The sequence below is a fragment of the Vibrio japonicus genome, from assembly GCF_024582835.1.
GTDB lineage: Bacteria > Pseudomonadota > Gammaproteobacteria > Enterobacterales > Vibrionaceae > Vibrio > Vibrio japonicus.
Map to the genome: position 1 here is coordinate 749728 of NZ_CP102097.1, position 115343 is coordinate 865070.

General features: G+C 45.5%; 108 protein-coding genes and 2 riboswitches (2 of these 110 only partly in view). Of the genes, 60 read left to right on the plus strand and 48 right to left on the minus strand.

The genetic code is table 11. The features are described from left to right. Positions 1 to 268, plus strand: the 3' end of a protein-coding gene (locus NP165_RS16525) for an alkaline phosphatase family protein (RefSeq protein ID WP_257085626.1). 2612 nt of this gene lie to the left of the window's left edge; the window shows 268 of its 2880 coding nt (coding positions 2613-2880); its start codon lies beyond the left edge, outside the window; its stop codon occupies positions 266 to 268. 77 nt (positions 269 to 345) lie between these two features. On the opposite strand, the gene NP165_RS16530 is transcribed toward NP165_RS16525, so the two are convergent. Then, a complete protein-coding gene (locus NP165_RS16530; protein WP_257085627.1) occupies positions 346 to 702 on the minus strand; it encodes a YibL family ribosome-associated protein in 357 nt (118 codons plus the stop codon). Between the two features lie 177 nt (positions 703 to 879). On the opposite strand from NP165_RS16530, the gene NP165_RS16535 reads away from it, so the two are divergent. Beyond that, the gene (locus NP165_RS16535) at positions 880 to 1266 is read left to right on the plus strand and encodes a thiol-disulfide oxidoreductase DCC family protein (RefSeq protein WP_257085628.1); all 387 of its coding nucleotides are present in this window, start codon (positions 880 to 882) and stop codon (positions 1264 to 1266) included. Positions 1267 to 1451: 185 nt separating this feature from the next. Beyond that, positions 1452 to 3113 (plus strand): methyl-accepting chemotaxis protein, encoded by a 1662-nt coding sequence (locus tag NP165_RS16540; RefSeq protein ID WP_257085629.1) that lies wholly within the window; start codon positions 1452 to 1454, stop codon positions 3111 to 3113. 66 nt (positions 3114 to 3179) lie between these two features. On the opposite strand, the gene NP165_RS16545 is transcribed toward NP165_RS16540, so the two are convergent. Both NP165_RS16545 and NP165_RS16550 read right to left on the minus strand, forming a co-directional pair. After that, positions 3180 to 3800 carry a LysE family translocator gene (locus NP165_RS16545; protein WP_257085630.1) on the minus strand — a complete coding sequence of 207 codons (621 nt, stop codon included), beginning with the start codon at positions 3798 to 3800 and terminating at the stop codon, positions 3180 to 3182. Positions 3801 to 3991: 191 nt separating this feature from the next. Continuing rightward, a complete protein-coding gene (locus NP165_RS16550) occupies positions 3992 to 4237 on the minus strand; it encodes an HP1242/YdcH family protein (protein ID WP_257085632.1) in 246 nt (81 codons plus the stop codon). Positions 4238 to 4510: 273 nt separating this feature from the next. On the opposite strand from NP165_RS16550, the gene yegD reads away from it, so the two are divergent. After that, positions 4511 to 5863, plus strand: a complete 1353-nt coding sequence (gene yegD, locus NP165_RS16555; protein WP_257085633.1) for a molecular chaperone — start codon at positions 4511 to 4513, stop codon at positions 5861 to 5863. A gap of 156 nt (positions 5864 to 6019) precedes the next feature. On the opposite strand, the gene NP165_RS16560 is transcribed toward yegD, so the two are convergent. The 8 genes from NP165_RS16560 to NP165_RS16595 all read right to left on the minus strand — a co-directional run bounded on the left by NP165_RS16560 (position 6020) and on the right by NP165_RS16595 (position 17128). Continuing rightward, complete coding sequence (locus NP165_RS16560) at positions 6020 to 6856, minus strand: hypothetical protein (protein WP_257085634.1); 837 nt, start codon at positions 6854 to 6856, stop codon at positions 6020 to 6022. 11 nt (positions 6857 to 6867) lie between these two features. After that, positions 6868 to 8424, minus strand: a complete 1557-nt coding sequence (locus NP165_RS16565; RefSeq protein WP_257085635.1) for a hypothetical protein — start codon at positions 8422 to 8424, stop codon at positions 6868 to 6870. A gap of 2 nt (positions 8425 to 8426) precedes the next feature. Then, positions 8427 to 9968, minus strand: a complete 1542-nt coding sequence (locus NP165_RS16570; RefSeq protein WP_257085636.1) for an OmpA family protein — start codon at positions 9966 to 9968, stop codon at positions 8427 to 8429. Further along, the gene (locus NP165_RS16575; RefSeq protein WP_257085637.1) at positions 9955 to 10374 is read right to left on the minus strand and encodes a hypothetical protein; all 420 of its coding nucleotides are present in this window, start codon (positions 10372 to 10374) and stop codon (positions 9955 to 9957) included. The genes NP165_RS16570 and NP165_RS16575 overlap by 14 nt, the downstream gene beginning before the upstream one ends. Before the next feature lie 522 nt (positions 10375 to 10896). Further along, positions 10897 to 12579 carry a flagellar assembly protein A gene (locus NP165_RS16580; RefSeq protein WP_257085638.1) on the minus strand — a complete coding sequence of 561 codons (1683 nt, stop codon included), beginning with the start codon at positions 12577 to 12579 and terminating at the stop codon, positions 10897 to 10899. Between the two features lie 211 nt (positions 12580 to 12790). Beyond that, positions 12791 to 14836, minus strand: a complete 2046-nt coding sequence (locus tag NP165_RS16585) for a GNAT family N-acetyltransferase (RefSeq protein ID WP_257085639.1) — start codon at positions 14834 to 14836, stop codon at positions 12791 to 12793. Positions 14837 to 14931: 95 nt separating this feature from the next. Beyond that, positions 14932 to 15903 (minus strand): ParB/RepB/Spo0J family partition protein, encoded by a 972-nt coding sequence (locus NP165_RS16590; RefSeq protein ID WP_257085640.1) that lies wholly within the window; start codon positions 15901 to 15903, stop codon positions 14932 to 14934. 7 nt (positions 15904 to 15910) lie between these two features. Further along, positions 15911 to 17128 carry a ParA family protein gene (locus NP165_RS16595; protein WP_257085641.1) on the minus strand — a complete coding sequence of 406 codons (1218 nt, stop codon included), beginning with the start codon at positions 17126 to 17128 and terminating at the stop codon, positions 15911 to 15913. 1236 nt (positions 17129 to 18364) lie between these two features. On the opposite strand from NP165_RS16595, the gene NP165_RS16600 reads away from it, so the two are divergent. Beyond that, positions 18365 to 20335, plus strand: a complete 1971-nt coding sequence (locus tag NP165_RS16600) for a replication initiator protein RctB domain-containing protein (RefSeq protein ID WP_257085642.1) — start codon at positions 18365 to 18367, stop codon at positions 20333 to 20335. Positions 20336 to 20733: 398 nt separating this feature from the next. Here NP165_RS16600 and NP165_RS16605 read toward each other — a convergent pair whose 3' ends face one another. The 3 genes from NP165_RS16605 to NP165_RS16615 are packed head-to-tail and all read right to left on the minus strand — an operon-like array spanning position 20734 to position 22981. Further along, complete coding sequence (locus NP165_RS16605) at positions 20734 to 21207, minus strand: transcriptional regulator (RefSeq protein WP_257085643.1); 474 nt, start codon at positions 21205 to 21207, stop codon at positions 20734 to 20736. After that, on the minus strand, positions 21204 to 22136 hold the full coding sequence (locus NP165_RS16610) for an ATP-binding cassette domain-containing protein (RefSeq protein ID WP_257085644.1): 933 nt from the start codon (positions 22134 to 22136) through the stop codon (positions 21204 to 21206). Before NP165_RS16610 ends, NP165_RS16605 begins: the two co-directional genes overlap by 4 nt. Then, entirely contained in the window at positions 22133 to 22981 is an 849-nt protein-coding gene (locus tag NP165_RS16615) for an ABC transporter ATP-binding protein (protein WP_257085645.1), read from the minus strand. The genes NP165_RS16610 and NP165_RS16615 overlap by 4 nt, the downstream gene beginning before the upstream one ends. 371 nt (positions 22982 to 23352) lie before the next feature. Between NP165_RS16615 and NP165_RS16620 the strand changes: the two genes are divergently transcribed. The 4 genes from NP165_RS16620 to NP165_RS16635 all read left to right on the plus strand — a co-directional run bounded on the left by NP165_RS16620 (position 23353) and on the right by NP165_RS16635 (position 25748). Beyond that, the gene (locus NP165_RS16620) at positions 23353 to 23550 is read left to right on the plus strand and encodes a PA3496 family putative envelope integrity protein (protein ID WP_257085646.1); all 198 of its coding nucleotides are present in this window, start codon (positions 23353 to 23355) and stop codon (positions 23548 to 23550) included. 165 nt (positions 23551 to 23715) lie between these two features. Beyond that, a complete protein-coding gene (locus tag NP165_RS16625) occupies positions 23716 to 23925 on the plus strand; it encodes a DUF3283 family protein (RefSeq protein ID WP_257085647.1) in 210 nt (69 codons plus the stop codon). 91 nt (positions 23926 to 24016) lie between these two features. After that, positions 24017 to 24733 carry a YebC/PmpR family DNA-binding transcriptional regulator gene (locus NP165_RS16630; protein ID WP_257085648.1) on the plus strand — a complete coding sequence of 239 codons (717 nt, stop codon included), beginning with the start codon at positions 24017 to 24019 and terminating at the stop codon, positions 24731 to 24733. Positions 24734 to 25154: 421 nt separating this feature from the next. Continuing rightward, a complete protein-coding gene (locus tag NP165_RS16635) occupies positions 25155 to 25748 on the plus strand; it encodes a Fic/DOC family protein (RefSeq protein WP_257085649.1) in 594 nt (197 codons plus the stop codon). A 115-nt stretch (positions 25749 to 25863) separates the two neighbouring features. Here NP165_RS16635 and NP165_RS16640 read toward each other — a convergent pair whose 3' ends face one another. After that, positions 25864 to 26763 (minus strand): DMT family transporter, encoded by a 900-nt coding sequence (locus tag NP165_RS16640; protein ID WP_257085650.1) that lies wholly within the window; start codon positions 26761 to 26763, stop codon positions 25864 to 25866. 116 nt (positions 26764 to 26879) lie between these two features. On the opposite strand from NP165_RS16640, the gene NP165_RS16645 reads away from it, so the two are divergent. Next, positions 26880 to 27362 (plus strand): MarR family winged helix-turn-helix transcriptional regulator, encoded by a 483-nt coding sequence (locus tag NP165_RS16645; RefSeq protein ID WP_257085651.1) that lies wholly within the window; start codon positions 26880 to 26882, stop codon positions 27360 to 27362. 177 nt (positions 27363 to 27539) lie between these two features. On the opposite strand, the gene NP165_RS16650 is transcribed toward NP165_RS16645, so the two are convergent. After that, positions 27540 to 27965, minus strand: a complete 426-nt coding sequence (locus NP165_RS16650) for a universal stress protein (protein WP_257085652.1) — start codon at positions 27963 to 27965, stop codon at positions 27540 to 27542. Positions 27966 to 28311: 346 nt separating this feature from the next. Here NP165_RS16650 and NP165_RS16655 point away from each other — a divergent pair, with 346 nt between their 5' ends. The 5 genes from NP165_RS16655 to thiD all read left to right on the plus strand — a co-directional run bounded on the left by NP165_RS16655 (position 28312) and on the right by thiD (position 33894). Further along, positions 28312 to 29037, plus strand: coding sequence for an IclR family transcriptional regulator (locus tag NP165_RS16655; RefSeq protein ID WP_257085653.1), 726 nt, complete (start codon positions 28312 to 28314; stop codon positions 29035 to 29037). Positions 29038 to 29042: 5 nt separating this feature from the next. After that, on the plus strand, positions 29043 to 29876 hold the full coding sequence (locus NP165_RS16660; RefSeq protein ID WP_257085654.1) for an arginase family protein: 834 nt from the start codon (positions 29043 to 29045) through the stop codon (positions 29874 to 29876). 459 nt (positions 29877 to 30335) lie between these two features. Continuing rightward, the gene (locus NP165_RS16665; protein ID WP_257085655.1) at positions 30336 to 32216 is read left to right on the plus strand and encodes a PhoX family protein; all 1881 of its coding nucleotides are present in this window, start codon (positions 30336 to 30338) and stop codon (positions 32214 to 32216) included. Positions 32217 to 32587: 371 nt separating this feature from the next. Next, a complete protein-coding gene (locus NP165_RS16670) occupies positions 32588 to 32740 on the plus strand; it encodes a hypothetical protein (RefSeq protein ID WP_257085656.1) in 153 nt (50 codons plus the stop codon). A gap of 130 nt (positions 32741 to 32870) precedes the next feature. Next, a riboswitch (TPP riboswitch) is annotated at positions 32871 to 32968 on the plus strand. A gap of 95 nt (positions 32969 to 33063) precedes the next feature. Beyond that, positions 33064 to 33894, plus strand: coding sequence for a bifunctional hydroxymethylpyrimidine kinase/phosphomethylpyrimidine kinase (thiD, locus tag NP165_RS16675; protein ID WP_257085657.1), 831 nt, complete (start codon positions 33064 to 33066; stop codon positions 33892 to 33894). Between the two features lie 114 nt (positions 33895 to 34008). On the opposite strand, the gene NP165_RS16680 is transcribed toward thiD, so the two are convergent. Next, entirely contained in the window at positions 34009 to 34299 is a 291-nt protein-coding gene (locus tag NP165_RS16680) for a hypothetical protein (RefSeq protein ID WP_257085658.1), read from the minus strand. A gap of 284 nt (positions 34300 to 34583) precedes the next feature. On the opposite strand from NP165_RS16680, the gene NP165_RS16685 reads away from it, so the two are divergent. The 4 genes from NP165_RS16685 (at position 34584) to NP165_RS16700 (ending at position 38136) form a co-directional block, all read left to right on the plus strand. After that, positions 34584 to 34922 carry an ArsR/SmtB family transcription factor gene (locus NP165_RS16685; protein ID WP_257085659.1) on the plus strand — a complete coding sequence of 113 codons (339 nt, stop codon included), beginning with the start codon at positions 34584 to 34586 and terminating at the stop codon, positions 34920 to 34922. Positions 34923 to 35054: 132 nt separating this feature from the next. Next, a complete protein-coding gene (locus tag NP165_RS16690) occupies positions 35055 to 35642 on the plus strand; it encodes a TetR/AcrR family transcriptional regulator (protein WP_257085660.1) in 588 nt (195 codons plus the stop codon). Between the two features lie 94 nt (positions 35643 to 35736). After that, positions 35737 to 36588 carry an alpha/beta fold hydrolase gene (locus NP165_RS16695; protein ID WP_257086846.1) on the plus strand — a complete coding sequence of 284 codons (852 nt, stop codon included), beginning with the start codon at positions 35737 to 35739 and terminating at the stop codon, positions 36586 to 36588. A gap of 159 nt (positions 36589 to 36747) precedes the next feature. Then, positions 36748 to 38136: an SLC13 family permease gene (locus NP165_RS16700; protein ID WP_257085661.1), complete on the plus strand. Its 1389-nt coding sequence runs from the start codon at positions 36748 to 36750 to the stop codon at positions 38134 to 38136. A gap of 111 nt (positions 38137 to 38247) precedes the next feature. On the opposite strand, the gene speB is transcribed toward NP165_RS16700, so the two are convergent. Both speB and speA read right to left on the minus strand, forming a co-directional pair. Beyond that, the gene (speB, locus tag NP165_RS16705) at positions 38248 to 39174 is read right to left on the minus strand and encodes an agmatinase (protein ID WP_257085662.1); all 927 of its coding nucleotides are present in this window, start codon (positions 39172 to 39174) and stop codon (positions 38248 to 38250) included. Continuing rightward, positions 39175 to 41085: an arginine decarboxylase gene (gene speA, locus NP165_RS16710; protein WP_257085663.1), complete on the minus strand. Its 1911-nt coding sequence runs from the start codon at positions 41083 to 41085 to the stop codon at positions 39175 to 39177. Positions 41086 to 41365: 280 nt separating this feature from the next. On the opposite strand from speA, the gene NP165_RS16715 reads away from it, so the two are divergent. Beyond that, positions 41366 to 41617, plus strand: coding sequence for a DUF3081 domain-containing protein (locus NP165_RS16715; protein ID WP_257085664.1), 252 nt, complete (start codon positions 41366 to 41368; stop codon positions 41615 to 41617). A gap of 94 nt (positions 41618 to 41711) precedes the next feature. Here the strand turns inward: NP165_RS16715 and NP165_RS16720 are convergent, their stop codons facing one another. Beyond that, positions 41712 to 42068 (minus strand): MaoP family protein, encoded by a 357-nt coding sequence (locus NP165_RS16720; protein WP_257085665.1) that lies wholly within the window; start codon positions 42066 to 42068, stop codon positions 41712 to 41714. Positions 42069 to 42276: 208 nt separating this feature from the next. Here NP165_RS16720 and NP165_RS16725 point away from each other — a divergent pair, with 208 nt between their 5' ends. Further along, positions 42277 to 43170, plus strand: coding sequence for a LysR family transcriptional regulator (locus NP165_RS16725; RefSeq protein WP_257085666.1), 894 nt, complete (start codon positions 42277 to 42279; stop codon positions 43168 to 43170). A gap of 63 nt (positions 43171 to 43233) precedes the next feature. Here the strand turns inward: NP165_RS16725 and NP165_RS16730 are convergent, their stop codons facing one another. Beyond that, positions 43234 to 43815, minus strand: coding sequence for an FMN-dependent NADH-azoreductase (locus tag NP165_RS16730; protein ID WP_257085667.1), 582 nt, complete (start codon positions 43813 to 43815; stop codon positions 43234 to 43236). A 536-nt stretch (positions 43816 to 44351) separates the two neighbouring features. On the opposite strand from NP165_RS16730, the gene NP165_RS16740 reads away from it, so the two are divergent. Together NP165_RS16740 and NP165_RS16745 are read left to right on the plus strand one after the other, a co-directional pair. After that, positions 44352 to 45719, plus strand: a complete 1368-nt coding sequence (locus NP165_RS16740; protein WP_371133723.1) for a DNA-3-methyladenine glycosylase 2 family protein — start codon at positions 44352 to 44354, stop codon at positions 45717 to 45719. After that, positions 45716 to 46198 (plus strand): methylated-DNA--[protein]-cysteine S-methyltransferase, encoded by a 483-nt coding sequence (locus NP165_RS16745; RefSeq protein WP_257085669.1) that lies wholly within the window; start codon positions 45716 to 45718, stop codon positions 46196 to 46198. Before NP165_RS16740 ends, NP165_RS16745 begins: the two co-directional genes overlap by 4 nt. A 46-nt stretch (positions 46199 to 46244) precedes the next feature. On the opposite strand, the gene nhaD is transcribed toward NP165_RS16745, so the two are convergent. Next, entirely contained in the window at positions 46245 to 47681 is a 1437-nt protein-coding gene (nhaD, locus tag NP165_RS16750; RefSeq protein ID WP_257085670.1) for a sodium:proton antiporter NhaD, read from the minus strand. A gap of 225 nt (positions 47682 to 47906) precedes the next feature. Here nhaD and NP165_RS16755 point away from each other — a divergent pair, with 225 nt between their 5' ends. Then, on the plus strand, positions 47907 to 48362 hold the full coding sequence (locus NP165_RS16755) for a YaiI/YqxD family protein (protein ID WP_257085671.1): 456 nt from the start codon (positions 47907 to 47909) through the stop codon (positions 48360 to 48362). A 136-nt stretch (positions 48363 to 48498) separates the two neighbouring features. Here the strand turns inward: NP165_RS16755 and NP165_RS16760 are convergent, their stop codons facing one another. Both NP165_RS16760 and NP165_RS16765 read right to left on the minus strand, forming a co-directional pair. Next, positions 48499 to 48951, minus strand: a complete 453-nt coding sequence (locus NP165_RS16760; protein WP_257085672.1) for a DUF302 domain-containing protein — start codon at positions 48949 to 48951, stop codon at positions 48499 to 48501. Positions 48952 to 49073: 122 nt separating this feature from the next. Continuing rightward, complete coding sequence (locus NP165_RS16765) at positions 49074 to 51572, minus strand: molybdopterin oxidoreductase family protein (RefSeq protein WP_257085673.1); 2499 nt, start codon at positions 51570 to 51572, stop codon at positions 49074 to 49076. A 408-nt stretch (positions 51573 to 51980) separates the two neighbouring features. Between NP165_RS16765 and cobA the strand changes: the two genes are divergently transcribed. The 10 genes from cobA (at position 51981) to NP165_RS16815 (ending at position 63972) form a co-directional block, all read left to right on the plus strand. After that, positions 51981 to 52808, plus strand: a complete 828-nt coding sequence (cobA, locus tag NP165_RS16770) for a uroporphyrinogen-III C-methyltransferase (RefSeq protein ID WP_257085674.1) — start codon at positions 51981 to 51983, stop codon at positions 52806 to 52808. 89 nt (positions 52809 to 52897) lie between these two features. Next, positions 52898 to 55459 (plus strand): nitrite reductase large subunit NirB, encoded by a 2562-nt coding sequence (nirB, locus tag NP165_RS16775; RefSeq protein WP_257085676.1) that lies wholly within the window; start codon positions 52898 to 52900, stop codon positions 55457 to 55459. Between the two features lie 60 nt (positions 55460 to 55519). Further along, a complete protein-coding gene (gene nirD, locus NP165_RS16780; RefSeq protein ID WP_257085677.1) occupies positions 55520 to 55864 on the plus strand; it encodes a nitrite reductase small subunit NirD in 345 nt (114 codons plus the stop codon). Between the two features lie 72 nt (positions 55865 to 55936). Next, positions 55937 to 57406 (plus strand): NarK family nitrate/nitrite MFS transporter, encoded by a 1470-nt coding sequence (locus NP165_RS16785; RefSeq protein ID WP_257085678.1) that lies wholly within the window; start codon positions 55937 to 55939, stop codon positions 57404 to 57406. Positions 57407 to 57528: 122 nt separating this feature from the next. Continuing rightward, entirely contained in the window at positions 57529 to 59277 is a 1749-nt protein-coding gene (locus tag NP165_RS16790; protein WP_257085679.1) for a bifunctional protein-serine/threonine kinase/phosphatase, read from the plus strand. Positions 59278 to 59343: 66 nt separating this feature from the next. Then, positions 59344 to 60306: an ABC transporter substrate-binding protein gene (locus NP165_RS16795; protein WP_257085680.1), complete on the plus strand. Its 963-nt coding sequence runs from the start codon at positions 59344 to 59346 to the stop codon at positions 60304 to 60306. A 3-nt stretch (positions 60307 to 60309) separates the two neighbouring features. Then, complete coding sequence (locus tag NP165_RS16800; RefSeq protein ID WP_257085681.1) at positions 60310 to 61323, plus strand: FecCD family ABC transporter permease; 1014 nt, start codon at positions 60310 to 60312, stop codon at positions 61321 to 61323. Further along, positions 61316 to 62347: a FecCD family ABC transporter permease gene (locus tag NP165_RS16805; RefSeq protein WP_257085682.1), complete on the plus strand. Its 1032-nt coding sequence runs from the start codon at positions 61316 to 61318 to the stop codon at positions 62345 to 62347. The genes NP165_RS16800 and NP165_RS16805 overlap by 8 nt, the downstream gene beginning before the upstream one ends. A gap of 28 nt (positions 62348 to 62375) precedes the next feature. Continuing rightward, positions 62376 to 63200, plus strand: a complete 825-nt coding sequence (locus tag NP165_RS16810) for an ABC transporter ATP-binding protein (RefSeq protein ID WP_257085683.1) — start codon at positions 62376 to 62378, stop codon at positions 63198 to 63200. Further along, the gene (locus NP165_RS16815) at positions 63193 to 63972 is read left to right on the plus strand and encodes an IucA/IucC family C-terminal-domain containing protein (protein ID WP_257085684.1); all 780 of its coding nucleotides are present in this window, start codon (positions 63193 to 63195) and stop codon (positions 63970 to 63972) included. Before NP165_RS16810 ends, NP165_RS16815 begins: the two co-directional genes overlap by 8 nt. Positions 63973 to 64014: 42 nt before the next feature. On the opposite strand, the gene NP165_RS16820 is transcribed toward NP165_RS16815, so the two are convergent. Both NP165_RS16820 and NP165_RS16825 read right to left on the minus strand, forming a co-directional pair. Next, positions 64015 to 66123: a TonB-dependent receptor gene (locus NP165_RS16820; protein WP_257085685.1), complete on the minus strand. Its 2109-nt coding sequence runs from the start codon at positions 66121 to 66123 to the stop codon at positions 64015 to 64017. Positions 66124 to 66287: 164 nt separating this feature from the next. Continuing rightward, a complete protein-coding gene (locus NP165_RS16825; RefSeq protein WP_257085686.1) occupies positions 66288 to 67172 on the minus strand; it encodes an AraC family transcriptional regulator in 885 nt (294 codons plus the stop codon). Between the two features lie 175 nt (positions 67173 to 67347). On the opposite strand from NP165_RS16825, the gene NP165_RS16830 reads away from it, so the two are divergent. Further along, entirely contained in the window at positions 67348 to 68568 is a 1221-nt protein-coding gene (locus tag NP165_RS16830) for a sugar efflux transporter (RefSeq protein ID WP_257085687.1), read from the plus strand. 131 nt (positions 68569 to 68699) lie between these two features. On the opposite strand, the gene ribB is transcribed toward NP165_RS16830, so the two are convergent. Next, positions 68700 to 69356 (minus strand): 3,4-dihydroxy-2-butanone-4-phosphate synthase, encoded by a 657-nt coding sequence (ribB, locus tag NP165_RS16835; RefSeq protein WP_257085688.1) that lies wholly within the window; start codon positions 69354 to 69356, stop codon positions 68700 to 68702. A 205-nt stretch (positions 69357 to 69561) separates the two neighbouring features. Beyond that, positions 69562 to 69702, minus strand: a riboswitch (FMN riboswitch). A 191-nt stretch (positions 69703 to 69893) separates the two neighbouring features. Further along, positions 69894 to 70253, minus strand: coding sequence for a DUF4870 family protein (locus NP165_RS16840; protein ID WP_257085689.1), 360 nt, complete (start codon positions 70251 to 70253; stop codon positions 69894 to 69896). A gap of 547 nt (positions 70254 to 70800) precedes the next feature. Here NP165_RS16840 and NP165_RS16845 point away from each other — a divergent pair. From NP165_RS16845 to NP165_RS16855, 3 genes are all read left to right on the plus strand, one after another. After that, positions 70801 to 71148, plus strand: a complete 348-nt coding sequence (locus tag NP165_RS16845) for a hypothetical protein (RefSeq protein WP_257085690.1) — start codon at positions 70801 to 70803, stop codon at positions 71146 to 71148. A gap of 238 nt (positions 71149 to 71386) precedes the next feature. Continuing rightward, positions 71387 to 71836, plus strand: a complete 450-nt coding sequence (locus tag NP165_RS16850) for a GNAT family N-acetyltransferase (protein WP_257085691.1) — start codon at positions 71387 to 71389, stop codon at positions 71834 to 71836. Positions 71837 to 71987: 151 nt separating this feature from the next. Beyond that, positions 71988 to 72362, plus strand: coding sequence for a GFA family protein (locus NP165_RS16855; RefSeq protein WP_257085692.1), 375 nt, complete (start codon positions 71988 to 71990; stop codon positions 72360 to 72362). A gap of 69 nt (positions 72363 to 72431) precedes the next feature. Here the strand turns inward: NP165_RS16855 and NP165_RS16860 are convergent, their stop codons facing one another. Continuing rightward, positions 72432 to 72998: a TetR/AcrR family transcriptional regulator gene (locus tag NP165_RS16860; RefSeq protein WP_257085693.1), complete on the minus strand. Its 567-nt coding sequence runs from the start codon at positions 72996 to 72998 to the stop codon at positions 72432 to 72434. Positions 72999 to 73093: 95 nt separating this feature from the next. On the opposite strand from NP165_RS16860, the gene NP165_RS16865 reads away from it, so the two are divergent. The 3 genes from NP165_RS16865 to NP165_RS16875 all read left to right on the plus strand — a co-directional run bounded on the left by NP165_RS16865 (position 73094) and on the right by NP165_RS16875 (position 74794). Continuing rightward, positions 73094 to 73540, plus strand: a complete 447-nt coding sequence (locus NP165_RS16865) for an HPP family protein (protein WP_257085694.1) — start codon at positions 73094 to 73096, stop codon at positions 73538 to 73540. A gap of 234 nt (positions 73541 to 73774) precedes the next feature. Beyond that, positions 73775 to 74209, plus strand: coding sequence for a GFA family protein (locus NP165_RS16870; RefSeq protein ID WP_257085695.1), 435 nt, complete (start codon positions 73775 to 73777; stop codon positions 74207 to 74209). Positions 74210 to 74254: 45 nt separating this feature from the next. After that, positions 74255 to 74794, plus strand: a complete 540-nt coding sequence (locus NP165_RS16875; protein WP_257085696.1) for a hydrolase — start codon at positions 74255 to 74257, stop codon at positions 74792 to 74794. Between the two features lie 60 nt (positions 74795 to 74854). Here the strand turns inward: NP165_RS16875 and fdhF are convergent, their stop codons facing one another. Next, a complete protein-coding gene (fdhF, locus tag NP165_RS16880) occupies positions 74855 to 79078 on the minus strand; it encodes a formate dehydrogenase subunit alpha (protein WP_257085697.1) in 4224 nt (1407 codons plus the stop codon). A gap of 384 nt (positions 79079 to 79462) precedes the next feature. Between fdhF and NP165_RS16885 the strand changes: the two genes are divergently transcribed. From NP165_RS16885 to fecE, 4 genes are read left to right on the plus strand one after another with little or no spacing between them, the layout of a single operon-like run. After that, on the plus strand, positions 79463 to 80359 hold the full coding sequence (locus NP165_RS16885) for a Fe(3+) dicitrate ABC transporter substrate-binding protein (protein ID WP_257085698.1): 897 nt from the start codon (positions 79463 to 79465) through the stop codon (positions 80357 to 80359). Positions 80360 to 80408: 49 nt separating this feature from the next. Further along, entirely contained in the window at positions 80409 to 81407 is a 999-nt protein-coding gene (locus NP165_RS16890) for a FecCD family ABC transporter permease (RefSeq protein ID WP_257085699.1), read from the plus strand. Continuing rightward, a complete protein-coding gene (locus tag NP165_RS16895) occupies positions 81404 to 82378 on the plus strand; it encodes an iron chelate uptake ABC transporter family permease subunit (RefSeq protein ID WP_257085700.1) in 975 nt (324 codons plus the stop codon). The genes NP165_RS16890 and NP165_RS16895 overlap by 4 nt, the downstream gene beginning before the upstream one ends. Beyond that, a complete protein-coding gene (gene fecE, locus NP165_RS16900) occupies positions 82375 to 83139 on the plus strand; it encodes a Fe(3+) dicitrate ABC transporter ATP-binding protein FecE (protein ID WP_257085701.1) in 765 nt (254 codons plus the stop codon). The genes NP165_RS16895 and fecE overlap by 4 nt, the downstream gene beginning before the upstream one ends. Before the next feature lie 133 nt (positions 83140 to 83272). On the opposite strand, the gene NP165_RS16905 is transcribed toward fecE, so the two are convergent. Next, positions 83273 to 83707, minus strand: coding sequence for an acyl-CoA thioesterase (locus NP165_RS16905; protein WP_257085702.1), 435 nt, complete (start codon positions 83705 to 83707; stop codon positions 83273 to 83275). Between the two features lie 204 nt (positions 83708 to 83911). Further along, a complete protein-coding gene (locus NP165_RS16910) occupies positions 83912 to 84238 on the minus strand; it encodes a hypothetical protein (RefSeq protein WP_257085703.1) in 327 nt (108 codons plus the stop codon). A 193-nt stretch (positions 84239 to 84431) separates the two neighbouring features. Here NP165_RS16910 and NP165_RS16915 point away from each other — a divergent pair, with 193 nt between their 5' ends. Then, positions 84432 to 84779: a DUF6404 family protein gene (locus tag NP165_RS16915; protein WP_257085704.1), complete on the plus strand. Its 348-nt coding sequence runs from the start codon at positions 84432 to 84434 to the stop codon at positions 84777 to 84779. A gap of 77 nt (positions 84780 to 84856) precedes the next feature. Here the strand turns inward: NP165_RS16915 and NP165_RS16920 are convergent, their stop codons facing one another. The 6 genes from NP165_RS16920 to NP165_RS16945 form a co-directional block, all read right to left on the minus strand. Next, entirely contained in the window at positions 84857 to 85624 is a 768-nt protein-coding gene (locus NP165_RS16920; RefSeq protein ID WP_257085705.1) for an IclR family transcriptional regulator domain-containing protein, read from the minus strand. A 144-nt stretch (positions 85625 to 85768) separates the two neighbouring features. Next, the gene (locus NP165_RS16925; protein ID WP_257085706.1) at positions 85769 to 86557 is read right to left on the minus strand and encodes an alpha/beta fold hydrolase; all 789 of its coding nucleotides are present in this window, start codon (positions 86555 to 86557) and stop codon (positions 85769 to 85771) included. A gap of 13 nt (positions 86558 to 86570) precedes the next feature. Continuing rightward, positions 86571 to 87773: a 3-oxoadipyl-CoA thiolase gene (gene pcaF / locus NP165_RS16930; RefSeq protein WP_257085707.1), complete on the minus strand. Its 1203-nt coding sequence runs from the start codon at positions 87771 to 87773 to the stop codon at positions 86571 to 86573. 8 nt (positions 87774 to 87781) lie between these two features. Further along, positions 87782 to 88558, minus strand: a complete 777-nt coding sequence (locus NP165_RS16935; RefSeq protein WP_257085708.1) for a CoA-transferase subunit beta — start codon at positions 88556 to 88558, stop codon at positions 87782 to 87784. Next, complete coding sequence (locus tag NP165_RS16940; RefSeq protein WP_257085709.1) at positions 88558 to 89373, minus strand: CoA transferase subunit A; 816 nt, start codon at positions 89371 to 89373, stop codon at positions 88558 to 88560. The genes NP165_RS16935 and NP165_RS16940 overlap by 1 nt, the downstream gene beginning before the upstream one ends. Positions 89374 to 89681: 308 nt before the next feature. Next, positions 89682 to 90587, minus strand: a complete 906-nt coding sequence (locus tag NP165_RS16945) for a LysR family transcriptional regulator (RefSeq protein ID WP_257085710.1) — start codon at positions 90585 to 90587, stop codon at positions 89682 to 89684. Between the two features lie 126 nt (positions 90588 to 90713). On the opposite strand from NP165_RS16945, the gene NP165_RS16950 reads away from it, so the two are divergent. The 8 genes from NP165_RS16950 (at position 90714) to NP165_RS16985 (ending at position 98374) form a co-directional block, all read left to right on the plus strand. Next, positions 90714 to 91832 (plus strand): muconate/chloromuconate family cycloisomerase, encoded by a 1119-nt coding sequence (locus NP165_RS16950; protein ID WP_257085711.1) that lies wholly within the window; start codon positions 90714 to 90716, stop codon positions 91830 to 91832. A gap of 19 nt (positions 91833 to 91851) precedes the next feature. Beyond that, a complete protein-coding gene (catC, locus tag NP165_RS16955; protein ID WP_257085712.1) occupies positions 91852 to 92142 on the plus strand; it encodes a muconolactone Delta-isomerase in 291 nt (96 codons plus the stop codon). Between the two features lie 57 nt (positions 92143 to 92199). After that, positions 92200 to 93144, plus strand: coding sequence for a catechol 1,2-dioxygenase (catA, locus tag NP165_RS16960; protein WP_257085713.1), 945 nt, complete (start codon positions 92200 to 92202; stop codon positions 93142 to 93144). Positions 93145 to 93244: 100 nt separating this feature from the next. Further along, entirely contained in the window at positions 93245 to 94621 is a 1377-nt protein-coding gene (locus NP165_RS16965) for a Rieske 2Fe-2S domain-containing protein (protein WP_257085714.1), read from the plus strand. Next, complete coding sequence (benB, locus tag NP165_RS16970) at positions 94618 to 95109, plus strand: benzoate 1,2-dioxygenase small subunit (protein ID WP_257085715.1); 492 nt, start codon at positions 94618 to 94620, stop codon at positions 95107 to 95109. The genes NP165_RS16965 and benB overlap by 4 nt, the downstream gene beginning before the upstream one ends. A gap of 20 nt (positions 95110 to 95129) precedes the next feature. Beyond that, positions 95130 to 96161, plus strand: a complete 1032-nt coding sequence (gene benC / locus NP165_RS16975) for a benzoate 1,2-dioxygenase electron transfer component BenC (RefSeq protein WP_257085716.1) — start codon at positions 95130 to 95132, stop codon at positions 96159 to 96161. Further along, entirely contained in the window at positions 96158 to 96937 is a 780-nt protein-coding gene (gene benD / locus NP165_RS16980) for a benzoate diol dehydrogenase BenD (protein ID WP_257085717.1), read from the plus strand. The genes benC and benD overlap by 4 nt, the downstream gene beginning before the upstream one ends. A 114-nt stretch (positions 96938 to 97051) precedes the next feature. Beyond that, entirely contained in the window at positions 97052 to 98374 is a 1323-nt protein-coding gene (locus tag NP165_RS16985; RefSeq protein WP_257085718.1) for an MFS transporter, read from the plus strand. A 136-nt stretch (positions 98375 to 98510) separates the two neighbouring features. Here NP165_RS16985 and arfB read toward each other — a convergent pair whose 3' ends face one another. Beyond that, entirely contained in the window at positions 98511 to 98924 is a 414-nt protein-coding gene (arfB, locus tag NP165_RS16990; RefSeq protein WP_257085719.1) for an alternative ribosome rescue aminoacyl-tRNA hydrolase ArfB, read from the minus strand. A gap of 178 nt (positions 98925 to 99102) precedes the next feature. On the opposite strand from arfB, the gene NP165_RS16995 reads away from it, so the two are divergent. Further along, positions 99103 to 99477 carry a VOC family protein gene (locus tag NP165_RS16995; protein ID WP_257085720.1) on the plus strand — a complete coding sequence of 125 codons (375 nt, stop codon included), beginning with the start codon at positions 99103 to 99105 and terminating at the stop codon, positions 99475 to 99477. A gap of 239 nt (positions 99478 to 99716) precedes the next feature. Here the strand turns inward: NP165_RS16995 and NP165_RS17000 are convergent, their stop codons facing one another. From NP165_RS17000 to NP165_RS17010, 3 genes are all read right to left on the minus strand, one after another. After that, positions 99717 to 100067, minus strand: a complete 351-nt coding sequence (locus NP165_RS17000) for an SPOR domain-containing protein (protein WP_257085721.1) — start codon at positions 100065 to 100067, stop codon at positions 99717 to 99719. 269 nt (positions 100068 to 100336) lie between these two features. Then, positions 100337 to 100465, minus strand: coding sequence for a hypothetical protein (locus tag NP165_RS17005; RefSeq protein ID WP_257085722.1), 129 nt, complete (start codon positions 100463 to 100465; stop codon positions 100337 to 100339). After that, positions 100465 to 101916 carry a RimK family ATP-grasp domain-containing protein gene (locus tag NP165_RS17010; protein WP_257085723.1) on the minus strand — a complete coding sequence of 484 codons (1452 nt, stop codon included), beginning with the start codon at positions 101914 to 101916 and terminating at the stop codon, positions 100465 to 100467. The genes NP165_RS17005 and NP165_RS17010 overlap by 1 nt, the downstream gene beginning before the upstream one ends. A gap of 74 nt (positions 101917 to 101990) precedes the next feature. Between NP165_RS17010 and rimI the strand changes: the two genes are divergently transcribed. Continuing rightward, complete coding sequence (gene rimI, locus NP165_RS17015) at positions 101991 to 103106, plus strand: ribosomal protein S18-alanine N-acetyltransferase (RefSeq protein WP_257085724.1); 1116 nt, start codon at positions 101991 to 101993, stop codon at positions 103104 to 103106. A 99-nt stretch (positions 103107 to 103205) separates the two neighbouring features. On the opposite strand, the gene NP165_RS17020 is transcribed toward rimI, so the two are convergent. Further along, positions 103206 to 104501, minus strand: coding sequence for an alpha/beta fold hydrolase (locus NP165_RS17020; RefSeq protein WP_257086848.1), 1296 nt, complete (start codon positions 104499 to 104501; stop codon positions 103206 to 103208). Between the two features lie 181 nt (positions 104502 to 104682). Here NP165_RS17020 and NP165_RS17025 point away from each other — a divergent pair, with 181 nt between their 5' ends. Next, complete coding sequence (locus NP165_RS17025) at positions 104683 to 105531, plus strand: pirin family protein (protein ID WP_257085725.1); 849 nt, start codon at positions 104683 to 104685, stop codon at positions 105529 to 105531. A 212-nt stretch (positions 105532 to 105743) separates the two neighbouring features. Here the strand turns inward: NP165_RS17025 and NP165_RS17030 are convergent, their stop codons facing one another. Then, positions 105744 to 107597 (minus strand): ABC transporter ATP-binding protein, encoded by a 1854-nt coding sequence (locus NP165_RS17030; protein WP_257085726.1) that lies wholly within the window; start codon positions 107595 to 107597, stop codon positions 105744 to 105746. Between the two features lie 313 nt (positions 107598 to 107910). On the opposite strand from NP165_RS17030, the gene NP165_RS17035 reads away from it, so the two are divergent. Together NP165_RS17035 and NP165_RS17040 are read left to right on the plus strand one after the other, a co-directional pair. Beyond that, positions 107911 to 108888 (plus strand): arginine deiminase-related protein, encoded by a 978-nt coding sequence (locus NP165_RS17035; protein WP_257085727.1) that lies wholly within the window; start codon positions 107911 to 107913, stop codon positions 108886 to 108888. A 592-nt stretch (positions 108889 to 109480) separates the two neighbouring features. Beyond that, the gene (locus tag NP165_RS17040) at positions 109481 to 110749 is read left to right on the plus strand and encodes a RidA family protein (RefSeq protein ID WP_257085728.1); all 1269 of its coding nucleotides are present in this window, start codon (positions 109481 to 109483) and stop codon (positions 110747 to 110749) included. Positions 110750 to 110807: 58 nt separating this feature from the next. On the opposite strand, the gene NP165_RS17045 is transcribed toward NP165_RS17040, so the two are convergent. Beyond that, entirely contained in the window at positions 110808 to 111293 is a 486-nt protein-coding gene (locus NP165_RS17045; protein ID WP_257085729.1) for a peptide-methionine (S)-S-oxide reductase, read from the minus strand. A 264-nt stretch (positions 111294 to 111557) separates the two neighbouring features. On the opposite strand from NP165_RS17045, the gene NP165_RS17050 reads away from it, so the two are divergent. Further along, the gene (locus NP165_RS17050; RefSeq protein WP_257085730.1) at positions 111558 to 113162 is read left to right on the plus strand and encodes a methyl-accepting chemotaxis protein; all 1605 of its coding nucleotides are present in this window, start codon (positions 111558 to 111560) and stop codon (positions 113160 to 113162) included. Positions 113163 to 113327: 165 nt separating this feature from the next. Here the strand turns inward: NP165_RS17050 and NP165_RS17055 are convergent, their stop codons facing one another. From NP165_RS17055 to NP165_RS17065, 3 genes are all read right to left on the minus strand, one after another. Beyond that, on the minus strand, positions 113328 to 113717 hold the full coding sequence (locus NP165_RS17055; RefSeq protein ID WP_257085731.1) for a universal stress protein: 390 nt from the start codon (positions 113715 to 113717) through the stop codon (positions 113328 to 113330). Between the two features lie 117 nt (positions 113718 to 113834). Then, positions 113835 to 114905 carry a zinc-binding dehydrogenase gene (locus tag NP165_RS17060; RefSeq protein WP_257085732.1) on the minus strand — a complete coding sequence of 357 codons (1071 nt, stop codon included), beginning with the start codon at positions 114903 to 114905 and terminating at the stop codon, positions 113835 to 113837. A gap of 4 nt (positions 114906 to 114909) precedes the next feature. After that, a protein-coding gene (locus tag NP165_RS17065; protein WP_257085733.1) for a 2,4'-dihydroxyacetophenone dioxygenase family protein crosses the window boundary here: on the minus strand, positions 114910 to 115343 show its 3' portion. It continues 79 nt past the right edge of the window; 434 of the gene's 513 nt are visible here — the last part of the coding sequence; its start codon lies beyond the right edge, outside the window; the stop codon is at positions 114910 to 114912.

A 115343-nucleotide genomic window follows, 5' to 3' on the forward strand; every position in this document is an offset into this window, starting at 1 on the left:
AGCAGGCACGATCAACCTGTTCCCAAGAGATGGCATTGGATACAACACCAAAGTTCCAGGGCGTCACGCAGGGGAGAGCTACTTGGAGAAAGACGCATTCATTGGCTTTTGGGGTAAGCCTATTGGTGATAATGCCGTCCCTCTTAGCATAGAAGCAAACGGATCATTAGCACCGACGCTATATGAATACCTAACTGGTCAGCCAGTCAACGCAGGAGAAAATGGCTGGGGTTATCCGTCATTGCTGAACAAACTCGATATTCGGTAAATTGGCTAAGGAAAAGCAATCAGCTAAAAACACAAAAAGCGCCAATTGGCGCTTTTTTTACATCAGTTATCGTCTGATTAGAACTTTTTCGGAGCAAAACCCGTCATGACTTCTACCCGAAGTTCTTTACCCAGTTTTGTCATAGGGTGTACAACAACCAACCCACGTACCGATTTCTTTAGCTTACCAAGATCCGCTTGTTCTTCTTTGGTAATTTCACGCGAGAACGGCATATCCATTAAGCTCTTACGCTCTTTGTTCATGTCGTACTTTTGCTTACCTTTTAGAGAATTGATTTTCTTCTCTAATTTGTCTGCGTCATCGGTAAATCGTGTTACAAGTTCCTGGTCGCCACGTCCCTTCGCAGCATCCAGCTTACGTTTTGTGGTATCTAGGCGATTATGTAGTTGCTGAAGTTCTTGCTTAAGGCTCATGGATACAGTCTCTAGTGAATTCTGAAAAGGCGGCGAGTTTAGCATAAGCCACCCTCACACCCTAATGTTAATCTCTGATATCGATTGTAGCATTACGTCAGTTAGACGCGCATACTCAAACTAAGTGGATTCATATTAAATTTATCGCAGCAAGCTGGAAATAAACGGAGAATGAAAGTGCAAAAATTAACCATATTCTATGATGGTACCTGCCCTATTTGCGTAAGAGAAATGAACGCACTGAAGCAACGCGATCAAGGGCATCGACTAACGCTGGTGGACACCCATAGCGAGGAATTTGCACGCTATCCGCAAATTGATGCGCAGAAAGCATCAACCGTTCTTCACGCGCTGGATGAACGCAATCGACTTTTACTCGGATTAGATGTCACTTACCAAGCGTGGAAGTTAGTAGGCAAAGGATGGTTATACGCCCCACTACGCTGGCCAGGCATCAAACCCTTGGCAGATTGGTCTTACATAAAGTTCGCCAACAACCGCTATACGATTTCTAAATGGCTTACAGGAAAAAGTAAGTGCAACAACAACCGTTGCTCTCGATAACTCTCAGTAATCTCAATGACATAGGACTAATGTCTAATATCTCAATTGCATATATCTCTCCTGATTCACAGTCCCAATCCAAAATTCTGGTTAATCTATAAATCAACCTAATGAGCTTGCGAATACATAAGCGTCACCGCTGACGTCGCACGTCAAATAGGGATAAATCAAGACAGGAAGTTGGTATGAATCTCTCTATAAAAAGTCGCCTTTATATTTTGGCGTTAATCCCCCTGCTTGTGATTACAGTTGGCCTGCTAAGTGTTACCTACGTAAAAACCGCCCAACTTAACCACGCACAAGTTGAACTGACACAACATCACATGATGGACACCAAAAAATCCGAGCTAAAACAGTTCGTCCAAATGGCTAAGTCATCTATCGCCCCTTTACTTGAACAAGGTGCCGATTTAGAAACGGCATTACCGATACTAAGAAGCCTAAAGTATGGTGATTCGGGATATATATTTGGTTATGACTCAAGTGGCGTTCGGATTGTAGCCGGAGACAGTACGCAAGGCGTCGGTGACAACTTTTGGGATTTGCAGGATAAAAAAGGCAATTTTTTAATTCAAGAATTGATTCGTAATGCTAAGACGGGAGACTACACAACGTACTACTTTCCTAGACTTGGTGACACCAAAACCCTACCGAAACTGAGTTACTCTATGTACATTCCAGAATGGGATTTAACCATAGGTACGGGCTTTTACACTGACGATGTCGATGCCAAGATCCAAGAAATGGAGCAAGCAACGAATTCAGCGTTGCAAGATACTCTATCCGCAATTTTTATCCTTTGTATCATCATTTCGACGATCGTGGCGGTATTTGCCGTCATCGTAAACCGAAGCATTATGAATCCGTTAGAGAAGTTTGATGCTTCCATAACTGCATTTGCCACTGGCGAAGCTGACCTCACCGCGAGAATGGAGAGCTTTAATGCCCCTGAGTTTGCAAAGCTGAGCCACAACTTTAATGCGTTTGTATCAAACCTACAATCCATAATTCAAAGTGTAAGTAACGTCAGTCATCAGGTCGTTAGAGAAACAAACAACATGTCTGAAAGAGCCTCACAAGTAGATGAACTCGCCGCTGGTCAGCGCAAAGAAACAGAGCAAGTGGCGACAGCAATGACAGAACTCACTACAACCGCTAACGAAATATCAAATAATGCGAATCAGGCAGCTCAATCAGCTAAAGAAGTAGACGAAAGCGCCATAGAAGCCAGAGACATAGTGCAGACAACAGCTCAATCCGTCGAAGCACTGGCCTCAGAAGTCTCTCAAGCGAGCAATGTCATTTCGGCTCTGGAAAGCAACGTACAAAATATTGCGGTGTCACTTGGTGTGATTCAAGATATTGCTGAGCAAACCAACTTATTGGCGCTAAACGCCGCGATAGAGGCTGCACGAGCAGGTGAACAAGGTCGAGGCTTTGCCGTGGTCGCTGACGAAGTACGCAAACTTGCCAGTCGAACGCAAGACAGTACAGGCGAGATACATCAGACGATAGAACAACTAAAAAGTGCGTCAGATGCGGCTGTAAAAGCGATGAGTTCAAGTCAAAGCCTGAGCCACGAAACCGTTCGTGAAGCCAATGCCGCTGCACAGGCATTAGTGAAGATTCAGGACTCGATCGGCACAATCATGGATATGACTGCCTTAATCGCAACGGCGACCGAAGAGCAAAGCATTGTCGGACAAGATATATCGCAGCGCGTTGTCGTTATCTCCGACCAAAGCTATCAATCTGCAGATCTGGCAAACGACAACAAAAACGGCAGCCAAGAACTTAACCGCAGAGCCACTGAATTGTACGACTTGGTAGACCGATTTACTGTGTAAATTGCCGTTATAGAAACGACGAAGCCCGCAACTACGCGGGCTTCTTACTTTTATTCAAAGCAACTATTAGCTGACTAATAACCAGATACCCACGCCCATCATCAATGTCCCCGCAATGCGATTCATTAAGCGAACATTCTGAGAATGACCAAGTACTCTTTTTAAGCCCTTTCCGCCGGTCGCATAGAGTGTCATGCAAACAAATTCAAAGAACAAAATAATGCTGACTAACACAACCAACTGAGGCGCTAATTCTGCTTTCTGATCAATAAATGGCGGCAGTAGCGAGATCATAAACGCCCACCCTTTTGGGTTAGCAATGGCGGTCACAAATCCTTGAACCACTAAGTTCCAATCGCTTTGCGGAGCCGCTGCGCTTTCATCCATATTGATGGCGAGCTTTCCGCGAGAGAGCCACATTTGCACGCCTAAGTAAAATAGGTAACTACCACCTAATAGTTTAAGCGCGACAAACAACCAAGGATAATTGAGCATGACCGCTGCAATGCCGAGTACTGCGGCTACCGCAACCAAACCTACGCCGACCAGTTCACCTGCCATCATCCACAGAGTGCGTTTGTACCCCACACTCATCCCAAGCGTAAGAGCAAGTGTCATACACATCCCGGGGGTGATAGACACAAAGAAAAAGGTTGGGATAAACATCCCTAGTAATGCGGTATTCATTGGCTCACAGAGTTTCGAGTTATTGATTGTAAAATCAGATTATCACGGATTGTTGGAATCGGGTGATGAAAAATTAGGAGAGATAACATTTACGTGCTTTATGCGGTAAAACAGATAAATGGGAACGTGGCGGACGCAGATGAATTTAGATGAGTAAGGGCGCTGTGCGCCCTCAATATTGACTATATACGCTACTTGGCAGCGTGGAGAATCCTCCCGTGAAGCCCATCTTTCATCGCAGCACGATCATGCTTCATTTGCAGCATCGCTGCGTCACTCACCGGGGAATCCCTCAGTTCGAGTTTGCGTATTTCTTGATCCAGTAAATCATACTGTTTCATGTCGCTCATAAACGCGGCATCAGACCTAGAAAGCGATTTGATCGTATCTTGATGTTCAGGAAATTCACTTAACAGAGAATGATCTTCACCTAACATAGTAACCCCTTCATTAGCTCATTGTGGACCATTAAAAAGACGGTTCTTTGAACAATTTTAGCACTTTCAAAAGAATTCACATGTGAACTCAACTTCGGCTCGCTTTACTCACCAATAAAACGAACGCTATTTCCGCTTCTATACGCGCCAGTAAACGGTAACGCCAAGTTTAATAAAAGCCATTTTGATGAATGAGAACAACGGGTATCGGTGTAGAAACCATCGCCATATTAAGGTAGCATTGCCGACCTTTTTTCATACGTAGGAGGTTTTATGTTTATCGGATTCGACTATGGTACAGCTAACTGTTCCGTGGCAATGATGGAGCAAGGAGAGCCAAGACTTTTAACGCTCGAAAATGACGGTATCTATATTCCTTCGACACTGGCGGCTCCTACACGTGAATCCGTTGCTGAATACCTGTTTAAGTTTCGTGATATCAAACCGCTCGACAGCGTTGGTGAACAAGTTCTTCGCCGAGCAATTGCTTTAAACAGAGAAGAATGTATTGATCTAGAAGCATCGGATCTCGCATTTGGGCACTCAGCCTTAGATCTTTATCTTCAAGATCCTAGCGAAACCTATTACGTAAAATCACCGAAGTCTTTCCTTGGTGCATCTGGTTTACGAGATGTTCAGGTCAGTTTCTTTGAAGATCTGGTTTGCGCCATGATGGACAACATCAAACGAAATGCGGAAACCGATGCGCAAGCGTGCATCACCGATACAGTGATTGGTCGCCCTGTTAACTTTCATGGCCGAGACAGTGAAGCTGCAAACCAGCAAGCAGAAAACATATTACTCAAAGCCGCTAAACGGGCAGGCTTTAAAAACATTGAGTTCCAATTTGAACCTGTTGCTGCCGGACTAGAATATGAAGCGACACTGACCGAGAACAAAACCGTTCTTGTCGTCGATATCGGTGGTGGTACTACAGACTGCTCATTAATCGAGATGGGTCCACGCTGGCGAGGCCAATCGAACAGAGCACAAAGCTTACTCGCACATAGCGGTCAACGCGTGGGTGGTAACGATCTCGACATTGCATTGGCATTTAAACAGCTCATGACGCCATTTGGTCTTGGTAGTAAAACCACAGCAAACATAGCGATGCCGCATATCCAATTTTGGAATCCGATTGCGATTAACAGCGTAGACGCTCAAGCTGACTTCTATTCTCGCTCTAACTTGGCAACGCTAAATCAACTGAAAAAAGAAGCACAAGAGCCCGAAAAGCTGGCAAGATTATTAGAAGTATTTCATGAGACACTGGGCTATAGCATCGTACGACATGCTGAAGAAGCTAAAATAGCGCTGTCTGAACACCCGCAATATAGCGTTGTCATGAACCTGCTCTCAGAGCAATTAGAAGTTGATATTCACTTCGAAGACATGATCAACGCGATAGAGTCTCCAAAACAAAAAATGGCTGAGTTAGTCAAAGAAGCGGTTATGCAAGGTCGCGTTCAACCCGACGCGATATTTATGACAGGAGGCTCGGCACGCTCTCCTATCTTACGTAGCGCTGTTCAGGAAACACTACCCAATATTCCCGTCGTGAGTGGTAATTACTTCGGTTCGGTGACCGCAGGCTTAGCGCGCTGGGCAGAGGTTTGTTTTAAATAGCACTAACAAAATCTAACCAAGTTTAAAAAAGCCAGTCGCGTATACGACTGGCTTTTTGTTATGAGATGGTTTTGCCCAAAACATCTTAACTTCTTTTGGTTCTGAGCCAGAAAAACAGCGATAAAAAAGGGCAACTGAATGCCCTTTATTTAGAAGTTAACGGATATCGCTAAGAAGCATCGGTTTACCAAAACCTAATAGCCTCGCATTACTTTGCTCAAAGTAGCTCTTCCAGAACGATTCTAGGTGGTTCATTTTTTGAGCTGAGACGTACTGATTGCTACTTGGAATAACACCGGTGCCAACAACGTAAACATCAGCTGCATTGAAGTTTGCGAACATTTGTGCAGAAGACACTTTTTGAATTTCACTTTGTGCATCAATGACACGGGTGCGGTTATTTTTGTAGAAAGAGGTAATATCCGAGTTTTCAAGCATGTCACTAATTAGCAGCACAACCTTACGTTTAGCGTCAGAGTTACCTAATACTTGGTTGCTGATATCACTCAAAGTCCCGATCAGTTCTGTGTTGGTTGGTTTGTCCTGTGGCTCAAATGCGCCTTTAAGACCAATACCTACTTTGCTGATCATAAACTTGTGCTGCTTATCCAAGCATTTATCAAACGCTTTAAGTGCAGACTTTTTGATGTAGTTTCGGTTATCTTGGCTAAGTGGTGCATCCAGTTGGCCTTTAAACACAACTTTTGTGTAGCTATCTTGAGCAAAAGAGGAAAACTCAACAAGCTGGACTTTGTCACCTGGTTGGATAAAACGTGTCAGACTTTTATAAAGCTCTGATTTAATATCCTGAGCCAGAGAGTGTGCCATCGTCTTATCAATCAGGATAACCAGTTCTCTCTCGCTAGGTAACTGATAATACTCAGACGAGATATCCGCACTACAGCTTGGTACGTCATTACGAACAACGGCTGCATTAGCAAAGTGGCTGCTTAACGCCACTGCAGTTAGAAAAATCTTTGTTACTAATTTCATAATTTATCTTCTCAAGACATCGCTTGTTGCTGAAGGCGAGCTAAACGCTCCTGAGGGGTTTCAGCTTTTGGCTCGTTATTGATTGCTTTAAGTGCAGCTACGATTTGCTCATCTGTTAAGCCATCCAGTTCGTTCGCTTTCACTTTCTCGATGATATCTGCGTCAGTTAATCCCGTTTCAATGGCGACAACGCTAGGCTGAGCCTCTTGCACAACTGGTGATTCCGCAGCGGCTGTTACTGTTTTCGCAACCGGCGCTTGAGCTTGAATCACTTCTGGTGTCTGCTGGTTTTGCAGTTCACGCAACTTATAGTAATTGATAAAGGTACGAGCAGAAGGCTTGTTCGCAGCGTTCAAAATATTCTTATCACCTGCTAGCTTACGCGCGCTGATTGCAAGTTTGCTCTGCAAGTGGGAGAGTACGCTCTGTGCAACACGTTCAACACCAGCGCGTTTTGCAGCATGGTAATCAAGATACGCATTTAAGTTTGAGAACTTATGCGTCGCTTTGTATGCCTTTGATGACTCTTTTCCAGAGAATGTCGTCTTGAACCCTAGGAAAATACTGATCGCTTGCATCGCTACAAAAATGACAGCCAGGATAATGAATGTCATCCAACCGCCACGTTTATGCGCCTGGATCGCATCACGAAACGCAGCATCGTCTGCTTCGTCGTTATAGCTAGTAAGCTCTGCTGGTGGCGCATCCGCAAATGGGTCTTCAATTGAGAATGTTGAACCCATTCCGTCTTGCGTACGACCACTGATTTCTTCAATGGCTAACTTCTCTAACACCTGACCACGTACATACGTCGCACCAATACCAACGATAGCAATCACAACGACCGTCAAAATGCTCATTGTCCATGATTTACTGAAGTCAGCATTCGTTTTCGCAAGTCGGTTAGCAATCTGTTTCCAGCTTGGTTGATTGTCATCTAACTCGTTCGTTTTCGTTGTTAGACCAACTAACTGATCCGTTTCAACATACGCTTCTGTAACAGTTTCGTCGTGACCCCAACGTAAACGCACCTTGCCGATCTGTTGGTTACGATATATCTCACCACCCATGGCGTGAGTTAAGAAAACCAAAATCATACTTAGTACAATAGCAATCGCGATAGCGCCCTGAACCTGAATCGCTTCACTTCCATCTTGAATAGTGAATCCTGCAAGAATGTAAGCAAAACCCGCAGCTTCGATCACAACCAAAATTGATAAGCCAAGCCAGATGTACCAGCTCATTGGTTTGATGCCTGTATCACCGACTTTATTCAGGTAACGAGCAGATTGTTCGTAGTGATATTCATCTGCGTTACAATCATCAAAATAAGGAAGGAAGCTATTACAAACTTCACGTTCCGAATTAAACCAATTTTGGTCATCCATACCAAAGCGTTTACTCAAACGCGCGTTTTTACCAATAAGTGGGAAACGGTAGTAATACGCCTTTAAATGTAAATTAATGGCAGCCCTGTTATTAAAATAGATAATGACCGCTAAAACTGCGGATACAATACCTGTAACCAGCAGTCTATTAAGTAGAAGCCAACTTGTTAATTCATTCATGATTATGCTTTTCCTGGTTTGTAATCAGCCATCATCAAACCCTTAGGGCCTTGATAATAGATTTTTCCTGCGAACGCGTTGAACGTTCCATTTTTATGTTTTTTATCTACCGCAATATCAATACATTTAATTGGGTAGTTTTTATCCTTAATAAACGCACGATAAATAACCCCTTCAGATCCATTGTAGATATTTACATCTACCATTTTCGCGGTCTTCATTGGTTTTGCTTGTCTATTTGAGGAATAATTTTTATAAACGGATATGGTTGGGTTTTCAGTAATATCTAAAGTACTTCGATCAACGGCTAAAGGCGCCATGCCGATACCATGTTCATTAACCTTACCCCACCAAGCCGTTCGGTTCATGCCTGGTAAATAATCGGTCGTGCTTAGCGTTTTCTCGCTGACTTTATAAAGAGATGTGGTGACGCTTGGTTCATCATAAACACACGATGTTTCTTCCAATGCGCCCGCTACTGCCTGACCAATAATGGAAAAGCTATTGGTTTCTTTCGCACCAATATAAGCAAATAAGTTGTCCTCATTGCCTTGGTATATTGCACCACCGAAATCGATAAACTGTCTGCTGTTTACGCTTCTTACGTTATCTTTGGCAATCACGTCGCTCACAGCTTTTGCGCTAACAGAAGACTTACCTTGACCGCTTGCGACCTGTTCTCTAACCGTGCTGCTTTTTTTCGCAATATTGTCTGTTGTGCGGATTTTTGCGTAGCTAGGTTCAGATGCCTTGTACTTCACATAATTGGTCACGTACTCTGGTTTGTTCGATAGCGTGACAACCTCAATACGTCGGTTATCAGCACGCCCCGCAGTGGTTGTATTCGACGCAATCGGCTGTGATTCGCCAGCACCATAGATATAGATGTTCTCTTGAGGGATGCCATTTCGAATTAACTCTTCCGCGACACTCCTTGCACGTTTAAGTGAGACATCAGCATTAACCTTAGCAGACCCCGTATTATCGGTGTGACCGACAATCAATACCGCGCTGTCACTTGTCTTAACCGTTTCGGCGTAGTTGCTAAAAAAGCGTTTATGTTTTTGGCTTGAAATAGACGTTTGACCTGTGCGAAAAATATCGCCTTTAACCGTCGCGGATAAGCCGACTATTTCTGACTTTCCAACTACATGTTCGATTTTTTCTTTTTGACCCGAATTCTCTGCCGCAATAATGGCTTTTGACTGGACCGCCACCATGCTCTCGACACCATCGCCTTCGGCCGCACCAATACGCTCAAACTCAACATCTACACCCTGCTTTTGAGCAGCTTCAGCGAGTTTTGCTTCTCGCTGTGCCCAGTAGTAACCTAGGGAACATCCAACCAATGCACCAACACCCGCTCCTATCCATGCTCCCTCATTTCCACCAATCACTTTACCTGCCAAGCCACCGACAATCAGGCCACCGGCACAACCGATCATTGTTCCGGTACTAATACCACCATAATCACCTGTCGTTGAACAACTTGTTGCAGCGAGAGAAAAGCTAACTGCAATAGCGATTTTTTTATAGTTCTGCATTTTTTCCTACCATGCACGTATATTTAATATTATTTTTTCTGTCATTTGCCCAATTTAAAAAATAACCATCTTGTATTTGCTCTATTTTTAATTCTTGGACAAAACCACTTTGTTTTTCTTTCAGCTGATAAACCCAGGTATTATTTTGGTCAGACGCACCAATAATAGAAAAACGATACCGAATTGACTCCGGCATACCGAGCTCTCTCAGCGGTTCATTAAAAGAGGTTTCTAACGTGATTTCTTTAAGTTCAACAGTGAAATTAAACGTTGTAACCTCTTGGCCGGAACGTATTTCACCAAGAAAAGAGTGACAAGGAGGCAGAGAATAGTTTGGAAAAAAATAAAACCCTGCCGCAACAGTTACCATTGCAACTGAAGGTATGAAGATAAATTTGTATCGCATAGGTGTTCTTCGCCCAGTTACCTCAAGACAAGAACATTAAGATAGGTACTTACGGTAATATTAAGATAATTTCCCACAGTAATAGACCCCTAACCAATTCATTCTTTAAATACAATATATTATTAAAATTATTTTGGTCATTATTGCAAATGAGAAACTGAATGTATAGATAGCGTTTTCACATATCACGTATACATATGTGAATTTCTTCTAACTAAAATCACAAATTTGACTTCGCAGATTTGATCTTTATTCAATTTCTTAGACATTACGGTTGCCAAGTTTGGGGATCAGTTTTTTTTGATACGTGAGTTGACGCTAAACCATTGCCCATTGAAACTTTCACATAAATACAATTTATATTTTCGGTCGGAAGATTAAGAACGATTTGTGTAACCAGATGTCGTTGATATTGGCGGATTAAGCCCACTTACGGTGTTTTAAGAAGGAATAAATTTAGTGATTAGAGGAGCGCTGATAAGCACAACACGCTTGGTCGAAAATACTAAGCGTGTTGCAAGGTTAAACATCTTCAGCGTCAAAAGCTTCATCTTCAAGCATTGAACGGCACTCAATCTCGTACTGATTGAATGAAAAAATGCTGGCTCCATGAACACGCTTGGTTGTTATTTTCTCATCACCAAATTGCACCGTTACATGAGTAAAGACTTTGCTGGTGGCTTCAATTTTTGCCTCAGCAAGCGCATCGTTAAGATCCGCCTGATTCACATCTCTCGCCAGTTTCGCCGCTTCAAGCTGGGTACTTGCTTCTAACTTTTGCGATTCTAACTTTTCTTCTTGCTCAGGCTCACGTTCAGATTTAGGCACTTTCTTCAGCTCTAATTCCTGACGTACGAGCGACATCGTCTCTTCCTGCGCAAGAGTATAGTTTTCCTTTAATTTAACCTGACGTTCACGATGCTTGTGAAAATGAGCGAACGCCTCAACGTGAGTTGCTGTATCACCTTCAACGCCCAATTCGACACAGGTCACTGACCCACCCACTTTTGCGTGCCCGCCACTTAGTGTTCCTTTCTTCCCAGTGGAGTTAGAAACAACAAGATCTTTTCCACAACGCACTTCGCTGTTCATACAGTGAACTTGAAGCTGAATATTTTCCGCCGCTTGCAGTTCGCAAAACTGAGCATACTTGGCATGGATTGAACCACCGGATTTTACAATGCAGCTTTTCGGCTCTCCTTCAGACACATTGTGGCCAATGATTCCTTTTGCAACGTTAATATCGCCTTTTGCTTGCACATTCGCGGATTCAATAAACCCACCTACCGATATGTTTCCGGTTGCTCGAACAATCATATCGGATTCGATATTCCCCAGAACAACCACATCACCTTTAAACTTAACGTGCCCCGTTGCAACACCTACATTGGGTAAACAGATCGCCTCAGTGACATCAACGCTACGATCATGAATAACAGGCATACCCGACGCCGTCGCAATCAGTAAGTTCGGATTGTCTTGAGATATTTTCGAGCCTTTTCCTTCCTTGAGAATACAATCTCTGCCTGCCTTGGCTGGAATAACACGTCCTAAAACGGTTGAGCCGGGTTCCCCAGCTGTTGCGGGAATTCTTTCCATTAATGGTTCGTCTACCGCAACACTGATCATTTCGCCCAAGTTGAGCATGTCTATCTTGCCACTCGTTTTTTTCTCTTTCGGGGCAAGAATCTGTTTGGTCGGATCCTTTACCAAGGGTTTCAACAGAGTATCCTTTCCATTGATAGGATGTTTGCCTCGAGCCACCGGCTGCGAGAATGTTTCGCCAGGTTTTAGGGTATGGCTCATAACTAGGACTTTTTTTAGTGCTAGTTTGTTAATTCCCTTCACAACATGAGAATCGGCAAGTGCACTAACAATCTGGTGACCAACAAGCGGGTTGCCTTTATAAGCGCCAGTGATAACCATGGTGGCTAGCATGTCGTTTTCAGAAATAACGATTTCAAGTTCTACGTCTTTCACTTCGGCGATTTGGATTCCATGGTAGGCTTCGCTTTTACGAGCCTTTGCCAGTTTCAAAAATCTCTCTGCCTCATCTGACGATACGAAATAGTCTTCTGCGCCTATACTGCTCAACGCAACACCGAGTCCTTGTGTGTCTAGGTTACTTTCTATTTCTGTTTGAGGATCTAACTTCGCAATCACTCTGCGTTTATCCTCGGATAATTCCAGCAACGTTTCCCACATATACCACTAACCCATTAACAGCCTGTCTAGATTAAGTGTATTCAATTTTTGTTACTTACTAAATCGAAAGTACTACAAATTAGAGCGCAGTCACTGAATAGGATTGTACTTTCAACAGAGCTCAGAAATGCCCGTTAAAGGTGATTTGTAAACTGTTTTTGGATTTACACTGTAAAACCTGTAAATGATTTTACAGTGTAAATTGGTGTACTTAGCGAGGAGTACTGGTTTGTGTTTTACAGTGTAAATTAGAGTACGCGATAATTGGTGAGAGCAGAACACTTAAATCTGAACGGAGCTGCTGTTCAACTTGCTTTCTACCCGCCAACGAAAACTCTCTTGCACACTGCTCCCAGCTATATTGCTGTATCAACTTTCGAATAACTAGGTCACTGGCGGAATTAATCAATACGGGACAAGACTTCCAGTAGCTATCTAACATCGGTGCAACGCTATCAAAACTTGCACCGCCCAACGTGTAGTTCTCTACAAGTGGAATAAAATGAGTATGCGCAACTTCCGAATTGTCGCCATCGACCAACGCACGTACCAAGTCTATCTCTAAGTCTTGAAACAGAGAAGAAAGAGAGAAATGCATAAACTGGCGGAAGTAGCATTTCACATGATTCAGCCAAGTATCCTGTGCTGATACCATAATTAAAGAATGCGTGCCGCTAGACTGCTCTCGAGTGCTGCCCAATTTGACTGGCGTAAAGCCGCATTTTTTCCAGAACGACACTAACTCGCTCGTTGCTCCAAAACTCGTGGAATAGAAATCCGCAGAGCTTATCTCTTTAAGCTGACTCAATAGCCGCTCCCCTACCCCTTGGTTTTGTCTCTGAGGATGAACAGCTATTCTCATTATGCGTATACTGCTCAGGCGAGCTGCATCGGCAACACCCAGCTGATTGGCTAACGTGGTCGCAACAAGGTGCCCTTTTGGACGACGTTTTCCTAGCTGTATCTGGGCGATCGTATCAGAATCTAGCCCGCCCTCTTGAACCGTTAGAATGCAACCGACGCAAATGTCTCCAGCAAAAGCCGCGTAAAGCTGTATTGTTTCGTCAGCAAGTAGAAGCATCAAATCATTGGGGGAAGTCTGATAATGGGCGTTCACCAACAACGCAAAGCAAGAACGCAACTTTTGAGGTTGTTCAAATAACTGCTGCTTGCTGATGTGGTTCAAAGAGATATCACTTGTATCTGTAGAACCCAACTCATCGAGTTCTGCATCTAAAAGAAACGAATCAAAATGCCAATCTTCTAATGGGTCAGAAACGTTCCAGCGAATCGGTTGATCGAGGTGGATGTGGTTATAGCCAGGTCGATGTTTCGCAAGCCAAGCTTGAAATTTAAGAGTGAATCCTCGACCGCACCCTTCGTATCCGTGAACCGTTGTAGAGAATACTGCTCGGTGATAATGATCGACCATTTTTTTCAGCATAGGAATAGGGATGGCTGATGCTTCATCAACAAAAATGCAGTCACAGTATGGCGTGGAACGTAGTAATTCATCGGGTGCGACAAACTCTAGAATGGAGCCTTCAAAACGGATTTTGTTTTTCTCGCCTATTGCTTGTGGTAATAGACGAAGCGCATGTTCGAACACTGGCTGAATAGTAGCAATGCTTGGCGCAGTGACAATAATATGCATCGTTCGACTTTGCATAAGTTGAGCGGCTGCGATTCCGAGTGCACTGCTCTTCCCTCGCCCTCTATCCGCTGTAATAACGAGAGGACGTTTTCGACGACCTTCGATAACTTTTCTGACGCCTTCTACGGCTCGATTTTGTTGTGCGTAAGGTTCTAAACTGGAGGGACGGCAATTAGGGACCTTGGGTAGCGCTTCGTGTTGCCTAACAACGACTAACTTTTCTAATGCACGATCTAACCATTGCTCATCGAAGGAACATGAAGGCGAGCAGTTAGGCAGAATGACCACGAGCCCTCCCCCAACAACACACCCAATTGCAGCGCTAAAACTATTGGCGTCAAAACCTTCACTAAGATCGCAAATAAGAAGCTGGCACTCTTGTCCCAATAACTGCTGACCTTTTGAAATAGCCACTCCCTTTGTGGTGAAAGAAAGCACCTCACCACCTAGCTGGAAGATATGACTACCGATTTTTTCATTCGCAAGCTGCTTGAGCCATTCTAATTGCCACTCCCTATCCCCGCGTAAAACAACGCCGTAGCGATGATGATCAGCGGAGGCCGCACTGAAAAGCTGGTGAATGTATTTTTGGGTGACAACCATGATGAACTCAAACGAAATATAAAGTATGAAGAGCAATATTATGGCATAAAAAAAGCCGCTCTCGGCGGCTTTTGATATCTGTCTGGGATAAGTAACTACTTAAGCTTACTCGAAACGAAATCGAGAATTTCTTGCATAAGTAACTCATCGACTTTCTTGAGATTCAAAGACAAATCGTTTCCTTTGCGAACATAGCTTGCTCGACCTTTCACTAAATCTGTTTTAGAGACCGTCTTTGCTTTGCTCGGAGCCAGTTCTTCAATCCACGCTTCGATTGTTTCTGTCACATCCTTCGTAATGCGAGCTACACCTTGCGCCGAACTACGCTGCCAAACAAAGCCATCATCTGACTCGCATTTTCCTAGTAGTACAGAACGCTTTTCATCATTTAATGTATTGTACTGCTTATGAAGCTTCACGATCGTAGGACGACCTAAATCCGCGACATTCGGGTACGCTTGAAGAAGCTCAAGAGGTAAATCTGCAGCTTTCAGTGCACCACTCACTAACGCCTCACTGCACTGGAACATTTTCGCCAAAGCTTTCTGATCTTCCGCTTCCCCACTCTCTAACTTGGCAAGCATTTCTTTGCCTTTTTCAAAAAGTGACAACGGCTTATGGGCATTTGCCACGTCAGAAAGAAACTTAGCGTGTTCCCCACTGATGTTTTCGCCTACATAAATTAAGAACTCTTTTTCAGCCAAGATACATGACATTCGACGGCGGCTACCGTCAAGGACTTCAATCTTGCCATCTTCTCTTCTTCGACCAACCGCTGGGTACTGCTGTCCGCGTTCTCTGAGCGTGACTAAAACATCCGACAATGCATGCTCATTCAGGAACGATTGCTCACGTGCGTTTTCTGAAAAGACGATGGTATTTTCACTGACTTCATTTGCCGGGATACGAATGAGTTCAAACTGAACCGTATCTTCACCGGCAACAGCCAATTCAATCACTTGAGCCTGCTCTTTCGCAGCCTGTTGAGCTTGCTGAGGCGTTGTTACATGGCGCTTGTTCGCCTTACCAAATAATCTTGCGTTTAAATCTGAAGTTTTAATTGCCATTACCTAATTACCCCTGATTTAGTGATGTCCAATGACTATGAAGTACACGCTCTAGCTCTAATGCACTTTTCTGCACCGCATCTTGCGCGGTCGCGAGCGTTTTCTTACCACCTTCAAAATCACTTGTTGTTAAGTCAAATACGGTACTGTACGTATCCGCACACGTTTCGAATGCTCGACTGCGAGGAATTGTCGCCATCATAACTTGATCACCTAGCAAATAGTTCATCTCAGTCAGGACTGCGACTTGCTTTTTGTTGTCATCCTCAAACATGGTAGGCATCAGGCGAACAAACTCTAGCCCTTGCCAATCATCTGGGAACATTTCATATACCGTCGGCAAGTGTTGGAAAAAGTTAACCGTAGAAGCCCAGTCCAAACGCTTAGCAGCACACGGAATAAGTAACGCATTCGATGCGTACATTGCGTTCCAAACTAGCGGGTCTACGTGTGGACCTGTATCGATCATAATAACGTCAAAATCATCCGCTATTTTGTCGATCAGTTTTTCTTTAAGTAGCTTAACAATGTCTAGAGACTGGTTTTGAGACAAATTCTGCCACGCTTCTGCATTAAACATCGCATCTTCAGGGAACGCAGACACTGTCTTCAAGTTTGGATATTGCGTAGGTAGAAGGACATTCTTACGCAGGAACTCCGCGTCTACTTCTGTCCCCTCTGGCACGTTGTCCAGCATAACATCGACAGCAGAATAGATATTTTCATGATCCGTTGTACTAATTTGCGGGTTCAGGAACAAACGAAGTGAACCTTGTGGATCAAGGTCAACCAAACAAATACGGTAACGTTTATCTAAATTTAACGCTAAGCAAGCCGCTAAATGCACGGCTGTCATGGATTTACCTGTACCACCCTTTTGGTTCTGTACGTTGATAATCCATGGTTTATTGTCACCATGTTTCTTACGCTCATGGAATTTTGGCACGCCAGCCGCGTCCATCAACATATGCGCTTCTTGAAGCGAAATTGAATAGTGATTGGCATTATTTTTTGTAAACTGGTGACCTGACTCTTCTAACTTGCTGATAGCGTCATCCAGTTTACGTCGGGTTAAACCTGAGCGAGTTTCCATCAATGCCTTTGACATTGGCGGAAAGTGATCATCGCTTCGTTCTTCCAAAACAATCTCAATACGATCAGCTTGCACCTGTGCTGTTTGCTCAGCTAACTGAATGAGACTCTCAATGGTTTGTTCTCTTTTCATTGCCAAATTCCGTTATTAATGACTTAGTTACGATTGTACAGCATTGCAATCTATAGACAATAAAAAGGTGAACAATCACTTATAGATGAAAATCACATTAAATAGAAAACTTTCATTACTTTTAATGTCGGTGAACAAAAAGTAGCAAAATTGACAGGTTATTTTTGATTGGTAAACCCTAGCTAACAGGTAAACTTTTAAAGTGTTACATTGTCACTAATTTACAATGTAAACATATTTAACGGTAATTTTTCCCGGAACGATTAACTTTAGTACATATTTTACGGGAGATGTCATTTTGACAAGCAAAAACAAATCTCACAACCAGATTAAAAGCACCAAGCTAAACCAAGGAACCGCGCACAGTATGGAATAGGGGAAAGTATTCTCTCGTATCGAAACGATGATCAAGGGTATAATCATGATCATGCTTTCGGGCATTATTATCGTTATAGGAACAATGATCAAGGCAAGAAGCGAATGGTTCGATAGGGAAGTGGGCTTGATCGAAACGACTGAAAGATCGGAACAATGATCAAGATGTATATCGTTCCGGAAGCATGGAAAAGTAGAGACTAATTACGGAAGAATGCAGTTGGATTAGGGCTTGAGGGCTATATCTACTGGTTTTAAGCCAAAATCGGGCAGACAGGGCGTTGAATGACAACTTACATTGATATTCATGATCATGCTTTCGGCATCAATGCCTAAAACCGTGATTTGTGGATAACCTTTTTATCACGTCATTCGAAGCACTAATCTTACGATCGTATGCGCGAAGTTTAATGACGAACTCACCTACCTTGATCATTCTTTCGGGAAATTTAATCACTGCTTTGTGTATATTCACTCGATCAAATTGAAAGTTATTCAAGCCCTTGTGGATAACGTGTTCGAACTTGATGATCATACTTCTGAGATTACTTTGATCATGCGTTCTAATTGTTGATGATCATGGTTTCGACTAATTTTGATCATGCTTTCAAGCATTTATTGATCATGCTTTCGTTTAAATCATGATCATGCTTTCAGAGCGTCAAAAAAAAACCTAATATTTTACAGTGAGTTATAAGTAAAACCTTAGCCAGATCAATAGATCATATAATCATTTAAGATCATATTAATCAGAAAGATCAGTTATTTAAAAACAATAAGTTTTTCTTTATTTATGATCTTTTTTTCTTTATTCTTCGGGAACTATAGCGATATTACGGCCAGTGTGATACGGATCTAATAATGAGTTCGGAAGAAAAAATACTGATCAAAGCCCCAAGAAGCCACAAAGATGGACACTTGTTTGAGGTTTCAGAGACAGCAGTCAATTGGATAGAACAATACCAGCACTTTAAAGGGGTGACGAAGAGTATAGTAGAACTTCTGAACCTTATCTCTTTGAGAGGATTCAGTAGCAAAGATGGCCTTGTTTCCACAACAGAACTGATCGAAGCAACAGATGGCCACGTAACACGTGCGGCGATTCAACAACGCCTCAGAGCCGCTGTAAACGTCGGATTATTCCACCAGGTCCCTGTACGATTCGAAGAAGGGCTGGCGGGCAAAACCATGCTGCACCGCTTTGTTAATCCGAACAAACTCATCTCTGTACTTGGTGCAACCAGTTTGGTTACAGAGTCGGTAAAGCAAAGCGAAAAACAGAAACGATCAAAAGCGCTCGCTCAGACACAAGTTAATAAACGTTTGCTTAATGAACATGGCTTAAACACGCCACCGGTCATGAAAGACGAGGCCGATCAATTTGTCGTTTCACCGACTAATTGGGCAGGGATCATCGACCAAGCGCTTGCGCCGCCGCGTACTCGCAAACAATACCAAAAGAGCATGGTGTCGATCTCTGGAACACGTGCCGTGATTGAAACACGATCTTCAAAGAACATCATGACCGTTGATGATCTCATGACTCTGTTTGCCTTGTTCACACTGACTGTTCAATACCAAGAGCACCACCAGCATCAATATCAGCTCGATGGTACGCAAGTGCCCAACAAAACACCGTTGTATATCACCGATATTTTGTCTCTTCGAGGCAAGAAGGATAGTGGTCCTGCTCGCGATTCTATTCGAGACAGTATAGATCGAATTGAGTTCACAGATTTTCAGTTGCACGAACTCACTGGTCGATGGCTTAGTGAAAACATGCCAGAAGGCTTTAAGAGCGATCGTTTCAGATTTTTGGCCCGTACCATTACTGCATCCGAAGAAGCCCCTACAGAGGGCGCTGACGGCGAAATTCGCATTAAACCGAACCTATACATCCTAGTTTGGGAGCCATCGTTTTACGAAGAGCTACTAACCAGAGATTATTTCTTCCTGTTTCCGCCTGAGATCCTGAAGCAGCACACATTGGTTTTCCAGTTATACAGTTATTTCCGAACCCGAATGTCGCGTCGCCATACGGATGAAATGCTGCTGAGTGAGTTGAATCAAAAACTGGCACGAAATATCGAATGGCGTCGGTTCTCTATGGATTTGATCCGCGAACTGAAGAGACTATCGGATGGAAAAGCGAGTGAAGATCTTTTTGTTGTGAACTTATGGGGTTACCACTTAACGATCTCTGCGATTGAAGAGAAAGGGAAGATCAAAGACTATAACTTTGATATCAAGTGTGATGCCGAAGAAGTGCTACGTTATTCTCGCGCCCGAACGACAAACGCGGGTAAACGAAACATGGCGCCGACTCTGCCTAACCCGTTGCGTAATGAAATGGTGACAAAACAGCAACTCGAAGAAATGTCGCAAATCATTGACGGCGAGTTCGAACCGATCCAGAGAAAAGAGCGTTCACCAAAAGGAAAATTGGGTCGACGAGTGAAGTTGCGTAAACACTTGGTTGAGATCAATGCTGACGAGATTACTATTACTCTATCCAAATATACCTCTCCAGGCGCTCTAGAACGCTCTATAACGGCTTTGGCGGCTATGACTGGGCATTCCCATAGCTCAATTCAAGAAGAGTGCTTAGAGCTAATCGACAAGCTGGATTACCTGAGAGTAGGGGAGGAGGCGATTCCTTATGAAACACTCAGCAAAATGGTTGAGTTGTACAACAGTCAAAGTGAAAACAAACACCTCTCGATCGAACGTCTGATTGCTGGTTTAGCTGTACGCCGAAAAGTATGTAAGCAGGTGATGGAAGGGCATTTGGATGAGATGGTCTTCCGAGCGCTCGATGAAGTGGCTGTCTAAGGGATATGTCCAACATTTAGAGCCAGCAGAGGATGCAGGCTTTTTATTTGCTTCTTTTTATTGCTTAAAGTGTCGCACAACTCTCAAAATTGTATAAAACAGAGATAGTAAACATTTCCTAGACATTTAGCTGACAGTGGACTGACATTGAGTGTACGGTAAGCCGATAATCTGGTTCGCGAATAGACAACCTTTGCCCTTTCTTATTTGATATGGGATTGCATTATCCCTGATAGATTGGCTCATATTGTTACATTCATTCTGAATATTTTTGCGAGTTCTATGAACTCGCTTTTTTTTGCCTGTCATTCAGAATCTCAGAGCTTCGGAGTCACCTGGGTGTACAGGTCATGTGATAAATGACACTTGATCATGCTTCCAAGATCTTTTCCTTTTACTTAGTGTCTCGACACATAGCCTTGATCATCGTTTCGGGGTTCATTCCAAGATTGCGCCGCCATGAAGTGGACATGCGCTTCAATTAACTGATGAGACTTAATTTGCCAGTTTGCGTGCGTTTGCTGATTGCAAAACTCTAAGCTAAGAACGGCTAAGTGCTGCAAGCGTTTCATACACCAATCTTTTAACGCCAGTTCACTACGTGGCTCACACACTACTTGTTGAAGTTTGCTGTATGCCAACTGTAGATATTGGTACGCTCTTTCTGGCGCGTTATAGCGTGAGTTGAGGTAGATACGTAGGCAGCCATCCAGCCAATAGCTAAGTGCTTGGCTTTGTGTTTCGGTGATTTCGGGCCCCCAGATATCATCAGGAGCATTAAGGATCAGGCATTCGATACAATCAACTTGATCATGCTTCCGATTTTCGTAGCAGTCACGGATCTGCTCTACCCACGTATCTAATTTCATCATGCGGCATTAACCCAGTGTTTTACAAAATGATTTTGACCAACTTGATCATAGCCTTGTGTGACAACGGTACTGGTTGATCGAATAATTTCTGCATCTTGTAAGTAGTTTGGTTCACTTTCCACGAGTTTTCCAAACGGTAGGTCTGGATCGGGAACCGCAGAGATCAGTAGGCGAGTATACGGATGTTGCGGATCCGTTAAGATTGCTTGAGTATCTCCCCACTCAACAATTTGTCCCTGGTACATCACAGCGGTTTCTTCCGCGATGTAATGCGCTGTCGCAAGATCATGTGTGATATACAAAAAGCCGATACCTAGCTCTTCCTTCATCCGTTGCATCAGGTTTAACACGCCTAAACGAATGGACACATCTAACATCGACGTCGGTTCGTCAGCGAGGATGACTTCAGCCCCCACCGCAAGAGCACGTGCCAAATTCACCCGTTGACGTTGTCCGCCACTCAATTGGTGTGGATACTTTTCCAATGTGTCGGGCGCTAACTCGACGAGGTCGATCAATTCTTGTAAACGGTTAGGGATCTCTCGTTCGCTGGCCACTTGTTTATGAATTTTCAGCGGGCGGGTAAGATGATGTGCGATGGTGTGAGTTGGGTTAAGTGAACCAAACGGGTCTTGAAAAACCATTTGGACTTTACTGCGGTATTCTTGAAGCTCCGCTCGGCTTTGTATGTGGTCGACATTCTTGCCGTTAAACAAGATTTCGCCAGATGTTGCCGGATAGACTTTTGTAATCAGGCGTGCACAGGTGCTTTTACCGCATCCTGACTCCCCAACAAGCGCGAGAGTGCGTCCTTTGTACAAATCAAAGCTCACGCCTTGAAGTGCCTTAAATCGGTCTTCAGAGGCAAAACCACCGCCAATCGTGAATTCTTTAACGACATTGTTGAGTGAAATAATTGGATTGCTCATAGCGTCGCTCCTTGCGCTTGGTGCTTCCCTTCGTGAATGTTAGGGAAAGAGGCCCAAAGTTTTTGAGTGTATGCGTGTTGAGGATGGTTACGAATGTTCTTTGATTCATTGATTTCCACAATTTCACCGTGCCTCATAATGGCAATTCGGTCACACAGCTGGCTCATCAGCGCCAAATCATGAGTAATGAACAAAATCGAAAATCCAAACTCTTCCCGAAGTTGATAAATCTGTTGAAGAATCTCCCGCTGAACGACCACATCCAATGCCGTGGTGGGTTCATCCATAATGATCATCTTGGGATTTAGGGATAGGGCGATGGCGATAACTAAACGCTGACGCATGCCGCCGCTGAATTGATGAGGATATTCTGTTATACGATCTCGTGGGATGTTGACGAGATCGAGGAGTTTTTCAGCTTTCTGTTTAGCCACTTCATCACTGAGCCCTTGATGATGCCGTAAAACATCTGAAAACTGTTCCAAAACGGTCAGAACCGGGTTTAAGGAGTTCATTGCGCTTTGAAACACCATTGCGATCTCGCTCCATCGAATCGCGTTCATTTCCTTATCTGAAAGCGCTAATAGATCTTTCCCTTCAAAGATTATCCGCCCTCCAGAAATAAACGCAGGTGGCTTGTGAAGTCGGTTGATCGCAAACGCGATGGTGCTTTTACCGCAACCAGATTCGCCCGCAAGGCCAAAGATTTCTCCTCTACCTATATCGAAATTTACACTGTTAACCGCTCTGAAATCGCCGTTGTCAGTAATGTAATCGACGCAGAGATCTCTAATTTGAATGATGGGGTCAGCATGAAAGGCATGCTCGGTATCTTGATTATCCATAATCTCACTTACTCAATTCAAAAGATAATGATTATCATTAACCCTTATTTCGAGAGTGAAAAGAAGTGTGAATTAAAAAAGTGAACTGACTCGAAAAGTATCCTTCGGATTATGAAACATTACAGTTTTAGGGGGAGACGTTCAGGAGGGAATAGAAGAAAAAATGCGAACTAGATCTAACTAGAAAATGTAGGGACGATTTTCTAAATGTACCGCCAGATTTTTGCCGCAGCAAAGCTTATTTATAGAAAAATAGTTAATAATTCCTGAACTAGTAGCAGCTTCACATTCTAGATCTAAAATTCTTAACAAGGGTATCGTGGTTTTGCTACAGATTAGCTGTCCCTTGCATGGTTTGTTCGGAGGTTACAATGTCCATTAATTCTATTGACCATGATGAAATGACTAAAATTGCTGAAACGTGGGACTTCACGGAAGAAGTCGAGTTACAAAAGCCAGTCAGAAGTGTTAAATCAGCGGAAGCTCGTCGTCGTATCGAAGCATTGAGAGAGATCCGAGAAAGTGGTTTAACGATTGAAGAGGCGAAGGAATTAGGTCTGATCCATTAGCCCTGTACCCACAAATGCAAATACGTAAGGGTGGCGAAGTTAGCCACCCTTTGTTTTTCGATGTTTTTTGATCTGATCCGCTACCCAATTCTCGATTCTTTCTAAACATTCCTTTTTGATGTGGTATATTTCTATTCCATATTTTTACAGATGCAGAACGTTCCTATGTCGATTAACCTTTCAAACCTTCCACCAGAAGAGAAGAACAAGGTTGAACTTGATAAACAAGCTTCATTTTTGGTGTGGAAGCTTAGAGAAGCGAAAGCAGGCCCTGATGAGATTAATCAGGCAGCGGATAAAATCAGAGATGAAAACGAAAGGTCGTTCTTCTTAGAATCTGTGGCTAAATATAAGCGAGTGATGGGCGTAGCTTGAGCCCCATTTCTTTGCAAATCGCGAAAAATTGAAATGATTCCGCTTTTTGCTAAAATCCTTCGCGTTAAATTGAACTAGAGAGAACATCCCGATGGGAAGAAGTTTTGAAGTGCGCAAAGCCTCAATGGCGAAAACAGCTGGCGCAAAAATTAAAGTTTATTCCAAATACGGTAAAGAAATTTACATGTGCGCGAAAAATGGCGGTGCAGACCCTGACATGAACTTGTCTCTGAAGCACCTGATCGCAAAAGCGAAAAAAGACCAAGTTCCAGCACACGTTATCGACAAAGCAATTGATAAAGCAAGTGGTGGCGGCGGTGAAGATTACGTTCCTGCGCGTTACGAAGGCTTTGGTCCAGGTGGTACAAGTGTCATCGTTGATTGTTTAACAGATAACGGTAACCGTACTTTCCAAGACGTTCGCCAGTGTTTTGTAAAAACAGGCGCGAAAATTGGTGTGGAAGGTTCTGTTTCTCACATGTTCGATCACCAAGCTGTATTCCAGTTCAAAGGCGATGACGACGAAGCAGTATTAGAAGCGCTAATGATGGAAGACGTTGATGTGACTGACGTTGAACTTGAAGATGGTGTGATCACAGTGTTTGCTCCTCACACTGAGTTCTTCAAAACAAAGACAGCGCTAAACGGTGCATTCCCAGAGCTGACTCTTGACGTAGAAGAGATCACCTTCGTTCCTCAAACTCACACGCCAGTAGCGGGTGAAGACGCAGAGAAATTCCAGAAGTTCCTGGATATGCTTGATGATTGTGATGACGTACAGCAGGTTTACCACAACGCTGAACTGTAATGCACAACTGAAGATTGAAAACCGAGCTAAGCTCGGTTTTTTTATATCTAAAAACAGTATGTTCATGCCATTTTTGCCAGCTTTGAGATACTTAAAGACAGTTTACAGTGTAAAACTGTTCAATTTTTAACTTAAAACAAGACTAACATCAGAGTCCCTAAAACACAGGCCATCAAGATGGAGAAAGCTTGATGGCAACGGGAGGAGGGGTGCTGTAGAAGCAATGACCATTGTGAGTTAAACTTAACCACGTAATCCAAAGCAGGGGTATTTATGTCCAATTCATCTTCTGATTCAACGACAAAAAAGAAAAAAACATTTTTACCAAAACCTGAAAACTACAAAGTTAGTCTAAAATATGAGGGCATGTCGCTGAAGGAAGAGTGTGAAAATCGCTCGATAGCTGAGTTAAAAAGGAAGTATGCGAGATAAATATGGCGCTTATCATGATAGATACTGTTACCCAGATAGCGACGTTCTGACTAACTTGCTCAATCTTAGGGACGGTGACGAATTGGCTGAGGCTGAAATAGCGTTTACGGCAGAACGTTATCGTACTTATCAAAGTGAACTCACTTCCATCGACCAATTTACTTTCTCTCATCTACAACACTTACATACCTATCTTTTCCAAGACTTGTATCACTGGGCTGGTCAACTGCGCGAAGTGGATATTTCAAAAGGTGACACACGTTTTTGCACCGTTCCGAGAATCGCCGTTGAAGGGGAGACGCTGTTTCAGATTATTCCTACGCTCGCCAACATACACGATCAAGAAAAACTAATTGAAGAAGTCGCGTCACTGTTTTGTGAAATTAATTTGCTCCATCCCTTCAGAGAGGGGAATGGCCGAGTACAGCGCTTTTTCTTCGAAGAGATGTTGTTTGTTCTTGGTTACGATCTGACCTGGCCTGATTTGACGAAAGACCAGTGGATAGAAGCGAATATAGCAGGTGTCTATCTCGACTTAGAACCACTAAAAGCGATTTTTCGTCAGGCGATAGCCAAGTTGTAGACGCGCTATACCTTGCCAATGTGAAATGAGACAAACGCCAAGACATTATTGCCTTGGCGTAAGGGATTAATTGCTCACGTTGTTGTATTTACTTCGATTGGTATGACTACTGTGCCTAAGGGGTGCTGTTGAGAACTGGCTTGACTCTACTTTTCTTAATGGCGACTAAGACTTGTGGCAGTAAAGACATCAAAATCATCCCAGCCATCAAACTGTATTGAGTTAGCGTAAAGTTTTCACCCAGCAACAGCAGTCCTGACACAATCCCTGCGACAGGGTTTGCGATACCACCAAAAGCAAAATCTACGATGCTCATACGTTGGAGCAACCAAACATACAGAGCGTATCCCAGTGCTGTGTTTAACACCGCAACCCAGCTTAACCCCAAAGCATTTTGTATAGAGAAATGGTTTACAGCATTGGCATATTTTTCAGGTTCCACCAAGGCATGCCCTCCTGCAACGATTGATAACACCATCCCACCCAGGAGCAACTGCCACGTCAGGATTTTCCACCAATGCATTTGTGTGCCTAGTGATTGAGTGATAGAACTGCCCACGATGATGCATGTAATGGCCCCAATCATCGCTGCCAGCCCCAATGGACTTAGGCTGATTGAACTTGGATCAAACAGCTTCCATGCCAGCAAGATCAAAGCTGCGCCGGAGAAGGCTTGAGCCACGCTAGGTTTCTGTTTGTTTTTGATCCAATGAAAGAGTATCGCAAACACGGGAACCGAGACCATTCCAACCCCTGAAATGGCAGATGGTAGGGTAAGAGCCATAACGAAAATTAGCGCAAAGAAGGCGGCAATGTTAATGGTTCCTAATGTCAGCAGAACTTTCCACTCACCTTTGGATGGAAGAGTGGGCTTTATCATCAAGAGTAATAGTCCTGCCGGCAGTGCTCTTAGCACACCTAGCAGGAATGGCGGCCAGTCACTTAACGAAAACTGAGTCACCGCGTATGTTGTTCCCCAGAAGAATGAAGGGATCATAGCAAGCAATATGTTCATGTTACTTATCTTTATATTGAGATAGTTTGTTCAAAATGTACGCGCTATTAGATGAGTTGTAAAGTATCTTTATGTTAAGATAGTTGGCAGTATTTGTTTGCTATGGAAACGTAGTTATGGACGTTGTTGATCGAGTGACAGAGCAGTGGGCTCAGGAAAAACCAGAGCTAAAAACAGAGCCAATGGCCATCATGGGGCGTATTTTACGCATCGCTAAGCACATGGAAAACGAAGTGGCAAAGCTTCATAAGCGCTATGGTCTAAAGTTCGGTGAATTTGATGTATTGGCGACATTGCGTCGCAGTGGAGAGCCTTTCTCTTTAACACCGTCCGCGTTAATGGGCTCTATGTTATTGACGTCGGGGGCGATGACCAATCGCTTGGATAAGCTGGAATCTAAAGGACTGATCGCCCGAACACACAGCAAAGAGGATCGTCGTAGCGTGAGTGTTAAATTGACGCAAGAAGGGACAAAACTTATTGATGAGATGATGCAGGTTCATGTTGATTTGCAACACTCGCTGATTAAAGGGATGAGCCCGAAACAAAAGACAGAGTTAAACCAATATTTAAAAGTCTGTTTGGCTGAGTTTGAATAGCCACCAGCAAGTTCCCCCATTTTTCGGGGGAGGGTGTCATGTCAATAAAGTCCCATTTAATGGGGGCATCTGTACAGAACATATCAGCTTTTTATACGTGTTTAGATGTGCTCAATAAAAGAAAACCCACTGTAAAAAGTGGGTTGTCGGGCATCATAGTTATCGTATGTTTGGTGATTAAGACTCAATAGGAACCACCAGAATATCAACTGGTGACTTATTAATGAGATGCTGAGAGTAGGAGATGATGCGACTCCAAAAGTCTTGGTGATGGCCGCAAATCAACAAATCTACACCGTTGCCAGCGATCACTTCGTGTAGCTTGCCGCTTAACTCACCTGTACCCACAATGATCTTTTTCACGGGGTATTCGGTATTAGCATCAAACTCTCTAAGCTGCTCCAACGTATGCTCATTGACGGGTCTCAGGTCAGGGTTCGCCTTGATATCCACTAAATCAGGATAAATCTCCCCATGAGTCCCATCGATGTGAACAAACGAAAGCTCTGAACCGAGTTGGTTCGCCAAGAAAACTGCTCGATCAATAAGGATATTGCTTTGCTCTGAAAGCTCTATAGCAACCATGATGTGTTTGTATTGCATATCCAACCCCTTCTCTGAAATAGACAATGTAAGCTTAGTCTTATTTACGGAAAAATGGTGTTGGATTGATCTCGATTTACTCATTAATTCTCCGCTCATCTTATTGAGCTGCATTACTTTTTCTACCGATATGTTCTTTTGCCCACCATTGAATGTTCTTAGGTTCTTTTTCTTATTTAAATGGTGATTGGTTTGGTTTTTTTGTTTGATGACAGATGATCAGTTGTTGAGTGGTTACTTTCTTATTGGGTGAGAAATATTGCGCTGATTTCTTTATGTATTCTTACTCTTTGAGAATAAAATTTGTTAAGGAATCCACGTGACGATACAACATGAGTAGAACTCGATGAAACACAGTAATGGGCAAGTCAATGAAAAGGTACTCCAACTTTTAATGCAAGTCGCGGTCAACGAAGACCCGGTGACGGCCAAGCAGTTGAGCGAACAGGTGGGAACGCCAATCAGTAGCTTGTATCGCCATATAAAGCTTTTAAAAGAATGGAACCTTATCGAAGAAAGTCCAAGTGACAAAACCTTGATCATAGGTCCGGCTGCATTGATGCTGATGCGAAGCTACAAAAGCAATCAGCACGACTTAGATGCCATTGATTTGGTGCTAAATCGATTGCAAAAGCAGACGGGTGAAATGTCAGCGTATATGGTACCTGTCGGTTATCGCGCTTTGTGTGTCAGCAGAAAAGAGAGTATGCAGGCGCTTCGTTGCAGCTACGTCCAGGGTCAAAGTCAACCCCTGCTACGAGGCGCCTCATCCCGAGTGATGCTTGCTTATATGCCCGCTTTGCGTTGTGAAAAGATTCTGCGTTATTTCGGAGAGTCCGACAACATTAGTGTTTGGCATCAAGAGCTAGAGCAAATTCGAAACCAAGGCTATGCAGTGAGTACTTCAGAGATTGACCCGGGGGTTTCTGGCATCAGTGCCCCAGTGATGAAAGGAAGTAAACTTATCGGGGCCGTTTCGGTTATGGCACCTGTTCATCGATTTCAGATCAATCAACAAAGAATCATACTACATGTACTTCAAGCAGCTAGGGCTTTGCCCCCAGAAAGGTAATGGAAATGTTTGGGCTATTTCGACGCAAGAAATCTGAGAATATTACTGGACTTCCACTCCATCAACTCACTTTGGTTAGTGTGAGTGAGCGGCTCAAACCGACTAAGCTGGTTGACTTTGAAATGGCTGATCAGAGCTTACAAGAAGTATATGAATGGCTAGCCCAACAAGATAAGTACTGTTGGGTGAATGGTGGACATTACAACCTAAATGAACAGCAGGTAGGAAAGTATCAGCTGCATCTGAGTAATTATTTAGGCGATCAAACATTGCCCGTGGTTCTGACTAACAACACAGAGACTTTACTGCACAGCTTGCCGTTACTTATTTCGCCAAGAAAAGAGCTGGGAGTTGTGCACATTGGACGCAGCTTTGAGTTGAACGCCACGTTAGAGCCTGAAAAGGGCACCGCATTTCACTTTGCGCTTTCACGTTATAGCGAGTGTCGGTTGTTTGGACTTGGCTTAGACAAAGCGCATCTTGACAGCAGAACGCTAGAGTATGCGGAAGATCTGGGGTGCGATTGGTTTGCGTTAGAAGAGTGCTGTTTTGGACAAAGATTCCAGATCAAGCACCAGTTAGCAAGTTATCTCGCACACTGTGACGATATTATTCTCAATATTGATCTTGACTGTCTTTGCCCTGTTTCTCGCTTAGAGGCAGGTTCAGCGATTGATATACAGGTCGTGAATCGAATTATTCGCCAATTGCTTATTTCGGGGAAAGTTCGCCAGATTCAGCTGGTGGGTTACAAAGATAAGCATCTTTACTCTAAAGGAACCGCTAACCTTCTTCATGAATTAGCGCAGACTTATTTGATGACTCACCGAGCGGCTTAATTCGGCCGGAGTAAATATACAAAAGCTGGCATTGATGCCAGCTTAGTGTTGGTTTAGCACATTTTAAGATGCTTTGTTCGCGCTTTTACTTGAGTCTTTCCAGTATTGAATACGAACGCGATGCAATTGTGCTCTTCTCATTTTTTTCATGATATTCCCTCAAAACAAAATACAGCTCTTCACTGAGCTCAATACGAATACAGTTCCTCATGAACACGATTTAATTTAGCCAGCAAATTTCGTTATGGCTAGATCCTAGATCACATTTTATTGCATAAATGTCTTACATTACGCAGCAAAGTTGAAGTTCAGCGCGTTTTCATAAGTTTGTCATGTAACTCAAGGAAAGACGAACCTTCGAATTAATATTTAAGAAACAATAGCTTAATAAATCTTTCATATTGACTACCTAATATCTGCTCGCTATTTAATAAAAATTACTCAAGCAAGGAGTCAGTGATGTGGAATCGTGATGAGCAAGATTCACAGTTTAGCCAGATGATCGAAGCGAGATTATCTCGCCGTCGTTTCTTAGTAGGTACTGCAGCAGTAAGTGCAGGCGCTTTTCTTTCTTTAAACCCGATCGCAAAAGCATTTGCCGCAGACAAAAAAAGCGCGCTGCTAAACTTTGAGTCGGTTCCGGCATCAACAGCGGACGAAATTATCGTACCGAAAGGCTACAAAGCGAAACCACTATTGTCTTGGGGAGATCCGATCTTTCCAAATGCACCAGAGTTTGATCAAAGTGGTAAACAAGACTCCAAAGCTCAACAAAGTCAGTTTGGCGATAATACCGACGGTATGAGCCTGTTCCCGATCAGCGATGATCGCGCGGTGATCGCCGTAAACAACGAATACACCAACTATGAATATCTGTTTGATCATGGCGGTAAAGCAATGACAGCAGATGATGTCTTGAAAGCGCAAGCGGCACATGGTGTCACTGTTTTTGAAATTGTTAAGTCTGGTGGTGAGTGGAAGCTAGACAAGGGCGGTAAACGTAACCGCCGTATTACCGCAAACACCGAGATGATGCTGACAGGCCCAGCGGCAGGTCATGATCTGATGAAAACTGAATTAGATAAATCAGGCATGAAACCGTTTGGTACCTTCAACAACTGTGCAAACGGTCAGACCCCTTGGGGAACGTACCTGACGTGTGAAGAGAACTTCCACGGTTATTTCGGTACACGAGATGAAAGCGCTGAGATTTCTGATGATCATAAACGCTACGGTGTAAAAGCCGCACCAAGCAGCTATCAATGGCACGACTCTGACGAGCGTTTTGATGTGGCGAAGCATCCAAATGAGCCTCATCGATTCGGCTGGATCGTGGAAATCGACCCACACAACCCAGAATCAACGCCACTAAAACGCACTGCGCTAGGCCGATTCAAGCATGAGAATGCTGCGGTAGTGATCAATGACGATGGGCATGTTGTCGTTTATCTTGGTGATGATGAGCGTGGTGAGCACATATACAAATTCGTTTCTAAGAACAAATACAAACCTGGCAACGACAAGGCTAACCGCGACCTGCTAGAAGAAGGCACGTTGTATGTTGCGAAATTCAGCATGGACGACAAAGAGCTGGCAGGTAAAGGTGAGTGGATTGAACTGACTTACGGCAAAAATGGTTTAACAAAAGAAAACGGCTTTAACGATCAGGCAGAAGTGATGATCTTCGCTCGTCGCGCTGCAACTCATGTTGGCGGAACCACCATGGATCGCCCAGAGTGGGTTGCTGTGCACCCTGATAACAAACATGTTTTCTGTACACTGACTAACAACAAAAACCGTGGCGTGAAAGAAAACCAACCTGTTGGTGGACCAAACCCACGAGCAGAAAACAACTACGGTCAGATTGTTCGCTGGTTACCACATGGTGGAGATCACACGAGCAACAGCTTTGAGTGGGACCTATACCTAATCGCGGGTAACCCAGTGGTTCACAAAGGTACGGCTTACGCGGGTAGTGAAAACATCACACCTGAAAATATGTTTAACAGCCCGGATGGTATCGGCTTTGATAAAGCTGGTCGTTTGTGGATTCAAACAGACGGTAAGTACTCAAATGAAGGGGATTTCGCCGGTCAGGGCAACAACCAGATGTTATGTGGTGACCCAATGACAGGTGAAGTTCGTCGATTCCTAACGGGTCCAATCGCATGTGAAATCACGGGTTTGACGTTCTCAGCTGACTATAAAACCATGTTTGTTGGCGTACAACACCCAGGGGAAGATGGCGCGCCATCGCATTTCCCTGCTGGTGGTAACACGAAGCCACGCTCGACCATCGTAGCGATTACGCGAGAAGATGGCGGTGTTATTGGCGCGTAGTTGTTAAATTAAAACCAGTAGTTCAAAGGGGCGTTCAGCCCCTTTTTTGATATATGAAATTTATGTAACAAAATACATAAAAAGTTGTGACAGTCTCTTTATATGATACTAAATGTAGTTGCTTCCATCATACGGTAACACTATATTGAAATGGTACCTCAATAATTCTAGGGTGTAGAGACCGATAAAACGTTACAAGTTAATACAATAAACTGAGCGCAATAGAGACACAGGTTTTAACAAATTCTTGTTATTAAGCGTGAATCCGAACGTAAAAGAATAAAGTATTGCACAACGGCCTTTAACTTCTTCCGAAGCTGCACCTTGGGTTAGCTAGGTATTGGTGTTTAACCACAAGAGGAGGTTAGGGTATGGTTTCAGTCATTTTATTTGCATTAGCCATCGTTGTTTTCTTTTGCTGTTGGACGGTCCAACACGGACTGCCCCTTTTAGGTATGAAATTAGATGAGTCCGATCAGTTACTCCTTACGGAAGTACTAGGTGAAGAGATTCTCGAAGCGTAAACGCGAGTGGAAAAAGGAGCTTTCGGCTCCTTTTGTCGTTTTTGGTGCTACATCATTTTTCATCATTCCCACCTCGCGTTTTTTAGAAAAATGTAGGTGCATTGGCGTTTCACTTACTGCTATTATTTGTTGGATATAGTCGGGGAGCCTGAAGGCTGAGATCGCATTGCGAGACCCGTAGAACCTGATTCAGTTAGCACTGGCGTAGGGAACTATTCGCATCAAGTTACATTCTGGTTTGATGCACTCGCTATAAGTGGAACTTCTTTCATTCCTCTACTTTGGCAGAGTCAGTTCTTATACGTCTTGTAGTAGGAGCGACAATGCCACATTCACAAGACACCACTCCCATTGTATTGACGATCGCTGGGTCCGACAGCGGCGGTGGGGCAGGAATCCAAGCCGATATTAAAGCCATCTCAGCGACGGGTAGTTATGCCTGTTCCGTGATTACAGCGATTACATCGCAAAATACGTTGGGTGTCTCTGCCATTCATCCTATACCGCTGGAACATATCGAAAGCCAGCTTGATGCGGTTTTTTCTGATTTGAACGTGGTAGCGGTCAAAATAGGGATGCTAGCCGACGCTGAAATCATCAAGTTAGTTGCGCGTAAGCTCAAGCAATACACGCCTAAACATTTGGTGATTGACCCTGTTATGGTCGCGACAAGTGGCGATCTATTGCTGGAGCAAAATGCGATTTGCACGCTTAAACAAGAGTTAATCCCGATGGCTGATTTGTTAACACCTAATCTTCCTGAAGGGGCGGCTCTAGTGGGTAAGTCTGTCCCTCAGAACGAAGATGAAATGGGAGCCTTAATAGAAGATTTACGCGCGTTAGGAGCGAAATCGGTTCTACTAAAAGGTGGCCATCTGGAACATGATAGAAATAGCAATGATCTGCTGATAATGGAACAGAGCTATGAATTACTGAGAGCAAAACGGTACGACACCAAAAATACCCATGGAACGGGCTGTACGCTTTCTTCAGCTATCGCATCGTATCTTGCTCAAGGAAATAGGCTGCATAAAGCGGTGTATCTTGGAAAGCAGTATATCTCACAAGCGATTTCTCATTCGGATGAGTTGGAAGTTGGGAAGGGGCATGGCCCGGTACATCATTTTTTTCCTGGCCATGTGAATGTGCGCTAACGAATGGTTGGATGTGGTGGCACTGTAGTCCATCGTTAGTCAGCTAGATTCTACTCCGTTGTTTTAATCAGTTGTTTCAATCAATCAAACAGCGGAGTGACTTATTTCTCGCCGTTACAAATCGCGCATGAGAGTTTCATACTCTTCATTCGCTTCCACAATCAGTGTGCTGAGTTCATTCGCATCTTTATCGTTTAACTCTACTGCCCATTTATCTCTATTTTTATTGCAGTGTAATCGTGTTTTGCCGGTGAGTTTTTCAAATTCAACGTCGCACAGATCCGCTTGATGATGCTTTTGAAGTTCAACAATCTCAACGTCTAAAAGTCCGATGGGATTGACTTCAATATTCACATGGAAGCGTTTTGTGTCGTTAAGCTCATAGTGCCGATGTACAGAAATCATTTGTCTCTCCTTACCTAGCTTGCTTTCGCTCTACTCAAGTGTAGGACAGCGTATTAAACAGGAATATTAAATTATTGCTAAATTTGACCCTGGTTAAGAAATAAGCAAATTTATTTTCATCATAGGCCTGCTTGTTTGATTCACCTAGATAGCGTTGGGGTGGTGAGATTGTTCTACATGGCGAGTTTTGAAGAGCGTTGACTTAAAAAATCTTACATTGCCAGTGTTGCATTGTGTCAATAGTTCTATTAATTTGGAAATATTGTTAAATGCAGGATTTGCTGATGGAACTAGAAGTTGTCGCTAAAGCTTTAAAAGAGTTAGGTCACCCGACTCGCTTGGCCATATATAAAACCATAGTGAAGGCAGGCTATAAAGGCGTTTCTGTCGGCGTGATTCAGGAAAAACTGAGCGTACCTGGTTCAACCTTATCACATCACATTTCCAGTCTTGCTTCTGCTGGTTTGCTGAGCCAGCGCCGCGAAGGCCGAACGTTATACTGTGTGGCAGAATACCAATGCCTAGACAGTGTTATTGGCTTTCTAAAGGCAGAATGTTGCTGCGAAGATGACGATAATGCTCAAAACTCATGTACGGCATTGGATATGTCCCAAAGCGAATAAATCAATCTAAGTGTGTAAATGTAAAGGCGTTGGTTTTTTACCCATCGCCTTTTTTGCGTTTCTGGCGAGCAAAAACTTGTAAAAAAGAACGAACGTGCTAAAACTAAATAGAGTACATCGAGAGAGTGCCGAATGAGTAAAGGAAAAATCACCAAAGAAAACATTCTAAGCAAGGCATTTGAACTTGCCAGCGAAAATGGCTTAGAAAGCTTAACTATTGGCGAATTGGCTAAGCGTTGTGGAATGTCGAAAAGTGGCCTGTTCGCGCACTTTAATTCCAAAGAGAACTTACAAGTGGAAGTGCTCAATTACGCGAATCAAACCTTTACTCAGCGGGTGATTGCGCCAGCAAGAGAGCTCAGCACACAAACCGTGGAAAGTAAGCTCAACGCGCTGTTGGATAATTGGCTAGGCTGGAACCACTCATTTCAGGGCAGTTGTATGTTTTTGGATTCATGGAAAGAAGCAAGTGTGGAACCAACGTCAACTCAGCAGGCACTAAAGAAAACGATCTCTACGTGGATCGAGTATTTGCGTATTCAGATATCTAAAGGGATAGAAAATAAAGAGTTTCGCTCCGATCTAGACCCTAAACAGGCCACGTTTGAGTTGTATGGTCTGTATCTGAGTTCTCACCTTTTCTATTCTATTTATGGAAAAGAGGCCAGCTCAGAGCATTTTTGGAACGGAGTAAACACGTTGATGAAGAGCTGGAAGTAGGATTTATCCAAGCTGAGCGTTAGTCTCGGCTTATTATTTAACTAAAAATAGCACGGTCGTTCTATTTGTGGGCGGGCGGGTTAAGGACAAGATGATGAGTGACAAGATTTATTTCAATACATCCAATAAGTTCAATCTTAAAAAGAGTTTGATCAATATTAGCACTCGGCTGCACCACACTCTGACGCCAAAGCATGCTGAGCAAACGGCACGTAAACTGTTGCTGACTCCTGCTCGGGCGATACCGAAAAATGCAGAGCCTGAAGGTCTAATTAAAGGTGAGGTTCAGTCCAAAGAAGGTGTACTAAAAACCTACAAGCTGGGAAGTGGGCCAGTGTGGGTACTTACTCACGGTTGGTCAGGCAGTGCTAGCCAGTTTTATCCGTTGATGGCGCATATCGCGAGCAAAGGTTTTACTGCGCTTGCGTATGATCATCCTGCTCATGGCCAAAGTGAAGGCGCTTACGGCCACATTCCTGCCTTTGTCCTTGGATTAGAAGCGATTCTGGATAGTGTGGAGGATGTCGCGGGATTGGTTGGACACAGCATGGGAACGGCGTCAGCGATTGAATGTCGCCACCAAAAATTGGTAGGTAAGCCTATGCTACTGATTGCGCCAGTGCTGGATTACCTTGATAACCTATTTGGCAGTGTTGCGCGTTCTGGTTATTCAATGCGACTGTTCAATGCGGTGGTATCTAAGGTAGAAGAGCAGTACCACTATCCGATGCAATCTATTGACCCATTCAATAAACTGAAACTCCGCCAAGGCGAGACTATTATAGTTCATGACCAAGACGATAAATTTACGCAGTTCTCTGTGTCTGAAAAAGCGGCACAAGAAATAGAGAATGTCAGCTTGGTGGCGACCAAAGGGCAAGGTCATGGGCGAGTGATGAAGTGTCAGCAAGTCATGGATAGTTTTAATGAGTTGGTGACTAAGTAATCACTTTTTGTATGGGTTAGTGAGTGTTTTATTCACATAGGCTACATCCATACCCATGAACTTGATACGGTTAACAAATTCGATAATGAAAAATATTTCTCTAAGGGGTTGTGTGGGATCATTCGCGCTGCCACAAGGCCCTCTTAAGGAAATATAATAATGAATAGAAATGATAGTGTCCCTTTACCTAATAATACCCGAGAATGGTTTTTTAACCGCAACAGTATGATTGTTTTAGCTGATGTCATCCTGTTTGCTGTGTTGTATTTTACGCTACCGTTTGAGCCTCAAGTTGTTCTGGGCTTAAGCATGCTAGTGTTCATCGCGATTCTTTGGTTAACGGAAGCCCTGCATGTCACAGTAACCGCGATTCTTGTTCCGATTATGGCGGTGTTATTTGGGGTGTTTGACACTCAAACCGCATTAAACAACTTCTCTAACTCGATCATTTTTCTCTTTTTAGGTGGTTTTGCCCTTGCTGCGGCCATGCACCGACAAGGGTTGGATAAAGTGATTGCCGACAAAGTGCTCACTTTGGCGCAAGGGAAAATGAGTGTTGCCGTATTTATGTTGTTTGGGGTTACCGCTGGCCTGTCGATGTGGATCAGTAACACGGCAACAACAGCGATGATGTTGCCACTGGTACTTGGCGTATTGAGCAAAGTGAACTCAGAAAGCGGTCACAAAACGTATGTGTTTGTTTTATTGGGTATTGCTTATAGCGCGAGTATTGGTGGTATTGCCACAGTGGTGGGCAGCCCGCCGAATGCGATTGCGGCCGCTGAAGTGGGTTTAACATTCACTGAGTGGATGAGCTTTGGTTTACCGACAGCGCTTATCATGCTGCCGATTATGGTGGCTGTGCTTTATTTTGTGCTGAAACCAGATTTGGATGGAAAATTTGAACTGAACCACGAGCCTGTTACATGGGATAAAGGAAAAGTGGTGACGTTAGCGATCTTCTCCGCAACGGTTTTCTGCTGGATATTCAGCAAACCGATTAACGCAATGCTTGGTGGATACGCTAAGTTCGATACGATTGTTGCGCTAAGTGCGATTATTGCTGTGAGCTTTGCACGCGTCGTTCACTGGAAAGATATCGAAAAAACCGCTGACTGGGGTGTGTTACTTCTGTTTGGTGGCGGTATCTGTTTGAGTAACGTATTGAAGGCAACTGGGACCAGCGTATTCTTAGCCAATGAGTTGAGCAACCTGATTTCCCACCTTGGTATTTTCTTCATTATCGCGGTCATTGCTGTGTTCGTTGTGTTCTTGACGGAATTTGCGAGTAACACGGCCAGCGCTGCGTTGCTGATCCCCGTGTTCGCTACCGTGGCAGAAGCCTTTGGTATGTCGCCAGTGGTGCTTTCTGTACTGATTGCGGTATCGGCTTCATGTGCGTTTATGCTGCCAGTTGCGACACCTCCGAATGCCATTGTGTTTGGTTCTGGTCACGTGAAACAGAGCGAAATGATGCGTGTCGGTGTTATCTTGAATCTTGTCTGTATTGTGATACTGACGTTTATCGCAATGACGTTTTGGGCGTGATTTATTTTTCGCATGAAAGTGTAATTGATACACCTTGATACCGATCCAAAAGAGGGAGCCGCTGGCTCCCTCATATCGTTTAGGTGTTTCTGATTTTAATCGAGAGCTTACTTATTTCTCATCTCGATTACTTGCCCAGGCGTACATGAGTTCCAAGGCAATGGTTGCGCCAGCCAATGCGGTAACATCGCTGTGATCATAGGGAGGTGATACTTCGACCACATCCATACCAACAATGTTAACGCCAGCCAGTCCGCGGATGATCTTCAACACTTTATCGGAGTTCAAACCGCCACATACTGGCGTACCTGTACCCGGTGCAAAAGCTGGGTCAAGGCAGTCGATATCGAATGTTACGTATACTGGCTTGTTGCCCACAATGTCTCGAATACGAGCAACGATAGACTCTGAACTTAGCTCGTTGGCTTCCATCGCATTAATCACGTTAAAACCGTGGTGTTCATGCTCATATTGAGTTCGGATACCAATTTGCACTGAATGCTTAGGCGAAATAAGCCCTTCATTCGGCGCGTGGTAGAACATTGTTCCATGGTCATAAGCACTGCCGTTCGCATAGGTATCGGTATGCGCATCAAAATGAATCAACGCCATTTCACCGTGGTGCTTTGCGTAAGCGCGTAAAATTGGCAGCGTAATAAAGTGGTCGCCGCCCAATCCCAACATCGTTTTACCGCTTTTTAGAATCTCGTTAGTCGCCGCTTCTAAACGATAGGTAAAATCTTCTGCGTCACCACAGTCAAATACTAAGTCACCCGCGTCGATCACTTTCGCGCGTTTAAACACGTTAAAGTCCCAAGGAAACTTTTTCCCTTCCCATGCCAGGTTCACAGATGCACGACGAATGGCATCTGGCCCCATACGTGCACCTGGTCTTCCAGAGGTTGCCATATCTAATGGTACGCCGAGTACAACCAAATCGGCGTCTGTATCCACTGGGTTGCGCAGATAAGGCCGGCGCATAAAACTCATCGAGTTGGAATACAGTGAATAATCCGTTTTGCTAAATACATCGTTCATTTAGAAATCCTCTAAATAGGTGTAACCACTCAAGCCTTGTTCAAGCTCGTCCAGCACGCTTTGCTGCTCGTCTTCAGAAACGCGCTGAGTGACCAACTCTTGGTAGTGATTACGAATGCGGTCGACGTCAATATGAACGTAGCGCATCATGTCTTCTACACTGTCGCCCACATCAATGCGTTCAATAATCGACTCGCCTTGTTCATTGACCGTAATCACCGCACTGTGCGTGTCACCAAACAGGTTGTGCATATCGCCCAGAATTTCCTGGTAAGCGCCGACAAGGAAAAATCCCATTAGGTACGGTTTGTCTTTGTTCCAAGCCGGTACTGGTAACGTGGTTTCAATACCTTGGCCGTCAACATACTGCTCAATTGCGCCATCTGAGTCACAAGTAATGTCGAGCATCACGGCGCGTCGTTCTTCTGCTTCTTCTAGGCCGGAAAGCGGTAGCACAGGGAATACCTGGTCAATACCCCAAGAGTCCGGTAGCGACTGAAATAGCGAGAAGTTCACAAAGAACTTATCGGCCAAGCGCTCGCTCAACTCATCCAATATCGGACGGTGGAATCGGTTCTTGGTACTCATTTGGTGGCTTAGCTCAAAATAAATGCGCAGAGAAAGCTGCTCTGCCCACGCTCTCTGCTGCAAGTTCAATACGCCAGTTGCAAACTGAGAGTGAACTTCTGCCAAGTCACTTTGTGTATCGTTGTAAATCTCAATCAATGCACGAGCATCACCGTCATCTTGAAGATGTTCCCAGTTGCGCCACATATTTTGTAGCAGCAACGGTGCATCAGGCTCAGGTGCATGTACTTGCTCTGGGTAATAGGCCTCTGTACCAATCACGTTGGTGATCAACACCGCGTGATGAGCCGTCAGTGAACGACCAGACTCAGAAATAATCGTTGGCATTGGTTGTTCATATTGCTTACACACATCACCCACGGTATGTACGATATTACGTGCGTATTCGATCAACCCGTAGTTCATGGAGTTGGATGACTGGCTGCGAGTTCCGTCATAATCCACCGCTAAACCGCCACCAATATCGAAGTACTGGATATGTGCACCCATTTCACGCAATTCACAGTAGAAACGCGCCGATTCGTTCACACCGTTGCGAATATCACGAATGTTCGCCATCTGAGAGCCAAGGTGGAAGTGAACCAGTTGCAACGCATCTAATTGATCTTCTTGCTTTAAACGTTCGATAACGGTTAGCACTTGCGATGCTGCCAAGCCAAACTTCGACTTTTCACCGCCGCTTGATTGCCATTTCCCAGCACCTTGAGAAGCAAGGCGAATACGAATGCCCATGCGCGGCTTTACACCCAAGCTTTTTGCTTCTTTTAGGACTAAGTCCAGTTCTGACAATTTTTCCAAAACGATGAAGACTTTGTGCCCCAGTTTTTCGCCAATCAAAGCAAGACGAATGTACTCTCTGTCTTTGTAACCGTTACACACGATAACCGAGCTGGCTTTTTGTGCTAGCGCTAACACTGCTAACAATTCAGGTTTGCTGCCTGCTTCTAAGCCTAGCTGCTTCGTTTCAAGTTGAGCTTGGCTGGCTAAAATCTCATCGACAACTTCTTTCTGTTGGTTCACTTTTATCGGGTATACCAACAGGTACTGGTTCGTGTACTGGTACTCGTCAATCGCTTGGTTGAAAGCGTTACAAATACCATGAACGCGCTGATGCAAAATCTGTGGGAAGCGCACTAACACAGGAAGATTCAGCTGGTGGTCTTCAAGCTGAGACACAATGTGACTTAGCGGTACTTGGTGTTCTTGCCCGTAAGTAGGTGAAACGTAAACTTCACCTTGATTGTCTATGCCGTAAAAACCGTGGCTCCAGTGTTGAATGTTGTAGTCAGCGCGTACGCGGTCGAGTTTGGAAATTGTTTCCACATCTAATCTCACAATGAAGAGAGAGAATAAAACATGAATCAGAAGGACCTGAAATCATACCCAACACGGGGTTGTAAGTTGGTTGGATGAGACCACCGTGTGAAGCGAATTAACGGATAAAAAGGGTTGTGAGTCTAACAAAATAGTTTGTCCTTCATGATTAAAGGCATTTGTGTAAACACGAAAAGACGACCGAATATTGATCTGTTTCAAATAGGAAAATGGCGAAGTGATCAACCGCTGACGATACTAATAGTGTAACTTGATAAGGAGAGCTCACATGAGAAACGAACTTGATCCCACCAAAGTATTGCAAGCTTATGAGACTGTCATGGAAAAAGGTACACCCACGGAATACGGCAAAATCTACGAAGGGGTGGAAGCTTTTTCAGATTATGACGGTTACAACGTTTATATGCGTGGTAATGGTGTAGAGCTTAAAGTGGGTTTTCACAACACTTACCATCTTGAATATGACCAAGAGCACTTGCGTGATAGCTTCTTGAAAAAAGTGGCCATGTTAGCGAAGTAAGGCTGGCTAAGTAACGTTGGTCAAATAACGCAAGGAACGCAGAGCCAAAATGAACAAAGCCCCTTTGCTTTCGCTCGGGGGCTCTGGAGAAAGATTAGTCTTCTTCAACCAATACTGAATCTTCAGAAAAATCGTCAGATGCATCAGGCTTATTACGGCCGTTCAAAGTATGGAAGCGTTTACGACCACGGGCTAGTTGGATGTATTTCAACCAAATTCGCTCTAATTTTGTTTTTGCTTTACCTGGGTTTTCGATCACTTTTACGAAGTGTTTCTCTTCTGCGTTTTCGGGGGTCAAATCACCCATTTCCAAGCCAAGCATCGTATCGCCGTATTGAATTAGAATTTCTTCTTCTGCAAGCGTAAAATCACCTGACTTAGCAAAGCCTCTTGGAAATTTGCTGTTATCGTAAAAACGTTTTTTGCCGTGACGGAATTGAGTGTCAGACATTTTAGTAGCCTCTATAAACCTACATTAATTAATTACCCTGAACGGTACAAAGCGAAAATTAGGCGTAAATTTAACAAAAGAAAAACAAAACCTTTTTATCATATCAATCAAATAATTTTGTCGAACTTAGGTAGCAATTTGTTGAATCGACGCTAAGTAATCTTGCAATCTTTGTTACCCTTGGAAGATTGCACCCTGAGGAAAAACGATGGACGTAAAAGTCTTTAGAACATTTTTAGAGCTTGCCAATGTTCGCCATTTTGGTCGTGCTGCGGAGAACCTTTACATCACACAAGCCGCTGTTAGTGCTCGAATTAAGCAGCTTGAGAGTTACTTTGATGCACAGCTTTTTATCCGTGACAGAAATAATATAAAACTCACGTCAGCGGGTGAGCGCTTAATTGGCTACGCTGAGGTTATGGTTTCGACGTTGCAGCAAGCCAAACTTGAGCTTTCACTGGAAAGTGGTAAAGCGTTGCAACTTACCTTGGGTGGGACACCTAATGTTTGGGATGCCTACTTGCAAAACTGTTTGAGCTTAGTGACCGATGAATTCGAAGGTTATGGCTTTATGGCCGAGATCTTTAGCCGAGAGTCACTGACCAGAAACTTGCAGGAAAGAACGTTGGATATGGCGTTTGCGTTTGATCCCATAAAGGCGGATGAGCTCAACTGTAAGCAAGTTGCTGATGTTGTTTTGATTTTGGTATCGACCAAGGAAATGGATTTAGAAGGCGTCTTCTCTGAAAAGTACGTTTATGTTGATTGGGGCACTAAATTTGCCTCTGAGCACGCAGAAAGGCATCCAAAAATCCCAGCACCGTATTTAAGAACATCGACTGCTCGTATTGCTATGGACTTCATTTTGGAAAAAGGTGGAAGTGCTTACTTACCTGCATCGTTAGTTGAACCCTTCCTAGCCAGTGGTCAATTGCATAAAGTGCAGGGTGTGGCTGATTGGTGTCGCCCGATATATTTGAGTTATCGTAAAGCCAGTACATCTATCGAAGCGATTGAGCAACTGGAAGGGCTGGTAAAAACCATTGATCCAGTGACTGCCTACAGTTTGCAGCAGATGGCGGATGTTCCATCAGGGGAATAGTTTAGATAATAAAAAACCTCGATAACACGAGGTTTTTTTGTTCTTTACCAGGCAATGGGAGAGTTAAACTAACTCAGTTAGCTGAGCGCGTGCTTGCTCTCGCGCTTGTGTCGCTGCGTCATCGCCCATATTTAGCGCTTCTGCGTAAACAAACTCTACGTCAGTAATACCAATAAACCCAAGCATGGTCGTCAAGTAGCTCTCAATCGAGTTGCGTGGTGAGTCTTTGTGCAATCCACCGCGAGTTGTCACGATGATGGCTTTCTTATTTTCAATCAGTCCAACTGGACCATTTTCAGTGTATGAGAAAGTAACACCAGCACGAGCAATCAAATCGAACCAGTTCTTTAGTTGTGTTGGCACCATGAAGTTGTACATTGGCGCGCCAATAAGGATTTGATCGGCTGTTTTTAGCTCTTCAATCAATGTATTTGAAAGGTTTAGAACGGCTTTTTGTTCATCCGAAAGATCATCAGGTGAACCACGAAGGGCGGTTGCTACGTCCATATCTAGGACAGGAACTGGATTTGCTGCTAGGTCACGTTCAATGATGCCTGTTTTGCTTTCCAATACGTGATTAATCAGCTGGTTAGATTGTGAGTGCTCGCCTAAGATGCTTGATTTAAGTACTAGTGTCGTTGCCATAGTCATCTCTCTTATTCTGTTTGATATGTGTATCAAGAACGTGTTTGTTTATGTTGAGATAGAGTTTATGGCGAATGAATGAACGATAAAACGGTAGGAATTTGAGCAACCAATTCGAAAAATTTGAACATGATCAAACTAAAAAAGCCAACTAAGCACTGACGAAGCTTAATTGGCTTTCATTTTTCGCTACAGACTCATCAAGCTTTCTATTGAATCTTCAATGGATAAGTTATTGTAGCTGTGCGTTTTTTTGCCATCAGAGGCCTCAATCTTAATGTTGGAAATGTTGCTGATTCCATGTTGATCGATAAGCCCGAGACTTTGTTCAACATTATCAAACGTGATTGAGTTTTTATTCTTAAGCACAATTGTGCAAGTGCACAGGTTCATAGCCAACGTCCTTTTTTATTATGTTGTGAGGCTCTAATTTAGATGAGTTTACAACTTTAGCCAACTTTATTGAGTTCCGAAAATGGCTAGTTTTTGGGGGTAATTGGTTTAAACTTGCTCTATGTCCTTTAAATAGCAAGGAAATGAGCGTGGTAGAGTTATCACCTTTAGCGTTAAAAGAATTCCAAAGTGCACGAATGGCGAGAGATGCACGATTCGATGGTCGTTTCTATATAGCGGTTAAAACGACAGGGATATTTTGTCGGCCTATATGCCCTGCGAATTTGCCCAGAGAAGAGAATGTTGAGTATTTCCTAGACAAAGCTCAAGCGCTACAGGCGGGTTATCGCCCGTGTTTGCGATGTCGTCCGGACAGTGCGCCGAGCTCTTGGGCTTGGAAAGGGGTAGAGACGACGTTTCTGAGAGCGTTGAAACTCATTGAGCGTGGTGAATTACAAACGGCAAGTCTAGCGGAATTGTCAGACAGACTTGGTATTAGCGATCGTTATCTCAGGCAATTGTTTCAGGATCATTTAGGGATGTCTCCTAAGCAATACGCCTTGTATCACCAATTGATGTTTGCCAAACAGCTTATTCATTCCAGTTCTTTGCCGATCTCAGAGATCGCTTTTGCTAGCGGATTTCAGAGTATCAGACGATTCAATGATGCATTTAAGAAGGTGATCAAGTTAACGCCGAGTCAGGTTCGTAAGGACGAGCAAGCTCAAACGGAGGTCAGCTATATCGATCTTGCGTTTAAAGGTGCGTTAGATTGGCAACATATGTTGGACTTTTATCGGCTCAGGGCGATTGAGGGAATCGAATCCATAGATGATGTCAGCTACCAACGTTCGTTTACGATCGCGAATAACCCAGGCTGGTTTAAGATTTATCCAGTAAAAACAGGCGTGATGAGGGTCGAGTTTAACTTAGAGGATACCCGCCAACTTAAAACGTTGGTGAATCAGCTAAGGCGGATGTTTGATTTAGATACCGATATCCTGCACATCGAGCAGCAACTGAGTCAACTTGCGCCTCAGTTTATCGAGCGTACTGGCATTCGGATTCCGGGCGTCTGGAGCACTTGGGAAGCGGGAGTACGCGCAATTTTAGGACAGCAGGTCTCTATCAAAGCGGCAATTGGTCAGCTGAACCTATTAGTTCACACTCTGCAGCCAAATGGCGCTAGCCACTTTCCAACGCCAGAGGAAGTGAGCCAAGCGGACTTAAGCTTTCTTCGAATGCCTCAAAGCCGAAAAGAGACGTTGGCGCGTTTTGCTCGCTTTGTGACTGAGAATCCAGAAAGCACGCCCGAGCAATGGCTACAGATTAAAGGGATAGGCCCTTGGACAGTGAATTATGCACGTTTAAGAGGGGCGTCTGAGCCAAACTGTTTTTTAGCCGGCGATCTAGTGGTGAAGAAAGCGATAGAGAAGTTTCCTTCCATTACCACTGACAGCGTGTCTCCATGGGGGAGCTACGCCACTTTTCATTGTTGGAGTCACGCATGAACACTGTCTACACAATTATTGATACCCCGCTTGGAAAAATGACGATTCAAGCAAACCAAGAAGGGTTACTTGGAGCATGGTTCGAAACGCAAACCACACAGCCTGAAAGCTTAGGTAAGTTTGATGAAAACGAACCCATACTTCTGACGGCAGCCACACAACTGAGTGAGTATTTCTGCGGTAAAAGGAGCGATTTTTCGTTGCCACTTGCGGCAAAAGGGACACCGTTTCAAATGCAGGTATGGCAAGCACTTACTACCATTCCATACGGTGAAACATGGAGCTATCAGGATCTTGCAAATGCGATTGGTAACCCTAAAGCGGTGCGTGCTGTCGGTTTGGCAAATGGTAAAAACCCCATATCGGTGATTGTCCCATGCCACCGTGTTATCGGCAAAAATGGCAAGTTGACCGGATACGCGGGTGGTGTCGAGCGAAAGAAAAAATTGCTGAGCCTTGAACAAGCCCTGGAAGAATAGCAAGGAGGAGTGTTTATCCTCCTCCTTGAAAATTAGAGATTAGACCTTAGTTAAACAAATGAGCATTGAGTGTCATGTGGACGAAAATGCTCATCATGTAGCCTATGGCTATCACAGGCATCCACTTCACGTGACCAAAGAATGTGTACTTACCATGCGCTGCGCCCATGAGTGCCACGCCTGCAGCTGAACCGATGGAAAGTAAACTACCACCCACGCCAGCGGTTAACGTGACCAAAAGCCAGTTCCCTGTCGACATCGCAGGTTCCATGGTGAGTACGGCAAACATAACGGGAATGTTGTCGACAATGGCAGATAAAATACCCACCATCACATTTGCCCAGACAGGGTCCCATTGAGTGTACATGACTTCAGATATGACGCTTAAATAGCCCAATAAGCTTAAACCTCCTACACACATCACGACGCCATAGAAAAAGAGTAAAGTGTCCCATTCCGCGTGAGCGACTCGCTTAAATACATCGAACGCGACAACTGAGCCCAGTCGTTTTAAGGCGGCCTCATTACCGTTTTCAATCGCCTTGGTCGCTTTTTTGTGCAGTGACGCTTTAAGCGTTTTACGCAAGAAGAAACCAAAAAATTGAAGGTAGGCTAAACCCATCATCATGCCTATTACAGGCGGGAAGTGAAGCACAGCATGGAAGGCAACGGCGCTGGCGATGGTCAAAATGAATAAGGCCACAATACGGCGAGCGCCACGTTTTAGTTCAACGTGTTGATGGACTACGTTTGGCTTCATTCTCGGAACAAATAGAGACATGATAAAAGCCGGAACAAGGTAGTTTACGACGGAAGGTAAAAATAACGGTAAAAACTCAGTAAAAGTGACATGCCCAGCCTGCCATACCATCAGAGTGGTGATATCACCGAATGGGCTAAATGCGCCCCCTGCGTTTGCTGCAATAACGATGTTGATACAGCTCAGGTTGATAAACTTTTGATTGTCACCTGCCACTTTCATGATGACAGCGCACATAAGCAGTGCTGTTGTTAAGTTATCCGCAATGGGTGAAATAAAGAATGCGAGTAACCCTGTAAGCCAGAAAAGCGCTTTAAAGTTAAACCCTTTGCTCACCATCCAGGCTTGCAGTGCGTCAAACAGCCTCCTTTCCTCCATCGCGTTGATATAAGTCATCGCAACAAGTAGGAATAAAAGCAGTTCAGCATACTCCAATAAGTTATGTTCCAGTGCCGCTTTAGCAACTTCTACTTGACCGTGTTGAGAGTAAACATAACCAATCATTGCCCAAATCACCCCTGCCGCCAGCAAAACGGGCTTGGACTTTTTCAGTTGCAGATACTCTTCGAGCATAACAAGAGCATAGGCTATGGCAAAGATGATAAGAGCCGCGTAACCAATTGTAGATTGCGTAAGCGGAATGGCTTCGTGAGTGGCATTGGCTGCCAAACTCGGTAAAGGGAGGAACAGCAAGATAAGGAAGAGGAACCACGGCAATTGCATACTTTCACTCCATGAATGAAGGTTATTGTTATGATGAATTCATTCTAGTCAGGATTGAAAAATGGAGATGTGAGATAGATTGGATATGATTGAAATATCATCATTTTATAACAGAGTCTACAAAGTGATAGGTTTTGGAGGCAGTATGATGATGGTGAGTGTCGGTGGCACTGCGGTTCGATTTAAGGTCTAATAAGCGGCTTGTCGAAAGTAAGGAATGAGTAAATGAAAATTTGGGTAGATGCTGATGCATGTCCTGTTGTGATTAGAGATATCTTATATCGTGCTTCTGAAAGAACAGGCGTAGAAGTGACTTTGGTGGCCAATCAGTTTATTCGTACACCAGCATCACCTAAAGTGACTATGTTGCAAGTCCAGCAAGGTTTTGATGTCGCGGACAACGAAATTGTTAAACGCTGTGAAATAGGCGACTTAGTGATCACCAGCGATATCCCTCTAGCCGATGAAGTGATCACCAAAGGGGGTCATGCGCTCAGTTCGCGTGGAGAGCTGTTCACTAAAGAGAACATAAAATCGCGCTTGAACATTCGCGACTTTATGGAAACCATGCGCAGCAGCGGCATTCAAACTGGAGGCCCAGCACCGTTAAACCAGTCCGACCGTCAGCAGTTTGCTAACCACTTAGACAAATGGTTAGTTCAGTGGAAAAGAGCAAACTAGATCGGTTGTGTTCTAACGAGCCCACAATTAACTCCAGAGCGCGAAAAACAAAGGGTCGTGATAGTTGTTGGTATCGCGACTCCGAGCGAAAATGTTGGATATGTTGTTCTAACCCACTGCACTAAATAAGGGTGTGTCAGTCATTAGCAGCCGCACTCGTCAGGTTGCTTAGTACCCCACTGACCTTATTTAACACTTCGTCACAACCTTCAATATTATGGCGCTCTTTTAGGTACATCGGGTTGTTGTATGCAAGCCAGGTCTTGCCGTCGGAATCTTCATAGACCAATACCTTTTGAGGCAAGTCGATCGCAACTTCCTGAGCGCACATCATTAGAGGTGTCCCAACTTTTGGATTGCCAAACACGATCACCTCAGTTGGTCTTAACACCATATCAACCTTAGCCGCGTTTGCTTGGTGGTTGATTCGTGCAAACACATTCAAACCTTTTCCTTGTGCGATAGAAACAAACTTATCCGCTGTCTCTTGTGCCGAATGTTGACTCGCAACTTTGATTACGCTTTCTTCAGCTAATGTTGTAAACGACACTAACGCTGTGACTAATCCAATGTTGATTATTTTGATCATTTTCAAGGTCCTTACTCGTTGTTTGCTACGGAAACTATAGAAGCCCACAGCAGTAGTTGCGAACTTGTTTGCATAAACAACGAATAGGCGCATTGATTCATCGGCTCAAGTGATTCATGCACTCATAAAACCGCCAGAATCTCTGACTCACTTTCTGCAGAGAATCGTGCAGTGAGGATATTACTTAGCTCGTTGATCGGGTGTACGCCTTGGATCGATTGAACATGGATTGCCTGCATTACTTTATCTTCGACAAATGTAATAAACCGATACAAAGCCTCGTCTTCACTTGATTCATGGCTTACTACTCGGTCGACGTTGTGTTTCAGTTGCGACTTTAGATAGCTTGCGAGCTCATAGGCGTTGAGAGTCGATTCGATATGGTACAAATAACCTTCCGCAATTTTTTGCCTTGCCCAGTAATCTAGCGAGTTAAAGTTCATAACGGTTCTTGAGGCGAAGCTCGCACGGCTTTGGTGTTTGCACACCGTCAGTGCAACTGGGGAGTGTTTGAATTCGGGTTGCCCAGAATGATTGTCTGTGTGCGGTGCGATTAGATTGCACGGCTTACTGTTTTTTGCAGTCGCGTTGTTCCAATGGATAGGCATGAACAGTTGGTTTGGTTGAATTTGCTCAGTGATTTCTGCCCGAGCCAAACACTCGCCGTGTGCATTGTGTAGTTTGATCATTTGATTCCGCTGCACACTGTGTTCTTTGGCTGTTTTCGGGTGTATTTGGACATAAGGTTCAGATTTGTGTTCGCCCAAGCGTGCCGATAAACCGGTTCGCGACATCGTGTGCCATTGATCTCGCGTTCTTCCGGTGTTGAGCAGCAAAGGGTATCTGGAATCGCATGTTGTTTTTGGAGGTTGATGGCGCACCGGAACGAAATTGGCTTTGTTATCTGGAGTATAAAAATGCCCGTCGCTGAACAGCCTTTGGTTTATGACCTCTTTTTGTACTTGCGTCACTGGCCATTGCTGGGGGACTAATTGGCTGTAGCCTTGTTCGTCAAGCTGCGTTAAACCAATGAGGGTAAAATCCCGCTCTCCGTTTCGATTCCCTTGAGTGGACAGCTCTGCGTATTCGCGAAATATCTCCCCTTCATGACGATACGTAAAAGCATCGCGATAGCCCATCTTGCACGCTACTTGGCTGATGATCCACCAGTCGGGTTTGGCCATTCCAGGGCTTGGCATAATGCGGCGCTGACGGGAGATTCGTCTTTCTGAGTTGGTCAATGTTCCCGACTTCTCACTCCAACCTTGTGCAGGCAATACCAAATCCGCCATCCGGGTCGTCTCGGTATCCGCAATGCAATCTGACACGACAACAAATGGACATGTTTTCAGTGCCTTTTTGATTTTTGCCGAGTCGGGCAGGCTAACCATCGGGTTGGTCGCCATAATCCAGACCGCTTTGATTTTTCCCTCTGCCATCGCGTCAAACAGATCGACGGCTTTTAAGCCCGGTTTGGTGGCTAAGTTTTCGGTCTGCCAAAAGTTGCTGATTAACGCGTGGTGCTCTGGGTTATCAAATTCCATGTGCGACGCAAGGGTGTTGGCAAGTGCGCCGACCTCTCGACCTCCCATTGCGTTGGGTTGACCTGTAACTGAGAACGGGCCACTCCCAACTTGTCCGATTTTGCCTGATGCTAAGTGACAATTAAGGATACTGTTTACTTTGTCCGACCCAATGCTCGATTGGTTGACGCCTTGAGAGTAGACCGTGACCACGTTGCTTGTTGTAGAAAAATCTTTAAAAAATCGCATCAGTTCGCTTTGCGTGAGTCCTGTCGCTGCCTCAAGTAGATCGCTGTCTGACTCAGCAGCGGTTAGGGCTTTCTCGAGTTGATTGGTGTGTGATTGAATGAAGTCTTGATCGAGATAATTGTGTCGACTTAAAAAACTCAGAAGACCATTGAATAGTGCCACATCGGAGCCGGATTTGAGTGCTAAGTGATAGTCAGCGATGGTACAGCTTTCGGTTTCTCGTGGGTCAATGACGACGATTTTTAATTCAGGGTTGTTTTGTTTAGCGCTACGCAGGCGTTGGAACAAAACCGGATGACACCATGCGAGGTTTGAGCCGACCATTACGATCATTTCGGCATGTTCCAAGTCTTCATAGCAAACAGGCACGCTATCGGAGCCAAACGCCCGCTTGTGACCGACCACCGACGACGCCATACAAAGGCGCGAGTTGCTGTCGATATTGCTGGTACCAATAAAGCCTTTGATCAATTTGTTGGCGACGTAGTAGTCCTCAGTAAGCAGCTGTCCTGAAACATAGAACGCAACAGAATCCGGGCCGTATCGTTCAATGGCTTGGGTAAATTGCTCTGCGACCATTTGTGTCGCATTCTCCCAATTTAGCTCTTCATCGTCGGTTTGTTGGTCGCCAGTTTGTGACTTTTTTGTCGGTGCCAATATGCGTCCATCGTGAATAATGGTGTCGCCAAGCGCAATACCTTTCGTGCACAGTTTTCCATAATTTGAAGGGTGGCTTTGGTCACCTCTGATCTCAAGTTCTCCCGTTAATTTAGGACGAGCTTCAACCCCACAGCCCACACCGCAATACGCGCAGGTTGTTTTAATCCAACCATCGTTCACTAATGACATATTGTTTGCTCCCGAAACTAAAAATGATTCAATTTGTTTTCATAATTGGTGTTTTAAGCAACATGTAAGCCAAGCGATTGAACTTTAAAGTTTTCGTTTTTAATGTGTTTTAAAACAATGTGTTATATTTTCATCTACCCCTAAAGTGGTAGGTGTGATTTGATAGTAAATAGAGATAAATATTACTTCTTTTGCACTGAAGTGATCCAAATTGCACCATGAGTGCTCAAATTATGTGGTTTTGAAAAAGAAATTAAGCGCGTTATGGAACGGAAATTACGTGCTTTATATTTATAACTTGTTGATTAACAGGTTCTTATTAAATTATTTTTTGCTTTTATTTTTAGTGTGGCATTCAAGTTGCTTCGGTGAATTCATCAAAATTCGTTGAATTGCAGGAAACACGCTATGAAGACAAATCTAACTCAAGCGGGTCTTACCCAAACGGGAATCGTTACTTTAGTAGGGGCTGGCCCCGGAGACCCAGATCTACTAACCGTAAAAGCGGCAAGAGCTATTGGGCAAGCCAAGCTGATTGTCTTCGATAACTTAGTGAGTGAAGAAATTCGTTCGTTGTTTCCAGATACAGCGACCAAGTTGTACGTTGGTAAAGCCAAAGGTAACCACAGCTTAACTCAGGATGAAATCAACCAACTGATGATCAGATACGCACAGTCTGGTGTCGATGTTTGTCGCGTAAAAGGTGGCGATGCATTTGTGTTTGGCCGCGGTGGTGAAGAGATGCTGTTACTGGCCAAGAAGGGTATTTCGGTCGAAGTGATCCCCGGTATTACTGCCGCGTCGGGTTGTTCAACTTACGCCAATATTCCCCTGACTCACCGAGGGTTGGCTCAGGGATGTACGTTTATTACCGCACATGCGGACAAAGAACTGACGGCAAATTGGTCAGCACTCGCGACGCTTAACCAAACCTTGGTGATTTACATGGGATTGAGTAAGACCGAGATGATCAGTGACGCACTGATTGCAAACGGTATGGACGCAAACACTCCAGTCGCGTTTATCGAAAACGGTTGTACCCAAAACCAACGTGTTTTTACTGGCCGATTGGCCGAACTCACTCTAATAAAAGAGCAAAACCAAATTCAGTCTCCAGCGCTGATTGTGATTGGCGAAGTCGTGACTGTCGCCAACCAAATGCACTGGCTAGAGCAACTTAGCGAACGTTCAGGCAGTACGGATACTGCACCGCAACAGATGAAGCTGACAGCGTAGTTTTCAGAAACAGTAACTAAGCAGGAAAAGTACACAGCAAGAACTACGCAGCAAGAATGATTACGCATTTACGATTAGGGAAATAAAGTATGAGTAAACAAAGAGTCGTCGTCGTGGGCAACGGGATGGTTGGCCACAAGTTTATCGAAACAATGATCCAACGAGAGCGAGATGATGTTGAGGTGATTACCTTTTCAGAAGAGTCACGCTTGGCTTACGACCGTGTTCAATTAACGTCTTATCTTAGCGGTAAAACGGCAGATGATTTAGCGCTGACGGACGAAGCGTATTACGAGAAAAATGGCGTTAAGTATGTGGTTAATGAGAAAGTTGTTCAGCTTGATACTACAGAGAAAAATGTCATCACCGCAAGTGGACGTGTAGAGGCATATGACAAATTAGTGTTGGCAACAGGATCTTTTCCTTTTGTCCCACCGATTCCGGGCAACGATCAGGAACATTGCTTTGTCTATCGTACGATTGAAGATCTGGACGCGATCGAACTATCAAGCAAGCAGAGCCAAAGTGGTGTTGTAATTGGCGGAGGTTTGTTGGGGCTAGAGGCCGCTAATGCGATCAAAAACCTAGGATTGGAAACGCACGTTGTAGAGTTTGCACCGCGACTCATGGCCGTACAGCTCGAAGACGGTGGCGGTGCGTTGCTGCGTCGTAAAATAGAAGGCATGGGTGTGGCCGTTCATACCGAGAAAGCGACCACAGAGATCGTTGCTGGTGAAAGTGCTCGTTATCGCATGAACTTTACGGATGGCTCCCATTTAGAAACAGACATGATTGTTTTTTCGGCAGGTATACGACCGCAAGACGAGCTGGCTCGTAGCAGCGATATAGAGATCGGCGAACGTGGCGGGATTGTCATCAACAACTACTGCCAAACAAGCCAGCCTGATGTTTATGCCATCGGTGAATGCGCATTGTGGCAAAGCCAAATATTTGGTTTGGTCGCACCGGGATATCAAATGGCGAAAGTTGCGGTTGGCCACCTGCTTGGCGATGAACTTCCAGCAGAGTTTACCGGTGCTGACATGAGCACCAAGCTCAAGCTACTCGGCGTTGATGTGGCGAGTATTGGTGAAGTGCACGGTCGTACTGAAGGCGCGCAGTCGTATACGTACAACGATGAAATTGAACAAGTCTACAAACGCCTGATTGTTTCAGCAGACGGTAGCAAAATCGTTGGTGCCGTTTTGGTTGGGGACGCAGAAGCGTATGGCACTTTATTGCAACTGAAGCAAAATGATATGCCGTTGCCGTCTAACCCATCGGTTTTGATTTTGCCTAATGCGGCGGAAGATGACTCAGCCGCGATGGGAATCGATGCACTCCCAGACACAGCGATGATTTGTTCTTGTTTTGATGTTAGTAAAGGCGATATCAAACAAGCCGTCGCCGCAGGATGCACCACAATGGCGGAACTAAAATCGAGCACTAACGCGTCTACGGGGTGTGGCGGCTGTTCAGCACTGGCAAAACAGGTTTTGGATAACGAGTTGTTAAGCCTTGGCGTTGAAGTGAACAACGACCTGTGTGAACACTTTGCTTATTCACGCCAAGAGTTGAGTGACATTATTCGAGTCAACCAGATCAAAACCTTTGATGAACTGCTGCATAGCCACGGTTCTGGGCTGGGTTGTGAAGTGTGTAAGCCCACTATTGGCTCTATTTTGGCGTCATACTGGAATGACTATATTCTCGACGACAAACATGTCGAACTCCAAGACAGTAATGATATCTACCTCGGTAACATTCAGAAAGACGGCACTTACTCTGTTGTACCGCGTGTTGCTGGTGGTGAAATTACCCCTGAAAAACTGATCGTATTGGGTGAAGTGGCGAAAGAATTTGACCTCTACACCAAAATCACGGGTGGTCAGCGTATCGATTTGTTTGGCGCACAGCTCAATGATTTACCGCTGATCTGGAAGCGATTGGTTGACGCTGGGTTTGAGACTGGCCACGCCTACGGTAAGTCTGTACGTACGGTTAAATCTTGCGTGGGTAGCACTTGGTGTCGTTTTGGTGTGGGCGATAGTGTCGGCTTCGCAATCGACATCGAAAATCGCTACAAAGGCTTACGTTCTCCGCACAAAATCAAGTTTGCGGTTTCAGGCTGCACGCGCGAATGTGCCGAAGCGCAGTCGAAAGATATCGGCGTGATCGCGACTGAAAACGGTTGGAACCTGTACGTTTGTGGTAACGGTGGTATGCGCCCTCGCCATGCTGACTTGTTCGCTTCTGACTTGGATGACATCACGCTTATTCAATACATCGACCGCATTTTGATGTTTTATATCCGCACCGCTGACCGCTTGCAGCGTACTTCCGTATGGCTTGAAAACCTCGAAGGTGGTTTGGATTACCTTAAGAAAGTCGTCATCGAAGATAAGCTCGGCTTGTGTGAAGAACTCGAAAATGAGATGGCGGCCAATATCGCCAAATATCAGTGTGAATGGAAAACAACACTCGAATCACCAGAGAAACTCAAACGCTTTAACCACTTCATCAACAGCGATAAACGTGATGAGCGACTGAAGTTTATCTCAATGCGCGATCAGCGTTTTCCTGAGCCCTCGAAGATCAAGAGCCAGAGAAAGAGCGAACAACAAAAGATTGAAGTGGTGGAAGTGCAATAACCGCGACTTCAACCTACCCAAAGATTACTTAATACGATTTAGCATCAAAGGAGACTCACAATGGAAAACTGGGTAACCATCTGTCAGGTATCTGACTTAGTACCTAATGCCGGGGTATGTGCATTGGTCGTCGATCAGCAAGTGGCGATATTTAGCTGCACCCGTACTGGCTCGCTTTATGCGGTGTCAAATTATGACCCAATCGGCGATGCCAATGTACTATCGCGAGGCATTATCGGCTCACTCGACGGTCAGCCTTATGTGGCTTCCCCGCTCTACAAACAGCACTTCCACTTGGAAACCGGCGTTTGTTTAGAAGAACCGCATTATCAAATTAAAACCTATCCTGTCCGTGAATATCACGGCTCAATACAGGTTCAATCGGCGCTTTCGCAAGCCGCCTAACGACCTTTAGTTGCGCCAACCAGACTTTGCGTTGGCGCGCCTTGAAATGGATGACTTAAAAAGGACTGACACATGGAAAGCAGTAAATTCTCTATTTTTTCATTCAAAGGGAAGATGAAAATCTTGCACCTGAGCTGGATGGCTTTTTTCATCACGTTTGTTGTGTGGTTTAACTTTGCGCCGCTGTTGCAAATGGTGAAAGAAACCCTCGGACTGACCACTGAGGAAATCAAAACGCTCTTGATTCTCAATGTGGCACTCACGATACCAGCGCGAGTCGTGATAGGTATGCTCACGGATAAATATGGTCCTCGGATCGTGTATTCCGCTCTACTTGCGGTCTGCTCAATCCCTTGTTTTATGTTCGCTTTCGCAGACTCGTTTATTCAAGCCGCTATCGCACGCTTCTTGCTTGGCTTTATCGGCGCAGGTTTTGTGATTGGTATTCGCCTCGTATCGGAGTGGTTTCCCCACAATGAGCTGGGTACGGCCGAAGGCATTTACGGCGGTTGGGGCAACTTTGGTTCAGCAGCCGCAGCTTTCACACTACCGACAGCAGCTCTGATGTTTGGTGGCGAAGACGGTTGGCGCTACGCGATTGCGGTCACGGGTGTGATGAGCTTAGTGTTCTCTGTGATTTTCTATCGTAGCGTGTCCGATACACCAAAAGGTTCTACTTACTTCAAACCTAAGCACTTATCTGCGATGGAGGTGACCTCGAAAGGCGACTTCTTCTTTCTATTGCTGATGAAAGTGCCGATGTATGCCGTGTTAGCACTACTGGCATGGAAGCTGTCTGACGCAGGTATCGGAATGTTGTCTGACATCGCAGTAAACTCGATTTACGCGGGTTTGATTGCGCTGTATTTGGTTGAAGTAGCACAAGTCTGGAAGGTGAATAAAACCGTATTTGAAAAGCCCGTTGAAGAGATGCATCAGTACAAATTCAAACAAGTGGCGGTACTGAACGTGCTCTACTTTGCGACCTTTGGATCTGAACTGGCGGTCGTTTCAATGTTGCCATTGTTTTTCTCAGAAACATTTGAGCTTTCGCCAGTATTGGCAGGCATGGTGGCATCGGCGTATGCCTTTATGAACTTGATGTCGAGACCGGGTGGTGGTTGGATTTCGGATCGCTATGGCCGTAAACCTACGCTACTGATTTTAACCGCAGGTCTTGCGGTGGGCTACTTCGTGATGGGACAAGTGGGCAGTGAATGGCCGATTTGGCTGGCGGTAGCGGCGGCGATGGCATGCTCGTTCTTTGTTCAAGCGGGCGAGGGTGCGGTGTTTGCCACAGTGCCGCTGATTAAGCGTCGTATGACGGGCCAAATCGCTGGCATGACGGGTGCTTACGGTAACGTTGGTGCGGTGACTTACCTGACCATTCTGTCGTTTGTTGACTACCAAACGTTTTTCTTTGTCATCGCAGGTACGGCAGTTATTGGTTTTATTGCGCTAATGTTTATGGAAGAGCCAAACGGTAAGATCGCTGAAGTGAACGAAGATGGTAGCGTGACGCTGATTGACGTCTCGAATTAAGAGATTATGAAATCGGGAGATGCGTGAGTCGCGAAGAATCCCCCGTTCGTGTCTGACGCATCGTTCAAAAGCTCAATGTCAATTGGGCTTTTGTTCTTCCACCATTTTAACGAAGAGCGTCTATGAATCTGAGCAAAAATAAGCATTTCCCCCAGCTTTCATTGGAGCATGGAGGAACATCGTTAACAGGCACACGCGCCGAAAACCAAGATGCCATTCTGGTCAAAGTCCCCCATGACACTAACGTATTGGCACACAAAGGTATTGTCGCCTGTATCGCGGACGGCGTCAGTTGCAGCGATCATAGTCAAAAGGCCAGTCATACCGCTGTGGTGCAGTTTATTACTGACTACTACGCAACGCCCGATAGCTGGAGTGTTAAACGTTCAGCCAGCCAAATTCTGACGTCTCTCAATTCATGGTTATATGAAGAGGGAAGTAAACAAGGGCTATCACACAACGGTTTGGTGACCACCTTTAGTGCCATCATTTTTAAATCTAACACTGCGCATTTGTTTCACGTTGGTGATACGCGTATTTATCGACTCAGAGGCAATAAATTACATCGACTCACAAACGATCATCAGCGAACCAATTTCGGTAAAAGTGCTTATCTGACACGCGCTCTCGGTATGGATAACAAACTGGATGTGGACTATCAGACACTGTCATTGAGAGAAGGGGATAGGTTTGTTCTAACCTCAGACGGTGTCCACGACTATCTAGACCATCAAATGCTGACTGATATGGTGGCATCGACTACTGAAGACATATCAAAGCTCACTCAAAAACTGTGTGAGTATGCACTGAGCAGTGACAGTCAAGATAATCTGAGCTGTTTAATTATCGATATTCGCCAATTGCCCGAACACTCACTGCTGGAACATCAACAAGCAGTGCTAATGCGGACACTCCCTCCTGCATTAGACATTGGCAATCGCTTGGACGTCTATCGCGTTGAGCGCATCCTTTATGAAGGGTCGCGCAGTCACGTATATCAAGTGGAGGATGAGGAGAGTGGAAGGCAAATGGTGATGAAAGTGCCGTCTGTCCAATACAGTGACGACAGGGAATATTTGATCAACTTTGCCAACGAATATTGGGTGGGTTCTCAGCTCAATAACGAGAGGGTAATGAAAGTGTTCCCGACGCCGAAAGACTCTAAATTTACCTATCAGTTATGTGAGCTGGTGGAGGGGGTAACATTACGACAATGGATGTACGATAACCCCAACCCAGACCTTCAACGTGTGCGTACGATCTTAAGTGAGCTGGTCAAAGCAGCAAGGGTGTTTCAGCGTGCGGATATGGTGCATCGCGACCTTAAGCCAGAAAATGTCATGATCACACCATCAGGTGGCGTAAAAATCATCGACTTTGGCGCAGTGAAAGTGAAGGGCTTGGAAGAGATCTCTCCTGAAAGTCAGGAAGGAACACCGCTGGGGGCGGTGAATTACATTGCGCCTGAATACATCAATAATGGTGAAGCGACAACTCAGTCAGATCTGTTCTCGATTGCCGTGATAGGGTTTGAAATGCTGACAGGCCAACTGCCGTACAAGTCTACTAACACTCAGAACCTACAATCGGCAAGGCACGTGAAGTGGGACTATCGCTCTGTACGTTCTTATCGGGAAGACATTCCATTATCGGTTGATCTCGCATTTCGCAAAGCGGTTCATCATTTGCCCTCACGACGTTATCAAGTGTTGAGTGAGTTTGTTACAGACCTACACACTCCAAATAAAGCATTGCAAGCAGAGTTCAAAGAACGCCCGTTACTGCAGAGGAATCCGGTTTTGTTCTGGAAGACGACGGCATTAATCGCAATATCTGTCGCTGTTTTAGAATGGCTATTTATTTACAACTAATTGCATATATAACTAATAATCATTACTATTTGCATCCTGTGTGAGATTTAAACAAGGATGTCAATTTTGCGATTCGCTTTTCATGCGCAGAAACAAGGAATTCAGTTTCTGATTTGCTCTTTTATTTTTGCTTGGAGTTCGGTGGCCAATGCCTCTCAAGATAGTCCGCTTTTAGTACAACATGCGATGGGGCAGAGCACTGTACCCGCTAAAGCTCAGCGAGTCGTTACTCTTTTTCAAGGCGCGACAGACAGCGCAGTGGCATTAGGTATAAAGCCGGTCGGTGTTGTTGAATCTTGGGCTGAAAAACCCATGTACCAATATCTTAGAAAGGATCTAGACGGCGTAAAATACGTCGGTTTGGAAACCCAGCCCAACTTAGAAGAGATTGCTGCGCTGAAACCGGATGTCATTATTGGCACCAAAGTCCGCCACGAAAAGATTTTTCCTCAGCTACAGAAGATAGCTCCGACAGTACTTGCGTCAACGGTTTATGATTTCCAATATTCACTGGAGTTAACGGGCGAAGCGACCGGACGAAAAGCACAAGCTGAGATCATTTGGAACCAATGGAAGCAGAGAACGCACAACCTACGTGAACAGTTGCGCCAAAAACAGGCGAACTGGCCTTTATCTGCGTCAATACTCAATGTTAGAGCCGATCATCTACGTTTGTATTTGGAGGAAAGTTTTCCAGGGGCGGTGTTGAAAGATATTGGCTTTCAGTTTCCTATCGAAAGCAATGGGCGTTCTGGATGGGGAATGAAGTTAAAAACCAAAGAAGCGCTGCCGAGTGTGAATGCAGATGTCTTTTTTGTCCTTCTTCACTCTGATCAACCTGTTGTTGAACAAAACTATCAATCTTGGGCGTCTCATCCTTTATGGAATATTTTAGAGGCACCACGACACAAACAGGTTTACGAAGTCGATAGCGTAACTTGGGTTCTATCTGGCGGGATATTGGGAGCAAACCAAATACTCGATCAGCTCGCTGATATTTATCAGTTACCAACGTTAAAAGATGAGTAACTGATGCTATTGCCCAGAAATAACAACTTGGCGCGATGGGGGATCATTGTCTTATCGGTCGGAACCCTCATTATTGCGTCGGTTTCCAGCATGACATTTGGTCAGTATCCCATTTCCTTTGGCCAAGTACTGGCTGCTTTTTGGCACTACGACCCAACATCAATCGAGCATGTGATTCTCACAACGACGAGACTCTCGAGAAGTCTTGTCGCTGTTTCTGTTGGGGCTTCTTTAGCCGTTGCTGGCGTGTTAATGCAAACGCTCACTCGTAACCCTCTCGCATCTCCAGCGATATTTGGTGTTAACGCGGGTGCGATCTTTTTTATCGTCCTTTTCTCACAGTTTTTTGTGATTGCTTCAATGAACTTATTTTTCTGGAGTGCATTTTTTGGCGCAGCGGTTGCCGGGGCATTGGTCTATGGCTTGGGGAGCATGGGAAGAGATGGGACGTCGCCAGTACGAATCGTATTAGCAGGAGCCGCGATTTCCGCACTGTTCATTTCCTTTACCCAAGGCCTATTGGTTCTCGGACAAGAAGGTCTCGATAGTGTGCTTTTTTGGGTCGCTGGATCGGTGTCTGGGCGTGAGCTAGACGTTGTATTACCTGTGTTGCCTTATCTATTGGGCGCTATCGTGTGTGCGATGATACTCGCACCACACATTAATATACTGCTTTCCGGAGACGACATAGCAACAGGTCTGGGACAAAATACACTGGGCTTAAAAGTGCTGCTTAGCGTACTGATTATTGGCTTAGCTGGGGCCTCAGTCGCGTTGTCTGGCAACATAGGTTTTATTGGCCTGATTGTGCCGCATATGGCGCGTTCGGTGGTCGGAAATGATCATAAATGGTTGATTGCTCTAAGTGCGCTATGGGGCGCGACTTTATTGCTGTTGGCCGATGTTCTAGGACGTTCTTTATTAGAGCCTGACGAAATCCCCATTGGCGTTATGACCGCCTTAATAGGCGCTCCTTTCTTTGTTTATTTAGCGCGTAGAGGGAACCGGTATGAATAAACCGTTGGTGGTTCGCGCTCGTTATCTGTCTTTCTTTGTTTCGCCCACAACCATAGTCGCTAGCCTGTCTATCGCTGCCATGACCACTTTAGTGATACTGCTTGCGCTCTCTTCTGGGTCACAATGGTTGAGTCCACAACAGGTCGTGACTGAGATTTTCATTGGCGATAATTCTGAAATTAACATTATTCTCGAGACACTTAGGCTTCCTCGCACTTTGATGGCCGCTCTGGTTGGGGCGGGTCTGGCCACATCAGGTTTAATTCTTCAATCGGTCATTCGGAACCCGTTGGCATCGCCAGATGTGGTCGGTATGACAAGCGGCGCATCCGCTGCGGCAGTGGCTTTTTTGTCTTTTTTCCAAATGAGTTACGGCATCGAATGGTTGCCCATATTTTCTATTGCGGGCGCGCTTTTTGCTTCAAGTCTCATCTATTTGCTTGCGTGGCGTAATGGCGTCAGCCCGATGAGGATGATCTTAGTCGGCATTGGCATCTCTGCCATTATGGGGGCATTGACGACGTTTGTTATTTCTATCAGTTCGACCTCAACCAGTATCTCTGCGTATATCTGGTTAACTGGTAGCGTTTATGGTGCGAATTGGAGTGATGTCCAAGCGCTTTTACCGTGGCTATGTGTAGGCCTGATGATTGCCCTAGCGTTTTCGCGTCGTATCAATGCGTTGGAGTTGGGCGATAACTTAGCGACGGGGCTAGGACTCTCAGTACAAAGAGTCCGATTGGTTCTGGTTTTGCTGAGTGTTGTCCTTGCTGCACCAGCGGTTGCCTATTCCGGTGCGGTTGGGTTTGTGGGGCTTATTGCACCGCATATTGCACGACGTTTGGTGGTCAGAAGCTTTGCCGTGTTGCTACCTGTTACCGCATTGATTGGAGCCTGTTTGGTTGTGCTGGCTGATTTATGTGGACGGATGTTATTCCAGCCACTTGATATCCCGGCAGGCGTGTTTGTTTCAGCCATAGGCGCACCATTTTTTATCTACTTACTCTTCCGACAACGATTTTAAATACAACTCTACGAATGGGAAATACACCATGTCTATCAGCAGTTGCTCTAACCCGTTATCAACCAAGAATTTGGCGTTGGGTTATCACAATGACACGATTATCAAGTCACTTGATTTAAACATCGAACCGAACCAGATCACCGTGTTGGTCGGAGGGAATGGGTGTGGAAAGTCGACACTGCTAAAGTCCATGGCGAGGTTACTCACACCGAAATCAGGAGAAGTGACTTTGCACGGAAAAGACATTAACCGTATGTCCGGTAAAGAAGTGGCTCGTCGTCTTGCTATCTTGCCACAAGGGCCAACAGCGCCCGAAGGTTTGACGGTAGAGCAGCTTGTGCGACAGGGCCGCTATCCCCATCAAAACTGGCTACAGAGCTGGACTGAAAGTGATGAAAGACTGGTTTATAAAGCGCTTGAAGCAACAAATATGCTGGAGCTAGCCAATCGCCCGATAGAAGCGTTATCCGGAGGGCAACGGCAGAGAGCATGGATTGCGATGGCGCTAGCGCAAGACACCGATATTTTGTTGTTAGATGAGCCCACAACCTATTTAGATTTAACGCATCAAATTGAAGTTTTGGACTTGCTGTTCGAACTCAATCAAACGCATCAAACTACTATTCTCATGGTGTTGCACGACCTCAATCTCGCCTGTCGTTACGCTCATCAAATGATCGCGGTAAAAGACGGCACTGTATTCAGGCAGGGGCCACCTGAAGAAATCTTAGATATCGACATGATTGAAGCGGTTTTTGGCATGCAATGTCATCTCGATCGTGACCCGCTTTTTGGTACACCCATGTGTGTTCCAAAAGGTAAGGGACGAAAGGTGCATCAACACAATGAGTGAGCACGAAACGGACGTTTTATCAAAAAACGAGTGGGATACGCTTTCTCGCTTTGGTTTGAAACAGCAAACACACGCGTTTGGCCCAAATCATCTTGATTCCAGATGTTTGTTAGATCCACAACAATGCCTCTCGACACTTGAAAAGATTATGCCTGAACTTGGTGCGCCCGATCTTAAAGTGACGGCATCGCTGGTGATTAAGCGGATTGCTTTTTTGGCGCTTGCCCCAACGTTGTACGCGATGTCGGTATACAACAAAGGGCTAAATCTATCGATAAACAATAGCGTATTTGACTACCAGTTGGACAACCGCTTTTGGCAAAACGGAATGCCGTTAAAGAATACGACGGTTCGGCTTGCTTCTGGTGAACGCCAAAAATGGCGAGACGAAGTACTGCATCACGTTTTTGCTGAGCATTTAACACGGTTGGTTGAGCAGTTTTATGACGTAACCGGAGTGTCGCAACGAATACTGTGGGAGAACATCGCGGTTCGTGTATTTAGTATTTATGAAAGGCGAATACTGCCCGATGTGACGTGTGCGCTCAAAGAGACCGCAGAAGAGGATCTGGCATTTTTGGTTGATGCAGATACGCATCACATCTTTGCTATGAAAGAAAATCCATTGACGCGTTTTTATCGTAAGAAAACGCTGTTTGGCGAGCCACCAGAACCGATCAGAATGAGACGGACGTGTTGTTACTACTATCAAGCAACAACCCCTGAAGTCTACTGCTCAAACTGCCCATTGTTATTAAAGAGTAGGGAGTAACAATGAGCACCCCATCATCGGCAGTGCTCATTGAATTTGGCGTTAAAAATCTAGCTTATAAGCCAGTGTGATAGTTCGGCCTCTGCCTTTGAAGTAGAGGTCGTCATTTTTAAACGCGCTTTGAGAGTAATAAGTGAAATAGTCTTCATTGAGTAGGTTGGCAACAGAAAAGTTCATCTTACCCACGGGCAGTTGATAGCCCAAAGTCGCGTCGACTAAGGTAAAACCATCAAAATCGAGTTCTTTATCATCAAAGTCACGACTAAAGGCATGATTGGCTTGTAGCATAGACGTGAGCTCATCATTCCATTGCGCAGTCCATGCGACTCTGAGCTTGTTCGGCGGGATATCTGATCCAGTTAGTTTGGTATCTACAGAACCGTCATCGTCGGTATCTGATTTGCCCTGAATGTATGAGTAGCCCGTGTCGATTTTATGGTTTTCTGTTAATTGGTAACCTAACGACGCTTCTACGCCATGAATTTCCTTTTTCTCGCGTTTTACTGTGTAGAGACCATTGCTCTCAACAATGCGGCTGCCAAGGTCGGAGTTAGATTCGTAGTAGCTGATTTCAAAGTCGATGTTTTCATTGTTAAAACGTATTCCCCCTTCGTAGTTGTCTGTCACAATAGGAGACAAGTCGATAAGATCTTCGACATTTTGTCCTGGCGTATTCACGCCGCGCAAGACTCGTCCAACATCAGGCATACCAAAGCCTTGCGAATAGTTAGCGAATAAACTTACACTCGGCAACACTCTTAAAACCGCACCAGCGTTATAGATCATCTCGTCAAATTCTGGCGATCCGCCTTCAACCGTGACGCTGTTTCGCGAGGCGACGGTTTGGTAAGTATCAATATCCAGCTTTGCATTTTCATAGCGGGCACCCGCTTGGAGCGTTAATCGTTCGATAGGCGTCAGCGAGAGCTGGATAAATGGTGCGTAGTTATCATAGGTGGTTTCAGGGACATATGTGCGACCCGTTAAGATCAATCTCTGACTGGTTGTATCCCTAAGTAAATCTAAACCTACTGTTGTGTTCAGTTTGCCATTCAGTAATCCATTTTTGGATAGATTGAACTTGGCACCTATTTTTTCCGATTCATTCTGTGATTGGTCATAAATGGTGTCTGGTGTGTTTGGATCTTGGAAACTCTTAGACGTTGCAGCGCCGTATCTTCCGGCAAAGTCTTGATAGAACGCCTGTGTTTTCAGTTTCATGCCCATCACGTCGGTGTCTGTGTATTCCAAGTTGATGGTTTGTACTTGGTTAGAAGGGGCCTTACCTACCGGATTACCTTTGACCGAAGTAGTCGCAATGCCGTTTACTCGGTCACCTGTTACCGAGACATAATTCTTTTCCCCTGTCAGTTGGTAGCGGTTGTAGGAAAACTCAATATTTTGTTCATCGCTAAACCAATAGCCCAGTTTTGTAAAGGCATCGTAGCTTCGCGAGTCCATGATGTCACCGCGAGTGGTGTCCGCACCGATGTAGTCGCCATTTGCGTCAAGAAAGACACCTTGCGTTTCGCCAGTAAGGCCGACTAAATAGTCAAAGTTATCTTTGGCCCCTTGAATCTGGTAACTGAGCTTATAGGACATCGTATCACTGCTGATACGCTCTGTTGGTGCGGTCATTTGTACGCTGATATCTTGTTTCAACTCTTCTGAACTGTTTGATTTGGTAATAAAGTTGATGATCCCCCCCGTTGCACCTAAGCCGTGAATCGCGCTGGCACCGTGGATCACTTCTATGCGTTCAACCATGGAAAGGTCAATGGTATGGGCAGAGCGACTGCCTTCTCGAAGAGGGTTTGACTGAGGCACGCCATCTATCATGTAGAGTACCGATCGTCCCCTAAAAGTTTGACTACTGTTATTGAGCTTTTGTGTGTTGAGAGAATATCCGGGTAGCAAGTTTGAAAGGACTTGTGAGCTGTCCGTTACGATGGAAAGCTGCGATTCAATTTGTTCTTTGGTTATGACAGTCACGACTTGAGGTGAGTCCTCCTGACGTGCGTCAATTCGGCTGGATTCCACAATGACGGCGTCAAATTCCGTAACGTCTGTTGCGAGTGCCAGTGGGGCGTGAGCGGCACAAATGAGTGGTGCAATGGGCAAAAGTTTTCTTGGTGAAAGTGGGTAAAGCATAGTTTTCTCTAAACTTGTTGAATAAAAAGAAAACTATAATGAGACTGATAATGATTATCAATTGATATATGATAATTGTTTTATATGTCTTATGTTTGCACCTGATACCGTGCCGTCGCTTTGGATGTTGGCGTGTGGTGTGATTTTTCTATCAAACAGGTTAGCTAAAACCGGCTTCGAAACGCGCTTGGGGTCATCTCTTTGACGGCTTTGAACTGGCGATTGAAGTTGGAAAGGTTATGAAATCCTGTTTTTTCCGCGACAAGCGCAATGGGTAGTGAAGTGCTAGCCAGTAATTCACAGGCTTTGCCGATTCGAAACTGTTTTACGTGGTCAGAAAAGCTCATCCCATAGTGCTTTTCAAACAGTCGATACGCGGAGCTTTCACTGATGTGTAAGGCTTTACACAGGTCAGATATCTTTATTGATGCGCTGTAGTTCTCCTCAATAAATCGGGTGGCACGTTCTACTTTTTTGTATGCATCTTTGTCTTCGGAAAGTTGTTTGAGTCGGTAAGGGGAAGAGGAGAGGCGTAAGTACTCGCTATCATTGGAAAGAAGCAGTAGCACCTCAATGACGCGAATTGCCTGATATTGCCTCTCAACGCTGTCTATTCCTGCCAACAATTCCGCGATCTTTTGTGAAGTGTCAGCGCTGAATTTTACGCCATAAGCCGCCTGTTCTAATAAGCGTTTAATGTTACGTGCTTCTGGAATCGTGGCTTGCAGTTTCTCAATCCACGACTGTTTAAACCAGACGATTACTGAACGGTGGACTTTATCTTCGCTGCCCAGAAGCTGTCCGGTCAGCATGTGGGGCAATCCAGGGCCATAGAGTAACGCGGTGTTATGGTGGATTTCACCGATGGCATCACCCGCTAGATAACTGCCGTTAAACACGCCATGCGGATCCTGATAAAGCACCAATTCGTACTCATTGTGATAGTGCCAAGGACATGAAAACTCTTCTTTATGCACTCGACAATGGTATGCATGTACCGTCCAGTCATTGTTGGTGGCGTTAAGGACGTTTTCAATAAATGGTTTCATGGACGTTGCTCCCGACTTTCCGCTTAGGCTAGCTCAACTGTTTCTCTGCTGTCAAAGTAACTCATTATTTTGAATGATTAGTATTGGAGGTGGGTCGAATACTATCAATAGCGCTTCAGATATTTGAGTAGACTGTGCGGGTGTACAAAGTGGTCATTTGATTAGAGGAGTCTAAATGTTCAAAGACAAAACCGCTTTATTGTTTGTGCTTACTGCGTTCGTGACAGGTTTATGCGGTGCATTTTTCTATCCCTTGTCTAGCTTATACATTGTTGAGGAGCTAGGTGCAGCTCCTATGATGCTCAGTGTCTATATGATTATGGCGATTGTCAGCTCTGTGATTGTGTCGCAGTTAATTGCAAGGCAATCGGATCGTAACTGGCAGCGAAAAACGATTTTGGTGGTTTCGCTCAGCTGTTATCTGGTGACGGTTGTGAGCTTTATTTTTGTGCGTGATTACTGGGTCGCAGTGGCGATAGCAACGGTGTTTGGTAGTGTCAGTGGCGCGTCGTTTGGTCAGCTGTTTGCTTTGGGACGCGAGTATGGTGACCGCTATGTAAAAGACAGTACGACTTTTCTCTCCACGATGCGTGCGGGCATTGCTATTGCGTGGGTGTTTGGCCCTCCAGCGGCCTTTATGTTGAAGGCGAGTTACGGTTTCAGCGCCACGTTTGGTGTGTCTGCTGCGGTGGTCAGTTTGGCAATTTTAGTCATTATTAAGTACTTACCATCCAGCGTTGTCGCGAAAGAAAAGAAAGAAAAGAAAGAAGAGAAAATCCACCAGCCGATACTAGCGTCGGGTGGAGCACGTCCTATGATCGTTCTTTACTGTTTGATCGTGGTATGCACCTTTGCGGCGAACAACTTGTACATTACCAGTATGCCTCTTTACTTGTCTCAGGAGTTGAAAGTCGATCCAAGTTGGTTGGGTCTACTGTTTGGGGCGGCGGCGGCGTGTGAAATTCCGGTAATGCTGAGTGCGGGTAAGATGGCTGAAAAGTTCGGTGCAATTAAGGTCATGACGTTAGGTGTCGCGATTGGTTGTGTGTTCTATCTAGTGATGATATTGAACACCTCATTCTCAGTGATGCTAGCGGCGCAGTTGTTAAACGGCTTTTACATTGGCGTATGCGCGACACTCGGCATGGTGGTGTTGCAAGATATGATGCGCGATCGCTTGGGCACAGCGTCAACCTTGTTCTCTAGTATGATGAACATGGCCATGCTGGTGGCGAGCCTATCGGTCGGTTTTGTTGGTGAGTTGCTCAACTATTACAGTACCTTGTATGTGAGCTTTGTTTCATCACTTATTGCGCTGGCGCTGTTGGTACTATTCTCTGTCAAAAGTAGTCAAGCACTGACTAAGCCACTTGAAGCGAGTTCAACGGCCTCTTAATTTGGGCCAGCAGCGACCTCACTTTAAGTGAAAACAGAGACTCAAAATAAAAGGCAGCAATACATTCATTGCTGCCTTTTTTTGATCGTTTTATCGCTGTAACGGTCTCTGCTTTTGGCCCGTTTCTTTGATTACGCGAGCTTCAGATCGAACTGCTTGCGGTATGCAACCATATCTTCAATGGTTAACACCGGCATGTTGTGCAGCTTGCCAAAGGCAACGATCTCTGGCGTTTTGCTCATAGAGCCGTCTGGGTTGGTCAGTTCACACAATACGCCAGCAGGTTGTAGGCCTGCCATTTGCATTAGATCGACGGTTCCTTCTGTGTGACCACGACGGGTCATCACTCCACCTTTGCGCGCACGCAGTGGGAATACGTGCCCAGGGCGTGCAAGGTCTGTTGGTTGTGCAGTTGGGTTGGCTGCGGTTTTAATCGTCGTCACGCGGTCTTGAGCGGACACACCCGTTGTTACACCGACTTTCGCTTCGATAGAGACTGTAAATGCGGTTTGGTTCGCGCTGTTGTTCTCTACTACCATAGGCGGCAGTTCGAGTTTGTCAGCTTGTTCACCAGTCAAACACAAGCACACGATACCGCTGCATTCGCGGATCATCAACGCCATTTGCGCAGTGGTGAGGTGCTCTACTGAATAGATAATATCGCCTTCGTTCTCACGATCTTCATCGTCAAGAAGCAGAACGCCACGGCCTTCTTTCAGTGCGATAAGTGCGTTTTCAACGCGAGTAATTGGGTCGCCAAATTCGGCAAGTAGTGATGACTGATTCATGGTTACTCCTAAATATCACCAGAATCAGGGCAGACATGAGCACTGAAGAGCGAGAACAATTGCTGGGCTTGGCAGAATGTATGCAGAGCGCACAAAGCATGTCTACACGGCATTAATAAGCTCGCTTGCAATCTTTCGCGATACTTCAGTCAAAACGAAATTCACCATGCACTGAGATCGACTGATTCTCAAGACGCTGGTGTTTTTTCATTCTCTCTCATCCGGACTGTAACCGTCGGCTCTGGCTTTTCACCAGATCTGCTGACCTCGACGAATCGAGCGCTCGCGGGCTCACCTAAGTAGGCATACCGCCGGTGGGGAGTTTCGCCCCGCCCTGAGAATAAACTAAACGTTTGCTAAGTAGCGCTTGGATTCTATCTCTTCTGATAATAAAAGCAATAAGGAGCGATTAGGGTTGATGTATCAAGCGCGCTTTAGAGTGGCAAAAAGAGGTGGTGGATGTTTTGTGCCGAAGGATAGGATGGAGTGTGTTGATAGGAGGAATAGCAAGGGCAGAAGCCCTTGCCATTATATCTATTAGTTGTAGCTTTTGTCTGAAGTGATACGAGCCAAACCTTTTACTACTTTCCACAGCGTGTAGATGAAGGCGACAAGAATCAGAACGTATCCGATAACAAATACAGCCGTTAGGCCGCCAACAATACTTAGTACAAGTGAAACGAAGAAGGTTTTAGTAATGTTGTCGTAGTGATCAGCGAAGATAGTGTTTTGCGCGTCAGACTTTTTCACAATCCCCCAAATACCACCCATTAGGAAACCAATACCAGTAAAGAAACCCAGTAGCATTAGCGCGTAAGCAATGATTGCATGCGTTTTGGCATTTTTGTCAGCTTCGCTCAGTTGACCTTGAGATTGGATTGTTTGAGTGTCACTCATTTTATTGTCCCTATTTTTTGTAATGACGCATATAGATATACGCCTAGCCAATGCATTATATGCAACGAGATTATATTCATTCAGTGTTAATCAGGCAACGATTAGCGATAGATTACTTTTTATTTAACCTTCAATTAACAATATAAATAAGCTAAAGATACAAATAAAAATAGAAAGGATAAATATTAGACAATGATTTGGTTAAATAATTAACAGAGTAAAAATTCTATATATAAATGGTAGAATCCTTGGGGGAAACTTATCTATTTATTGATTGCTGGTAATGATAGCGGCGGGATAAGTGCGACTCTTATGATTCTGGTCAAATAAGCTTCAATTTCGAGATGTTATCCCATATTTTTTATTCTGTTATTGATAATTATATTTTTATTAATATTGAAATTGGTGACTTAATTCAACTTAATAGACAAAAGAAATAAAGTGAATAGGAATAGTAAAGTGATCGTATCATCACTTTTGTATACTCCCGAAAAATTCACCTCGAATATTAAAACAGTAAAACGAAATCCCGAGAAAGGAGCAATTAATGAATTTTACTAAATTAGCGTCAGTAGTGGCATTGGCAGGTGCTTTGGTCGGTTGTGGCGATCACGGTTATGAAGGCGAATATCAAGCAAAAGCCGGTTCTTCTAACGAATTCATGAACGCATTTGCAGGCTCTGTAGGTTCACAAAGTTTGGTTATTGGCTCTGATTACATCGAATCTGAAGGGGAGCGCCAAGAATTTGAAGAAATCTTTGTCCGCGAATCTGGAGCAGATAAGTACCTAGTGTTCAAAGATGAAGGGTCGGAAGAAGCCTGGAGAATCCTTGATGAAAATACGCTAATGCAAGGCAACGGCTTAATGAACATCAAACTTGTTCGCGTAAATTAATCAGATTGTACAACACCCAGAACATCGTTTTGGGTGTTGTTTTTTTATACTCGTCAGCGTGATGTTGATCAACAAATTGGTAGGCACAGTCATCGAGTGAATGACGAAGCTCAAACAATCGAACTTCCGCAAAAATAGCTGGCTAGAAAGCATAGACTTCACGACTTTTTATCAGGCAAAGTGGTTGGGCAGGAAATAAAGACTCAATCAAAAAAAATCCTGGCAAGGAGTGCGAAAGATGGAAGTAAGAAAAGCGGATTTAAGTGATCTACCCGATTTAATTGAATTTACTGTAGAGGAAGCGCGTGAAGCCGAAGATGTCGTCAAGGTTCCAGAGACGCTGGAACGAGGCATTAGCGCCGCGTTAAATGACAGCTCAATCGCGACCTATTGGGTTCTGGTGGACGAAAATGATTGCCCATGTGGGAACGTATCTGCGGTGCAAGAGTGGAGCGATTGGAACGCGGGTTATTACTGGTGGATTCAAAGCATGTACATCAAGCCTGAGTTTCGCGGACAAGGGTTGATGGCGAAACTCATTAACGCCGTAGAAGAAGAAATGAGTCGTCAAGGTGGCCTTGAGCTTAGAATCTATGTGCACAAGAATAACGCTATCGCTAAACGAGCCTACGAAAAAATCGGTTTCAATGATTCAAACTACAAAATGATGTCACTGCCAGTGAGCTAGTCTGTCCTGAACCGCTCAGCGCGCCGTGCGTGCTGAGTGAAATGACGGTGTTCCATCTATTGAGAGCAGTCAGCTTGATTATTGTGGTTGTTGTGGAGGCGTTGTTCTTTCTCGATACATAGTACATAGAGATATGTGAAGGAGTCGTGATATGGAAATCAAACCAATACATAGAGCAAGTTGTCATTGTGGCGCGGTCGTGCTTGAACTAACCATGCCAAATGGTCTTGAAGACCCAAGGCGCTGCACTTGTTCAATGTGTCGTAAACGGGGCGCGATAGCGGCATCAGTATTACTCGAAAATCTACGTGTTGTTCAGGGCGAAGATAACCTGACGCTTTATCAATTCAACACCATGACCGCTAAACATTATTTTTGTAAAACCTGCGGTATTTACACCCATCACCAACGCCGTTCTAATCCGCATCAGTTTGCAATCAACGTCGCGTGCTTGGAAGGTGTTAATCCCTATGAGTTAGAGCCTGTGAGGATCGCAGATGGTATCGCTCACCCCTCTGACAAGTGAACGGTGTAAACCATGCCATATGGAAAGCTCATGAATGCTTCGAGTATCTAGAGGCTGAGTTACTGTCGATTAATCCACAGCCTCATTTTGTAGAAGCGTATTTAACACCTGAATGCTCTTCTCACAGGCTTCTCTCCCTGATCCCGTCATATATGCCGTTGTAATAGCCCCTTCTTTTAACAGACAGATAGCATCGAGTAATAAAGGGTTCTCGTTGACCATTTGGCGATGGATGATGTCGCGTACTTCTTGTTTGTGTTTCGCGCAATAACGGGAAATCTCACTGTTGAAATCGCTGAACTCCGCAGACGTATTGATGAAGAAACAGCCTCTAAAATCCCCAAGCTGAGGCTCTGCACTATCAAACCAGCGCTCTAATGCCTGAAACAGCTTATTTATCAGTACTTGATGGGGGGCTGCACCGGAAATGCTCTCTTCTAACCATCTGCAAAAAATCGTGTGTCTGTGTTCAAGCGTCGCTAAAACCAATGCTTCTTTGCTGTCGAAATGGATATAGAGCGTGCGCTTTGCAACCCCCGAGACTTTTAATATTTCGTTGATGCCAATGGAATTTATCCCATGTCTATAAAACAGATCGAGTGCCGTCTCGATCAATAGCTGGCGCTTTTTACTCATAAACCCTCCGCGTTTAAAAACAGTTTGACAAAAGTATACCAATTTGTCTACTTTAGATTTTGTAGACAGAGTGGTCTACTTTTAAGGAGATAAATATGAATCAACTACTTGTGTCTGTTGTAGCAGGCGTCGGTGCAACAATTGCGATAGGATTACTTTCATTTTTAGAATTTTCACTGAGTGAAGTTGCGCTACTTATGGCACCATTTGGCGCAACCGCTGTTTTAGTTTTTGGTGTGCCTGATAGCCCATTAGCCCAACCTAAAAACGTAATATTTGGTCATATGATCACGGCAATCATTGGTGTTGCGTTTGCACAATATGTTGGAGTTACACCGCTGACTTTAGCGCTGGCGACAGGTTTAGGGGTGAGTTTGATGTTGTTGACCAAAACCACGCATCCACCAGCAGGCGCAAACCCGATGCTAATCATGCTAGCTGGCCAAGGATGGAGTTTTATATTCACTCCCGTTTTGATCGGTGCAGTCCTAATCGTATTGGTTGGAAAAAGCATGCGTCGGTTACAGCAGCAATGGGCTTAACTGAATACGACACGGATCTTGTATGGCTTGCTGGAGAGCGAATGAATTTCCCGTTTCTACCGCGCAGTTTTGGACATTAAGACCGCGGAAGTGGTTGAATCACAACGCTTCTGATTTGTTTAAATAAACAGCGATTTATCCTAGCGCACCGTACTTTTAGACGCTATGGTGAGTTAGGAGTGTTTTTGCTTGATTCTGGGTGAACAACGGAGCGATGTCAGCTTGGAGGTTTTTATGAGTAATCAACATCAAGGTTCGTGTTTGTGTGGCGGTGTTCAATTTGAGCTGACTGGTGAGTTTGATAAGTTCTTTCTTTGCCATTGTCAGCGTTGTCAAAAAGGAACGGGTTCGGTCCACGCAGCAAACCTGTTTAGCCACCCTCAACAATTCAAGTGGTTAAAAGGTGAGGAGTTAGTCACGACGTACCGACTTCCCGATACTCGTCATTCAAGAAGTTTTTGCTCGAATTGTGGTTCAGCGGTGCCGACTTACGTTGAGAAATTGGGCTTGGCGGTTGTGCCTGCGGGCTGTTTAGATACAGAGGTTGATAAGGTGCCCGATGCGCGTATCTATGTGGGGAGTGCGGCAAGTTGGACAAAAAGGTTGGATAACATTCCAAGCTTTGATCAGTTTATACCGAGCCCTGATAGCGCAGGAGGAAAAGACTAAAACACTTCGATTACTCAATTGGCTAGAGACGAACAAGGAAGGTTTATGTTAATTAAAGAAAACACTGGGCTTATCGTTGTCGATATTCAAGGAAAGCTCGCTAGGATAGTTCACGACAGCGAAACACTAATAGCAAATAGCGCCAAACTGATTAAAGGTGCTCAGGTTTTAGGTTTACCCATACTGTGGTTGGAACAAAATTCTGAGAAACTTGGCCCTACGGTTGAAGAGTTGGGTATTTTGCTCGATGAGCAGCAGCCGATAGAGAAATTCACTTTTAATGGCTGCGCTGAACCCAATTTTATGGAAGCGGTTCGCAGATCCGATGTTCAAACATGGCTGGTGTGTGGCATAGAGACGCACATTTGTGTCTACCAAACTGCGATGGGCTTGAAGCATCATGGGTATGGAGTGCAGTTAGTGCAAGATTGTATTTCGTCGCGTACAGCGGAGAATAAGCAACTTGGGATTACTAAGCTGATCAACAATGGAATTGAGTTAACAGGGCTGGAAATGTGCCTTTATGAGTTGGTCAAAGACTGCCGGGAGACAGAGTTTAGAGATGTACTTTCGCTGATTAAGTAATTGGCCTGAAACTAAAAAGCCAGCTCCCATCGAGCTGGCTTTGTATTTAGTGACAGAAAATCAGTGAGTGTCTACCTCTTGAAGAGAGCACTCAGCCAACGCTTCAACTTTCACCGCCGCCACTTTGAACTCAGGGATCTTGGCATGAGGGTCGGTGGCTGTGGTGGTTAAACGGTTGACTGGCGATTCAACAAAGTGGAACGGGATAAAAATCACGCCTTGTTGGATCCGTTTGGTCACAAACGCGTCGATCTCAATCTCGCCACGGCGAGTGGAAACGCGTAGTCGTTGGCCGTTACTGATGCCAAGCGCTTCGGCATCCTGCACACTGATCATCGCTCTTGGCCCAGCCAGTTTGTCCAACCCTTTGGTTTTGCGCGTCATCGTTCCGGTATGGAACTGCTCCAGCACACGTCCGGTCGTCAGCACTAGCGGGTACTCTTCGTCCGGCAGCTCAGCGGCATAGCGGAACGGTACACCAACCATCTGCCCTTTGCCGCGGGTAAACTGGGTCTGGTGCATGATGCGAGTGCCGTTCGGGTTGTTTTTGTTGCTCGGCCACTGTACACCGTCTGGCGTGATGCTGTTCCAGAGCAGTCCTGCATACTGCGGCGTGACTCGCGCGATTTCGGAAGTGATATCGGAAACGTTGTTGTAGTGCCAATCCCCACCCATTGCATTGGCGATTTGTTGGATGATCCACCAATCTTCCTTGGCGTCCCCCGGTGCTTTTACTGCTGGATTAATGCGTTGCACACGGCGCTCGGTGTTGGTGAAATGCCCGGACTTCTCAGCAAACGAGCATGATGGTAGCACCACATCGGCGTACTGCGCGGTTTCGGTGAGGAAGATATCTTGCACCACCAAGAAATCGAGCGCTTCCAGTCCTTCAATGACGTGCGCCTGATTTGGGTCACTTAATACTGGGTTTTCACCCATGATGTACATGCCACGAATCTCTCGCTGACATGCTGCATCGATGATTTCTGTGAGTGTTAGACCCGGTTCGCTCGGTAAATCTGGCGCATTCCATTCAATCGCAAACTTCTGGCTAACTAACGGGTTGTAGACCTTCTGATATCCAGGATAACAGTTTGGCAACGCACCCATATCACACGCGCCTTGCACATTTGACTGACCACGCAACGGGTTAATCCCACCGCCTTCAATACCAATGTTGCCGCACAGCAATTGCAGGTTAGCAATCGAGCGCACATTGTCGTGCCCCGTCGTATGCTGAGTAATGCCCATCGAGTAGTACACCGCGGTTCGTTTCGCGGTACCTATCATGCGTGCCATTGCGAAAATGTCATCGGTGCTTACCCCTGTCACCAGCGAGACTTTATCTAACGCGTAGGCAGGGGACATCACTTCTTGCAGCAGCGTATCAAAACCGTCGACACGCTCTTCAATGTACTCAAGGTCGTACCATCCGTGTTTGATGATTTGCTGCATCACACCATTAAGCAGCATCACGTCGGTGCCTGGCCTGTGGGCGAGATACAACTCGGCGTGTTCCGCCATATCAATACGTTTTGGATCGGCGACGATAAGTCGTGCTCCGTGGTGGCGAATTGCTTGCTTGATGTGTGAGGCAATGATCGGGTGAGCAGACGTCGTATCTGAACCGATAATAAAAATTACGTCTGAGTGTTTGATGCTCGGTATGTCATTGGTCATCGCGCCACTGCCTAGTGAGGCTTCTAATCCGGTCACACTAGAGGCGTGACATAATCGAGCACAGTGATCAATGTTGTTGGTGCCCAATTCGCGACGAATGAATTTCTGAAACGCGTAGTTATCTTCGTTGGTGGTTTTTGCCGAAGAGAATCCTGCCAGTGCATGGCCACCAAAACCTTGCTTAATAGCGGTAAACTTATCGGCAATCAACTGGATAGCTTCCTCCCAGCTCGCAGGTTGCAGCCAACCATCTTTACGGATAAGCGGCGTAGTCAGGCGCGCATCACTAGCCACAAAGTCAAACCCAAAGCGTCCTTTGACGCACAACATTCCTTGGTTCACCAGTGAGTTGGCACCAGTGACATAGCGGATGGTGTTTGCGGATTCATCCACATGCAAGGTGAGTTTGCAGCCTACACCGCAGTAGGTACAGATGGTGTCGACTTTTTTCAGTGTATCACTGCGGCCTTGCGATTTGTCTCGGCTGTCGACCATTGCGCCCGTCGGACAAGCTTGAACGCATGCACCACACTGAACACATTTCGAATCCCCCATCAGCACTCTTCCATCCTTGTTTGAACCAAAATGTGGACGATCGTCTGGTCTGAGCGCTGGTCTACCGTGCTGGTCGGTGACAAAGTTAAGTACTCCGTGTACAGCTTGCTCACGACAGGCTTGAATGCACTGGCCGCAACTGATGCAGCGGTTGGCATCAAACTCGATGAACTGCGAGCTACGGTCAACGGCGAATTTATGGCGTGGATCTTTAGCACGCAAGGTCAGCCAATCTTGGTGATCTTTGACATCGACTGAATGGTTAAAGTGTTGCTCTGCGCCATACTCGGTCGAGTAGTCACGCAGGTCGCAGCTGGTGTTCGCCTGACAACCACACTCCAAACAACGTGCGGCCTCTTGGATCGCGTCATCGTTATCAAAGCCTAGCTCGACCTCGGCAAAGCTCTGCTCTCGTTGCGCGGGTGTCAGTTCTGGCATTACGGTGCGAGCAACTTTCTGAATGTTTTCAAATTGCAGTGGGTCGACTTGCGAGAGTTTTTTCTCTTTGCGCGAGTTGAACGCAGGCCTTGGCATCTCGGCCATATCGCCATTTAAAAACAGATCGATCGCTTTAGCTGCGATTCTGCCGTCGCCAACCGCTTCGACTGCTGTGGCTGGGCCGCGTCGAAAATCGCCGATACTGAACAAGTTTCCCGTACCTGTATGCATGGTGAAGTCGTCAGATTCAGACGTATTCCAACGAGTGAGTGGAATCGACAAATCGTCGTTCTCCAGAAAACTTAAATCGGGCTTTTGAGAGACCGCTGCAATGACCGTATCAAATGCCTCAGTAAAGTACTCTCCGGTGGCTTCAGGGCGGCGGCGACCGGAAGCATCTGGTTCGCCTAGCGCCATACGTTCAAGACGGATCGCTTGAACATGACCGTGTTCGTCAGCGAGGTTTTCTACCGGATTGGTCAAAAATAAGAAGTTCACGCCTTCATGCACAGCCTCTTCGATTTCGTAATCTTCTGCGGGCATTTCTTCACGGGTACGGCGGTAGATCAGGGTAGTTTCAGCGCCGGCTCGACGAGCGGTTCTCGCACAGTCGATCGCGGTGTTGCCGCCACCTATTACTGCGACTTTTTCACCAGTTTTGTATTGCTGTTCGGTGACATAATCTTTTAGGTAATCGACACCGAGGTAGCAGCCTTTCAACTCACTGCCCGGATAATACATTTCTACCGCTTGTGACGCGCCGACGGCCAGACAGACGGCATCGTACTCTTCACTCAGGCGCGACAGCGTGAAGTCTTGGCCGAGCTTATGATTGGTTTTGATGGTCATCCCGTTGCGACACATCAACTCGATCTCTTTGTCGAGGATATCTTTTGGCAAGCGGTATTCAGGGATGCCGTATCGTAACCAACCGCCCGCTTTTGGCATCGCTTCAAACACGGTGACTTCGTAGCCTTCGTTCGATAGGTAATAACCCGTAGTGAGTCCGCCTGGACCACTGCCGACAATGGCGATGGAGTATGGCTTGGCGGGCTTTTTCTCTGGGACGTACGCTTCGTGTGCGGCAAGATCCGCGTCCGCTGCATGACGTTTAAGCTGACGAATCGCGATAGGTTCATCGACTAAGGAGCGGCGGCATTCGCTTTCACAAAACGCGGGGCAAACGCGGCCAATAGACAGTGGCATCGGCAGGGTTTTCTTGATGATTTCGATCGCTTTTTGGTGGTCGTTCTGTGCGATGAAATAGAGATAAGACTGGATGTCGACACCTGCCGGACAAGCGGTCTTACATGGCGCTTCACAATCAGCGTAGTGATCTTGCATGATGCGGTTCAGTGCTTTTTTCCGGTGCGCGCTGAGTGCATCAGATTGCGTTTTCACGTTCAATCCACCATATACGTTTAGCTCACATGCGCGTTGCATGCCGCCACTTTCCACTTCAACCACGCACAAATCGCACGGTACTTTTTCGTCTGATTTGTTTAATCCGCACAGTGACGGAATGTCTACACCACACACCTTGGCGGCTTCGAGCAAGGTCGAGCCTTGTTCAGCAATTCGGTATTTTCCGTCGATAATGATTTCAATCATGTCATTCCTCGCAGATTCAATTAAACCATACACTTTGTAGGTACAACCTCTTGCAAGGAAAGTTCGTGTGACAAAAAACTCGCTATGCAGTTGTTTCTATGAGGTTAACTAGTCATCCCTGTCTGGTTAAGTAAATGGGGTTAGTTGGTTAATATAAGCGCCATATCACTTCGCTTTATTGATAATTATCAAAACAGCTTGGATACACCTCTTGTGAGGTATGTATAACCACATAAAGAAGGAGACCCAGAGTGATGAGCCAAGAGTGAATCTTTCGTAGCGAGAGCGTTATCAACTAATCGTTTTGAATATGATTTTGAGATTGATTATCATTTTAATATTGCATAGTATTCACGCAATTAATTTTGATATTGGATATCTGTCATGCTCAAAGGATTGCTTGCAAAGCTGTTTTTCGTCGTCCCTCTCTTTTTTACTCCTCTTGCTTCAGCAGATGATCGTACGATTCAAGACGAGCAGGGTACGTTTACTATCTCGGGTACACCACAACGCATCGTTGCATTGGAGTTCTCATTTATTGATGCGTTAGCGGCAGTGGGCGTTTCACCTGTTGGCGTGGCGGATGACAAAAACAATGAGCGCGTTATTCCATCGGTGCGTGCGGCGATTCAGCCTTGGACTTCGGTTGGCATGCGCTCTCAGCCAAGCCTTGAAGTGATTGCAGATTTGAAACCCGATCTGATTATCGCGGATGCTGAGCGCCATACAGCGGTGTACCAAGATTTATCTCGTATTGCGCCAACGCTATTGCTGAAAAGCCGAGGCGAGACTTATGCCGAGAACCTTGAATCGGCCGCGTTAGTTGGTATTGCAGTAAACAAAGAGCAAGAGATGCAAGCTCGTATCGCCAAACACAAGGCGGTGATGGCGGAATACAAAACGCACTTTTCCAACCAAGACACTATTCAGTTTGCGGTGATCACCGATAAAGGCATGTGGATGCACGGTCCAGCGTCTTATGCAGGTGGTGTGATTACCCAGCTTGGCCTCAATAGTCCGATTCCGGAGCAAACCGAAAAAGCGTACCTGCCAACCAGTTTTGAGCAACTGCTGAAAGTGAATCCCGATTGGTTATTAATAGGCGCGTACTCTGAGCAAACGGTGGTTGATGAATGGCAGAAAAATCCGTTATTTAAGATGCTGAAAGTCAGCCAAAGTTCGCGCTTGGTTGAGGTGGCCCCAGAGCTGTGGTCACTCAACCGTGGCATGCTAGCAGCGGAAGGCATCGCGAAAAATCTAGAGGAAATCCTGGCTAATTAACTCTTCTGACTAAGTAACGATTCTGACTAACTAACGATTCTGACTAATAATGATACGTGCAATTTCGCGACCAACGACTTGGGCATTTCTCGCCGGCATTCCAATTGCCGGCTTTTGCTTTTCTATGCTTGCTTGGTCTAGCTTTACTCTCTCTTTTCCTCATCTAGTGGGTTACCTATCTTCATTTGATACCAGCAGTATGGAGCAGCAAATTCTTGCTACCCTGCGAGCACCTCGTGTGTATGCCAGTCTGGTGATCGGCGCGAACCTCGCCGTCGCAGGCGTATTGATGCAGGGGCTTACTCGTAACCCTTTGGCGTCACCTTCCGTGTTGGGCATTAACGCGGGTGCGGCGTGCTTTATGGCGTTGGCCAGTGTCGGCTTTGCATTTTTTGCTCACATCCCCGGCGTGATTGTCGCCGCTTTGGGCGGGGTACTGAGTGGCGGATTGGTGATGATACTGGGCGGTTTTTTCTCCCCTAGGCCGCATCCACTTAAGTTAGTCTTGGCCGGTATCGCGGTCAATGCGCTGCTGATTGGTGTGACGCGCGCCTCGGTGATTATGGCCGATGATATGGCGTACAGCGTGATCTATTGGTTATCGGGTACGGTGGCTAACATCGGTTGGCAGCAATGGCATCAATTATGGCCTGTCAGCTTACTGGGGCTAGGGCTCGCGATGAGTATCGCCAAATCGCTCAACTTACTCGCACTCGGGGATGATGTGGCAACGGGGCTGGGTTTAAACCTCAGCCGAACACGCGCCTTAGCTTGTGTTGCGATTGTACTTCTGACTGCGTCTAGCGTTGCTGTGGCTGGACCAATCGGCTTTGTTGGTTTGTTGATTCCGCACATCGCACGTAAGTTGGTCGGCAGTAACTTTTTGTTGTTGATTCCTGCTAGTGCTTTATGCGGTGCAGCGTTATTGGTGTGGGCTGACGGATTTTCCCGAGCGATTGCCTTTCCTAGTGAAACCCCCGTCGGCGTGATTACCGCATTACTAGGCACTCCGTGCTTTATTCTCCTCGCGGTAAGGAGCAAATTATGACGCTCAATTCTCGTTTAGTTGCGATGTTTACTTTGTTGCTGCTTCTTGGTGTCGCCAGCTTGTTTATTGGCGCGGTTGATTTGAGCGTTGCTCAGGTACGTCAGGCACTGTTTTCTGCCAGCGAGTTCGATTTCATCATCAACCAGTATCGACTTCCTCGCTTAGTACTGGCGCTTGGCGTTGGCGCGGGCTTGGGACTGTCTGGCGCTTTGGTGCAAGGAATAATTCGTAATCCGCTGGCTTCCCCTGATCTGATGGGGATCAGTGCTGGCGCAGGGCTTGCCGCGACCGCGTTGTTGGTCTATTTGCCTAATGCCCCGCTGTATATGTTGCCAGTGAGCGCAATGCTTGGAGGACTGTTTGCCGCCGCAATGATTATGGCGTTGGCCTATTTTTCCAATCCTACTCCCGCGAGGTTGGCCTTGATTGGCATCGCGATTAGCGCGTTTCTCGCCAGCGGCATTGACTTCTTAATGATCGTCAATCCCATCGAAATCAACACCGCCATGGTTTGGCTCACTGGCAGTTTATGGGGCAGAAACTGGGATCAAGTGCCGTTTATCTGGTGGACACTTGCGTTGTTAGTTCCGCTTGCGTTCTGGTTGGCGTGGCGTTTGGACATTATGGGATTGGGAGAAGAAGTGGCGGGTTCACTCGGTATCTCTCCCAATAAAATCCAGCTTATGGCGTTAGTGTGCGCTGTTGTACTGGCAAGCGTGAGTGTGTCTGTGTGTGGCACGATCAGTTTTGTTGGTTTACTCGCACCACATTTGGCTCGCATGCTATTTGGACACAATCATAAGTTGTTGCTGCCCGGATCGTCGATGATCGGCGCATTATTAGTGCTGCTTTCCGATATGCTCGCTCGCGGAATCCAGCCACCGGTTGAGCTTCCGGCTGGGGTATTAACTTCTCTGATTGGTGCTCCTTATTTTATTTTTTTACTTCAACGTTATAAGGGTTGGTCATGATCACGACACAGCAACTCTCCGTCGCGTATGGCGATACTACTATCATAGAGAATTTGTCGGTGACGATTCCCAAAGGCAAAGTCACCGCCTTGATTGGTCCCAACGGCTGCGGTAAATCGACGCTGCTGAAAACGCTATCGCGCATCAACAAACCGAAATCGGGTGAGATTTTTGTCGAGCAGACCCCGCTCGGCAAAATTAAAGATAAAATTCTCGCTCAGCAGCTTTCACTGCTTCCACAGGTATTGGTCAGCCCTGAAGGGATTACGGTGAGAAAGTTGGTCGAATATGGCCGCTCGCCGTATGTGTCGCATTGGGGGCGGCTATCCCAAGCTGACAAAGCGATTGTCGAGCAAGCCATGACGGAAACTGGCGTATTGGATCTCGCTGAGCAGAATGTTGAATCTCTGTCTGGCGGACAAAGGCAGCGCGCGTGGATCGCTATGGTACTGGCGCAGGACACCGAGATTGTGATGCTGGATGAACCGACAACCTACCTCGACCTGTCTCATCAAATCGAACTGATGGAGCTGATGCGAACAATGAACGAGCAAGGTAAAACCGTGATTGTGGTGCTGCATGATTTAAACCAAGCATGCCGCTATTGTGACCATTTGGTGGTGCTCAAAAAAGGCCAGTTAATGGCACAGGGCTCACCTGAAGATGTGTTTACTGAACAGCTACTGCAAGAGGTATTCGACCTTGATGCCGTGGTCATCAATGACCCGATTGCCAGTAGTCCTATGTGTATTGCTAAATAAATCACTCGGGGGAGCTCACGATCTTCCTTGAGTGCGGTGTGGGTGAAGCGTATCGAATGGAATAAGGAACTGGAATAAGAGTGGTTCGACTTGGCACCTGTCAGTGGAGATAAAGCAGGTGCCAACAACTTGATTATTCTGCTTGCGCTTCTAATTCAAGAATAGAGTTTTTGATGGATTCTGGCAGCGTCGCTTTGCGGTTGTTTTTGAAATCAAACATGACGCCTGTTGCTTTGCCAACAGTGCTCACTTTGCCAAGTTTTTTGCTGACGATACAGTATTCCATCGTGAAGCGGTCTTCTTGAATATCCGTCACTTTAGAGCCGACGAGTAGTGTGTCTGGGTAAGTGATCGGCAATTTGTAGCGACAAGTCGTTTCGCTCAAGACTGGACCAATGTGGCTGTCAGCGAGGTTTACTAGCAGATTGATCGCACTGAAATACTCCAGTCTCGCGGTTTCAAAATAGCGAAAATAAACCACGTTATTTACGTGTTGCAGGGCATCCATTTCACCCCATGCAACAGGGATTTCGGTAATCACCGGAAACCCTTTCAGCAAGCTTTCCATAATTCTTCCTTGGTTGATGTAGAAGCTGAGTTTTTATTCTAAGTACAAAAATCATCTTGTGGGTAAAATGTTATAGAAATGTGATCTTCAAATAAAAACAGACATCATGGCTGGGTGAATACAAAGCTCAGCCTTCACCACTAAGGGAAGTGGTGTTGTCCAAATGCAAAGTGAAAAGGCGAGGTTAATTGAGAAATGGTGGGGTTACGGGCTGTCGCTCACTTCCCACATTTTCAGTACGTGGCTGGTATCGGTACAGCGGCCCATTAAGATCTGATATTTGGGATCGTAGGGATCGCCAATGTACGTAGTGCGGATCAGTTCGCTGCTTTTAAGATCCACCTGCGTGACCGTACGGCCGACAAAATTCTGGAAAATGGCAAATTGGTGGCTCTTGTAGACCATCTGTTCCTTGTAAAACCAAAAATTATCGGCGGTATTGAGTAAATGGCATTTCAACGGAAGCGCAGCAGCATCGACAGTCGGCGAGGGCGTAGAAAGCAGCAGTGCGTAAAGAATGAGAGTGTTCATGTGGCCTTCCTCTTACCACCTTTTATATTAAGTTAATTATAGATAGCACGCGGTGCTTTGCAGATTTGAGCGGAGAATTAGTAACAATTGGATACGACTTTGTCGTGAAAGGTGGCGTAAAAGTTTGAATTAACTCGAAACTGTTTTGCAACGTTTGCAGTAGACTGCCACTTTTATTGATAGAAAAATAGTTATGAGCTACGAAACTAAGTTAGACAAAGCGGTGGATGAACTGGAACGCGCGGGGATTCGTTCTTCAAGCCACCATGCTTTCTCCCACCGATTCTTGCGTAAGCTGGGCATTCAGGTTCGCCCTTCCTATTACGAGCCTATTTGGCGCAACTTCTTGGTGTTAAGTGCCGAGTTCTTTGTGTTGTTCTTCGCCTTTAGTGTGATTTTCCGCTACGACCCACCGACGGACACCTACTTAACGTTGGCGAATGAGGTGATGCTGGGTACAAGCGCTTACGCATTGTTGATGTGCTTGTATTACATCTTTATGGCGCGACGCTGCAACTTAACCCCATGGAATAAGCTCTAACCCGTCCTTTTATTCTTATCTTCTCTCGCATCACATACCTGCTTTTAGTTAATTAAGCGCAGGTTGCGATAGATGAACTAGGGCAAGGACATTGAGATGCGCTGAGCTGTTTCCTGTAAGGCGGGAACAAATTCATTGATCATCCGTTCTACCGAGGTTTTGCTGGAGTGGCAGCTGACGTTCAAGGTCAGTCTGAGTTTACCATTGCGGTTAAACACAGGGACAGCTACGGAACGTAGGCCTAGCTCAAGTTCCTGGTCATTGATGGCGTACCCCTGCTCACGGACATTGGCAATCTCTGCCTTGAGATCACTGTGCGACGTCAGCGTATACGGTGTCAACTTTACAAGATTCGACTGCTCGAGCAATTGGTCCAATTCGACTTCTGGTAGTGCAGACAGCAGCACTCGTCCCATCGACGTTGCGTACGCCGGAAGTCTGGCACCGATCTGTAAGTTGAAAGCCATAAGAGGGCGGACGGGGATCCGAGCGATATAAACGATGTTTTCGCCCTCGAGTACGGCGGCCGAACTAGACTCTCCAAGCTGTTGGGTGAGCAGTTCCAACTGTGTAGATACTGTACCGCCTACATCCAGTGTGGAGAGGTAAGAGTATCCTAGCTCAAGAACTTTCGCGGTCAGAGAGAACCTATTGCCGTCGGTTTCAACGTAGCCGAGTTTTAGCATGGTCAGTAAGAAGCGCCTTGCCGATGCTCTGGATAGGTCGTTCTTTTTTGCTACCTCTGTGAGAGTCATACTCATCGAATTAGGCTCGAATGAACGGATTACGTTGAGTCCTTTAGCGAACGTAGTCAGAAAATCTTTATCAGAAGTGCCATGTTCCATTTTAATACATCCAACACCGAATAATTGTGCGATTATCGCACTGTAGAAAAAGACAATCAATGTCTGTAAAGAAGGAAAAATGGTTGTTGTATCCATGAAAAAGCAGGCATCACCGTCATTGCGGCGATGCCTGCATATTTCAAATTAATACATGTTTGTTAGGAGTATTTTGCTAAACAACACAGGATCTTCTACCGATGGGACGTGACCGATACCATCGAGAATAATAGGTGCATCCGCGTTGCTTAGGTCAGCCAGTTGTTGAAGCGACTGAGGAGGGGTGGCTACATCATCCGAGCCTCCGACTAAGACTAACTGCACTTCTTTGTTCAACGGTTTCTGACGAAAATCGGTTTGTCCGAGCATTTCACACAGTAGCGCATAACTGCGGTTATCGCACTCAGCGAGCTTGTGTTTCCATGCGTCAATCAGGCCTGGCTGTTGTCGGCAAGCCAGTTGACCGAACCAACGCGGCACAATTTGCTCCGCCATCAAGCCTAGCCCTTTGTCGAGTACATCTGTGGAGCGAGTCTGCCAGTTTTCTGGGGTTCCGATCACTGCGCCTGTATTGGTCAGCACCGCTGAAATTAAGCGGTCACTGTGGTTGATCAGTAGCTGCTGCCCAATAACGCCACCAATGGATGTACCGACAAAATGAAAACGCTCTTCCCCGACTTGGTCGGCCAGCGCAAGCACTTCTCCTGCCAAGTCATCAGGCATGATTTCTGTCGCATCTTCAGCCAGAGCCTCACTTTTTCCATGACCGGGAAGATCCCAAGTCACGACTTTAAAGCTAGGGATGAGGTAAGGCAAAACCCCTTCCCAGACGGTTTGATTCATGCCAAGAGGGTGCGCCAATATCAGTAGCGGTTTCCCTTCTTCTCCATGGCTATGGTAGCAGATAGCGCGACCTTGATAGCTCATAAAACCCATGCGATCTCCTTGCTTAAGCTCGTTCGATAAGTGTCGCGATACCTTGTCCAACGCCAACACACATAGTACATAGGGCGTAACGTCCACCCGTTCGTTGTAATTGGTATGCGGCTGTCATCAGTAAACGAGCACCTGACATGCCTAGAGGATGGCCCAAAGCAATCGCGCCGCCATTCGGGTTAACTCTAGGGTCGTCGTCGGCAACGCCTAACTCTCTCAACACTGCTAGCCCTTGAGCTGCAAATGCTTCATTCAGTTCGATAACATCTATATCTTGAATGCTTATTCTGTGCTTCTCCAGCAATTTTTTCACCGCTGGCACTGGGCCAATGCCCATCACTCTAGGTTCCACGCCCGCTGTTGCCATCCCCAATATTTTGGCTACCGGCGTTAGGCCATGTTGATTGACCGATTCCTCATTGGCAACGAGCATCGCCGCTGCACCGTCATTTACACCCGAGGCATTGCCTGCGGTTACACTCCCGCCTTCTCTGAATGGGGCTGGCAGCGAAGCGAGCTTTTCCAACGTGCTTGGTCGTGGGTGTTCATCGGTATCGAATATCAACGGTTCTTGTCGTTTGCGCGGAATAACGATTGGCACGATCTCTTGTGCAAAAATCTGTTCAGCCTGTGCTTTTTGGACTTTTTGCTGTGACAGAAAAGCAAAACGATCCTGATCTTCACGTGAAACATTATAGGTTTCAGCGACATTTTCCGCCGTCTCAGGCATGGAGTCGACACCGTATAATTCTTTCATTAATGGGTTAACGAAGCGCCAACCAATCGTGGTGTCTTCAATTTTTTGGTTTCGTGAGAACGGGCTGTCGGCTTTCCCCATAACATAAGGTGCTCGTGACATTGATTCCACACCACCAGCCAGTACCAAATCCATCTCACCCGCTTTGATAGCGCGAAAAGCAGTACCGACCGCGTCCATGCCTGATCCACATAGTCGGTTAATTGTGGTACCTGGAACGGATGTCGGTAAGCCGGCTAACAGAGACGACATACGTGCAACATTTCGGTTGTCTTCGCCTGCTTGGTTAGCCGAGCCCATGATGACCTCATCGATGGCTGCAGGATCCAGGTTGGGTGCTTGTTCTAAGACAGCTTTAAAAACTTGGGCTGCAAGATCATCAGGGCGAACACTCGATAATGTGCCACCGAAACGACCGATAGCGGAACGACGCGGGTTACAAAGATAAACAGTAGTCATAGCATTTCTCACTCTTGGTTAGCATGTTGACGCTGCGTTCTTTCTTTCAGCTCGCGTAACACTTTTAGTTCAAGGTCACTTGGTTCTGGCGTGGTTTCAAGATTATCTGAAAATTGAATATCCCAACCGGTTGCGTCGATCACGTCCTCGCGTGTCACACCAGGGTGTAGCGACACCACGACCAATTCCTTGGTTGAAGGATCAGGGCGAAGGATACATAAGTCAGTGATGACAACAGTCGGGCCTTTGCCCAGATTAGGAACATTGTCTCTTGCCTTACCATCACGGCCGAATCCAACGGTAGTGATGAAATCAACATCTTTCACAAAGGTACGTTTTGAATGCTTAACAGTAATGAAGACTTCTTTTGCATTCGTCGCAATTTCTGGTGCGCCGCCACCGCCTGGTAGGCGAACTTTTGGCTCACGGTAATCACCAACTAGCGTTGTGTTTAGGTTGGCAAAGCGATCGATTTGTGCCGTACCTAAAAAACCTACGCTGATGTGTCCACCTTGTAACCAGTAACGAAACATTTCTGGCACTGACACAGTACTCAACGCTGAATGACACAGTTCACCGTCACCTATAGACAACGGCAACACGTTGGGTTTGGTCTGTAACGTGCCTGATTCATAAATAAGGGTAATATTTGGCGCATGAGTCAGTCGGGCAAGGTTCGCGGCTTCACTTGGCAGACCGATGCCGACAAAACAAGTCATGTTATCCGTTAGAGCTCGAGCAGCGGTGATGCTCATCATTTCTGAAGATGTGTATTCAAAACTCATTATGCTTCTCCCTGTTCGAAGATGTTTTCCTGTACCCAAGCTTGGAAGCTTGTGCGATCACGTGATATGCCATCCCATTGTTTGTAGAAGCTGTTGTCACGCTCATAGTAGCCCAAGGCATATGAAGGTTTTGCACCTAAAGGAACGTGTGAAATAGCAGTGATTGCCCAAGAAGGCAGAACGCAAGCGTTAACTGAAGCATCCAGTTCATCGACGATTTCTTCCACAGTGACAATGCTGCGTTTGGCGGCTAGGACAGCCTCTTTTTGTACACCGAGTATGCCTTCGATCAGCACATTCCCTTTTTTATCGGCTTTTTGAGCGTGAATGACGGTGACGTCTGGTCTAATAGAAGGTACGGCAGCCAACTGCTCATTGCTAAACGGGCAGGTAATAAATTTGATCTGTTCATTCACTTTTGGGAGGTCGCTACCGACATAGCCACGCAACACTGCAAGAGGTAAACCAGAGGCTCCAGCTTCATAAGCGCATGCCATTGCCGCATGGCTGTGTTCAAGGATTTCCAATTGATGTGGCCAGCCTTTTTCTACAGCGTCTCGTAGTCGGTGTAACGATCCTACCCCTGGATTACCTCCCCAAGAAAAGATCAACTTTTTCACACATCCAGCGCCAATTAACTGGTCATAAACCAAATCAGGCGTCATACGAATTAACGTTAAATCCCTTTTTTCCTGACGGATGATTTCATGTCCCGCTGCGAACGGAATGAGGTGGGTAAAACCTTCCATCGCGACAGTGTCGCCGTGAAAAATATGTTTGCTTATCGCTTCTTTAAGAGAAAGGAACTCAGCCATCACAATGTCTCCTTACTGATTATGTGTCTCACATGAAATGTGCGATATACGCACCAAATATTCTCTATTCGTACATAATGTTTGCTCAAATTATCGCCCACCGTCAAGAGGGGAAGGCAAAAAAGTTCGAATATTATTTGTTTGGTGCGTATATCGCACAAATGATGACTGGACGCACCTGGCTAATGCAGGGGGAATTGAGTTGTTTCAAACAGGGATTATTTGTGGGGAGGAATGCGTAGAAAGTGGCATTGAAGCCACATAAACTTATGATCAATAAGGAAAAGGTACTCTAACCCATTCAAGGGCTAGGAGTATCGGCCTGTTCTGCGGTTTTCAACCAACTCTTCCAAGATCGTGTTGACGAGTCGCATAACAGCATTGGCATTGTCGCCTCGGCGGCGAGAAGCGAGCACTTGTGTGGTGATGCTGGTATCTTGAAGTTTGACGTACTCAATCCCTTCTCGTCTGAGCTTATGGACTTGCTCCGGCACCAATGTATATCCCATCTCAGAAGCAACCAAAGAGAGTGCCGTTTGTAGGTCGTTAACTTGCTGGCTAACGTTGCTCTTTAAGCCACGGTTGTAAAATACGCCCTGAATAAAATCAGAAAAGTGGGCACCCGGTCCGGTTGGAAATGTGATCATAGGAAATTCGGATAACTCTTTGAGGGAAGGGCTATGCGTTCCTAATTCGTGGCCGCTTGGAATGGCCGCTAGCAGCGGTTCTTCAAAGAGTAATTCTTGTTCAACATCAGGATCATCGATACGAAGTCGGCCGAATCCGATATCAATTTTCCCTGTTTTCAGCGCTTCTATTTGCTCTTGGGTTTTTAACTCATGCAAGACAATTTCTAAGTTTTTGTTTTTTCTCAGCCGTCTGACCATTAAGGGCAATTGGCCGTAAAACACTGAAGGAACAAAACCGATAGAGAACAACGTTTTGCGCTTTTTAGCAATTTGCTGAGTTCCCTCAATGGTGACCATCACTTTGTCGAGGATTTGTTTCGCATGCACTAAAAAGTAGGCGCCGCCATCCGTCAGCTCTAACCCTCGGGGCTTACGAATAAACAGTGGTACGCCCACCATTTCTTCCAGTTGTTTGATTTGTCTAGTCAGCGGGGGCTGGGCAATACAGAGCTTTTCTGCAGCTCTGGTGAGATTCCCTTCCTCAGCGACCGCGACAAAGTATCGCAAGTGTCTTAACTCCATCATACCTCCAGGGTATTGCTTGGTACTTATTTGATATTTGTAGCAACAGGCTAAGCTATATAACCTTTAAAGCACAAATGATTTACATGTCATTTACATGTTATTTAATGAAAACCATCTGGAGATCACATGTCAGCAACTATTTACTCCATCGAAACGAGTCTGATTGATATCCCAACAATTCGTCCGCACAAGCTTTCTGTAACAACCATGGGAGTGCAAACCATGGTGATTGTTCGGATTAAAGATTCCGATGGATTTGAGGGGATCGGAGAGGCAACCACAATTGGTGGTTTGGCTTATGGAGCGGAAAGCCCTGAAAGTGTAAAACTGACCATTGATACCTATTTTGCCCCACACCTTATTGGTGAGCAATCGCACAACATCAATACTTTAAAGGTAAGGCTGAATTCTGCCATTCGCGGTAACAACCTAGCGAAGTCAGCAATAGAGACCGCATTGTTGGATTTACAAGGTAAGCGCTTAAATCTCCCAGTGTCTGAGTTGCTTGGAGGCGCTGTCCATCAACACCTTCCAGTTCTTTGGACTTTAGCCAGCGGTAATACCAATCAAGATATCGATGAAGCATTAAGTTTAATAGACGCTCAGCGCCACTGTGACTTCAAGTTAAAAATCGGTTCTGGCGCGTTAAAAGATGATGTTAACCACGTCATTGCAATCAAGCAGGCCTTAGGTGACTCGGCCAGCATTCGTGTCGATGTAAACCAAGCCTGGGATGAATCCAGCGCCGGGATTGCCATGGCAAAGTTTAGCGATGCAGGAGTCGACTTGGTCGAACAGCCAACACCAATGAAAGACTTTGATGCTTTGGTTCGCTTGTCTCAGAAGTTTTCCCTACCGATTCTGGCCGATGAATCAGTTGCTGATTCGAAAGATATGTATCACCTGGCCAAGGCCGGATTTGCAGGCTCAGTCGCGTTAAAAATCGCTAAAGCAGGCGGTCCAATCCAAGCCTTGCAACAAGCGTACGTTGCTCAAGCGGCAGGTATCGGTTTATACGGCGGCACACTCTTGGAAGGCACGATTGGCACAGCTGCCTCGTTACACGCCTGGTCAACACTAGAAACCTTGCATTGGGGAACGGAGATGTTTGGTCCGTTGCTGATGAAGGATGACATCGTGACCACTCCGCTGAATTTCCATCACAACGGGGTCGATTTACCGACTGGTCCAGGCCTAGGTATCGAGATCGATGAAGACAAATTCGCGTATTACCGCCGAAGCTAACCCACAGGAGTAAACCCTTATGTTATTCAAAGTTGAAATGACGGTAAAAATCCCACATTCCCTGCCGGAAGATACGGTCGCCGAAATAAAAGCGAAAGAGAAAGCTTACGCGCAACAACTTCAGCAATCAGGTAAATGGCGACATTTGTGGCGAGTAGCAGGCAGCTACGCCAACGTCAGTATTTTCGATGTAAAAGATAACGCGGAACTACAGGATTTGATTAGCCAGTTACCGCTGTTTCCTTATATGGACATCAGTGTATCCCCTTTATGTCGTCACCCTTCGTCCATTCACGAAGATGACCGATGAGAACACCGAAGTGATATCAACTAACTGATAAGTAACGAAATAAAGCAAGGAGAAGAAATGATGAACGTTAAAACTATGCACACACCGGAAGTACAAGAGCTACTAGAGAAAGTTGCAGGTTTCAATAATTCTGACGGTAATGAAAGGGTTAAAACTATCCTGCACCGCGTTATGCACGATGTCTTCCAGATTATTGAAGATCTGGACATCACACAGGATGAATTATGGACAGCGGTCTATTACATCAACCAACTGGGTGCGAATGGTGAGGCGGCTCTGTTAGCTCCAGGTCTTGGAATCGACAAGTACCTAGATATTCGTTCGGACGAGGCGGATAAGCAAGCTGGACTCTATGGCGGAACACCAAGAACGATTGAAGGCCCTCTATATGTAGCGGGTTCGCCGAAGAGTGAAGGTTTTGCTCGCATGGATGATGGTACCGACACTGAATCAGAAGTTATGTTACTGACTGGACAGGTTACGGATCAAGACGGCAACCCAATTCGCAACGCCGTGGTAGACATTTGGCATGCAAACAGTATGGGTGCGTACTCTTACTTTGATAAATCTCAAAGTGAATACAACCTGCGTCGTCGAATCGAGACTGATGAAAACGGCCGCTACACGGCTCGCTCGATTATTCCGGCAGGCTACGGTTGTCCTCCAGAAGGCTCAACTCAGCATTTGCTTAACCAGTTAGGACGTCATGGTAACCGACCTGCTCATATTCACTTCTTTATTTCTAAGCCGGGTTACAAACACCTAACCACTCAGATCAACCTAGCCGGTGATGAATACACTTACGATGATTTTGCTTTTGCAACCCTTGAAGAGTTGGTTATTGAAGCACAACGTATCGAAGATCCAGCTAAGGCAGACGCTCTAGGATTAGAAGGTCCATTCACTCAGGTTGAATTCGATATCCAACTGCTCAGCACAGAAAAGTCAGAACTTCACGTTCGCCACTCTCGCTTGCGCGCCCTTGAGGGTGAACAGGCTTAACAAACTTACCCTACTTATTGCCCTGTGCTAACCACCTCAGTATTGGGGTGGTTACAGCGCCCCTGTACCCGAAACTCAGGATGCAAAAGGAATAAATATAATGAATAGCAAACTCAAGCAACTAGCAGACAACGTACGAAACGCCGTTGTTGCCGATCCAGACACTGGACGTTACCAGTGTGACCGTGGCATTTTCACCGATCGTGAACTGTTTGAACTGGAAATGAAGTACATCTTTGAAGGTAACTGGGTTTATCTTGCTCACGAAAGCCAAATTCCTAATCCAGGTGACTACTACTCAGTCACTGTCGGCAGACAGCCTGTTATCATCACTCGAACCAAAGACGGCGATTTAAAAGCCATCCTCAATACGTGTACCCACCGTGGCGCAACTCTGTGCCGTAAGAAACGCGGTAACAAAGCTTCTTTTACTTGTCCGTTCCACGGATGGACCTTCCGCAACGACGGAAAACTACTCAAGGCGAAAGACCAGAAAAAGGGTGGGTATCCGGATCAATTCAATACTGACGGTTCCCATGATTTGAAAGAGATGGCTAAGTTCGGGAACTATCGCGGATTTCTATTCGGTAGTTTAAGCGCCGATGTACTCCCATTAGAAGAGTATTTGGGTGAAACGACCAAAATCATCGATAACATTGTTGATCAAGCGGAAGATGGGTTGGAAATACTGCGCGGCAGTTCAACTTACACCTACGAAGGTAACTGGAAGTTAACAGCAGAGAATGGGGCTGATGGCTACCACGTGAGTTCAGTGCACTGGAACTACCTGTCAACTATGGGTCAGCGAAACTATGAAAAAGGCGGCACAGAGGCGGTAGATGCGAAAAGTTGGTCAGCGGAAGGCGGTTTCTACTCATTTGAAAACGGCCATATGATGCTTTGGACCCGCTTGTTAAACCCTGAGGTGCGTCCAGTTTTCGGCCAACTAGAGCGATTGGAAAAGACCTTTGGTGAGGCGAGAGCCGACTCTATCGTTCGCACGACCAAAAACCTATGTCTATATCCGAATGTTTACTTGATGGATCAGTTCTCCACTCAAATCCGAGTCAGTCGTCCGATTGATGTGAACAAAACTGAAGTCACCATTTATGCCTTCGCGCCAAAGAACGAATCAGCAGAATTACGTGCCAAGCGTATCCGTCAGTACGAAGATTTCTTCAATGTATCTGGCATGGGTACTCCTGACGATCTGGAAGAATTCCGCGCTTGCCAAGATGGATACGAAGCAAGAGGCGCACGATGGAATGACATGAGCCGCGGCGCAACGCACTGGATTGACGGCCCTGATGACCATGCAAACCAATTGGATATGAAGCCTCTAATGAGCGGGACTAAACCGGAAGATGAAGGCCTATATGTGAATCACCACCGCCACTGGCAGGACGAAATGCTAAGAGCTATTGAAGCTGAATCTGACCAAATTATTCCGGTACTGAACAAGGAGACTGACGCATGAGCTTGAATTACCACGATATACAGCAGTTTATTAACCGTGAAGCCCGCTATCTCGATGATAAAGAGTGGGATAACTGGCTAGCGTGTTATCACAAAGATGTGACGTACTGGATGCCAGCATGGGATGACGATGAGGAGCTGACGGAAGATCCGCAGCGTGAGATCTCACTGATTTACTACCCGAACCGAGATGGCTTAGAAGACCGTGTATACCGATTGAAAACGGAACGTTCCGGTGCAAGCTCGTTGCCAGAACCGCGCACCAAACACTTTATTAGCGGGTTGGAGATCCTATCGCATGAAGGAAGTGAATTGCAGCTGCGTTTCAACTGGTTGACGAAGTCTTATCGCTATAAGAAGACACAGGAATTTTACGGTACATCTTTTTACACCTTAGACATCAGCGGCGAAACCCCTTTAATCACGTACAAAAAAATTGTGCTGACTAACGACTGCATCAATCAGGCGGTTGATGTTTACCACTTGTAATGGATTGCGGGAGCATCAATATGACTTATAACATTGCACTCAATTTCGAAGATGGCGTCACTCGTGTCATTAACTGTAACGACGGTGAGACGGTTCTCGATGCGGCATACCGCGCACAATTGAACCTGCCTATGGACTGTTCCGACGGAGTTTGCGGTACGTGTAAGGGCACTTGCCGTCAAGGAAAATACGATTTAGGCGAAGAGTATATCGACGAAGCGCTAACGGATGAAGAAGCTGAAAAAGGGCTTATCCTAACCTGTCAAATGGTGCCTTCCAGCGATTGTGTCGTCGAAATCCCAGCGGTTTCTTCAATGTGTAGTAAGGCCGCAAACAGCACAGTTACGGGAACTGTCGATGTGGTCAACCTCATATCGCCGACCGCTATCGAACTAAAAATTACCGCTGATAACGATATCGGCTTCCTACCTGGCCAGTACGTCAACATTCAGGTGCCAGGTAGTGATGAAACAAGAGCTTACTCTTTCAGCTCACTGCCAGGTAGCCGTCAATTGAGTTTCTTGATCCGAAATGTACCCGGCGGTCTGATGAGCTCTTGGCTGGTCGGTAAAGCTAAGTCCAACGATACCGTATCGTTAACTGGCCCAATGGGTGTGTTCTACTTACGTCCGGTTGAGCGCCCTGTCTTGATGCTTGCCGGTGGCACAGGATTGGCTCCGTTCCTTTCGATGCTAGAACACCTGAAGGAAAAAGGGTGCGATCAGCCAGTACATCTGATCTACGGCGTCACCAACGACGACGATCTGGTGTGTGTATCAGCCTTGGAAGCCTTTGCCGCTAGTATTCCTAATTTCAGTTTTAAAACGGTTATCGCGAATGAAGAAAGCGATCATCCGCGCAAAGGATACGTGACCAATCATATGGAAGACGCGCCTTTCAATGACGGTGATGTTGACGTTTATCTTTGTGGCCCACCTCCGATGGTGAATGCGGTATTAGGTCATTTCGAATCTCAGGGAATCAAACCGAATTCTTTCCATTACGAAAAATTCACTGCGAGTGTGACTCCTGCTTCTGAGGAGGCCGCATGAGTGCCCGCTTTATCAATAAGGTCATGGTTGTCACTGGCGCCGCGCAAGGGATTGGTAAGCGCGTAGCAGAACTGGCTGCGAGTGAAGGCGCAAAGCTAGTTCTGGTTGATATCGCCGACTATGTTCACGGCGTGGCCTCGCAACTGCAAGAGCAAGGCACGGAAGTACTGGCGCTTCAAGCTGACTTGGAAACATGGCAAGGCGCACAATCTGTCATGGAGAAAGCTTACGCACAATATGGTCGTATCGACATTCTCATCAACAATGTTGGTGGAACCATTTGGGCTCAGCCTTTTGAACACTATCAACCAGAGCAAATCGAGAAGGAAATACAGCGATCGCTCTTTCCAACTCTGTGGTGCTGCAGAGCAGCCATCCCATACATGTTAGAGCACCAAAGCGGGGCTATCGTGAATGTGTCATCTGTGGCCACCCGCGGTCTGATGCGAGTGCCTTACGGTGCTGCGAAGGGAGGCATTAATGCGCTAACAGTGAATATGGCATTCGAATACGCTGAGCGTGGGATCAGAATCAACGCTACCGCACCAGGGGGAACTGAGGCGCCTACACGCTTGACGCCGCGTAATAGTGCACCTCAGAAGGAACAGGAAAAAGAGTGGTATCAATCCCTCGTCGAACAGACGAATGCCACTAGCTTTATGCATCGTTATGGAACACTCGATGAGCAGGCTGAACCGATCCTATTTTTGGCCTCTGATGCCGCTAGTTACATCACTGGCACAGTCCTTCCTGTTGCAGGGGGCGATTTGGGCTAGTGAATAACCGGAACGGGTTTTAATGACCTAAGTTCACAAACTAAAGTACATGCAAGGAGAGCAAGATGAACAACCAAAAGCAGCCTATTACCAACCACAATGAGGTGGCTGAGTATGAGTAGCATCAATATTACCGAGGTTGTCGATAACGCCAAATTTAACCGCTTTCACTGGAAGGTATTATTTTGGTGTACCTTAATCATCATTTTTGATGGCTACGATCTTGTCATTTATGGCGTAGTATTGCCTAAACTGATGAGTCAATGGGACCTAGACCCCTATGTTGCCGGTATGCTGGGAAGCGCCGCACTGTTTGGGATGATGTTCGGTGCGATGGGGTTCGGGATGCTGTCGGACAAACTTGGCCGGAAAAAAACCATACTGATGTGTGTGGTACTGTTTAGTGCAGTCAGCGCCGTGAATGGCTTAGCCAGCACTCCATGGCAGTTCGGTATTCTGCGCTTTATCGCTGGCCTAGGTATCGGGGGAGTAATGCCTAATGTCGTCTCACTCATGACCGAATACTCGCCGAAAAAGAGCCGAAGTACATTGGTTGCATTGATGTTCTCTGGTTATGCCATCGGTGGGATGATGTCTGCAGGACTAGGTATCTGGATCGTACCCCGCTTCGGTTGGGAGATCATGTTCTTCCTTGCTGCGGTTCCGCTTGTGCTGTTGCCGCTGATGATCAAGCATTTGCCGGAATCACTGACATTCTTGGTTACGCAAAAGCGCGAGCAAGAAGCGCGTGAGTTACTCGTGAAGGTGGAGCCAAGCTGTGATAACAACAAGGACTCGGAGCTGGTTGTTGCATCTGCCCAAAAGGCTCAAGCTCCAGTATTAGAGCTATTCCGTGACGGACGTATGTTTAGCACGCTGATGTTTTGGACGGCGTTTTTCTGTTGTCTACTGATGGTTTACGCACTAGGCTCTTGGCTGCCAAAATTGATGTCCGTGGCGGGTTACGGATTAAGCTCAAGCCTGATGTTCCTAATGATACTCAATGTAGGTGCTATCATCGGTGCGGTCGGTGGTGGTTGGCTAGCGGATAAGTTCTCCCTACGCTCGGTCCTTGTGTGCTTCTTTATCCTTGGCTCTCTGTCGCTCATTATGCTCGGTTACAAGAACCCAACTTGGGTACTGTATACTCTCGTAGGTATTGCTGGTGCTGCGACTATTGGTTCCCAGATCCTGCTGTATGCGTATGTGGCTCAATACTACCCAACTCACATCCGATCAACTGGTTTGGGCTGGGCATCTGGAGTTGGCCGTAACGGTGCCATTTTTGGTCCGATGGTTGGTGGTGCATTATTGGCCATGGCGCTTCCTCACCAGATCAATTTCTTAGTACTGGCTGTACCAGGAGTTATCGCAACCATTTCAATGATATTCGTTGATCGAAACTTTAGCCGTCAGCCGCGCTCAGTAGAAGCGTAACCTCCCTTTTGGAGAACAGTGAAAAAACTCTCTCCCGGCACCTAATGCGTGCCGGGAATCTTTTCTTTTCCGATTACTGTTACTCCGAATTTAGGTCAACACGCTTTTGCAAACTAACGGTATAACCTGAGGCAAATTAATGCTTAATGCGGCCACGTAAAGATTTAGTCTGAGACTTGATGTTTTTACCTTTCAGTCTACGCTCTTTGGAAGCGCGGGTCGGTTTGGTCTCTTTACGTGCCTTTTGTACCACCATCGCCGCGCGGATCAGCTCTGCCAATCGGTTTAATGCATCTTCTTTGTTTTGTTCTTGGGTACGAAACTGCTGCGCCTTAATCGTGATCACACCGTCTTTAGAAATTCTCGAATCCTTCAGCGCTAAAATTCGCTCTTTGTACACATCCGGCAGGGTGGAGTGTTTGACATCGAACTGAAGATGGATAGCCGACGAGACTTTATTCACATTTTGCCCGCCGGAGCCTTGCGCTCGGATGGCAGTCAATTGGATTTCCCACGCTTGCAGGGTAACGGTGTTGGATATTTTGAGCATAAGGCAGTATGGATGCTTGGTGTTGTTCAGTTCGCGGTCATTCTAACGCATCTTAGGGCAGGGCGTAGATCCTTTTATTTTCTGTGAAAATGCGATCGAATCGTCCATCCCCTTCTGGCAACAGACTGATATTAAGCTAGCTTTAAATCGACTGCGGCAAAACCAGGAGGCACAGCAGATGAATCCAGTAGGCTGGTTTGAAATTTATGTTGATGACATGGAACGGGCGAAAGCATTCTACGAGGCGGTGTTTGAAGTCACGCTAGAGCAGATTGATGATCCCGCCAACGTCGGCATTGTGATGTGGGGCTTTCCATCGTCGATGGATCGATATGGCGCGACGGGTGCGTTGGCGAAGATGGAAGGTGTGCGAGCTGGTGGCAATAGCACGATGGTGTACTTCGCCTGTGAAGATTGCGCCACGGAAGAATCACGCGTGGTCGATGCGGGAGGAAGCGTGGAACATTCTAAGTTCTCAATCGGTAAATATGGCTGTATCTCAATCGTCAGTGATACCGAAGGGAATATGATTGGCTTGCATTCGATGAGTTGAGGTGCAAGCAAACATAAGCGGAACATTGCAGCAAGTCGAAATCGCAATTCTGACTAATACCCTGATTTCCAGCCATATTATATGGCTGGAAGCATCCCTAAGACTCTTGCTTTGCGAGTTTCTTGCCCAATCGCTTGAATAGTTCCATTCAGATTCCTTAAACGTCTGCTTAGGCTCTTTTCCTAATCCATGTTTTAGGGTGTCATCCATCGTTATTCGTAATTTTCTCTCAGATAAATCTATCGCATACGTACTACATTGGTCTCTTGTTGCTTTTTCATTTTCTCGAAGGTCAAGATGAATGGCTCAGATCGTTGTACATTCTGAGGCAACGTCTGGATTGCGCGATAAGCCTCATTTTTTGTTCTAAAGTCCCCAACGGTTACAGCATACCAACGTGCTCCACGACTGGACTTCCAGTTTACCCATACCGGATAGTCGGGCTTAATATGACTAATATATTCTTGAATATCAGCTTGTTGCCTCAGCGCCAAAACTTGCATGGTAAAGTGGTTAGAGTTCATATTCCCGTAAGCATCCTGAGAAGTCATGACACCGACGCATTGTGCTTCTGGAATTGAGTTGGGCATGGTACTGCATCCCAATAACATTAAACTGAGTAACAGAGGGGTGGCTCTTAATAGTTTCATATTTTTCCCTAACTAATAATGACGGCTTACAACTACCTATTACTTATAAGGCGACAGAAATCATGTAAGGTTTACCTGAATTTTCAGTTTATGACTGGTATGACATAGGATTTGATGTATGTAACTCGAATAGAAGGCGGAAGTTGTAGGGGTATGTTTGTAGTGACTTAGTGAATTTAGCCTCCAACATCGCGTTGGAGGCTCAGAACTTACACTAAGGTAGCAGCGGTTTGCTCGCCCATCTCAATCAGATTATCAAGAATACGTTCGCCGTCAGCGCGCAGGCCATTGTGCTCGAACTCGTTGGTGATCCACGCTTTCGAATTTGGGATTAGCATCAGAAACCACGCATTTGAATTCGTCGTAAAAATTCCGTGACAATCCGGTCATAAAGTAAATCACCCAAAAAGGCATCTTCAACATGATGGTCAATGCTTGGGTTGTCATTGACTTCAATGACATAAGCTTTATCACCAATCTCTTTTACGTCAACGCCATAGATCCCATTGCTAATTAAATTCGCGGCTTTAGTCGCGGCATCAAGTACATGTTTAGGGACATGTTTTATATCGAGCGTTTCAAAGCCACCAGAAGTAACCCTACCAGAATTATGGTGTTGATAAATTTGCCAATGGCCACGACTCATTAAGTACTTGCACGCATAAATAGGTTGGCGATTAAGGATGCCTATTCGCCAATCGAAATCCGTTGGTAGATATTCTTGTGCCAGAATCAAAGCACTTTTCTCAAAAACCTTATCACACTGCTGCGTCAGCTCTTCGAGATTTTTGACTTTCACTACGCCAATGGAGAATGCACCATCCGGCACTTTTAGCACCATAGGGAAACCGATTTTGTTTACAACCTCTTCCAACTGCTCATTGGCACCCGCACGCAGAACCATACTATTTGGTACCGGCACTTTGTGTAAGGTCAGCAATTCCGTTAAAAACACTTTGTTCGTGCATTTCATGATCGACTCAGGGTCATCCATGACCACCAGCCCTAAGTTTTCCGCGGCTTTGGCAAACTTATACGTAAAGTTGGAGATATTGGTGGTAGCACGAATAAAGAGTCCATCAAACTCCCCAAGCCTACCCAAATCATCCGGCCCAATGATTTCCATATTAATCCCAATTCGATTAGCGGCACGTTGGAAACGTCGAATCGCTTTAGGATCGGAAGGCGGCATCTTTTCTTCTGGATCAATCAGTATGGCAATGTCATAACGATAGTTTTTGCTTTTCTTTTTCTTGCGCCAGACTTTGTTTGAAAACGACTCTAACGAGGAAGCAAAAAAATCCTGCTCACTATCGTTTAAAGATTGAAATGCACACGCTTCTAAGCGAGCCAATTGCCATTTATTGTTGACGCGGATAAAGCTTGCATCGAGCACTGGAACCATAAAGTGTTCAAATACTTGATGAGCGATTTTTTCCAACCCAGTGACTTCGGTTCGACCAAAGTAAATTTTGGCATCAATCTGATCTTGATCGCGAAAGTGCTTCTCAAAGTAAGTTTGCTTTAGGTTAAGCATAAATTGTTGAGTGAGGTCATTCATCGTCATCACTCTTGGGATGACTCGATGCCCTCGTGCCTCAGCCATTAAGGAGCAATAGTAACCATTACTCATATAATCATAAGAGCGACAAAGGTTGATTACTTGAATACTTTTGTTCTCGGTAAACGCGCCACTGGTAAGGTAATCATTTACAGACACAACATTTTCGGAAGGGAAGTACTGTTTCCAGTCACCTAGTTCATCAGTAACAATAAGGATGTTCGCCATCAGTTCAATTCCTGTTGAGAGATTTCTGTTTTTACTTTTAAATGACAGCATTAAAGCGAATAACCGAGGCTGAAATGGAATACAGCAACGCTCAACTCGATGATTTAGATTCTCTGCTTCATTTGGAAAATCAAGTATTCACCAGTGACAATATAAACCGTCGGCAAATGAAGCGGTTTATTCAGTCTCATCACTGTCAGTTCTTTGTCGCCAAAGAGAACGATCGACTTGCTGGATATGCACTCGTGCTTTTCAACCAAGCGACGCAACTTGCACGAATCTACTCCATTGCAGTATCGCCAGATTTTAGAGGTCAAGGCATTGCAGACCAGTTGATTATCCAATGTGAGCAAAGCACTGTGGAACGAGGCTACATTACTCTAAGGCTTGAAGTTAGGGAAGATAATTCAGCGGCTATACGTCTCTATGAAAAGCATGGATTTAAGCGATTAAAAACCTTGATTCATTACTACGATGGCCTGATAGATGGACTGAGGATGCAGAAACGTCTTGGTACATTAGGTCCCACACTCGCGCTGTCGATGCCGTTGTATGTTCAAACGCTTCCATTCACATGTGGTGCAGCGTGTCTGCTTATGAGTTTTGCCGCACTCGGGCACTCAACATCGCCTTCGCGCAAGAAGGAAGTACAGCTTTGGCGTGAAGCCACAACGATTTTTATGGCAGGCGGTCATGGTGGTTGTAGTGGGCAAGGTTTAGCACTTGCCGCAAATCGACGTGGCTTTGCTGTCGAGCTGTGGTCTCACTCGCGAGGGACACCTTTTATTCACTCCGTTCGTGACCCATTGAAAAAATCTGTGATCGAGCTGGTCCATGCCGACTTTATGGATCAAATCGAGCAGACCGATATTAAAGTTGAGCAAGCCCCTCCGCACATTCCGCAAATAGAAAACTGGATTGAACAGGGGGCAGCGGTGTTATTGCTGATTAGCACCTACCGATTTAATGGGTGTAAAGAGCCCCACTGGATTGTGCTCAGCGGTATGAGCGACCACTTTTTTTACTTTCATGACCCATTGGTCGAAGAAGCACAAGACGCTGTCACGGCTGCATATGTGCCAATAGGTAAGAGCGCTCTAGAGCAGATTGTTGGTTTTGGAAAACAAAAGCATACGGCTTGTGTTGTTATATTCCCCAAAGAAGTCCAAACAAGTGTGGTCAACGACTAGTGGAAGGAACAACCTTATGTAAAGCAATGAGTGACTGTGGACAGAGGCCGTCTAGATTATTGTTAAAAAGCCTCCAATATCGCGTTGGAGGCTCAGGACTTACACTAAGGTAGCAGCGGTTTGCTCGCCCATCTCAATCAGCTTATCGAGAATACGTTCGCCGTCAGCGCGCAGGCCATTGTGTTCGAACTCATTGGTGATCCACGCTTTCGAATTTGGGATCAGCGCTAGCGTCTCGCGGCTGATGTCCATTTCCACAAACATATCATCGGCGTACACCGCGCAGCTTACCGGAACCTTGTTGTTTGCCAGTTGCTCTGCGTTATAGAGCGGGCTCCAATCTTCTTTCTCTGCCAAAATTTGTGCGGCTTGTTTAAGCGGTTTTAAGCACTCGTATTGGTCGAACATCCACGGGAATACCATCTCACCCGTAAAGTAGAACGGTTGCCCTTGTTGATAGTTGAATTCTTCACGGCTTTGACGCACGCGATGCGCACTCCAGTTAGACGCAAAGCCTTGGCAGTAAATCGATTCATGCAAAATCGCATAGATAGGATTGGTCTGGAAACCTTGCTGCATCAGCATACTGTTTAAGAACTCATAGCGAAGCTGAGGCTCGCCATTCACCGTCACAAAGGCATTTTCCAGTTGGTAGTATGTCGGTAAGAAGGTATCACTCATACCGAAGTTAATGCCAATCTGCTGAAACTGCTCAACGGTAAAGCGTTGGCCGTTAGGCAGAAACTCTTCGTTTTCTAGCAAATGGTCGGCAATCTTTTGGCACATCTGCTGCGCTTGTGGGAATTGCTGGAAGAACGCCTGATTCTTTTCCATCGTGCGTTTAAAGGTCGCTTCATACACATCATCTGGATGGCGTGAAATCGACGGCACACCACCGGTGATGTAGCTGCGCGATAGGCTTTCAGGGAACAGAGAGAGGTAAGTAAGCGAGCAGAAACCGCCGAAGCTCTGGCCTAAAATCGCCCATTGGTCGACATTAAATTGCTGGCGGATAAATTCTGCGTCACGCACGATGTTGTCTGCGCGGAAATGAGCGAGGTATTCTGCCTGCTCTTCTGCGCTCAAATGGCCGAGCGTTTGGCTGTGGATGACCGAGCTATTACCCGTACCGCGCTGGTCGAGCAGAAGGATACGGTATTGCTGCAAAACGCGCTTTACCCAGCCATTATTGCCATTTTGGCGTGGTGATGGAAAGCCAGGACCACCTTGAAAGTACACCAGCCACGGTTTCGTACTTTCGCCATCTGAAACGAGTGATAGCTCGCGTGCAAACACCTCAATTTGGCCTTTGCTTTCGTTGGAGTAATCCAAAGGAACTTGGAAAGTATGTGGAGTGTATTTCACTCCTGCATCTGTAAATTCTAGAGCATTCATCATTGTTGTTATAACGTCCTTGATAATAGGAATCGTTATATTAACGTGATGCTATCTCTTTACCAAATCTTACCAAAGTCTAAACTCATTCAAATTTTTCGAACAAGTGGCTCTAATCCTCCTTGTCCTGTTTTGTTTCACAAGTATTACACTCACTCCATCAGTCAGACGGAGAAGAATTATGAGCAACTATCGTAAAATCGTACAAACAATCCGATCGCATGCCACATCAGATGGTGATGGTGTGAAGATCCAGCGTGTTGCCGGATTCAACAATTCCCGTTTTTCACCGTTTTTGATGGTTGATGAGCTGAAGTCTGATAAACGCGCTGACTATGTAGGCGGATTTCCTCCGCACCCACACCGTGGCATTGAAACGCTTACTTACATGATGAAAGGCCATTTCCAGCATCGTGATCATATGGGGAATGTCGGTGAGCTCAGGTCGGGTGGCGCACAATGGATGGCGGCGGGACGCGGAGTGATCCACAGCGAAATGCCAATTATGGAAGATGGTGACTTGCACGGCTTCCAAATTTGGATTAATCAACCTGCGCGCGACAAGATGAAACCCGCGCAGTACTTTGACTTCCAGCCGGAAATGATAACGGAAAACCAGACGGAACAAGCAGGTTTGGTACGTATTTTGGCGGGCTCGTTAAATGCGAATGACCAAGTGCTTAATGGCCCATTAAACCAAACCGGTGTTGAGCTAACCGTTGCAGACTGGCGCGCTGAATCAGGGCATAAGCTCGATCTTGTAACCCCCGCTGAGTTCAACGCGATGTTGTATGTTTATCAAGGCAGGGTCAATGTGGCTGGTGGAGAGGCCAAACAAGGCGACATGGTATTGCTCTCTAAAGGAGATAAGGTCGATTTGAACTCACTAGAGCAGAGTGGGGTGTTGATCTTTATCGGTGAGCCGATTGACGAGCCAGTTGTTCACTATGGGCCTTTTGTTATGAACAGCATGCAAGAGATTGAACAAACCATCAAAGACTACAATTCTGGTGTGTTTGAAACTTATTAATTAGGGTGCGTTTTGAACCTTATTTATGTGCGAAAGGTGACACATCCACTGCCACCCTTATCCTGCACTTGCCACGCTTTATGCGTGGCTTTTTTTGGGCGCAATAAAGGCGACAACGATACTTATTGATTAATATGCGACCGGAAAGAAGCAAAAAAGGAAGCCGAAACTTCCTTTTTGTTTTGTGGTTTTTTGCGTTTGTTGAGATGCCTTTAGGCGATTTGCTGAGTATTCTCTTCATCACCGATAAAACCACCCGTCTGGTGCGCCCAGAGCTGCGCGTAGATACCACCGCTCTTAACGAGTTCTTGGTGTGTACCTTGCTCTACAATTTCCCCTTTGTCCAAAACGATCAAGCGATCCATTGCGGCAATCGTTGAGAGGCGGTGAGCAATCGCAATGACCGTCTTGCCTTTCATAAGCTCGTTCAAGCTTTCTTGAATCGCGGCTTCTACTTCAGAATCCAGTGCAGAAGTTGCTTCGTCTAGAATTAGCAAAGGCGCATCTTTCAGTAGTACACGAGAAATAGCGATACGTTGACGCTGACCACCTGAAAGTTTCACCCCGCGTTCACCCACTTGAGCATCGTAACCCGTGTTTCCAAATGGGTCGTTAAGGTTTTCGATAAACTCATGAGCGTGAGCTTGTTTGGTCGCGCGCAGCAAATCTTCCTCTGTCGCGTCTGGATTACCGTAAAGAATGTTGTCACGAATCGAACGGTGCAGCAGCGAAGTATCTTGCGTCACCATGCCAATTTTCGCGCGCAGCGAGTCTTGAGTGACGTCAGAGATCACTTGACCATCAATCTTAATCTTGCCGCTTTCAACATCATGGAAACGTAGCAACAAGTTCACCAATGTTGATTTACCCGCACCTGAACGGCCAACTAAGCCGACTTTTTCACCTGGCTTGATATTTAGGTTTAAGTGACTAATCACGCCTTTGGTTTTATCGCCGTAGTGGAAGCTAACGTTATCAAACTCGATGCCACCGTCGTTGACCACTAAGTCTTTCGCGTTGGGTTTGTCTTGAATATCAACAGGTTTAGATAGCGTTTTCATGCCATCGACGACTGTTCCCATGTTTTCAAACAGTGCGCCGACTTCCCACATGATCCACATCGACATCCCGTTGATACGCAGTGCGAGTGCAATGGCGATGGCGATGGCACCGACACTGATGGAGTTGCCCATCCATAGGTAGACAGATAGCGCACCAATTGAGAATACGAGAATGTAGTTGGTAATTGAAACGGCGACGTTAAATCCTGTCACCAAGCGCATTTGTCGATACACAGTATCTAGGAAGCCGCGCATGCCGTTTTCTGCGTATTCGGTTTCACGTTTGCTGTGTGAGAATAGCTTAACGGTCGCGATGTTGGTGTAGCTGTCTACAATGCGTCCGGTCATTGTTGAGCGCGCGTCGGCCTGTTCAGAGGCAACACGTTTCAGCTTAGGCACAAAGTAGATCTGGATGCTGATGTAACAAGCCAGCCAAATCAGCATTGGGATCATCAGTCGGATATCGGCCTGCGCCAGTAGTACTATCATAGAGGTAAAGTACACAGACACATAGACGAACACATCCATGGTTTTCATTACCGTTTCGCGTACTGCCAGCGAGGTTTGCATCACTTTTGTGGCGACACGACCCGCAAAGTCATCCTGATAAAAGTTGATGCTTTGCTTGAGTAGGTAACGGTGAGCAAGCCAACGAATCGACATTGGGTAGTTGCCCAGTAGCGTTTGGTGGATCAGCAAGGAGTATCCAACAACCAAGATCGGCATCACAACCACCAGCAACACACCATAAAAGATCAGCTGACTGCTGTTTTCTTGCCAAAACGTTTCTGGGTTGCTGTTTGATAGCCAGTCAACCAAGTTACCCATTGCACCGAAGAGCGATACTTCAACAATGGCAACGATGGTAGACATGATCGACATAATAATAAGTGGCACTTCAAAACCACGCGTGTAATAGCGGCAAAATGCCAGAATGCCGCTAGGTGGCTGAGTGGGCTCATTCTTCGGGAAGGGCTTGGTAAATCCTTCAAATTTCTTAAACATACATGTTTCCTAAACGCGCAAAAGACCAAGAACTGTCGTTACTATAGGCGTGTTAATCCATACACAGGGAGGGAAAGGCCAATGGTATACTTTTGGTCATTAAAATGTAACTGGTAGAATATCACCCGCTTTGCATATTATTCAGACAACTCTTTGGTTGGATAATTCCAAAAGTTATATTTACTGAAATGTTTTTTAATTGCAGCAATTATTTCTGTTGGAGTGGCAAAATTGTAGTTAATTTCAGTAAATAATCATTTAACATTATGTCTACAATTTGCTTAATTTAGTGAGAAAAAATGAGTTTGTCACAATGTTGAAACAGCAAGCATTACAACAAAAACAATCAAAAACGGTACAAAACGCGAACTGCGTTGTGATGGTGCCGCCAAAAGAATTTGCGTTTAACGCTGAAACTGCAAAAGACAATGAATTTCAGCATAAAGTGAATGACACCACTGATCATATCCGTGAACTCGCGATGCAAGAGTTCAATACGATGGTGGACGAGTTGCGCCAAGCTGGTGTTCAAGTAGTGGTTTTTGATTACCCATTAGGGGAAGTCGAAACACCAGATGCGGTGTTCCCAAACAACTGGTTCAGCACCACAGCAAAGGGAGAGATGTTTACCTTCCCAATGGCGTGTACTAACCGTCAGCACGAGGTTAAATCTGAGGATCTCTCTGCTGCTTTGGAAGCTGCTGGTCGCAACGTTGTATCAGTCGACTCATTGACTTCATATTTAGATGTGAATGCGCATTTGGAAAGTACAGGTGTTATGGTGATCGACCATATCAACCGAACTATCTATGCGGCACTTTCACAGCGTTGTGATCGTGAAGTATTGGAAGATTACGCAGAGCGTATCGGCTATGAGCGCGTTGTGTCTTTCCAGACGGCTCTACCATCAGGTAAACCGATTTACCATACCAACGTAATGATGGCGATTGGTGAAGGTTTCTGCGTGATTTGTGATGAAGTGATCCCAGAATTTGAGCGTCGTTTTGTACTTAAGTCTTTAGCAAAAGATAAGCAAGTGATTTCAATTTCACTTGAGCAGATGAACCAGTTCTGCGCCAATATTCTTCAGCTTGAAACGATCAACGGCGACAAAGTAATTGCGATGTCTCAATCGGCTTACGATGCGTTTTCTCCAGCGCAGCGTACACAACTGTCGAGCCATGGTCGCCTAATGCCATTTAACGTGCAAACGATCGAAAACATCGGCGGCGGCAGCGTTCGCTGTATGTTGGGTGAAGTTTTCTTGCCAACTCGCGAAACACAGCTGTAGCGATATTTTTGTAAAGCACAATATAAAGAACACCCATGAACTTTGCTCGAAAGTTTCATGGGTGTTTTTTTATGAACTTCTTCCATCCCATACCCGTATTTCAACTTTTCTCTTTTAAACGATCATGTTCAGTGATCAAAAGCAAAATATAATTTTTCTGTTTTGAAAGACATTAATGAGAATCCAATTCGTTTTTCAGAGTTGAAAAATAATTTATGCATTTATCACGGCAAAAAAAGCAGTTGTTTAGAGCCTATAAACCTAGGTGAGAGACGTTAATGTGAAGGCCTTATCAAAACTCGATTAAACATGATGGTTTTCGCATGAAGTTGAGTGGGTTTATATTCAATATTTATGAATCAACCAGACGATAATATTCGCCTTTATCTATTAAATTTAAGCCATCTTGGATAATTAGTCTGCACCTGATTAATTATCCTGTTATTGGCCACTTTATCGTGAAATTAGACTTTGATACTTCTCACAATTAATACCTGATATTTCACTTACCATCCTGTCACTTTAGTTATTCTTTCAAATAAACCCTACCAAAGAAAAACTATATCTTTGATAATTATAGGAAAATATCATTATGGCTGGCGGTATCATTAAAGTTTCAAGAAATACTGACAACGCACCAAAAAGCGAGTTCTCTACACAAACAGTGGCTTTCTCCCACTACAACAATATCTCAGCACAGCTGCCAGTAGACCCTAAAACGGGCGAAATTGTGGTCGGCAGTGTCAAAGAGCAAACAATGCAGTGTTTAAATAACATAAAAGCCATTGTGGAGAGCATCAATCATAGTATGGACGATGTCGTTAAGGTCAATGTATTCCTTAAAAACATGTCGGATATCGAGGTTGTAGACGATGTTTATGCCGCATTCTTCCCGAACCTTCTTCCTACGCGTACAACCGTCGGCGTTGATGCCCTGCCGCTGAACGACGCACTAGTGCAAATTGATGCGGTTATTTCAAATGGCGAGGGGACCGCGCCTCAAGAGCCTTGTGAACTTATAAAACTGTCACGAAACACAGAAAGTGCGCCGACAAGTCAGGTTTCGACTCAAACGGTTGCCTTTTCTCACTATAACAACGTTTCAGCACAGTTGCCGATCGACCCTAAAACAGGCGTACTTGTCGAAGGTGGTATTAAAGAGCAAACAGGGCAGTGTTTAAGAAACATTAAAACCATTTTAGAGAGCATTGACGTTCCTTTTGACGATATCGTGAAAGTGACTATCTTTGTTCGTAACCTTGAAGATATGACAGCGGTGAACGAAGTTTACACAACGTTTTTCCCAGATTCCGCGATCGCAAGAACGGTTGCTTACGTTCCTGCTCGCACCATCGTTGCTGCTGCTGACTTACCGATGGATGCGTTGGTACAAATTGATGCCGTTGTATCTCATGGAGATGGCACACCTCCACAAGAAGTCGAAGACAGACACGGCATTGTGATAAGAGCGAACAACACGGAATTGGCACCACTGAATTCACTTTACACGCAAACGGTGGCGTTCTCTCATTACAATCATATTGCTGCTCAGTTACCGCTCGATCTTAACACGAGCAAAGTGATTGCCGGTGGCGCGAAAGAGCAAGCTGAGCAGTGTATGAATCACATTAAGACCATCGTCGAGAGCGTAGGACACGTAATGGATGACGTAGTGAAGGTGAACATCCAACTGAAAGATATGTCTGATTTGGATGCTGTTAACGACGTTTACACCGCTTTCTTTAATGGCGAACTACCAGCAAGAACGGTGGTTGGTGTGTCAGATATAGAGAAGGGCGCATTGGTACAGATTGATGCGGTTGTGTCCAACGGGGAAGGGACGCCTCCTCAGATTAAATAAGTCCTGAAACCCGTAAAGCCGCCAGCACACCTTGGCGGCTTTTGCATTAATAGGGTAATTAACGTTTGTTTTTGTACTTGTACAGCAGATCTAACGGAATGTGGCAAAAGCTATGATCTTCAGGATGTAAGGTGAGTCTATCTTGATGCTCATCATCGCTTTTTACATAGTTGGTTAAAGGCAGCACTTCTACCGCAATGTTGTCTGCGTCTTCTCTGGCTGCAATATGCTTTCTAACCCGTTTAAGGTGCTCAGGGTTGCGACTATAAACGCCGGTACGGTACTTTTCTCCGACATCGTTCCCTTGTTTATTCACGCTATATGGGTCGATAATTTCGAACAAATGGTCGATTAATCGTTCTACCGTCAGTTGAGACGGTTCAAACTCCACCCGCACACATTCCGCATAGCCGTCGTAGTCGCTTGAGGTCGTATTGGTTGCTCCGTTGACACGACCTGCTTCTGTCGAGGTCACTCCTGGCACATATTTGAGAAACTCCTGAACGCCCCAAAGGCAGCCGCCTGCAAGATAAATTTGTTCCATCTGAATTGATACTACTTTGAATGAATAGGGATGACTTTAGCAAAATTGTCATTAGTGTGACTGCTTATTTTAATATGTAGGGTACATACGCTTTTACTATAGATGGCTTTTCAGCTGTAAATTCATGTTTATCAACGATATTCATAAGTAATTCACAGAAACAGTTCAATTGTCATGTTACCTTTCGTTAACTGAATGCTGTCTTGTTTATCGTTAGATAATGTTAAGTCATGCCTATTTTGCTGCTGTTTGGTCATTCACATAATGAAAAGTATATCTATAAAATTATTAATCATTCCTGCTTTTTTCGTTGCTGTACTACTGGGGTATCATGCTAAATCTACGTCGACCTCCCACTCTGTTATGGATAGTTTTAACAGTGTATATGTCGACAGGGTTGTGCCACTTTCTTCTTTAAAATCCATTTCAGATTTGTATGCGATCAATGTTATTGACGCGGCGAATAAGCAACATGTTGGATTGATTTCTTATCAGGACTTCGCGATCGGTGTGGATGCCTCAGTGAGGCAGGCAAGAAACATACTCAATCAATACCTAGAGACAAAACTCACGCCGAAAGAGAAAGAACTGGCGTCGATTTTGGATAAAAAGGTCACTCAATTGGAACAAGTCCTTCCAACGGTCATCGCGAAGAGAACGTCAGAGGAATTAGATGACCAAGCCATGATAATTGAGCTTTATCGACTGATCGATGACTTGGGTATCGAGCTATCTAAGCTTGTAGAACTTCAATTGAGTGTTGCAGAAAAAGAGTTAAGCGCATCTCAAGATACGTTTAGTGACGCGAATATTTACGGTTGGGTGATTTTGATCGTCAGTGCTTTGCTGTCCATCTTGTTTTCAGTGTTTATGGTGAAAAGAGAACTCAGAAACTTGCCCGCTTTCCTCTCATGGTTGGAAGATATTTCAAACGGAAAAGTACGCGAACGCGAATGGAATAAGTCTAATAATGAGTTAGACCTGATAGGAGAAAGACTGACGAATCTATCGACCAAACTCCAAGGGTTTGTCAGTGGAAGCCATAAAAACATGCAAGCGCTATCAGGTAGTCAAGATGAAATTGCCTCTTCCATATTGAATAACGAAAGAAACTCTCAGTTAGAGTTGTCATCGGTAGAGCAAGTTGCGACAGCGGCTACGGAATTGTCATCGACGGCTGCAGATGTGGCTGCCAACGCGGTTAGGGCAGAAGAGTCGGTGTCGGAAGCCTCTGATATTATTGCAATCAGCAACGAGGTACTGCAAAAGTCCAGTGCGACAACTGAGCGTGTCAGTGAATCTATTTATGAAGCAAGATCAATCGTCAATGAGTTAAGAGAATACTCAGAAAAAATCAGCTCTGTGGTTGATGTGATTAATGGTATTTCCGAACAAACGAACTTGTTAGCGTTAAATGCGGCAATTGAAGCGGCGAGAGCTGGCGAGCAAGGCCGTGGTTTTGCGGTCGTTGCCGATGAAGTGAGAGCGTTGGCAGCCAAAACGCAGCAATCTACAATCGATATTCAATCCATCATTACTTTGCTTCAAGAACAGTCTCAAAAAGCGGACTCCTCAATGATTCAAAACGTTGAGTTGATCGACGAAACGCAACAGGCGACTCAGGAGTTAATCGAAGCGTTTGGTAATGTTGCCCATAAAGTTGCTGCGATATCTGAGGTTAACTCGATTGTGGCGACGGCAGCTGAAGAACAAAATGCTGTGACGCAAGACATTTCAAGGCAGCTTGAAGAGGTAAACCACCTAGTGCAGGAAAACTTAAGAGGGATAGGAAATACCAACCTAGCCAACCAAGAAATTTCAAAGTTAACTCATCAACTGAGAGATGAATTGTCATTCTTTAAAGTGTAGTGTTTTGAATAAAGCACGTTCAGAGTAATAACAAACATTAGCCGCTGAGTAATAGCGGCTTTTTTACACCTTCTTTCGGTGCATACCGCTATCCCAACGCATGATTCATCTTCGCGCTTCAGGCGATGCTTTACAGTGTAAACAAAAAGTCGGCAGACACTTCCGTCACTTATCGAGATAAACGACCAGTAAGTCTGCTTCAACGGCATTGGCTACTTTGGGCACGGATGAGAATAAACGGCTCCACAACTTATGGTGGTGACCACAAACAACCAGATCGACGCCTGTTTCTTTGACAATGCCTGAGAGTTTCATATGAAGATCGCCGACGACAATTAAAGCATTATCAATAGGATAAGTGCTCTGGTCGGCCAGTGTTTTGATCTGTTCTTCTAATGATTGTTTGTCTTTGGGTTCTAGAACAACTCTATCAACATCCACAAAAACGAGTGAAATTTTGCTGTTTTCGCCTTTTGCCAGCGAGATCGCTTTATCGATAACTTTTTGGCTCGATGAGGTGAGATCAACCGCCACCAAAATATGCGCGTAGCTCATTACTGCCTCCTAAGTTCAGGCTATACGTGTCATTAAAGTCTAGCAGCCAATACGCGCTCGTTGACCAAAAAAGCCCCAACTCAAATATTGATGTTGGGGCTTTAACCAAACAATGAATCAGCTTTCGCTTTCGAAGGCTTGTAACTGACCTGTTCGCCAAGGTTCAATCAAGACTTTGATATGGTCATTTGGCGTCATAAGTTGTTTAAACGTCCCCTCCACACCATCAATCCCGACTTTTGCAGTCAGCAGCTTTTGCCACGGCAATTTGTGTTCTGCAATCGCGTTGAGGCACTGCTCAAACTCATGCGGTTGATAGTAGTAAGAGAACCTCAAATCTATCTCTTTTACCGTTGCATACGCATAGTTTATTGTTGCTGGTGTGGTGTGAATCCCGGTGACCACGACGCGAGCATTAGCGGGCGCTCGACGGATAAAGTTATCAATGAGTGTATGTTTACCGACACACTCGAAAATGACCAAACGAGAATCTGCTGCATACTCTGCGCCCACCACGACCTCATCTTCTTTGGTTGGATTGATCAAGCGAGTCGCGCCAAATTCGCTGGCGATGTGTAGCTTATCTTCTTGCAAGTCGACCGCGAGGATATTGGTAACACCACGTTGTTTCAGAGCGGTAATGACCGCTAAGCCAATGGGTCCACATCCTACGACAAGGGCCGTCTCTTGAACCTCGATATCACTGCGATTGACAGCATGTAAACCAACCGCTAATGGTTCGGTTAACGCTGCCGCTTCTGATGGGACGTCATCAGGTACTGGTAAAAGCAGTGCTTCATCAAGCAAGAAGTATTCAGAATAAGCACCATGTACCCCCGGCGTTACGCCCACACCCGCACCGCTTTGGCTTAGCAGTATAGGCACAGAAGTGACTCGGCTACCCACGGGTAGTGTCTGCTGCGTTTCGTCGCCGTATTCGACAATTTCCGCGCAAAACTCGTGTCCCAACATAACGGGCGTATGATCTTCCATCGAATCAGGCATTACCCCTAGCTTACGATAAACGTCGAACACTTCCTCTGAGTGACGCGTAATGTGCAAATCCGAGCCGCAAATACCGCAAGCTAAGCTACGGACCAGCACTTGACCAGCTTCAGGTTTAGGCACCGCTACTTTCTGTAAGCTCACGTGGCCATCTTGCATCACAATACTGTTCATTGTTTGCATGGTGTTACTCCGCTAGTTCGTCGCTTAACCCTGCAATCGCGCCAGGTTTAATGTAGCGAGGAGTGATACCTTGAGCTTTGGCCGCTGCAATCAATACTTGTTCGATCCAGCCAGCATCCATGATGTTTAGGAAATTGTCGTTTTCATCGAAGTTGATGTTCGCACCCGAAATGACCATGAAGCCATCTGCACCGCCTGACTCTTCTGGGCAATGGAAAGTATGGATAGATCCGCCCGGTTCATAGAGGTAGCTGCCCGCAGTTTGCGGCTGTTCTGGATATTCTAGGTAGTGCCACATGCCGCTCAGAGTATAGAAATGCACAACACCAGTGTGGAAGTGCTTAGGTAGAGTGGTACCTGGTTTAAATTTAGCGCGAAGTACCCAAGTCCCATTTTCTGGGTCAAGAAACAGTGGGTAAACATCAACACCCGGCAAAG

What these genes read in the sequence shown, in the direction of transcription:
- NP165_RS16845 (WP_257085690.1), top strand. Translation starts at nt 70,801, where the DNA reads ATGAATTTTACTAAATTAGCGTCAGTAGTGGCATTGGCAGGTGCTTTG.
- fdhF (WP_257085697.1), bottom strand. Translation starts at nt 79,078, where the DNA reads ATGATTGAAATCATTATCGACGGAAAATACCGAATTGCTGAACAAGGC.
- NP165_RS16580 (WP_257085638.1), bottom strand. Translation starts at nt 12,579, where the DNA reads ATGTGGGAAACGTTGCTGGAATTATCCGAGGATAAACGCAGAGTGATT.
- NP165_RS16910 (WP_257085703.1), bottom strand. Translation starts at nt 84,238, where the DNA reads ATGAACACTCTCATTCTTTACGCACTGCTGCTTTCTACGCCCTCGCCG.
- NP165_RS16650 (WP_257085652.1), bottom strand. Translation starts at nt 27,965, where the DNA reads ATGCAATACAAACACATCATGGTTGCTATAGAGCTTTCAGAGCAAAGC.
- NP165_RS16865 (WP_257085694.1), top strand. Translation starts at nt 73,094, where the DNA reads ATGAATCAACTACTTGTGTCTGTTGTAGCAGGCGTCGGTGCAACAATT.
- NP165_RS16800 (WP_257085681.1), top strand. Translation starts at nt 60,310, where the DNA reads ATGCTATTGCCCAGAAATAACAACTTGGCGCGATGGGGGATCATTGTC.
- NP165_RS16805 (WP_257085682.1), top strand. Translation starts at nt 61,316, where the DNA reads ATGAATAAACCGTTGGTGGTTCGCGCTCGTTATCTGTCTTTCTTTGTT.
- NP165_RS16670 (WP_257085656.1), top strand. Translation starts at nt 32,588, where the DNA reads ATGGTTTCAGTCATTTTATTTGCATTAGCCATCGTTGTTTTCTTTTGC.
- NP165_RS16715 (WP_257085664.1), top strand. Translation starts at nt 41,366, where the DNA reads ATGAGAAACGAACTTGATCCCACCAAAGTATTGCAAGCTTATGAGACT.
- thiD (WP_257085657.1), top strand. Translation starts at nt 33,064, where the DNA reads ATGCCACATTCACAAGACACCACTCCCATTGTATTGACGATCGCTGGG.
- NP165_RS16585 (WP_257085639.1), bottom strand. Translation starts at nt 14,836, where the DNA reads ATGGTTGTCACCCAAAAATACATTCACCAGCTTTTCAGTGCGGCCTCC.
- NP165_RS16645 (WP_257085651.1), top strand. Translation starts at nt 26,880, where the DNA reads ATGGACGTTGTTGATCGAGTGACAGAGCAGTGGGCTCAGGAAAAACCA.
- ribB (WP_257085688.1), bottom strand. Translation starts at nt 69,356, where the DNA reads ATGAATCAGTCATCACTACTTGCCGAATTTGGCGACCCAATTACTCGC.
- NP165_RS16565 (WP_257085635.1), bottom strand. Translation starts at nt 8,424, where the DNA reads ATGAATGAATTAACAAGTTGGCTTCTACTTAATAGACTGCTGGTTACA.
- NP165_RS16575 (WP_257085637.1), bottom strand. Translation starts at nt 10,374, where the DNA reads ATGCGATACAAATTTATCTTCATACCTTCAGTTGCAATGGTAACTGTT.
- NP165_RS16720 (WP_257085665.1), bottom strand. Translation starts at nt 42,068, where the DNA reads ATGTCTGACACTCAATTCCGTCACGGCAAAAAACGTTTTTACGATAAC.
- yegD (WP_257085633.1), top strand. Translation starts at nt 4,511, where the DNA reads ATGTTTATCGGATTCGACTATGGTACAGCTAACTGTTCCGTGGCAATG.
- NP165_RS16605 (WP_257085643.1), bottom strand. Translation starts at nt 21,207, where the DNA reads ATGATGAAATTAGATACGTGGGTAGAGCAGATCCGTGACTGCTACGAA.
- NP165_RS16570 (WP_257085636.1), bottom strand. Translation starts at nt 9,968, where the DNA reads ATGCAGAACTATAAAAAAATCGCTATTGCAGTTAGCTTTTCTCTCGCT.
- NP165_RS16905 (WP_257085702.1), bottom strand. Translation starts at nt 83,707, where the DNA reads ATGGAAAGCTTGCTGAAAGGGTTTCCGGTGATTACCGAAATCCCTGTT.
- NP165_RS16660 (WP_257085654.1), top strand. Translation starts at nt 29,043, where the DNA reads ATGTTTGGGCTATTTCGACGCAAGAAATCTGAGAATATTACTGGACTT.
- NP165_RS16810 (WP_257085683.1), top strand. Translation starts at nt 62,376, where the DNA reads ATGTCTATCAGCAGTTGCTCTAACCCGTTATCAACCAAGAATTTGGCG.
- NP165_RS16725 (WP_257085666.1), top strand. Translation starts at nt 42,277, where the DNA reads ATGGACGTAAAAGTCTTTAGAACATTTTTAGAGCTTGCCAATGTTCGC.
- nirB (WP_257085676.1), top strand. Translation starts at nt 52,898, where the DNA reads ATGAGTAAACAAAGAGTCGTCGTCGTGGGCAACGGGATGGTTGGCCAC.
- NP165_RS16655 (WP_257085653.1), top strand. Translation starts at nt 28,312, where the DNA reads ATGAAACACAGTAATGGGCAAGTCAATGAAAAGGTACTCCAACTTTTA.
- NP165_RS16760 (WP_257085672.1), bottom strand. Translation starts at nt 48,951, where the DNA reads ATGATCAAAATAATCAACATTGGATTAGTCACAGCGTTAGTGTCGTTT.
- speB (WP_257085662.1), bottom strand. Translation starts at nt 39,174, where the DNA reads ATGAACGATGTATTTAGCAAAACGGATTATTCACTGTATTCCAACTCG.
- arfB (WP_257085719.1), bottom strand. Translation starts at nt 98,924, where the DNA reads ATGCTCAAAATATCCAACACCGTTACCCTGCAAGCGTGGGAAATCCAA.
- NP165_RS16625 (WP_257085647.1), top strand. Translation starts at nt 23,716, where the DNA reads ATGTCGATTAACCTTTCAAACCTTCCACCAGAAGAGAAGAACAAGGTT.
- rimI (WP_257085724.1), top strand. Translation starts at nt 101,991, where the DNA reads ATGGAATACAGCAACGCTCAACTCGATGATTTAGATTCTCTGCTTCAT.
- NP165_RS17000 (WP_257085721.1), bottom strand. Translation starts at nt 100,067, where the DNA reads ATGCCCAACTCAATTCCAGAAGCACAATGCGTCGGTGTCATGACTTCT.
- NP165_RS16940 (WP_257085709.1), bottom strand. Translation starts at nt 89,373, where the DNA reads ATGGCTGAGTTCCTTTCTCTTAAAGAAGCGATAAGCAAACATATTTTT.
- NP165_RS16610 (WP_257085644.1), bottom strand. Translation starts at nt 22,136, where the DNA reads ATGAGCAATCCAATTATTTCACTCAACAATGTCGTTAAAGAATTCACG.
- catA (WP_257085713.1), top strand. Translation starts at nt 92,200, where the DNA reads ATGATGAACGTTAAAACTATGCACACACCGGAAGTACAAGAGCTACTA.
- NP165_RS16995 (WP_257085720.1), top strand. Translation starts at nt 99,103, where the DNA reads ATGAATCCAGTAGGCTGGTTTGAAATTTATGTTGATGACATGGAACGG.
- NP165_RS16875 (WP_257085696.1), top strand. Translation starts at nt 74,255, where the DNA reads ATGTTAATTAAAGAAAACACTGGGCTTATCGTTGTCGATATTCAAGGA.
- NP165_RS16595 (WP_257085641.1), bottom strand. Translation starts at nt 17,128, where the DNA reads ATGAAAAGAGAACAAACCATTGAGAGTCTCATTCAGTTAGCTGAGCAA.
- NP165_RS16870 (WP_257085695.1), top strand. Translation starts at nt 73,775, where the DNA reads ATGAGTAATCAACATCAAGGTTCGTGTTTGTGTGGCGGTGTTCAATTT.
- NP165_RS17060 (WP_257085732.1), bottom strand. Translation starts at nt 114,905, where the DNA reads ATGCAAACAATGAACAGTATTGTGATGCAAGATGGCCACGTGAGCTTA.
- NP165_RS16985 (WP_257085718.1), top strand. Translation starts at nt 97,052, where the DNA reads ATGAGTAGCATCAATATTACCGAGGTTGTCGATAACGCCAAATTTAAC.
- cobA (WP_257085674.1), top strand. Translation starts at nt 51,981, where the DNA reads ATGAAGACAAATCTAACTCAAGCGGGTCTTACCCAAACGGGAATCGTT.
- NP165_RS16690 (WP_257085660.1), top strand. Translation starts at nt 35,055, where the DNA reads ATGAGTAAAGGAAAAATCACCAAAGAAAACATTCTAAGCAAGGCATTT.
- NP165_RS16590 (WP_257085640.1), bottom strand. Translation starts at nt 15,903, where the DNA reads ATGGCAATTAAAACTTCAGATTTAAACGCAAGATTATTTGGTAAGGCG.
- NP165_RS16730 (WP_257085667.1), bottom strand. Translation starts at nt 43,815, where the DNA reads ATGGCAACGACACTAGTACTTAAATCAAGCATCTTAGGCGAGCACTCA.
- NP165_RS16850 (WP_257085691.1), top strand. Translation starts at nt 71,387, where the DNA reads ATGGAAGTAAGAAAAGCGGATTTAAGTGATCTACCCGATTTAATTGAA.
- NP165_RS17010 (WP_257085723.1), bottom strand. Translation starts at nt 101,916, where the DNA reads ATGGCGAACATCCTTATTGTTACTGATGAACTAGGTGACTGGAAACAG.
- NP165_RS16790 (WP_257085679.1), top strand. Translation starts at nt 57,529, where the DNA reads ATGAATCTGAGCAAAAATAAGCATTTCCCCCAGCTTTCATTGGAGCAT.
- pcaF (WP_257085707.1), bottom strand. Translation starts at nt 87,773, where the DNA reads ATGACTACTGTTTATCTTTGTAACCCGCGTCGTTCCGCTATCGGTCGT.
- NP165_RS16890 (WP_257085699.1), top strand. Translation starts at nt 80,409, where the DNA reads ATGATACGTGCAATTTCGCGACCAACGACTTGGGCATTTCTCGCCGGC.
- NP165_RS16820 (WP_257085685.1), bottom strand. Translation starts at nt 66,123, where the DNA reads ATGCTTTACCCACTTTCACCAAGAAAACTTTTGCCCATTGCACCACTC.
- NP165_RS16915 (WP_257085704.1), top strand. Translation starts at nt 84,432, where the DNA reads ATGAGCTACGAAACTAAGTTAGACAAAGCGGTGGATGAACTGGAACGC.
- nirD (WP_257085677.1), top strand. Translation starts at nt 55,520, where the DNA reads ATGGAAAACTGGGTAACCATCTGTCAGGTATCTGACTTAGTACCTAAT.
- NP165_RS16540 (WP_257085629.1), top strand. Translation starts at nt 1,452, where the DNA reads ATGAATCTCTCTATAAAAAGTCGCCTTTATATTTTGGCGTTAATCCCC.
- NP165_RS17050 (WP_257085730.1), top strand. Translation starts at nt 111,558, where the DNA reads ATGAAAAGTATATCTATAAAATTATTAATCATTCCTGCTTTTTTCGTT.
- NP165_RS16695 (WP_257086846.1), top strand. Translation starts at nt 35,737, where the DNA reads ATGAGTGACAAGATTTATTTCAATACATCCAATAAGTTCAATCTTAAA.
- NP165_RS16640 (WP_257085650.1), bottom strand. Translation starts at nt 26,763, where the DNA reads ATGAACATATTGCTTGCTATGATCCCTTCATTCTTCTGGGGAACAACA.
- NP165_RS16630 (WP_257085648.1), top strand. Translation starts at nt 24,017, where the DNA reads ATGGGAAGAAGTTTTGAAGTGCGCAAAGCCTCAATGGCGAAAACAGCT.
- NP165_RS17045 (WP_257085729.1), bottom strand. Translation starts at nt 111,293, where the DNA reads ATGGAACAAATTTATCTTGCAGGCGGCTGCCTTTGGGGCGTTCAGGAG.
- NP165_RS16785 (WP_257085678.1), top strand. Translation starts at nt 55,937, where the DNA reads ATGGAAAGCAGTAAATTCTCTATTTTTTCATTCAAAGGGAAGATGAAA.
- NP165_RS16920 (WP_257085705.1), bottom strand. Translation starts at nt 85,624, where the DNA reads ATGGAACATGGCACTTCTGATAAAGATTTTCTGACTACGTTCGCTAAA.
- NP165_RS16635 (WP_257085649.1), top strand. Translation starts at nt 25,155, where the DNA reads ATGCGAGATAAATATGGCGCTTATCATGATAGATACTGTTACCCAGAT.
- benC (WP_257085716.1), top strand. Translation starts at nt 95,130, where the DNA reads ATGACTTATAACATTGCACTCAATTTCGAAGATGGCGTCACTCGTGTC.
- NP165_RS17040 (WP_257085728.1), top strand. Translation starts at nt 109,481, where the DNA reads ATGGCTGGCGGTATCATTAAAGTTTCAAGAAATACTGACAACGCACCA.
- NP165_RS16550 (WP_257085632.1), bottom strand. Translation starts at nt 4,237, where the DNA reads ATGTTAGGTGAAGATCATTCTCTGTTAAGTGAATTTCCTGAACATCAA.
- NP165_RS16950 (WP_257085711.1), top strand. Translation starts at nt 90,714, where the DNA reads ATGTCAGCAACTATTTACTCCATCGAAACGAGTCTGATTGATATCCCA.
- NP165_RS16745 (WP_257085669.1), top strand. Translation starts at nt 45,716, where the DNA reads ATGAACACTGTCTACACAATTATTGATACCCCGCTTGGAAAAATGACG.
- NP165_RS16830 (WP_257085687.1), top strand. Translation starts at nt 67,348, where the DNA reads ATGTTCAAAGACAAAACCGCTTTATTGTTTGTGCTTACTGCGTTCGTG.
- NP165_RS16530 (WP_257085627.1), bottom strand. Translation starts at nt 702, where the DNA reads ATGAGCCTTAAGCAAGAACTTCAGCAACTACATAATCGCCTAGATACC.
- catC (WP_257085712.1), top strand. Translation starts at nt 91,852, where the DNA reads ATGTTATTCAAAGTTGAAATGACGGTAAAAATCCCACATTCCCTGCCG.
- NP165_RS16685 (WP_257085659.1), top strand. Translation starts at nt 34,584, where the DNA reads ATGGAACTAGAAGTTGTCGCTAAAGCTTTAAAAGAGTTAGGTCACCCG.
- NP165_RS16740 (WP_371133723.1), top strand. Translation starts at nt 44,352, where the DNA reads ATGAGCGTGGTAGAGTTATCACCTTTAGCGTTAAAAGAATTCCAAAGT.
- NP165_RS16615 (WP_257085645.1), bottom strand. Translation starts at nt 22,981, where the DNA reads ATGGATAATCAAGATACCGAGCATGCCTTTCATGCTGACCCCATCATT.
- NP165_RS16680 (WP_257085658.1), bottom strand. Translation starts at nt 34,299, where the DNA reads ATGATTTCTGTACATCGGCACTATGAGCTTAACGACACAAAACGCTTC.
- NP165_RS16600 (WP_257085642.1), top strand. Translation starts at nt 18,365, where the DNA reads ATGAGTTCGGAAGAAAAAATACTGATCAAAGCCCCAAGAAGCCACAAA.
- NP165_RS16825 (WP_257085686.1), bottom strand. Translation starts at nt 67,172, where the DNA reads ATGAAACCATTTATTGAAAACGTCCTTAACGCCACCAACAATGACTGG.
- fecE (WP_257085701.1), top strand. Translation starts at nt 82,375, where the DNA reads ATGATCACGACACAGCAACTCTCCGTCGCGTATGGCGATACTACTATC.
- NP165_RS17020 (WP_257086848.1), bottom strand. Translation starts at nt 104,501, where the DNA reads ATGAATGCTCTAGAATTTACAGATGCAGGAGTGAAATACACTCCACAT.
- benD (WP_257085717.1), top strand. Translation starts at nt 96,158, where the DNA reads ATGAGTGCCCGCTTTATCAATAAGGTCATGGTTGTCACTGGCGCCGCG.
- NP165_RS17055 (WP_257085731.1), bottom strand. Translation starts at nt 113,717, where the DNA reads ATGAGCTACGCGCATATTTTGGTGGCGGTTGATCTCACCTCATCGAGC.
- NP165_RS16945 (WP_257085710.1), bottom strand. Translation starts at nt 90,587, where the DNA reads ATGATGGAGTTAAGACACTTGCGATACTTTGTCGCGGTCGCTGAGGAA.
- NP165_RS17030 (WP_257085726.1), bottom strand. Translation starts at nt 107,597, where the DNA reads ATGTTTAAGAAATTTGAAGGATTTACCAAGCCCTTCCCGAAGAATGAG.
- NP165_RS16925 (WP_257085706.1), bottom strand. Translation starts at nt 86,557, where the DNA reads ATGGGTTTTATGAGCTATCAAGGTCGCGCTATCTGCTACCATAGCCAT.
- NP165_RS16935 (WP_257085708.1), bottom strand. Translation starts at nt 88,558, where the DNA reads ATGAGTTTTGAATACACATCTTCAGAAATGATGAGCATCACCGCTGCT.
- NP165_RS16665 (WP_257085655.1), top strand. Translation starts at nt 30,336, where the DNA reads ATGTGGAATCGTGATGAGCAAGATTCACAGTTTAGCCAGATGATCGAA.
- nhaD (WP_257085670.1), bottom strand. Translation starts at nt 47,681, where the DNA reads ATGCAATTGCCGTGGTTCCTCTTCCTTATCTTGCTGTTCCTCCCTTTA.
- NP165_RS16765 (WP_257085673.1), bottom strand. Translation starts at nt 51,572, where the DNA reads ATGTCATTAGTGAACGATGGTTGGATTAAAACAACCTGCGCGTATTGC.
- NP165_RS16815 (WP_257085684.1), top strand. Translation starts at nt 63,193, where the DNA reads ATGAGTGAGCACGAAACGGACGTTTTATCAAAAAACGAGTGGGATACG.
- NP165_RS16755 (WP_257085671.1), top strand. Translation starts at nt 47,907, where the DNA reads ATGAAAATTTGGGTAGATGCTGATGCATGTCCTGTTGTGATTAGAGAT.
- NP165_RS17025 (WP_257085725.1), top strand. Translation starts at nt 104,683, where the DNA reads ATGAGCAACTATCGTAAAATCGTACAAACAATCCGATCGCATGCCACA.
- benB (WP_257085715.1), top strand. Translation starts at nt 94,618, where the DNA reads ATGAGCTTGAATTACCACGATATACAGCAGTTTATTAACCGTGAAGCC.
- NP165_RS16700 (WP_257085661.1), top strand. Translation starts at nt 36,748, where the DNA reads ATGAATAGAAATGATAGTGTCCCTTTACCTAATAATACCCGAGAATGG.
- NP165_RS16860 (WP_257085693.1), bottom strand. Translation starts at nt 72,998, where the DNA reads ATGAGTAAAAAGCGCCAGCTATTGATCGAGACGGCACTCGATCTGTTT.
- NP165_RS17005 (WP_257085722.1), bottom strand. Translation starts at nt 100,465, where the DNA reads ATGCTAATCCCAAATTCGAAAGCGTGGATCACCAACGAGTTCGAGCAC.
- NP165_RS16965 (WP_257085714.1), top strand. Translation starts at nt 93,245, where the DNA reads ATGAATAGCAAACTCAAGCAACTAGCAGACAACGTACGAAACGCCGTT.
- NP165_RS16545 (WP_257085630.1), bottom strand. Translation starts at nt 3,800, where the DNA reads ATGAATACCGCATTACTAGGGATGTTTATCCCAACCTTTTTCTTTGTG.
- NP165_RS16855 (WP_257085692.1), top strand. Translation starts at nt 71,988, where the DNA reads ATGGAAATCAAACCAATACATAGAGCAAGTTGTCATTGTGGCGCGGTC.
- NP165_RS16885 (WP_257085698.1), top strand. Translation starts at nt 79,463, where the DNA reads ATGCTCAAAGGATTGCTTGCAAAGCTGTTTTTCGTCGTCCCTCTCTTT.
- NP165_RS17035 (WP_257085727.1), top strand. Translation starts at nt 107,911, where the DNA reads ATGTTGAAACAGCAAGCATTACAACAAAAACAATCAAAAACGGTACAA.
- NP165_RS16840 (WP_257085689.1), bottom strand. Translation starts at nt 70,253, where the DNA reads ATGAGTGACACTCAAACAATCCAATCTCAAGGTCAACTGAGCGAAGCT.
- NP165_RS16620 (WP_257085646.1), top strand. Translation starts at nt 23,353, where the DNA reads ATGTCCATTAATTCTATTGACCATGATGAAATGACTAAAATTGCTGAA.
- NP165_RS16560 (WP_257085634.1), bottom strand. Translation starts at nt 6,856, where the DNA reads ATGAAATTAGTAACAAAGATTTTTCTAACTGCAGTGGCGTTAAGCAGC.
- NP165_RS16895 (WP_257085700.1), top strand. Translation starts at nt 81,404, where the DNA reads ATGACGCTCAATTCTCGTTTAGTTGCGATGTTTACTTTGTTGCTGCTT.